The 85,151-nt window shown below is 62.0% G+C and carries 68 protein-coding genes, 2 pseudogenes and 1 CRISPR repeat array; of the genes and pseudogenes, 58 read left to right on the plus strand and 12 right to left on the minus strand.

Translation table 11 applies throughout. The annotated features are described in order from the left end of the window. Positions 1-345: 345 nt before the first annotated feature. A complete protein-coding gene (locus H7B90_RS17320) occupies positions 346-744 on the minus strand; it encodes a c-type cytochrome (protein WP_246578634.1) in 399 nt (132 codons plus the stop codon). Between the two features lie 91 nt (positions 745-835). On the opposite strand from H7B90_RS17320, the gene H7B90_RS17325 reads away from it, so the two are divergent. From H7B90_RS17325 to H7B90_RS17335, 3 genes are all read left to right on the plus strand, one after another. Beyond that, positions 836-1,795 (plus strand): AraC family transcriptional regulator, encoded by a 960-nt coding sequence (locus H7B90_RS17325; RefSeq protein WP_185137153.1) that lies wholly within the window; start codon positions 836-838, stop codon positions 1,793-1,795. A gap of 61 nt (positions 1,796-1,856) precedes the next feature. Continuing rightward, positions 1,857-3,062, plus strand: a complete 1,206-nt coding sequence (gene mutY / locus H7B90_RS17330; RefSeq protein ID WP_185137154.1) for an A/G-specific adenine glycosylase — start codon at positions 1,857-1,859, stop codon at positions 3,060-3,062. A gap of 76 nt (positions 3,063-3,138) precedes the next feature. After that, positions 3,139-3,399, plus strand: coding sequence for a DUF2164 domain-containing protein (locus H7B90_RS17335; protein WP_221482078.1), 261 nt, complete (start codon positions 3,139-3,141; stop codon positions 3,397-3,399). A 447-nt stretch (positions 3,400-3,846) separates the two neighbouring features. On the opposite strand, the gene H7B90_RS17340 is transcribed toward H7B90_RS17335, so the two are convergent. Next, on the minus strand, positions 3,847-4,458 hold the full coding sequence (locus H7B90_RS17340; RefSeq protein ID WP_212960633.1) for a superoxide dismutase: 612 nt from the start codon (positions 4,456-4,458) through the stop codon (positions 3,847-3,849). Positions 4,459-4,898: 440 nt separating this feature from the next. On the opposite strand from H7B90_RS17340, the gene H7B90_RS17345 reads away from it, so the two are divergent. From H7B90_RS17345 to H7B90_RS17410, 14 genes are all read left to right on the plus strand, one after another. Next, the gene (locus H7B90_RS17345) at positions 4,899-5,321 is read left to right on the plus strand and encodes a GNAT family N-acetyltransferase (protein ID WP_185137155.1); all 423 of its coding nucleotides are present in this window, start codon (positions 4,899-4,901) and stop codon (positions 5,319-5,321) included. A gap of 161 nt (positions 5,322-5,482) precedes the next feature. Next, positions 5,483-6,073, plus strand: a complete 591-nt coding sequence (locus H7B90_RS17350) for a DUF402 domain-containing protein (RefSeq protein WP_185137156.1) — start codon at positions 5,483-5,485, stop codon at positions 6,071-6,073. Next, on the plus strand, positions 6,070-6,663 hold the full coding sequence (lepB, locus tag H7B90_RS17355) for a signal peptidase I (protein ID WP_185137157.1): 594 nt from the start codon (positions 6,070-6,072) through the stop codon (positions 6,661-6,663). The genes H7B90_RS17350 and lepB overlap by 4 nt, the downstream gene beginning before the upstream one ends. A 51-nt stretch (positions 6,664-6,714) precedes the next feature. Next, positions 6,715-7,950 (plus strand): tRNA epoxyqueuosine(34) reductase QueG, encoded by a 1,236-nt coding sequence (queG, locus tag H7B90_RS17360; protein ID WP_185137158.1) that lies wholly within the window; start codon positions 6,715-6,717, stop codon positions 7,948-7,950. Next, positions 7,934-8,500: a methylated-DNA--[protein]-cysteine S-methyltransferase gene (locus H7B90_RS17365; protein ID WP_185137159.1), complete on the plus strand. Its 567-nt coding sequence runs from the start codon at positions 7,934-7,936 to the stop codon at positions 8,498-8,500. Before queG ends, H7B90_RS17365 begins: the two co-directional genes overlap by 17 nt. Before the next feature lie 135 nt (positions 8,501-8,635). Then, positions 8,636-9,667: an HD-GYP domain-containing protein gene (locus H7B90_RS17370; protein WP_185137160.1), complete on the plus strand. Its 1,032-nt coding sequence runs from the start codon at positions 8,636-8,638 to the stop codon at positions 9,665-9,667. A gap of 120 nt (positions 9,668-9,787) precedes the next feature. Continuing rightward, positions 9,788-10,012: a YneF family protein gene (locus H7B90_RS17375; RefSeq protein WP_185137161.1), complete on the plus strand. Its 225-nt coding sequence runs from the start codon at positions 9,788-9,790 to the stop codon at positions 10,010-10,012. Between the two features lie 79 nt (positions 10,013-10,091). Further along, a complete protein-coding gene (gene folE, locus H7B90_RS17380; protein ID WP_185137162.1) occupies positions 10,092-10,685 on the plus strand; it encodes a GTP cyclohydrolase I FolE in 594 nt (197 codons plus the stop codon). Between the two features lie 157 nt (positions 10,686-10,842). Continuing rightward, the gene (locus H7B90_RS17385; protein WP_185137163.1) at positions 10,843-11,322 is read left to right on the plus strand and encodes a hypothetical protein; all 480 of its coding nucleotides are present in this window, start codon (positions 10,843-10,845) and stop codon (positions 11,320-11,322) included. A gap of 3 nt (positions 11,323-11,325) precedes the next feature. Beyond that, positions 11,326-11,823 (plus strand): hypothetical protein, encoded by a 498-nt coding sequence (locus H7B90_RS17390; protein WP_311772747.1) that lies wholly within the window; start codon positions 11,326-11,328, stop codon positions 11,821-11,823. Positions 11,824-12,532: 709 nt separating this feature from the next. Further along, entirely contained in the window at positions 12,533-14,170 is a 1,638-nt protein-coding gene (locus H7B90_RS17395; RefSeq protein ID WP_185137164.1) for a response regulator, read from the plus strand. 3 nt (positions 14,171-14,173) lie between these two features. Continuing rightward, a complete protein-coding gene (locus tag H7B90_RS17400) occupies positions 14,174-16,009 on the plus strand; it encodes a cache domain-containing sensor histidine kinase (RefSeq protein WP_246578632.1) in 1,836 nt (611 codons plus the stop codon). Positions 16,010-16,016: 7 nt separating this feature from the next. Then, positions 16,017-16,988, plus strand: a complete 972-nt coding sequence (locus H7B90_RS17405; protein ID WP_185137165.1) for a substrate-binding domain-containing protein — start codon at positions 16,017-16,019, stop codon at positions 16,986-16,988. Between the two features lie 24 nt (positions 16,989-17,012). Further along, a complete protein-coding gene (locus tag H7B90_RS17410; protein ID WP_185137166.1) occupies positions 17,013-18,272 on the plus strand; it encodes an extracellular solute-binding protein in 1,260 nt (419 codons plus the stop codon). 15 nt (positions 18,273-18,287) lie between these two features. Here the strand turns inward: H7B90_RS17410 and H7B90_RS17415 are convergent, their stop codons facing one another. Then, complete coding sequence (locus H7B90_RS17415) at positions 18,288-19,037, minus strand: MerR family transcriptional regulator (RefSeq protein ID WP_260411089.1); 750 nt, start codon at positions 19,035-19,037, stop codon at positions 18,288-18,290. Positions 19,038-19,216: 179 nt separating this feature from the next. Here H7B90_RS17415 and H7B90_RS17420 point away from each other — a divergent pair, with 179 nt between their 5' ends. From H7B90_RS17420 to H7B90_RS17435, 4 genes and pseudogenes are all read left to right on the plus strand, one after another. Further along, positions 19,217-20,182, plus strand: a complete 966-nt coding sequence (locus tag H7B90_RS17420) for an ATP-binding cassette domain-containing protein (protein WP_185137168.1) — start codon at positions 19,217-19,219, stop codon at positions 20,180-20,182. A 2-nt stretch (positions 20,183-20,184) separates the two neighbouring features. Continuing rightward, the gene (locus tag H7B90_RS17425) at positions 20,185-21,027 is read left to right on the plus strand and encodes an ABC transporter permease (protein WP_221482079.1); all 843 of its coding nucleotides are present in this window, start codon (positions 20,185-20,187) and stop codon (positions 21,025-21,027) included. A gap of 85 nt (positions 21,028-21,112) precedes the next feature. Continuing rightward, positions 21,113-21,436: pseudogene (locus H7B90_RS17430) on the plus strand (ATP-binding cassette domain-containing protein); the annotation flags it as partial. Positions 21,437-21,459: 23 nt separating this feature from the next. Then, entirely contained in the window at positions 21,460-21,678 is a 219-nt protein-coding gene (locus H7B90_RS17435; RefSeq protein ID WP_185137170.1) for a hypothetical protein, read from the plus strand. Positions 21,679-21,727: 49 nt separating this feature from the next. Here H7B90_RS17435 and H7B90_RS17440 read toward each other — a convergent pair whose 3' ends face one another. Next, positions 21,728-22,300: a hypothetical protein gene (locus tag H7B90_RS17440; RefSeq protein ID WP_185137171.1), complete on the minus strand. Its 573-nt coding sequence runs from the start codon at positions 22,298-22,300 to the stop codon at positions 21,728-21,730. A gap of 258 nt (positions 22,301-22,558) precedes the next feature. On the opposite strand from H7B90_RS17440, the gene H7B90_RS17445 reads away from it, so the two are divergent. The 5 genes from H7B90_RS17445 (at position 22,559) to H7B90_RS17465 (ending at position 27,666) form a co-directional block, all read left to right on the plus strand. Next, the gene (locus H7B90_RS17445) at positions 22,559-23,962 is read left to right on the plus strand and encodes an ABC transporter substrate-binding protein (RefSeq protein WP_185137172.1); all 1,404 of its coding nucleotides are present in this window, start codon (positions 22,559-22,561) and stop codon (positions 23,960-23,962) included. A 72-nt stretch (positions 23,963-24,034) separates the two neighbouring features. Continuing rightward, on the plus strand, positions 24,035-24,937 hold the full coding sequence (locus H7B90_RS17450) for a carbohydrate ABC transporter permease (RefSeq protein ID WP_185137173.1): 903 nt from the start codon (positions 24,035-24,037) through the stop codon (positions 24,935-24,937). Positions 24,938-24,951: 14 nt separating this feature from the next. Then, positions 24,952-25,797, plus strand: coding sequence for a carbohydrate ABC transporter permease (locus H7B90_RS17455; RefSeq protein ID WP_185137174.1), 846 nt, complete (start codon positions 24,952-24,954; stop codon positions 25,795-25,797). Between the two features lie 18 nt (positions 25,798-25,815). Further along, positions 25,816-27,039, plus strand: a complete 1,224-nt coding sequence (locus H7B90_RS17460; protein WP_185137175.1) for an MFS transporter — start codon at positions 25,816-25,818, stop codon at positions 27,037-27,039. Between the two features lie 90 nt (positions 27,040-27,129). Beyond that, entirely contained in the window at positions 27,130-27,666 is a 537-nt protein-coding gene (locus H7B90_RS17465; RefSeq protein ID WP_185137176.1) for a hypothetical protein, read from the plus strand. A 2-nt stretch (positions 27,667-27,668) separates the two neighbouring features. Here H7B90_RS17465 and H7B90_RS17470 read toward each other — a convergent pair whose 3' ends face one another. Together H7B90_RS17470 and H7B90_RS17475 are read right to left on the minus strand one after the other, a co-directional pair. Beyond that, positions 27,669-28,457: a GNAT family N-acetyltransferase gene (locus H7B90_RS17470; protein ID WP_446483096.1), complete on the minus strand. Its 789-nt coding sequence runs from the start codon at positions 28,455-28,457 to the stop codon at positions 27,669-27,671. A gap of 288 nt (positions 28,458-28,745) precedes the next feature. Beyond that, positions 28,746-29,489, minus strand: coding sequence for a Crp/Fnr family transcriptional regulator (locus H7B90_RS17475; RefSeq protein ID WP_185137177.1), 744 nt, complete (start codon positions 29,487-29,489; stop codon positions 28,746-28,748). A 254-nt stretch (positions 29,490-29,743) separates the two neighbouring features. Between H7B90_RS17475 and mobA the strand changes: the two genes are divergently transcribed. The 9 genes from mobA (at position 29,744) to H7B90_RS17520 (ending at position 42,437) form a co-directional block, all read left to right on the plus strand. After that, on the plus strand, positions 29,744-30,406 hold the full coding sequence (gene mobA / locus H7B90_RS17480; protein ID WP_185137178.1) for a molybdenum cofactor guanylyltransferase: 663 nt from the start codon (positions 29,744-29,746) through the stop codon (positions 30,404-30,406). A gap of 169 nt (positions 30,407-30,575) precedes the next feature. Next, entirely contained in the window at positions 30,576-33,185 is a 2,610-nt protein-coding gene (adhE, locus tag H7B90_RS17485; protein WP_185137179.1) for a bifunctional acetaldehyde-CoA/alcohol dehydrogenase, read from the plus strand. 78 nt (positions 33,186-33,263) lie between these two features. After that, the gene (gene pflB / locus H7B90_RS17490) at positions 33,264-35,534 is read left to right on the plus strand and encodes a formate C-acetyltransferase (RefSeq protein WP_185137180.1); all 2,271 of its coding nucleotides are present in this window, start codon (positions 33,264-33,266) and stop codon (positions 35,532-35,534) included. A gap of 165 nt (positions 35,535-35,699) precedes the next feature. After that, the gene (pflA, locus tag H7B90_RS17495) at positions 35,700-36,464 is read left to right on the plus strand and encodes a pyruvate formate-lyase-activating protein (RefSeq protein ID WP_185137217.1); all 765 of its coding nucleotides are present in this window, start codon (positions 35,700-35,702) and stop codon (positions 36,462-36,464) included. Between the two features lie 78 nt (positions 36,465-36,542). Continuing rightward, the gene (locus H7B90_RS17500) at positions 36,543-37,619 is read left to right on the plus strand and encodes a Gfo/Idh/MocA family protein (RefSeq protein WP_185137181.1); all 1,077 of its coding nucleotides are present in this window, start codon (positions 36,543-36,545) and stop codon (positions 37,617-37,619) included. Between the two features lie 233 nt (positions 37,620-37,852). Then, positions 37,853-38,872 (plus strand): HoxN/HupN/NixA family nickel/cobalt transporter, encoded by a 1,020-nt coding sequence (locus tag H7B90_RS17505; protein WP_185137182.1) that lies wholly within the window; start codon positions 37,853-37,855, stop codon positions 38,870-38,872. A gap of 86 nt (positions 38,873-38,958) precedes the next feature. Continuing rightward, positions 38,959-39,795 (plus strand): MerR family transcriptional regulator, encoded by an 837-nt coding sequence (locus H7B90_RS17510; RefSeq protein ID WP_185137183.1) that lies wholly within the window; start codon positions 38,959-38,961, stop codon positions 39,793-39,795. 68 nt (positions 39,796-39,863) lie between these two features. Beyond that, entirely contained in the window at positions 39,864-40,628 is a 765-nt protein-coding gene (locus H7B90_RS17515) for an SDR family oxidoreductase (protein ID WP_185137184.1), read from the plus strand. 180 nt (positions 40,629-40,808) lie between these two features. Beyond that, on the plus strand, positions 40,809-42,437 hold the full coding sequence (locus H7B90_RS17520; protein WP_185137185.1) for a sensor domain-containing diguanylate cyclase: 1,629 nt from the start codon (positions 40,809-40,811) through the stop codon (positions 42,435-42,437). A gap of 113 nt (positions 42,438-42,550) precedes the next feature. On the opposite strand, the gene H7B90_RS17525 is transcribed toward H7B90_RS17520, so the two are convergent. Both H7B90_RS17525 and H7B90_RS17530 read right to left on the minus strand, forming a co-directional pair. Further along, on the minus strand, positions 42,551-43,735 hold the full coding sequence (locus H7B90_RS17525; RefSeq protein WP_311772749.1) for a Fe-Mn family superoxide dismutase: 1,185 nt from the start codon (positions 43,733-43,735) through the stop codon (positions 42,551-42,553). An 82-nt stretch (positions 43,736-43,817) separates the two neighbouring features. After that, complete coding sequence (locus H7B90_RS17530) at positions 43,818-45,041, minus strand: alpha/beta hydrolase (protein WP_260411090.1); 1,224 nt, start codon at positions 45,039-45,041, stop codon at positions 43,818-43,820. Positions 45,042-45,253: 212 nt separating this feature from the next. Between H7B90_RS17530 and H7B90_RS17535 the strand changes: the two genes are divergently transcribed. After that, complete coding sequence (locus H7B90_RS17535) at positions 45,254-45,994, plus strand: IclR family transcriptional regulator (RefSeq protein ID WP_185137187.1); 741 nt, start codon at positions 45,254-45,256, stop codon at positions 45,992-45,994. 473 nt (positions 45,995-46,467) lie between these two features. Here H7B90_RS17535 and H7B90_RS17540 read toward each other — a convergent pair whose 3' ends face one another. Further along, complete coding sequence (locus tag H7B90_RS17540) at positions 46,468-47,514, minus strand: YlbL family protein (protein ID WP_185137188.1); 1,047 nt, start codon at positions 47,512-47,514, stop codon at positions 46,468-46,470. Positions 47,515-47,743: 229 nt separating this feature from the next. Between H7B90_RS17540 and H7B90_RS17545 the strand changes: the two genes are divergently transcribed. Continuing rightward, positions 47,744-48,682: a metallophosphoesterase family protein gene (locus H7B90_RS17545; protein WP_185137189.1), complete on the plus strand. Its 939-nt coding sequence runs from the start codon at positions 47,744-47,746 to the stop codon at positions 48,680-48,682. A gap of 42 nt (positions 48,683-48,724) precedes the next feature. Here H7B90_RS17545 and H7B90_RS17550 read toward each other — a convergent pair whose 3' ends face one another. Both H7B90_RS17550 and acnA read right to left on the minus strand, forming a co-directional pair. Then, on the minus strand, positions 48,725-49,918 hold the full coding sequence (locus H7B90_RS17550; RefSeq protein WP_185137190.1) for an RCC1 domain-containing protein: 1,194 nt from the start codon (positions 49,916-49,918) through the stop codon (positions 48,725-48,727). A 168-nt stretch (positions 49,919-50,086) separates the two neighbouring features. After that, entirely contained in the window at positions 50,087-52,801 is a 2,715-nt protein-coding gene (gene acnA / locus H7B90_RS17555; RefSeq protein ID WP_185137219.1) for an aconitate hydratase AcnA, read from the minus strand. A gap of 339 nt (positions 52,802-53,140) precedes the next feature. Between acnA and H7B90_RS17560 the strand changes: the two genes are divergently transcribed. The 15 genes from H7B90_RS17560 (at position 53,141) to H7B90_RS17630 (ending at position 74,979) form a co-directional block, all read left to right on the plus strand. Further along, entirely contained in the window at positions 53,141-54,217 is a 1,077-nt protein-coding gene (locus tag H7B90_RS17560) for an amidase domain-containing protein (RefSeq protein ID WP_185137191.1), read from the plus strand. A gap of 45 nt (positions 54,218-54,262) precedes the next feature. Beyond that, a complete protein-coding gene (locus H7B90_RS17565) occupies positions 54,263-55,414 on the plus strand; it encodes a D-alanine--D-alanine ligase (RefSeq protein ID WP_185137192.1) in 1,152 nt (383 codons plus the stop codon). Positions 55,415-55,689: 275 nt separating this feature from the next. After that, positions 55,690-56,013, plus strand: a complete 324-nt coding sequence (locus H7B90_RS17570; protein ID WP_185137193.1) for a hypothetical protein — start codon at positions 55,690-55,692, stop codon at positions 56,011-56,013. A 58-nt stretch (positions 56,014-56,071) separates the two neighbouring features. Then, the gene (gene uvsE, locus H7B90_RS17575; protein WP_185137194.1) at positions 56,072-57,067 is read left to right on the plus strand and encodes a UV DNA damage repair endonuclease UvsE; all 996 of its coding nucleotides are present in this window, start codon (positions 56,072-56,074) and stop codon (positions 57,065-57,067) included. Positions 57,068-57,227: 160 nt separating this feature from the next. After that, on the plus strand, positions 57,228-58,052 hold the full coding sequence (locus H7B90_RS17580; RefSeq protein WP_185137195.1) for a sulfite exporter TauE/SafE family protein: 825 nt from the start codon (positions 57,228-57,230) through the stop codon (positions 58,050-58,052). Between the two features lie 169 nt (positions 58,053-58,221). Beyond that, positions 58,222-59,058 (plus strand): inositol monophosphatase family protein, encoded by an 837-nt coding sequence (locus tag H7B90_RS17585; RefSeq protein ID WP_185137196.1) that lies wholly within the window; start codon positions 58,222-58,224, stop codon positions 59,056-59,058. 61 nt (positions 59,059-59,119) lie between these two features. After that, positions 59,120-59,464, plus strand: a complete 345-nt coding sequence (locus tag H7B90_RS33450; RefSeq protein ID WP_306421773.1) for a hypothetical protein — start codon at positions 59,120-59,122, stop codon at positions 59,462-59,464. A gap of 299 nt (positions 59,465-59,763) precedes the next feature. Beyond that, positions 59,764-61,518, plus strand: a complete 1,755-nt coding sequence (locus H7B90_RS17595; protein WP_185137197.1) for a sensor histidine kinase — start codon at positions 59,764-59,766, stop codon at positions 61,516-61,518. Next, entirely contained in the window at positions 61,515-63,140 is a 1,626-nt protein-coding gene (locus tag H7B90_RS17600; protein ID WP_185137198.1) for a response regulator, read from the plus strand. The genes H7B90_RS17595 and H7B90_RS17600 overlap by 4 nt, the downstream gene beginning before the upstream one ends. Before the next feature lie 187 nt (positions 63,141-63,327). After that, positions 63,328-65,061, plus strand: a complete 1,734-nt coding sequence (locus H7B90_RS17605) for a type 2 periplasmic-binding domain-containing protein (RefSeq protein ID WP_185137199.1) — start codon at positions 63,328-63,330, stop codon at positions 65,059-65,061. Positions 65,062-65,574: 513 nt separating this feature from the next. Further along, positions 65,575-66,471: an ABC transporter permease gene (locus H7B90_RS17610; protein WP_185137200.1), complete on the plus strand. Its 897-nt coding sequence runs from the start codon at positions 65,575-65,577 to the stop codon at positions 66,469-66,471. Between the two features lie 12 nt (positions 66,472-66,483). Beyond that, entirely contained in the window at positions 66,484-67,362 is an 879-nt protein-coding gene (locus tag H7B90_RS17615; protein WP_185137201.1) for a carbohydrate ABC transporter permease, read from the plus strand. Between the two features lie 98 nt (positions 67,363-67,460). Then, positions 67,461-68,540, plus strand: a complete 1,080-nt coding sequence (locus H7B90_RS17620) for a glycoside hydrolase family 53 protein (RefSeq protein WP_185137202.1) — start codon at positions 67,461-67,463, stop codon at positions 68,538-68,540. Between the two features lie 193 nt (positions 68,541-68,733). Further along, positions 68,734-73,254, plus strand: coding sequence for a glycosyl hydrolase 53 family protein (locus H7B90_RS17625; RefSeq protein WP_185137203.1), 4,521 nt, complete (start codon positions 68,734-68,736; stop codon positions 73,252-73,254). A gap of 681 nt (positions 73,255-73,935) precedes the next feature. Continuing rightward, a complete protein-coding gene (locus H7B90_RS17630; RefSeq protein WP_185137204.1) occupies positions 73,936-74,979 on the plus strand; it encodes a glycoside hydrolase family 53 protein in 1,044 nt (347 codons plus the stop codon). Between the two features lie 143 nt (positions 74,980-75,122). On the opposite strand, the gene H7B90_RS17635 is transcribed toward H7B90_RS17630, so the two are convergent. Beyond that, positions 75,123-76,013 carry a LysR family transcriptional regulator gene (locus H7B90_RS17635; RefSeq protein ID WP_185137205.1) on the minus strand — a complete coding sequence of 297 codons (891 nt, stop codon included), beginning with the start codon at positions 76,011-76,013 and terminating at the stop codon, positions 75,123-75,125. A 170-nt stretch (positions 76,014-76,183) separates the two neighbouring features. Between H7B90_RS17635 and H7B90_RS17640 the strand changes: the two genes are divergently transcribed. The 6 genes and pseudogenes from H7B90_RS17640 to cas5c all read left to right on the plus strand — a co-directional run. Continuing rightward, on the plus strand, positions 76,184-77,353 hold the full coding sequence (locus tag H7B90_RS17640) for an ABC transporter substrate-binding protein (protein WP_185137206.1): 1,170 nt from the start codon (positions 76,184-76,186) through the stop codon (positions 77,351-77,353). Between the two features lie 2 nt (positions 77,354-77,355). Next, entirely contained in the window at positions 77,356-79,041 is a 1,686-nt protein-coding gene (locus H7B90_RS17645) for an ABC transporter permease (RefSeq protein WP_185137207.1), read from the plus strand. Beyond that, positions 79,038-80,126, plus strand: coding sequence for an ABC transporter ATP-binding protein (locus H7B90_RS17650; protein WP_185137208.1), 1,089 nt, complete (start codon positions 79,038-79,040; stop codon positions 80,124-80,126). Before H7B90_RS17645 ends, H7B90_RS17650 begins: the two co-directional genes overlap by 4 nt. Before the next feature lie 13 nt (positions 80,127-80,139). Then, on the plus strand, positions 80,140-80,769 hold the full coding sequence (locus H7B90_RS17655) for a metallophosphoesterase (RefSeq protein WP_185137209.1): 630 nt from the start codon (positions 80,140-80,142) through the stop codon (positions 80,767-80,769). 222 nt (positions 80,770-80,991) lie between these two features. Continuing rightward, a CRISPR array of direct repeats spans positions 80,992-81,844; the repeat unit is 33 nt; unit sequence GTCGCATCCCGCGAGGGATGCGTGGATTGAAAT. 214 nt (positions 81,845-82,058) lie between these two features. After that, positions 82,059-84,494: a CRISPR-associated helicase Cas3' gene (gene cas3, locus H7B90_RS17660; RefSeq protein ID WP_185137210.1), complete on the plus strand. Its 2,436-nt coding sequence runs from the start codon at positions 82,059-82,061 to the stop codon at positions 84,492-84,494. Positions 84,495-84,625: 131 nt separating this feature from the next. After that, positions 84,626-84,967 (plus strand): annotated as a pseudogene (gene cas5c / locus H7B90_RS17665) (type I-C CRISPR-associated protein Cas5c); the annotation flags it as partial. Between the last annotated feature and the right edge of the window lie 184 nt (positions 84,968-85,151).

Here is an 85,151-nt window from a genome sequence, read left to right on the forward strand (position 1 = left end):
GAAGAATCTTCGGTTAGAGTGCGGTAAGTGTTGGGATTGGGTGCTGTAACGGAAGAATCATCAGTTAGAGTGCGGCAAGTGCGGGAATTCGGTGCTGTAGCGGAAGAATCTTTGGTTAGAGTGCGGCAAGTGCGGGGAAATGCGACGGCGGCGAGAATTTTATGGGGGGGCCTTCGGACTAAGGGGAGCTTAGAAGCTGCGAAGAGACGGCCACATCTACGGATACCGGATCGCACGGGGCGGAGAGTTCTCTTGGGGGCCGGCAGCAGCCCTGGAGGAGAGAAGCCTCCCGCTCTATGGGCAGGCGGAGACGCTCCCGCCCATGTCGGTCGGCGGAGGGCGGAGCTACTTGAGGCCGGAGAGCCAATCGGCGAGCGCGTCGATCTGCTCGGGCTTGAGGCGGGTTTTGAAGGCGGGCATCAGCTCGCCGCCGTTCTCGATCTGAGCTCGAATCTGCTCCTTGCTCATCGTAGCGCCGATGGTTTGCAGGTTGCTCTGGTCTCCCATCTTCCCTTCCAGTTCGGCTCCGTGGCAGGAGATGCAGGTGTTGCGGTACAGCTCGACCGTCTCTTCGGGTCCTTCGAGAGGCTTCGGGGAAGCCGCGGGAGAGGCCTTCTCTTCGCCGCCGCCGCCGCCGCATGCGGATAGGAAGATCAGGAGCGCCGTCGCCGTGCAAGCGAACAGAAGCCGGCGAACGGGCCGGGAGGTCGGTCGAATAATGGCGTCCGATGGAAGCTTTTGCAATTTCTATCTTCTCCTTCGCTCGCTTATAATGGGATGGAACGTGAAGTTCATGAGCGCGGGCATCACTCGAAAGACACCATGAGGAGCGGACATGACTACCAGCTATTTTACCATAATGATGAATCATCTAGAACAAATGCAGGTCGAGCTGGCGGCGGCGGCCGAGTCGGCCTTGGACGACGCGGAGCCTGGGGGACGCGGCGTTCGGCCGGAAGTCTGCGACTGCACCCGTCTCCTTCTCGTGACGGAAGGGGAAGGAACGGTGAGGGTCGAGGACCGGGAGGAGCGGCTCGAGCCCGGCGTCTGCACGATCATCCTCGCGGGAGCTCCTCATACGATCGAACCGTCGCCAGGGCGGAAGCTGGCGTTCAAGTGGTGTCACTTCCGGGCGAAGTACGGAGATCGGGATCTCTATAAAATGCTGCGTCTGCCCTTGACGGTGCGTCTGTCCGGGGACGAGGCCGGCCGGCTTCTGGACAAGATCATCCGGCACTCGGCGATGGACGAGCTGACGTCTCGTCTTCGGATCAAGGCGTCCGTTCTCGAGCTGATCTGCCTTTACCTGGAGAGCATGCCGGACCCGAAGGAGACGGAGATCGCCGGCGAGCCGTCGCAGGAGATGGCGAAGATCCAGGCGGTGCTCCGCTACATCGACGAGCATTTGGCCGATAACATCACCGTAGAAGAGCTGGCGCGGCTCGTTTATCTTCATCCGAACTATTTTATCGTGTTTTTTAAAGGGATGATGGGGTGCTCGCCGATCCAATACGTCAACCAGCGGAGGATGGAGACGGCGAGGAACCTGCTGCTCCAGCCGGAGTGCAACGTCTCGGACGTGGCCAACCGGATCGGGATGAAAATCTACTATTTCTCGCGGATGTTCAAGACGCATACCGGGATGACGCCGAGCCGGTACCGCAAGCTGGCGGCATCTCTGCCGGCGAACGCGGGAGACGAGACGGCCGCGGCCCGGGACGGATCGGCTGCGCTAAGCCCGGATCCGGAAGCAAGCGGGGCTCCGGATGAATCGGGCCCGGAAGATCGGCTCTGAATAAGCCGGATTCGAGGGACCGGCTCTGGAAGGTTCGGCACGGGAGGAGAACGAGAGGCCAATGAACGAATTGGAAGCGAAGACGACATTCAGCCGGGAGCTGCTGGCGTGGTACCGCAGGGGCAACCGCGACCTGCCTTGGCGCCGCAGCCGGGACCCTTACTTCATCTGGGTGTCGGAGATCATGCTGCAGCAGACGCGCGTCGACACGGTCATTCCGTACTTCAACCGGTTCGTCGAGCGGTTCCCGACGGTCAAGGACTTGGCGGAGGCGCCGGAAGAGGACGTTCTGAAGCATTGGGAGGGGCTCGGCTATTACTCGCGGGCCCGCAATCTTCAGGCGGCGGCGAAGGAAGTGACGGAGCGGTACGGCGGGCGGATTCCCGACGACGTCGAAGCGGTCAGGGGGCTGAAGGGCGTCGGCCCGTACACGTCGGGGGCGATTCTGAGCATCGCCTTCAACCGGCCGGAGCCGGCGGTCGACGGCAACGTCATGCGGGTTCTGTCGCGATACTTCTGCATCGACGAAGACATCGCGAAGCCCGCGACCCGCGTCGGAATGGAGGGACTCGCGCGGGAGCTCATCCCCGAAGGCGCCGCGGGCGACTTCAACCAGGCGCTCATGGAGCTGGGAGCGCTCGTCTGCACGCCGCGGTCGCCGCACTGCCTGACCTGCCCGGTCATGGAGCATTGCGCGGGCAGGATCGCCGGACGGGAAGAGGAGCTTCCCGTCAAGAGCAAGGCGAAGCCGCCGAAGCCGCAGCACCGGCTGGCGGTGCTGGCGAAGCGCGCGGACGGCCGCGTGCTGGCGCGGCAGCGTCCGGCGCAAGGGCTGCTCGCGCGGCTGTGGGAGCTGCCGCACGTGGAGGCGCCGGGCGTCGACACGTGGGACTCGGCGGAGGCCGGGCCGCGCTGGCTGGCGGAGACGCTCGCGCTGGAAGGCGTGGGCGTGGCGCCGACCCGGCATCTCGGCGACGCCGAGCATGTTTTCTCGCACTTGCATTGGTACGTGCGGGTGTGGGGCGCCGAAGGCGCCTTGTTCGAGGCGGACGGGCCGGAGGCGTCCGCTCTGCCTATGGCGGCGTCGGCCGCGGGCGGCGACGCCGCAAGGGAGACGGCCGCGGGATATGACGCGGCCGGCGAGGGCCTCTCCGGCGGGAGCCTGCCGGAGGGCTACCGCTGGATCGACCGCGCCGACTTCGAGGCGCTGGCGTGGCCCAACGTGTTCCGCAAGATTCTGGCGGAACATTTCGGCGGCGCGGAATAGGAGGAGGGAAGGCGATGAGCGCATAGGCTTATCGCCTTCTCGCGCCGGCAACATTCGAGAGGAGGAGCCGCACTACATGGTGAACGCATTCAAGCTGCCGAAGGAGCACAAAGAGGATATCGTGAACTCGGTCCAGGAGTACGCCGAGCTGGAATGGTCGCAGGAGCTGGGCCGCCTGGGAGCGGAGCAGTTCGTCGACTTCATGCTGGCCAAGCTGGGGCCGGTCGTCTACAACCAAGCGATCGAGGACGCCCGCCGCGTGCTGACGGAGCGAACGGCCGCGTTGGAAGACGAGCTCTACGCGCTCGAGAAGCCGATCCGAACGGACCGCAGGTAAGGGGGGCACGCGCCGGACGCCGCAGAAAGTAACTCAGCAGCTGAGCCAAATTGACGAACATCCGAGGAAAAGCACAAAAGGAACTCAGCAGCTGAGTCAAATTGGCGAACACCCGGAAATATGCACAAAAATAACGCAGCAGTTGAGCCAAATTGGCGAACAACCGGGGAAATGTACAAAAGCACCTCAGCAGTTGAGCCAAATTGGCGAACAACCGGGGAAATGTACAAAGTAACTCAGCAGTTGAGCCAAATTGGCGAACAACCGGGGAAATGTACAAAGTAACTCAGCAGCTGAGCCAAATTGGCGATCATCCGGGAAAACGGCAAAAGCATTGCAACTATTGCAACGGCCGAGGCGCAGAGAGCGCGCACCTAACGCGCAAAAAAGCCGCCTTCCCCCGCGAGGAGGAAGGCGGCTCTCGGCGTTGCCGTTGAGGCGTCGCGATTACTTGGCGGCGTCGTACAGAGCGCCGACTTTATCCCAGTTGACGACGTTCCAGAACGCGTTGATGTAGTCCGGACGCTTGTTCTGGTACTTCAGGTAGTAAGCGTGCTCCCATACGTCCAGGCCGAGCAGCGGCGTGTCGCCTTCCATGATCGGGCTGTCTTGGTTCGGGAGGCTGTATACCTTCAGCTTGCCGTCCTTGCCCAGCGCGAGCCAAGCCCAGCCGGAGCCGAAGCGGGTCGTAGCTGCGGCCGCGAACGTCTCCTTGAACTTCTCGAAGCCGCCCAGCTCGCTGTCGATCGCGGCAGCGAGAGCGCCCTTCGGAGCGCCGCCGGCGTTCGGGCCGATGACTTCCCAGAACAGGGAGTGGTTCGCATGGCCGCCGCCGTTGTTGCGAACGGCCGTGCGGATGCTCTCCGGCACGGAGTTCAGGTCGGCGATCAGAGCTTCTACGCTCTTGTCGGCGAGTTCCGGAGCGGATTCCAGAGCTTTGTTCAGGTTCGTAACGTAGGTGTTGTGATGGCGATCGTGGTGGATCTCCATCGTCTGAGCGTCGATATGCGGTTCCAGAGCGTCGTTCGCGTACGGAAGTGCGGGCAATACGTGTGCCATAATTGAAGTCCTCCTTCGATATTTGAGAATATGTAACCTGCTTCTTATTATCCCTGATTTTCGATATTAAAGCAACGTGGATGTTTGTAAAGTCCGAAAAATAAAGTTCCAATCCCCGATCGGAATGACGGGTTCTCCGAATTCCTGGAAGCTCGGCCGACAAATAGCATCTCCAATTGCTCCCGGATCATGCAGACCCGGAATTGGGCGGATTCGGACGAATCTTGCGGAATTCGGGCGTTTTTTAATAGGAATCTACAGAAAGCGCTTTAAAAGAAGCGCTTTCACGAATATTCCCGTCCTTACGGCAAAAAAATTTTATGTTTTCTTAACAAAAGGGGAGAAATTTTCGAAAAGTTGTCGTAAAATTATCTTTGCGTCAAATCGATCTGCGAGAAATATCCTAGAGTCTTCTAATCTCTATCCGAGGAGAATGGGTCATGAACATTCGTGCTTTCCAACTTTCGGACTATAAGTCCGTTGCCGAGCTTTTGGAAGTATCGTTGTCCGAGGAGTGCTGCGAAGAGACGATGTCGGCGTTCGCCAGGCAGTTGTCTTGGGACAGCGAGTTGGTTCTCGTCGCGGAGTTGGAAGAACGAATCATAGGCGCCATGATCGGAACGATCGATCATAACAAGGGATACGTATATCGCATCGCGGTTCATCCGGATCACCGCCGCCAAGGCGTCGGACGGGCTCTCATGGCCGGGCTCAGCCATCGGTTCCGCCAGCGGAACGTGTTCAAGATCCTCATCGCGGGGGACAAGCACAACGAGCTTCTGCTGCCGTTCTACGAGGCGCTGGGAGATCAGCCGATCGACTTCGCCAAGCTGTCCAAGCCTCTGTCGATCATGGCGGTATAACGAGGATACGCGAAGACGGACATGCGAGGCGGGCCGCCCGGCGGCCGCAAGAAGGAAAGCATATCTTACGTGCCTGGAAGCGCCGGAATCCGGTTGCTTTTGGCCATAAGATATGCTTTTCTTATATTAACTTAGGCGGATTGACGGGCAGGGGGCGTACTATGGACAGCGAACCTCGTACTTCTACTTCTTATGAACGCTGTATCATCAAAAGTTTCAAAAATAACGGCTCGCTGCACCGCGTCTGGATGGAGAATTGGCAGGTGCCAGAGACCCTGCTGCACCCGCGTCATTCCGGAGAATCGATGCTTGTGTTCGTGAACGACCATACGACGATCCGCGAGGCGGACGGGAAGGAATGGGTCAGCCGCGTGCCCGCGGTGTCGTTCTTCATCCCGGGAGAATGGTTCAACGTCGTAGCCCTGCTGGAGGACAAGGGAATCCGGTATTACTGCAACGTCGCGTCGCCGCCTTACCGGTATCTGGACGTGCTCACCTATATCGATTACGACCTGGACGTCGTGCTTCTGCCGGACGGGGCTTCGTACGAGCTGGACCGCGACGAGTACGACCGGCACAAGGAAGAGTACCGCTACAATCCCTCGGTTCAGCGCCGGGCGGAAGAGGGACTGAAGCGTCTTCAGGACCGCATCGCCGCCATGGCTTCTCCGTTCGGCGACGAGGAAGTTCGCCGTTATTACGAGGAATGGAAGTCCCAGTCCAACGGTCAAGGAGGCGGCGAGCACAGATGAGGAGTTCATCCGCTGCCGGTACCGCGCCGTCCGGGCGATCGCGCCCGGTCAAGCCGGATCGGCCGGCCTGGCGCAAGGAGCTGTTCGACTGGCTTAAGGCCCTGTCGATAGCGGCCGTCATCGTCATTCTGCTGCAGGCGTTCGTGTTCCAGCTGTCGACGGTCAAGAGCATCTCGATGCAGCCGACGCTGTTCGAGCGGGAATGGCTGTTGGTCAATAAGATCGCGTACGATTTCGGGCATCCTAGGCGAGGCGACGTCATTATACTGAAGGATCCGAGCGAGGACGGGGACAAGAAGCGGCTGTTGGTCAAAAGGGTGATCGGGGTGCCTGGCGACTCGCTGGAAGTGCGGGACGGACAGCTGTACGTCAACGGGGAGCTGCAGGTGGAGCCCTATACGGACTCCGAGATCGAAGACGGCGACTTCAAGGCCGTAACGGTCACCGAAGGGCATTACTTCGTCATGGGCGACAATCGCCATCTCGGGGCGAGCAAGGACAGCCGCATCTTCGGCGAGGTCGACGAGAAGGCGATCAAGGGGAAGGCGGAGCTGATCCTGTGGCCGATCTCGCGTTGGGGCTCGCTGTAAATTGATGTGTAAATAATTGGAAATTGCCAAAAAAGAGCGGGGGTGAAGAGGATGGCCGGCGAACATAAGGAGGCGCGGCGGGATTCCGGGTTCTGGGCGAAGCTGAAGGAAGAGATGAAGGAAGCGGCGCCGAGCCTCGGCATCGACAAGATCGGGGTGGCGTCGGCCGATCCCTTCACGGAGCTGAAGGAACGCTTGATTAAACACCGCGAGCTCGGATACGAATCCGGGTTCGAGGAGCCGGATCTGGACCGACGGACGGATCCGGCTCTTCTGTTCGACGAGCCCCGCTCGATTATCGCGATCGCGGTGGCTTACCCGTCGAAGATGATCGATCCGCCGGTGTCGGAGCCTGGAGCGAGAAGGGGCATTCTGTCCCGTTCGGCGTGGGGCGAAGACTACCATCGCGTCCTGAACGACCGGCTGGAGCGGCTGGCCGCCTGGATCGCGGAGCGGGTGCCGGAAGCGCGCGGGCTGTCGATGGTCGATACCGGGGCGTTGTCCGACCGCGCTGTGGCGGAGCGGGCCGGCATCGGCTGGAGCGGGAAGAACAGCGCGATTCTGACGCCGGAATGGGGCTCCTGGGTCTTTCTCGGCGAGATGATCACGAACCTGCCGCTCCCCCCGGACACGCCGATCGAGGAAGGCTGCGGCGATTGCACGCGCTGCATCGACGCATGTCCGACCGGAGCGCTGGTCGGGCCGGGCCAGCTCAATGCGCAGATCTGCGTCTCCTACGTGACGCAGACGAAGGGGATCGTCTCCGACGAGATGATGGAGAAGATCGGCAACCGGCTCTACGGCTGCGACACGTGCCAGATCGTCTGCCCGGTGAACCGGGGCATCGACGCCCGGCAGCACGCGGAGCTTCTTCCGGATCCGGAGGTGGCGAAGCCGCTGCTCCGTCCTCTTCTCTCGATGGGCAATCGCGAGTTCAAAGAGAAGTTCGGCGCCAGCGCGGCCTCGTGGCGGGGGCGCAAGCCGATCCAGCGCAACGCTCTGATCGGACTCGGGAACTTCCGCGACGCGGAGTCCGTGCCCGACGTGGCGAAGGTGCTGCGCGAGGATCCGCGCTTCGAGCTGAGGGCGACGGCGGCATGGGCCCTCGGAAGAATCGGGGGCGCCGAAGCGGAAGCGGCTCTTAACGCTTCGCTGCAGACGGAGGAGAACGAAGAAGTGCGGCATGCGGCGGAGAAGGCGCTTGCGACGATCCGCGAAGGCGGCCCCAAGAGGCGCCGCCGCGCCGCGAAGAAGGGAGAGGATGCGCTGCATGGAGCCGAACGTTAAGCGGGGCCGCGAGGCGGAGCCCGATATGAGATGGACGGAGATCGATTCGCCGATCGGCCCGCTTACGCTGTGCGCGACGGACGAAGGGCTGTGCCGGATCGACTTCGGAGGCTGGGAGACGCGAGGAGAAGGGCTCTCCGATTGGGCGGCCAGACGCCGAGGCCATCGCCTTCGGCAATCCCCGGACGACAAAGATCCCGTTCTGCGGGAAGCGAAGCGGCAATTATCCGATTATTTCCTGGGCAATCTGACACGATTCCGGCTGCCTCTGGCCCTGGCGGGGACGCCGTTCCAGCTGCGGGTATGGGAAGCGCTGACGCAGGTTCCGTACGGAGCGACCGCCTCGTACAAGGACATCGCCGAAGCGATCGGCCAACCGAAGGCGGTCCGGGCCGTCGGCGGAGCGAACAACCGCAACGTGCTGCCGATTATCGTGCCTTGCCACCGGATCGTCGGCGCGGGCGGCGGTCTCGTCGGCTACGCCGGAGGACTGCCGGCCAAGGAGAAGCTGCTGGAGCTCGAACGCGCGGCCGACGCTTCGCGGCGTTAACGATTTATTTCGTCAAATATCATAATCTTCTTGAGAAAAGAACGAACTTCTCCGATACTTTATATAAGAGTCGGAGAAGTTCTTTTTTTATACGACAAATATCCCCACAACAGGTATAGGCAGGAGTGACGGTCATTGAAGCTGGTCGATCTCGAAAGCGTCGAACCGGGACAGAATTTGGGCAGGACGATCTTCTCCGCGAACGGAACGGTGCTACTCTCCGCGGGAGTGCAGCTTACCGTGTTCATGATCAGCACCCTGAAGAGGCTCGGCGTCACGATGGTCTATATAGACGATCCGCTCTACCGGGACGTCTCGGTGGAAGAAGTGCTGTCGGAGAGCACGAAGAGAGCGGTCATCCAGCAGATGTCGGAATCGTACGAAGCGCTGCGCTCGGGCAAGAGCTTCAACACGAAGGCGATCAGCATGACGGTCGACCAGCTGCTGGACGACGTGCTTCAGAACGAAGCCGTCCTCGTCCAGCTGACGGACATTCGCACCGCGGACAACGCGATGTACGTCCACGCGATGAATGTCTGCATGATGTCCACGCTCGTCGGCATGAACATGGGACTCAACATGATTCAATTGAAGGAGCTCGCGATCGGAGCGCTGCTGCACGACATCGGGAAGATCGACGCCCCCGATTCGCCGGACCGGCAGGAAGGGCGCTTCCATCATGCCTGGAGAGGCTTCGAGCTGCTGAAGATGAAGCGCGAATACAGCCTGCTGTCGGCTCACGTGGCGTTCCAGCATCACGAGAGAATCGACGGAACCGGCAAGCCGCGCGGAATCGCGGGAGACGAGATTCATCTGTACGCGAAGATCGCGGCCGTCGCGAATACGTACGACAACCTGCTGGCCGACCTGTCCGAAGGGCGCCGCATTCTTCCGCACGAAGCGCTCGAGCGCCTGAACGCGATGTCGGGCACGCAGCTGGACCGCGACGTGCTGGTCGAGTTCATGCGGATCGTGTCCGTGTATCCGAACGGCATCTCCGTGAAGCTGTCGAACCGGCAGACCGGGGTCGTCGTCGGCCAGCATCGGGGGCTTCCGGGCCGGCCGATCGTCCGGGTCATCGACAAGGACGGCGACGAGGCGGTCGGCGCGAAGGAGATCGATCTCGCGCAGCATACGACGGTTTTCATCGATTCCGTGCTCGTCTGATCGCCCCGGCCCTTCCCATTTGCTCTCGGTTCGGGGGCCATGCTATCATAGGATTCAGCCTTGCGCTCCGCCCGTCGGAGCCGGTTTTATTTATGAAGAAGGAAGGTCGGAGGAACCGTCATGGTATGGAATGTTCTCATCCCGGTGCTGACGCTGATCGTCGGCTTGATTCTTGGATTCATCGGAGGCGTCTTCTACTTGCGCAGCCAGCTGACCCGCATGCAGAGCGACCCGGAGATGCTTCAGAAGATGGCCAAGCAGATGGGCTACAATATGAACAAACAGCAGTTGAACAAGGCCCAGCAGATGCTGCAGCAGCAGAACTTCAAGAACCGCCGCAAGTAACCGCTTGGACGGAAGGAATAGGATAAGGCGGGCGCCCGGAAGGGGGAGGGACGCTTCGCCGCGAGAGGAGGTTGGACCGATGGCCGGATTGAAGGATTACGTCAATTCCCAAGTGTCCCGGAACCGCGAGAAGATCGAGCATCACGTGCGCGAGATTCTGAAGCTGATCGGGGAGGACGTGGAACGCGAAGGGCTGCAAGAGACGCCCGCCCGGGTGACGCGAATGTACGAGGAGATCTTCGGCGGCTACGAGGTCGATCCGCGCGACGTGCTCGGGGTGACCTTCGACGAGAAGCACGAGGAGCTCGTCATCGTGAAGGATATCGTGTACTACAGCCAGTGCGAGCACCATATGGCCCCGTTCTTCGGGAAGGCCCACATCGGCTATATTCCGAGCGGGAAGATCGCCGGCTTGAGCAAGCTGGCCCGTCTCGTCGAAGCGGTCACGCGCCGGCTTCAAGTACAGGAGCGGATCACTTCGCAGATCGCGGATATTATGGAAGAGGTGCTGGAGCCGAACGGCGTCATGGTCGTCGTCGAAGGCGAGCATCTGTGCATGTGCTCCCGCGGCGTCAAGAAGCCGGGCAGCAAGACCGTCACCTCCGCGGTGCGCGGACACTTCCGGAACAGCTCGGCGCTGCGATCGGAATTTTTGTCTCTTATCAAGGAATAATCGAGATCGATTCGACACCTTCGAAGCTTGGTTCTTCGCCGTAAGGCGGGGTGGCTTCGGAGGTGTTTTTTGCTTTTTGCTTCGCGAAGCCCTCAGAATATTTTGCCGGAATCCGACTCATACTGGATCAGACAACAGGGAAGGCGAGGGATAGCCGTTGCATGAATGGATCCTTAGTGCCTATAGCTTGATCGCGTGGGTCGTGATCGCTTGGTTCGCCATCCTTCCCAGGAAATTGCCCGTTACGGAGAACCTGTGCGTGTACTTCTGCATCGTGCTTCTGATGACTTCGGTCTTCACCACGCTCCACATTAACATGAGGCGGATCCTCTATAGCGAGAAGCTGACGTTATACTTCTGTATCGAATTCGCCAATTATATTATCTACCCGCTCTTGCTGCTCGCGTTCGTCAACGTGATCTTCACCGCCCGATCGACGGCGATTCGCATTGGGACGACTCTCCTGACGTATGCCGCGTTGTGCGCGGTTCATCTGACGTTAAAGCTTCTGCGAATCATCGCCTTCCATCATTGGACCTTCGTTATGAGCATGCTGATGTTCGCTTGCTTCATGGCCGCCGCTTGGGCGCTGGAGAAGGCGTTCGCTTATTTGATTCGCAAGGAGGAGGCCGCGTAAGCCGTGATCCCTTACGACAATCGTTGGAATGCGAACGAGTGGTTCGTAATCGGAATGCTGATCCTCGGTGCCGCCATGCTAACGCTGCTGCCTAAGCGCTTCCCTCCGCGATGGTCGGCCGTCTTCACCTTGTACGGGATCTTCGCCGGATTGTTCCTGGACCACTCGATCAGCGTCAAGCCGGTGGACTACTACGACGTGAACGAGACCTCCAACTACGAGCTTCTGGATTTTCTGACGTACCTTATGTACGGTCCGTTCTCCTACCTGTTCGCTTATTTGCACGATCGTTGGAACGTCAAGCTCTCGTACGCTCCCCTCTACGTGCTGGGGTGGGCGATCTTGTCGATTGGCGTGGAATGGGTGGCCGATCGGGCGGGGGTGTTCCATTACAAAAACGGCTACGGCCTGTATTACTCGTTCCCGATCTATCTCCTGATGAGCAGCCTGTATCTTGTCTTCCTGTACAAAGCGAAGGGCATGAGGAAGCGCGGGGTTTGAGGCGGCGCGGGACGACTGCCAGTTGAACGCGCCCACCGTTCCATGCCTGATAGCGGGGCATGACGACGACGACGACGACGTCACCTTCGTCCGACCGCTGACCGACCCGATCCTCAACGCTCATCTCCCCCGTCCCCATCGCCGCGCCCCATCACTTTGACGCTTATCCACTTCAACATCCTTCCGCCTCTATCAACCATCTATACGCCTTCATAGTTCATCAGAAGCAACCTGATCTCGCGGAGCATCTAAGCCCTTCGAGTCATTCGAAGGGGTCGGCCTGTCTTCGACGGGACCAAGGCGAGAGAGCGGCGGCTAACGGATCCAATTGACGCTAATTCGCCGAACATGCTCGATTCCCGATTCTAACGAATCCCAGAGACCTTATTTTGACTCGAAGGTCTTGTTCGCCCCCGAAATACGCTAAATAGCGTCGCTACGATTCGTTAGATTTAAAAAAGCGGCTTCTGAAGCCAAATAGCGTCTCCTGGATTCCTTAGAGCCTATCGGCAATCGAATCTCCGATTGCAGCTGACGGGTACGAACCGCGCGGATAGGCCCGGCAGCTTCCCCCCAAAGCGAATAATCCCCCTGCATAACGCGTTTTTATCCCCTAGAGTTCCCGCCGCTTCGATTATGATGAAATCATCCATCACATCGAGACCGGCCGCGGCGCAGCCCGTCGGCGGTCGGCTGGGGGCGCTTGCCGATGTACAAGGCTATCATCGTGGACGACGAGTCGATCGTCCGGGACGGTCTGCGGAACACGATCGCGTGGAACGATCACGGCTTCGAGCTGGCCGGCGATTACGAGAACGGGCGCGAGGCGTGGGAGGCGATCGAGCGGCTGAAGCCCGACTTTATCATCTCCGACATCAGCATGCCGTTCATGGACGGCCTCGAGCTGGCCCGGCTCGTGTCGACGAACTACCCGTACATGAAGGTCGTGATCCTGACCGGCTACGACCAATTCGAATACGCGCAGCAGGCGATCCGGCTGAAGGTGCGGGACTTCGTGCTGAAGCCGATCACTGCCCGCGAGATCCGGGAGCTGCTGGACAAGGCGAGGGCCGAGATGGACGAGGAGGCGAAGCGCCTCGAGGACCTGGGGCGCCTGCGCAGCCAGCTGCATCAGAGCTTGCCGCTCCTCAAGGAGCGGTTCCTCGAGAGGCTCGTCCTGCTCGGCCTCGGCAAGCCGGAGATCGAGGAGCGGTTCGCCTACTTCGGGCTGCCTCCGCTCGAGCCGCCTTGCCTCGTCATGGTCGCCGACATCGACGACTTCGGGGAGAAGGAGACGCTGATCGACGACGGCCACGACGCGGAATTTCTGCGGTTCGCCGTGTTTAATATTTTCGAAGAGACGGCTTCCCAGCGCCCGGGCACGCTGCTGTTCCGAACGCGAGAAGAGAAGCTGATGGCGATCGTCGGCGGGGCGGCGGACGAGAGCGAGCTGTACGATGCCGCCTTCGGCATGGCGGAGGAAGTCCGCCATCTCGTCGAGAAGTACCTCAGGTTCACGGTCACGATCGGCATCGGACATGCCGTCTCTTCCGCCGAGCAGCTGCCGGCGTCGGCGAGGAGCGCGTTGTCCGCCCTCGACTATCGCTTCCAGCAAGGGAAAAACAAGGTGCTCGGCATCACGGACATGGAAGGCTCCTCGGCGCCTGCCTCTCCCGTGCCGAACCGGGACTGGGACCGCCGGCTGGCCGCCGCCGTCCGGACCGGGGCCGCCGACGAAGCGCGGGAGCTGATCGGGCGCATCGCGGGCGAGCTTCGCTCCGCTCCGCTGCCGGTCTGCTTCCTCCACATCCAGCGGATTCTGCTCGCGCTCCTGGACGTCGCGCAGGAGCTGGGGCTGGGGCTGGAATCGCCGGCGGGCGAAGCCGCGCCGATCCAGCCTCTATGCCTCACGGAAGTCTACCGGTTCAAGACGCTCGGCGAGATCGAAGACTGGCTGAAGGACATCGTCGCTTCCCTCATGGCCGGCATCGCCGACAACCGCAGCCGCTTCACCCGGCTGCAGATCGCGCGGGCGACGGACTACATCGAGGAGCATTACGCCGACGAGAAGCTGTCGCTGAGGGATCTGTGCCGCCACGTCCTGATGAGCACGAGCTACTTCAGCCTCGCGTTCAAGCAGTGCACCGGGGAGACGTTCGTCGAATACTTGACCCGCGTCCGGATCGAGAAGGCGAAGGCGCTGCTTCTGGCTACCTCTCTCAAATTTTACGAGATCGCGTCCCGGGTCGGGTACGCCGATCCGAACTACTTCAGCATCCTGTTCAAGAAGCATACCGGCATGACGCCCCGGGACTTCCGGGAGCGGCAAGCCAAGGAGAGCGTGTAGCCCATGTTCATGGAGAGCAGACCGTTCCGCCCGCTGTTCCCGCTTAAGAGCATCCAATCCAGCATCGCGTTCGCCTTCTCCTGCCTCATCCTGATCGCGATCGCGGCCACGAGCCTCATCGGCTACCGCCTGTCGGTCGCGGCCGTCGAGAACAATTCGAAGGCCTATATCGCCGAAGTCATTAACCAGGTGAACACCAACATTCAATCCTACGTGGACAACATGGAGAACATCTCCCTGCTCGCGATGACGAATAAGGACGTTAAATATTACATCTCGAGCAACAGCTTCATCGGCTCCGGGGAGCGCCGGCCCTACGAGAAGAGGATCTCGGACCTGTTCCAGTCGATCCTGTACACGCGCAAGGACATCGCTTCGATTATGGTGTTCGGCTACAACGGCCGGTTCGTGTCGGACCGGCGCATCACGACGCTGAACCCGAACGCCCGGCTGGAGGATCAGGCCTGGTACAGGAACGCGAAGCGGGCGGGAGGCAAGTCCGTCATCTCCGCCCCCCACGTGCAGAACGTCATCCAGAACGAGTATCGCTGGGTGGTCTCCTTAAGCCGCGAGCTCAAGAACGTGGACGGGCTGACGGCGGACGGCATTTTCCTCGTGGACTTGAATTTAAACGTCATTAACGACCTGTGCAGCGGGATCGATCTCGGCCGGAAGGGCTACGTCTTCATCGTCGACGAGGACGGCAATCTCGTCTATCATCCGCAGCAGCAGCTTCTGTACAGCAACCTGAGGTCCGAGAAGATCGAAGAGGTGAAGCGGGCGGCGAGCGGGACTTCGTTCGCGGCGGACGACGCGGAGGGCAAGCGGTTCTATTCGGTGAAGGAGACGAGCTTCGGGTGGAAAATCGTCGGAGTCGCCTACGAGGACGATCTGATCGGCTACAAGAGCACGCTGGGCAACACGATTCTGATCACGGTCGGAGCCGTCGCGGTGTCGCTGCTCGTCTCCGTCGTTCTCTCGCATCGCCTGTCCCGTCCGATCCGCAATCTGCAGAAGAAGATGCGGATGGTCGAGAAGGGCAACTTCGACGTCCAGGCCGAGGTCATGCAGATGAACGAGATCGGCCAGCTCGCTCGAACGTTCAACATGATGGTCGGCCAGATCAAGAACCTGATGAGCGAGATCATCGATACGCAGGAGAACAAGCGCAAGAGCGAGCTGCAGGCGCTTCAGGCGCAGATCAACCCGCACTTCCTGTACAACACGCTCGACTCGATCGTCTGGATGGCGGAGCAGAAGCGGCACGAGGAGGTCGTGCGGATGACGTCCGCCTTGGCGAAGCTGTTCCGGGCCAGCATCACGAAGGACCAGGAGCTTATTCCCGTCCGGGTGGAGCTCGAGCACATCCGGAACTATCTGCTCATCCAGCAGATGAGATACCGCGACAAGCTCGACTACCGGCTCGAGTTCGAGGATTCCGTGCTGAACTACAAGACGCTCAAGATCCTGCTCCAGCCGTTCGTGGAGAACGCCATCTACCACGGGATCCGCAACAAGCCGGATATCGGCACGATCGCGATCCGCGGGATGGAGAAGGACGACCGGATCGTGTTCGAGATCGAGGACGACGGGCTCGGGATGACGGAGGAGCAGCTCGAGAGGATCGGGGAAGCCGGAGACGGCGAGTTCAGAAGCAAGGGAATCGGCATCGCCAACGTGGACGAGCGGATTCGGCTGTACTTCGGGCCTTCGTACGGCATCAAGATCCAGAGCGAGCTGGCGGTCGGCACTCTCGTGACGATCGCCATTCCGAAGCTGCCGCTCGAAGCCGAAGTATGCAAGACGACAACGGCTCCGATCGTGCCGATCGAGGGGTGAGACGGGTTTGCGCGTTCAGCGATTCACGATAGGATTGGCCCTCGCGCTGATCGCGGCGGCTATGTTCGCCGTCTTCTACTTCAACTTGTACCGCGTCGGCCAAGGGAGCGGGAGAACCGTCGTCGTCCTGCTGAAGACGACCAACGTCCGCTCCGACTTCTGGCAGGGGGTCAAGGGCGGCGCGGCGGCCGCGGCCAAGGAAGCGGGCGCGAAGCTGGAGGTGCTCGGTCCCTTGCAGGAGACCGATACGGAGGCGCAGCTCGCGCTGCTCGAGGAAGCGATGGCGAGCGGGCCCGACGCGATCGTCGTCGCGCCGATCAACGACGACCGCGTCGTCCGGCTGCTCGGCCGGATTCAGGCGGCGGGCATCGAGCTGGTCGTCATGGATACGCCGCTGCGGATGGCCCGGCAGCCGATCACGGTGTCGGGCAACCACCGGGAGGCCGGCCGCCAGGCGGGCGAGTTCGCCGAGACGCACGCCGCCGGGCCGTCGAAGGTGGCCGTTCTGAGCGATTACGAGGGCTCGGGCGTGTCGGCGGAGAGGGAGAAGGGAATCAAGGAGGCGCTCGCGCCGGACGGGTACGCCGGAACGACGTATATCGGGGATTCGGAGGAGCGGGCGTATGAGAAGGCGAAGGAGCTCCTCGCCCGGAAGCCGCCCGTCGGCGCGATCATGGCCTTGAACGAGCCGGCCGCCCTCGGCGCCGCCAAGGCGCTCAAGGAATCGAATCGGACGGGGGCGGTCCGTCTGATCGCTTTCGACAGCTCGATTTTCCTCATCAAGCTGCTGGAAGACGGAAGCCTCGACGCGATGATCGTTCAGAGGCCGTTCAATATGGGGTATCTCGGCGTGATCAACGCGCTCAGGCGGCTCGACCGGCGGGAGCTCGACCGCGAGACCTACATCGATACGATCGTGGTGACGAAGGACAGCATGTATTCTCCCGAGAATCAGAAGCTGCTGTTTCCGTTCAAGTAGAAGGAGAAGGGGAGGGCGACGGGCTTGAAGAAGGGGATCGCGATGCTGGCGGCGGGGGTTCTGCTGGCGGGGGCGGCGGCCGGCTGCTCGGGCAACGAGAAGGAGGTCGTCATCTCCCAGGAGGAGAAGCAGTCCGTCATCCGGTTCGTGGCCGCGGAATACAGCACCGAGACGAAGCCGTTCCTCGACAATCTCGTGCGGGAATTCGAGCTGAAGAACCCGGACATCATCGTCGAGCTTCAGGTCGCCAACTGGAACGTGCTCGACGGGATCTACACCTCGATGATCAGCAAAAACCAGCCGCCCGACCTGCTCATCACGAACGTGTACGCCCACTTCGCCAAGGCGGGCATTCTGAACGATTGGAACGAGATCGCTTCCCCGGAGCTGAAGGCGAAGTTCTACCCTCACTTCCTGGACATGGATCAGATCGGGGGCGTTCAGTACGCGCTGCCTTACGTGTCGACCATCCGCAACCTGTATTACAACAAGGACTTGTTCGAGAAAGCGGGAATCGCTTCCCCTCCCGCGACTTGGGATGCGCTCGAGAAGGACGCCCGCAAGATCAAGGAGACCGGCCGGGCGTTCGGCTTCGGGCTCGACCTGACGGACGACGAGATCCAGGCTTACCTGTCCTACTTCTTCTTCGGCGCGGGCGGGGGCTGGATCGAGAACGGCCGGTGGACGATCGACTCGCCGAGCAACGTGGAAGGGCTGACTTATCTGAAAAGGCTGTTCGACCAAGGGCTGACCGATCCGGAGCCGACCGTGACGACGCGCGACGAGAAGCAGAGAATCCTTGGCGACGGCAAGCTGGGCATGATGATCTCGGGCAACTACTTCTCGCAGGTGGTGCCGAGGGAGTTCCCGGGCGTGCGGTGGGGAGTCGGGCCGATCCCGGTGAAGGAAGGGATTCCGCCCATTACGTTCGGGGTCCAGGACGTGCTCGTCTCGTTCAAGACCGACCATACGGACAAGGCAGCTCTGTCGAAGTTCCTCGACTTCCTGTACGACGACCGGAACTACGAGGAGATGACGACCCGCGAAGGCTTCATCCCGGTCACCGCTTCGGTCGGCGACAAGCTGTCGCGGCAGGACGAGGGCATGCGAAGCAACATCGCGGCGCTCGGGCGCGCGAAGTTCTATCCGATCCAGGAGCCGGCCTGGCAAGCGATCATGGACACGAGCCGCAAGATGGGCGACGCCGTCCTGTACGACAACCTGTCCCCGCAGGCGGCGCTGGAGCAGCTGCAGCGGTTCGCGGTCGAACGGAGCGGGAATTAGGAGCGTGTTTAGCGCTCAGAATTGCGCCTTCCCATCGAAATAACGGCCATCGGTTCCGCTATGGCTCTTATCGTCGATCAGCTCGATCAGGCGGTCCAGATACCGGATGCCGCGCATGCGCAAGCGGTTGAGGTTGTGCAAGTATTGCAGCGAATCCCTGGCCACGCGGCGCGCCTGCTCGAGGTTGTTGTGATCGAGCTCGCGGATCACCTGCTTGATCGTATCCAGCGACCACACCGCCGTGCGCAGAGTGCCGATGATGAGAATCTGCCGGATCTGCGACGGACTGAACTTGCGGTAGCCGTTCTCCCCGTCGCGAACGACGGAGATCAGCCCTCTCTTCTCCCAATGGCGGATCGCGGAAGCGGGAATCGAAGTCTCCTTCGCGACTTCCCCGATCGTCATCCATCTCCGCCTGCCCCTCACGTCCAAGTTCTCGAGCTCCTTGGAGTCGAGCACCTCTATCGTTCTCTCGGCGAGTTCCTTCTCCTTCTGCAAGGCTGCCTGAGCCTCGTTCACGATCCATAACGCCTCGTCGACTTCCTTCCGGAGCAGCCTGCGCATCGTCTCGGCCGTCGTTCCCATGCCGAAGCCGGCGTTCATGGCGCGAATGCACTCGAAGTAGGCGACGTGCACCTCGGTGTACACCCGGTACCCGTTGGTTCCTCGCTCCACGGGCGGGACGATGCCCCAATCCTCGTAATGCCTCAAGGCGCTCGTGCTGATATTCAGCTTCCTGGCGATATCGATCGGCCTGACGGTCAACCGTCCACCCTCCTCTTCGCAACTCCAGATCGGCGGCAGCTTCATGCTAAAGATTAAACTCGACGTGGAAGCTTCGGCCCTGCCATATCCGGATTCTCCGGCATCCAGGATTCCAAACCTTATCACTTGCTTCAATATTATAAGATTAAGGTACCACAGAGCTGAAGGAGGGGCAACGAATGACCGGGTTGGCGATAGAAGTTCAAGGTTTGAGAAAATCGTTCGGCAGCGCGGAGGTGCTGAGAGGAATCGACTTGAAGGTGGAGCGGGGGAGGGTCTACGCGATTCTCGGCCCGAACGGAGCGGGCAAGACGACGCTCGTCAGCATCCTGTCCACGCTGCTTCGCCCGGACGCGGGCTCGGTTCGGATCTTCGGACTGGACGCGGTTCGCGACGCGGGGGCGGTCCGGAGCCGGATCGGTCTGACCGGGCAGTTCGCCGCGGTGGACGAGGGCATGAGCGGACGCGACAACCTTACGCTGTTCGGGCGGCTGACGGGCTATTCCGTTCGGGAGGCGCGGAAGAGGGCCGACGAGCTGCTCGAAGCGTTCGGCCTGACGGAGGCGGGGAAGCGGCCGGCCGGCAAGTATTCCGGAGGGATGCGAAGGAGGCTGGACATCGCGGCGGCCATGCTGGTCACTCCGGATCTGCTGTTCCTGGACGAGCCGACGACGGGGCTCGACCCGCGAAGCCGAAGCGAGGTGTGGGACATCGTTCGCGCCTTGGCGGCGCGGGGGACGACGGTGCTGCTGACGACGCAATATCTGGAGGAGGCGGACCAGCTGGCCGATCGCCTCGCTGTTATCGACGGGGGAACCGTCATCGCGGAAGGAACGTCCGGCGAATTGAAGGCGTCGGTCGGGTCGGGCACCGTCTCCATCCGGCTGGCGAGCCCGGAGCAGCGCGAGACGGCCGGGCGGGTGCTCCGCCAGGCGCTGAACGCCGAGGCGCGGCTGCATTCGGATCCGGCCGCCTTGTCGGTTCCGGCAGCGGATCCCCTGCTGGCGGCGAACGCCCTGACCGAGCTGGCCCGCGCGGGAATCGCGACGACGCAGTTCTCGCTGGGGCAGCCGAGCCTCGACGAGGTGTTCCTGGCCTTGACCGGCCATCATGCCGAAGAAGCGAAGGGGGCCGAGGGGATATGAGCATGAGCGCGAACCAAGCGAATCAAGCGAATCGGGCGAACCTGATGCGGGCGCTGTCCGCGAACGAACGTCCGCGGGGGCCGAACGCCCTGAGCGCCGTGGGGACGTTCACGTGGCGGGCGATGCGGGGCACGCTCTCCCAGCTGCCGTACATGGCGATCGACGTCGTGATTTTCCCGATCATCTTCTTGCTGATCTTCACGTTTATGTTCGGCGGAGCGATCTCCGGTTCGACCGGGAACTATCTGCAGTTCCTGCTTCCCGGAATGCTGGTCTACACGGTGACGACGATGACGGTCTACATCGGCATCGCGATCAAAACCGACATCGACCGGGGCGTGTTCAACCGATTCCGGACGCTTCCGTTCTGGCAGCCCGCGGCCATCATCGGCACGATGCTGATCAACCTGCTGTCCTACGCCGCCGCGCTGACGACGACGATCGCCTTCGGATTGGCGCTGGGCTTCCGGCCGGAGGGCGGGTTCGCCGGTGCCGTCTCGGCCATGCTGCTCGTCATTCTGTACGCGTTCAGCGTCAGCTGGATCTTCGCCTGCATCGGGGTCGTCGCCAAGAAAACCGAATCCATCACCACCCTCACCTACGTCGTGCTGTATCCTCTTATGTTTACGAGCAACGTATTCGCCGATACGTCCACGATGCCGGATTGGCTCGGCCGAATCGTCGCCTACAACCCGATCAGCCTCGTCTCCACCGCCGCCCGCGGGTTGATGCACGGAGACGCCGCCGCTGCGGATCTTCTGACCGCTCTGGCGGGAATGGCCGTCTTCTTCGCCGCGTTCGCTCCCCTGACTTTCTGGTTGTATCGGCGGAAGACCGCCCGGTGACCCTTCTCGCATCACTCGCCGCTTCAACATGCCGCTCAACAAACCATATCGCTCAACAAAACGCCTTATAAAACGGAGGTACTCCTTGAACGAGAGAATCGAGATCCGGGGCGCCCGGGAGAACAATCTGCGGAACGTGACGCTGAGCATTCCCAAGAACAAGCTGGTCGTGCTGACCGGGCCTTCCGGCTCCGGCAAGTCGACCCTGGCGATGGACACGCTGCAGCGGGAATGCCAGCGGCAGTACATGGAGTCGATGGGGATGACGTCGGAGGCGCTGCCCAAGCCGAAGGTCGACGCGATCTTCGGCCTCTCCCCGTCGATCAGCGTAGGGCAGCACGTGACGAACCGGAATCCGCGATCCACGGTCGGCACCGTGACGGATATCCACTCTTATTTGCGCGTCATCTAAGAGAAATTGGGCGAGCGGGATTGATCCAGGTACTGAAGCAGCTGCGAGACATGGGCAATACGGTGCTCGTCATCGAGCACGACGTGGAGATGATGCGGGCGGCCGATCATGTGATCGACATGGGGCCCGGCGCGGGCAGCTTCGGCGGCCGGGTCGTCGCCGAGGGAACCCCGGAGGCCGTCGCGGCCGTCGCCGCCTCGCACACGGGGCGGTTCCTGCGGGAAGCCCTGCATCGGTGAGCGGGCCCCCAATGCCCCTACTGTTAGCTCGATCCGGCTTGGAGCCGCCTCACCTTCTCGGAGCGAACGAATCGTCTTTAAATCGCTCTCTCAACGCTCGTTGCATCTCAATGGCCTGCTCCAAATCGTCCCCGGTCGCAATAAACATGGAATCGTAGATATCCCCGGCTTCATTTCCGTTTGCAGGGTTATCCGTCTTCATTTTCGTCGTGGACCATATGTTGATCTTCTCGAAATTCTCATCGAAATAGTTCCAACCAAAATGAGCCGTTTCAGCTTTCGGATTCATTCGGGAATAGAACATGGCCCCCATTCCGATCCCGTTGTTTATTTTGACGGTTTTCATATCGACCTGCGACCATTTCGTAACCTCGAGGGCATCAATGACGAAATCGCCTACGAACCTATGCTGCCGATACAAAGGTCTGTACAAGGTGCCGTCGATCCGGATCGTAGTCGGGGTGCCCGAAGCGGGAGAGTCTCCGATCATGATGACGGCTTTGCGAACGACGCTCACCTCTTTCGGGAACTTGTAGAAGTAAAGGAACAGGAACGCGCACACGCCAATAAAAATCAAAATGCCGATAGCGAGCTTCAGGATACTCGCAATGTTCGATCTCATAAGCCCTCCGGTTCGCGGGATGATTATTTCCGAATCTGGTTACGGATTACATTATGGGAGCAGCCGTCTGTTGTCAACAGCGTATGGCGCGCAGGCAGAGGAACAAGCGCGAGGACCCCCGCACCAAAAAGAAAATACTAAAGATTGTTTGGAAGATATTCGATAGAGACGCGGAGCCCTCCCTTCTATGATGGTTACAGGCGCAAGCAATCGAGCAAGCAGCGCGCGACCAACATACACGGGGAGGGTTTTGCAGTTATGGCAGTGAACAAGAAAGCGGCGGCTCTCGGCCTCGCCGCGGTGGTAGCCTTGACGTCCCTCGCGGCCTGCGGCAAGGGCGGCAACGACTCGAACGGCGCGGCGTCGCCGTCTGCGTCTCCGAGCGAGAGCGCGACTCCGAGCGATTCGGCGAGCCCGAGCGCAAGCCCCAGCGCGTCCGGGTCCGAATCCGACGGCGGCGGCACGAAGCTGACCGGCGACTTCGAGATCCAATACTTCGTCGGAGGCTACGGCGACAAGTGGTGGAAGAAGGTCATCGCGGACTTCAAAGCCGCGAACCCGGACCTGAACGTCATCGAAGCCGGCGGCCCGAAGATCAACGACCAGAACAAGCCGCGCTGGATCGGCGGCAATCCGCCCGACTTCGTCTACATCGACGGCCCCAACCTGAACGACCGCCAGATGGTCGAAGACGGCCAGCTCGAAGACCTGACCGACTGGCTGAAGGACGCGAAGAACGTCGACGGCGACAAGATTCTGGACATCCTGGCCCAAGCCCCGCAGCAATACGACGGCAAAATCTACAACATCCCGCTCGTCCTGAACTCATGGGGAATTTTCTGGAATAAGGCGCTGTTCAAGGACAAGGGCTGGACGGAACCGGCCAACTTCGACGAGTTCATGCAGGTGAGCGACAAGATCAAGGCGGACGGCATCACCCCGTTCATTCATACCGGCAAATACCCGTACTACATCAACGGCGCGTTCCTGTACCCGGCGATCGTATCGAACAACAACGACGACTACACGATCTTGCAGAAAATGGCCACAAACGACATCGAAGCTTATAAGAGCCCGGCCGTCCTCGCCGCCCTGAACCAGATCGTGGCGTTGCGCGACAAAGGCTTCATCGACAAGGCCTCCATCCAGATCAACCACACCGACTCGCAAATGCTGTTCCTGCAGAACAAGGACGCGTTCATTCCGAACGGCCTGTGGCTGCCGAACGAGATGGCGAAGGACGTGCCGCAAGGCTTCGACTTCGGCTTCATCCCTTCGATCACGCAGAAGGCCGGCGGCAAGGTCGTCGCCAACACGTCGACCGCCACGGTAGCGGTCGCGAAGAAGGCGAAGAACAAGGAAGCGGCCAAGGCGTTCCTGCAGTTCATCTTCTCCAAGGCTCAAGCATCGCAATGGGCCGAGCTGAGCGGCGCTCCTTCCAACATCAAGGGCGACATCAGCAGCTCCAACGCGCCGAACTTCGTCAAGGACGCAGCCAAGTACTTGACTGACCCGAACACGATCGTCATCCCGACGATCACGTTCAACGCCGACGTCGACAAGGCGATGCAGGACGCGACCGACGCCCTGACCATCAGCAAGATCACTCCGGAAGAGTGGGTCAAGCGCGTGACGGACGTCGTCGCCAAGGTGAAGCAGTAAGAGGACGGAAGACCGGGGGCGAGCGCTCTCGGTCTCCCTCCGCGAATGGACCAGACAGGAAGGAGGGGCCGAATGAAGCCGGTATCGGAAAAGCGGCAGCGCAACTTGTTCATCGGCACGTTCATTATCCCTACGTTCGTTTTTTTCTGTATCTTCACGATCTACCCGGTCGTCCAGGCCTTGTATTATTCGCTGTTCGACTGGTCCGGCATGTCCGAGCACAAGACGTTCATCGGGCTGGGCAACTTCAAGGACATGTTCAAGGACCCGATCGTCCTTCGCGCCATCGGCAACGACTACTTCCTCGTGGTCGGCAAGATCGTCGGCATCATGATCATCGCGACCTTCTTCGCCGTCGCGCTGACGCGCTTCAAATTCAAGCTGGCCGGCTTCTTCCGGTCGATCTTCTTCATCCCGAACGTCATCTCGGTCGTCGTCATCGGCGTGCTGTGGAACTTCATCTACAACCCGCAGATCGGCTTCCTTAACGCCTTCCTGTCGCTGTTCACCGAGGAGAAGGTGGACATCGCCTGGCTCGGCTTCACTTCGCATACGATCTGGATGCTGCTGCCTCCGGCCGTGTGGGCGGGCATCGGCTTCTATATGATTCTGATTATCGCGGCTATCCAGAATATCCCGGACTCCTTCTACGAGGCGGCCGAGCTGGAAGGCGCCGGGCAATGGCGTCAATTCCGGAGCATCACCGTTCCGCTCGTCTGGGAGCAGATGAAGGTCTCGATCATCAACATCATGATGACGACGCTGAACGGCTCGTTCGTCATCGTCTGGATCATGACGGAGGGCGGGCCCGACAATTCCACCCAGGTCATGGGCTCCTACTTGTACCAGATGGCGTTCCGGCAATACCACTTCGGCTTCGCGGCCGCGATCGGCGTGCTGATCCTGGGGCTCTCACTCATAACGACGGTCGTCATGCAGCGGCTGCTGCGCCACGAGACCGTCGAGCTTAGCTAAAGGAGGACAACGGGATGCATTCGGGCATCAAGAATCCGGTCGTCAAAATCATTTTCTACGCCATCCTCGTCATCTGGGGCTTCTCCGTCTTGTATCCGCTGCTGTGGACGCTGCTGGACGCGTTGAAGGACAACGAGCAGTTCTTCTTCAACGCGCCGTGGGCGCTGCCGGAGGTTCCGCTCATCTGGTCCAACTTCTCGTATGTCTGGAGCAAGTACAACTTCGACCGGTATTTTATCAACTCGATCGTCGTCACGGGCGGCTCCACGCTGCTCGGGCTGCTGCTGTCGGCGATGACGGCGTACGTGCTGGCCCGCTACAAATTCAGGGGAAGCGGAGCGCTCTACCTGCTCTACATCTCTTCCATGATGGTTCCGTTCATCTTGGCTTTGATCCCGCTTTTTTTCCTGATGAACTCGCTGGGCTTGATCAACACGACGATCGGCCTCGTCTTCGTCTACGCGTCGAGCGTTCTCGCCTTCGGCATCTTCGTGCTGGTCGGCTTCTTCAAGTCGCTGCCGAAGGAGCTCGAGGAGGCGTCGATCATCGACGGGGCGTCCCATTACGGAACGTTCTTCCGCGTCATGCTGCCGCTGTCGCAGCCGGGCCTCATCACCGTCGGCATCGTCAACGTGCTCAACATCTGGAACGAATATATCGTGGGCACCATTCTCATCAACGACCCGAAGCATTATACTCTTCCCGTGGAGATCGGCGTCATGCAGGCGGAGATGCAATACCGGACCGAGTGGGGACCGCTGTTCGCGGCTCTGCTCATGACCATCGTGCCGGTTCTCGTCATCTACATCGTGTTCCAGCGCAAGATCGCGAGCGGCATTACGGCGGGCGCGGTCAAATAAGAGGGTGAATCGGACGCCATGTCGGCGGAGATACGGAAGCTGCTCGTCATGAACGCGATCACGTCCGTCGTGACCGTGTACATCGGAATTTTCGTCAATCTGTATATTTGGCAGGAAAATCAACGCATCGCAGACGTATCGCTTTATAATATGGCGATGTTCGTCAGCTGGGGCGCTGCGTTCGCGGCGGCGGCCAAGCTGCTGACCCGGTTCTCGATCCGCCTGCCGCTGTGCTTGTCGGCTCTGTGCGGGGGAGCCGCTTTCTTCTACCTGATGACGTCGCACCTGGACAACCGAACGCTATGGATCGTTCTCCTCGGCCTTCCGGTCGGCGCCATGTTCGGGCTCGCCCAAGCCGCGCAGAACCTCGGAGTCGCGCTGCAGGGCAGGGGGAGCGAGTTCGCTCCGTACTTCGCCGCCGTCCATATCATCGTTCAAGTCGTCTCCATCGCCGTTCCCATCGCGTCCGCCAAGGTCATCGACGGATTCGGGTACGGCGGTTCGTTTGCTCTCATGCTTGCCTTCCTGGCGCTGATGCTCGTTGTCTCGGCGCGTATGCCGAGGATCCGGCTTCGGAAGCCGGAGGACCCGGCGGAGGCGAGGCGCTTCGGCCAGTTCGGCGCGAGGCTGGCGTTCGGGCGTCCCGGGGCGCGCTGGATCGTCCTGTCGTTGATGGCGGCCGGCGTGTTCATGCAGTTCCAGAACCTGTTCGCGCTGCTGTTCACGTTCTCGGTCACGCAGAACAAGCTGCTGATCGCTCTGCTGAACGTCGCGTACACGCTGAGCTCCCTGCTCGGCCTGTGGCTGTACCGCCGCTTCCGCTCGGGCGAGATGCGCTGGCTGTGGCTCGGCAACGGCCTGCTCGCCGCGGGCTTCCTGATCGCCTTGCTCCAGGAGCCGGCCGCGCTGATCGTCTCCAACGTCCTCACGACGATCGGCATGTTCTACTTCTCGACCGTCTGGAACGCGCAGCAGTTCCGCTATATCGAGTTTGCCGGCGCGGCTTCGCAGGCGTCGTTCCTCGTCTGGCGGGAGTGCATCCTCATCGCCACCCGGTGCGCGCTGCTGGCGATGACGATGTCGCTGACGCGGCTGCAGGGCGTAGGGTTCGTCACGATCGTGGGGATCACCATCGCCTGCATGCTCGTCATTCCGCTGGTCCAGAGCAAGGCCATGCGAGCGCTGCAAGGCTCCTATCCCGTTCAAGCGTCGCCAGAGGCTCCCTCCCCGGTCGGATCGTGAACCGGGAGAGGGAGTCTTCTTTGCGGAAGGGGATCATGCTGCAATCGGGTGGATGGAATTAATATCCTTAAAAAAGTCGAGGGTCGAATGATGAGCCGCTTGGTCCTGATACCGCTTTTCCTCTTCTTGTTCGTTAGTTGCTCGGCACCGCGGGATTCCGTCTTCGTACCTGGGGCGAATGACTTTGCGATACAGGCAGAGGATAAGAGTCTGACCCTAAGAGAATCGATTGGCGCGGCGGACCTGGCGGGGATTCTCGGCCAACCGATTACGGAAACCGTAGAGCACCTGAGAGGAGACGGGTTTACCGGCTCAAAGCTCAAAAAGGTAAGGTATGAGGGACTCGAGATGGAGCTGTTCTCGCCGGAGGACGATGGAGATACGTTCTGGATTATGACGATGGTCGTCTCGACGGCTAAATACCCGACTTCCCGAGGCGTGCGGATCGGCAGTTCCGTTAGACAAATGGACAAAGCTAATCCCGGCATCCGGCTCGCCAATGACGGCAGATCGCTTCCCATGAACGGGGCTTACGAAGCGGAGGATGGACGCGAGTCCAACCGCATCGTCTTCGAGGTAGAGAACGGGATCGTTACTCAAATCAGGATTTTCCATCTTATCCCTTAGGCTTAGGTTTGCACGCGATACCAGTACGAATAGAGAGGTTCGAAGCCGAGCTTCGCATAGAGCCGGTTGGCCGGAGCGTTCTTCCGCACGACCTGGAGATAGGCGGAATGGGCGCCTGACGTCCGGGCCCAATTCAGGATGTGAAGCAGGAGCTGCTCTCCGACTCCTTGGTTGCGGCAATCCGGGTTCGTGACGATATCATAGAGGCCGACGTACCCGCGTTCGACGGCGCCCATTCCGCAAGCGACCGCCTCCCCGCCCCGGTATAAGGCGAAGAATCGCTTCGAGGGATACGGTTCCGCCAGCAGCTTGCGCGCCGTCGCCAGGTTCTTGTCGGAGTAGCTGTTCCAGGCGGCTACATGCTCGAGCCACTCGTCCGTCGCCGCCGAGCGTCCGGTCGCTTCTCCAGGCCAGGAGGACGGCGGCAGTCTGGCGAGCGACCGCACGAGCACGTGCGAAGGCTCGACGACGGCGTACCCCAGCTGCTCCAGAACCGAATCCAGCGAGGCGGGGCGGGAGAACGGCGTTAGTTTGAAAATCGTCGGCAAACCGGCTTCGGCATAGACCCGTTCGCAGGCGGCGATCCGGTCTTGAATATCCGAGGGGTCGGGGATTTCCCTTAGGGCCTGCACGGAATTGGAGCGCTTCGTGTATCCTTCGGACAGCCTGACAAGCCAACCGTCCACGTGGACATGCCGAAGAGCGGGCCAAGCGTTCAGCGTCAGCTCCTCGATCCGTTCGGCAGCGCGGGAGTGTGTGGCAAGGGCTATCTCTCCTTTTCGCGATAGGATTAATAAACATACAATACGGCGAATAAAAAACTCCTTTCCAGCGGCGAGGGCGCCCATCCATCTAGCGCACAGCCTCATTTCTCGCAGATCCCCTGCGAGTACGGCTCGCAAGTCTCATCCATCTCCGCAACAAGCGGAAAAATCCGTCTTGTTGGGGCAGCCGACCGGCGAACCGACCGCAACAAGCGGAAAAAACCGTCTTGCCGAGCGCGCGCCTGCCCCGCAACGAAAAAAATCCCCGGCTCCAAATCGCGGAGCCGGGGATTCTCCTATTCTTTTCCCGCAACCTCACATCCGGCAAATCTCCTTCGGGCAATTCTCGCACCGGCACACCCCGCGCAAATAGTCGATGTCCTTCACGATAATGTGCCCGTCGCGGACCGCGACCACGTTCTCCTTGCGCATCTCGGACAGCATCCGGTTGACGCACTCCCGCGTCGCCCCGATCATGTCCGCCATCTCCGTATGGTTGATCTTGAGCGAGATCAGCGTGCCTTCCTTATCCGGCGTTCCGTTCGAATTGCACAGCCGGATCAGCAGCGAACAGAGCGCCCCGGACTTGCCGTACAGCATCAGGTCCCGGAACTTCGTCTGCGTCATCCGGTGCATAAGCCCCATCCACTTCATGAACTCGATCGCCAGGTCTCCATGCTGCCATAGCAGGACCTCGAGGTCGGCCATCTGCATGACGCCGATCTCCCCGTCCTCCAGCACTTCCGCGTTGAACGAGTGCTCCGCGTTCTCGAACGGGTCCGGCTGCCCGTACATATCGCCTCGCTGAAGCAGGTACAGCGTGATCGGCCTGCCGTTGTCGGAGGTCTTCGTGATGCGCACCCGTCCCCGGCGGACGAAGATAAGCTTGTCGGCGGGGTCCCCTTCCCAGAACAGCACGGAGCCCTTCTCGATCGTTCGGCGGTACATGATCCCTTGCAGCTTGGCGAAGCTGTCGGCGGAGAAGAACCGGGCGCTTCCTTCCAGGGCGTCGTTCGGGATCGGAAGTCTCGGCGCTTGAGTCGGGGAGGTCGTGTTCATTCGGGGCACGCTCCTTTGGCTTGATGCTTTTATTGTAGATCATCGGAACGCTCGGGGTTATGAGGGGATTAACTGAATCTGGCGGGGGGAATTCCCTGATTTTGCCCGGGGAACTCCCGATGATGATCTATATCACTGACCGGGAGCCTCCCGCGAGGTTAAATGGGAGTGGAAAGGCCGAAGGGCCAGCCTTGGAGAAGCCCGGTATCGGGAGATAAGGAGGCGATCGAGTTGAGCGGTAGCGGAAGGTTCGGATGGCGGAGGAGAGGGAGCGGGCGGAGATGCTGAGCGGGATCATTCTGGCCGGGGGCGCGAAGCGGTCCATCCTCGGCGACATGAAGTCGTTGGCGCCCATGAACGGGGAGACGCTGATCGAACGGCAGGTGCGCCTGCTCGGGCAGATCTGCGACGAGATCGTGATCGTCACGGATTCCCCGCGTTCCTACTTGCGATGCGTCAGCCCGCCGGTGCGGATCGTGTCGGACTACCGTCCCGGCGGAGGCCCGCTCGCCGGCATGGCGGCCGGCTTGTCCTTGGCCCAGCGGCCGTATGCCTGGATCGTCGGCTGCGACATGCCCGATCCGTCGCCCGCGGCCGCCAAGGCGATGCTGCGGAAGCTGGTCTCCGGGGTGGACGCCGTGTGGCCTTCCGACGGGAACGGCCCCCATCCGCTGCACGGGGTGTACGACTGCCGCTGCGCCCCCCGGATCGCCGCCCTGGCGGAATCCGGGGAGACTTCGCTCTCGACGCTGCCGGCCTGCCTGGCCTGGGAGGAACTGACCGAGGGAGAGTGCGCGCAGCTCGGCATCGGCTTCGGATTCATGTCGCGGATCGGAAGCGAAAGCGAAAGCGAAAGTGAAAGCGGAAGCGGAAGCGGGAGACGGCGGATGGCATTGACACAACATTCTCAAAGGTAAGCCGCGTCGCTTGTGACGGAGTTCATAGTTGGCCCGCCGCGGGAAGCGTACGCTTAAGGCAACGGTTCGGACGACGCCGTCGCGCTCGCTCCGCCGGGGATGCACGATTCGATTGGATTCGCAAAGCGGCTGCCGACCAAATCTAGAGAACTCGGAGGGAGAGAACCAGATGGCTGTCAAAGAAAGTCCGATCAAGCAGACGCCGCCGAACGCGGCGGAGGAAGTGGAGAAGCTCGTCGCCAGGGCGAAGAAGGCCCAGGAAGCGTACCTGAAGCTGAGCCAGGAGCAGGTGGACTCCATCGTGCAGGCGATGGCGCTCGCGGGGCTGGAGAGGCACATGGAGCTGGCCAAGCTGGCGGTCGAGGAGACGGGAAGAGGCGTGTACGAGGATAAAATCACGAAGAACCTGTTCGCCACGGAATACATCTACCACAGCATCAAATACGACAAGACGGTCGGCGTCATCGAGGACAATCCCTACGAGAGCTACCAGCAGGTGGCGGAGCCGGTCGGCGTCATCGCCGGCGTCACGCCCGTGACGAATCCGACGTCCACGACGATGTTCAAGTCGCTCATCGCCGCCAAGACGCGCAACCCGATCGTCTTCGCGTTCCATCCGTCGGCCCAGCGCTCCAGCTCGGAAGCCGCGAGGACGCTGCGGGAAGCGGCGGCGAAGGCCGGCGCTCCGGAGGACGCGATCCAGTGGATCGAGCATCCGTCCGTCGAAGCGACGCAGCTGCTCATGAACCATCCCGGCGTCGCGCTCGTGCTGGCGACCGGCGGGTCCGCGATGGTGAAGGCCGCCTACAGCACCGGGAAGCCGGCGCTCGGCGTCGGCCCCGGCAACGTGCCGTGCCTGATCGAGAAGACGGCCGACGTCCAGCAGGCGGTCACGGACCTGATCCTGTCCAAGACGTTCGACAACGGCATGATCTGCGCTTCCGAGCAGGCGGTCATCGTCGAGGAGCCCATCTACGAGCAAGTGAAGAAGCTGATGAAGGACAACGGCTGCTACTTCCTGAACAAGGAGGAGACCGAAGCCGTCTCCAAGCTCGTCATCAACCCCGAGAAGTGCGCCGTCAACGCGGTCATCGTCGGCCAGCCGGCCGTCAAGATCGCCGAGATGGCGGGACTCGCGGTGCCGGCGGATACGAAGATTCTCGTCGCCGAGCTCCAAGGGGTGGGCGACGCCTACCCGCTGTCCGCGGAGAAGCTGAGCCCGGTGCTCGCGTGCTACAAGGTCAAGACGGCCGCGCAAGGCATCGAGCGGGCCGCCGAAGTCGTCGCCTACGGCGGCATGGGCCACTCGTCGGTCATCCATTCGCGCGACGAAGCGGTCGTCTCGGCGTTCGCCGCCAAGCTGCAGACGGGCCGGGTCATCGTCAACGCCCCGTCGACGCACGGCGCCATCGGCGACATCTACAACACGAACCTGCCGTCGCTGACGCTCGGCTGCGGCTCCTACGGCCACAACTCGACGACGGCGAACGTAACCGCGGTCAACCTGATCAACGTCAAGCGGGTCGCCCGGCGGACGGTCAACATGCAGTGGTTCAAGGTGCCGCCGAAAGTGTACTTCGAGCGGGGCGCGACGCAGTATCTGGAGAAAATGCCGGATATCTCGCGCGTCATGATCGTCACCGACGCGACGATGGTCAAGCTCGGCTGCGTCGAGAAGCTTGAATACTACCTGCGCAAGCGGAAGACGCCGGTGTACCTCGAAGTGTTCTCCGACGTGGAGCCCGACCCGTCGACCGACACCGTCGAGAAGGGGCGCGCGCTCATGGCGGCATTTCAGCCGGACTGCATTATCGCTCTCGGCGGCGGATCGCCGATGGACGCGGCGAAGGCGATGTGGTTGTTCTACGAATACCCGGACACCAGCTTCGATTCGCTTAAGCAGAAGTTCCTGGACATCCGCAAGCGCGTCTACAAGTACCCGCGGCTCGGCCGCAAGGCGAAGTTCGTGGCCATCCCGACGACGTCGGGGACGGGCTCGGAGGTGACGTCGTTCGCGGTCATCACCGACAAGAACAAGGGCAACACCAAATACCCGCTCGCCGATTACGAGCTGACGCCGGACGTCGCCATCATCGACCCGGAATTCGTCTACAGCCTGCCGAAGACGGCGGTCGCGGACACCGGGATGGACGTGCTGACGCACGCCATCGAGGCTTACGTGTCGGTCATGGCGAACGACTACACGGACGGCTTGGCCTTGCAGGCGATCCGTCTCGTGTTCGACAACCTCGAGAAGTCGTTCCATACGGCCGATCCGCTCGCCCGGGAGAAGATGCACAACGCCTCGACGATCGCCGGCATGGCGTTCGCGAACGCTTTTCTCGGGATCAACCACAGCCTCGCGCACAAGTGGGGCGGCCAGTATCATACCGCGCACGGCCGGACGAACGCGATTCTGATGCCGCACGTCATCAAGTACAACGCGTTGAAGCCGACCAAGTTCGCTTCGTTCCCGAAGTACGGGCACTTCATCGCGGATCTGCGCTACGCCGAGATCGCCCGCATGCTGGGTCTGCCGGCGAAGACGACGGAGGAGGGCGTCGGCAGCCTGATCACCGCCATCCGGAAGCTGAACGCGTCGCTCGGCATCCCCGAGAAGTTCGCGGATCTCGGCTTCGATCCGGCCGACTTCGAGGCGCGCGTCGACGGGCTGGCCGACCGGGCGTTCGAGGACCAGTGCACGACCGCCAATCCGAAGATGCCGCTCGTGACGGAGCTCGCGGACGTGTATCGCAACGCTTTCTACGGCAGGTTCTGAGCAAGCGGCGGAAGACGAGGCCGGCCCGGCGGGCGGGAGGGCCTCCTTCGCCGATCCTATTCGGGAGGTGCTTCGATCATGGCGAAGCTGGAAGACGAAGTGCGGCGGCGGCTGTCCGAGGACAACCCCTGGCGGAAGTTCGCGGGAGGGCCTTGGCGGGACCGCGTGGACGTGGCGGGTTTTATCGCGTCGAACGTGACGCCTTACGAAGGGGACGAGAGGTTCCTGGCGCCGCCGACGGATAATACGCGGGAGCTGTGGGAGCGGGTGCTGGAGCTGATGCGGAAGGAGCGCGAGAACGGCGGCGTGCTCGACGTCGACGTGAACACGGTGTCCACGATCACGTCCCATGCGCCGGGGTACATCGACAAGGAGAAGGAGACCGTCGTCGGCCTGCAGACCGACGCTCCCCTGAAGCGCTCGGTGCAGCCGTTCGGAGGCATCCGGATGGTCGTCGACGCTTGCGAGGCGTACGGCTACAAGCTTCCCGCCGAGATCGAGCGGCTGTTCGCGGACATTCGCAAGACGCATAACCAAGGCGTGTTCGACGCTTATACGACGGAGATGAGAACGGCGCGGAAGGCCGGCATCATCACGGGGCTGCCGGACGCGTACGGAAGAGGGCGCATCATCGGCGACTACCGCCGGGTCGCCTTGTACGGGGTAGACCGGCTGGTCGCGGAGAAAAAGAAGGAGCTGCTCGAACTCGAAGCGGGAGCGATGACCGAGGACGTCATCCGGCTTCGGGAGGAGCTGTCCGAGCAGATCCGCAGCCTCGGGGAGCTGGCCGCGATGGCCGCTTCCTACGGCTTCGACGTCTCCCGTCCGGCCGCCGACGCGCGCGAGGCGTTCCAATGGCTGTACTTCGCCTACCTGGCGGCGATCAAGGAGCAGAACGGGGCGGCGATGAGCCTCGGCCGCGTCTCCAGCTTCCTCGATATTTATATCGAACGGGACATCGCGGAAGGGACGCTGACGGAGACCGAGGCGCAGGAGCTGGTCGATCACTTCGTCATGAAGCTTCGGCTCGTCAAGTTCCTCCGGACCCCGGACTACAACGAGCTGTTCAGCGGAGACCCGACCTGGGTCACCGAATCGATCGGAGGCATGGGCCTGGACGGTCGGACGCGCGTGACGCGCAACTCGTTCCGGTTCCTGCACACCCTCTACAACCTCGGCCCCGCGCCCGAGCCGAACCTCACGGTGCTCTGGTCCGAGCTGCTGCCGGAGCCGTTCAAGCGCTACTGCGCGCGGGTGTCGATCGAGACGAGCTCGATCCAGTACGAGAACGACGAGCTGATGCGGCCGCTGTTCGGGGACGACTACGGCATCGCCTGCTGCGTGTCCGCCATGCGGATCGGCAAGCAGATGCAGTTCTTCGGCGCCCGGGCCAACCTGGCGAAGGCGCTCTTGTACGCGATCAACGGCGGCGTCGACGAGAAGCTCGGCGTCCAGGTCGGCCCGAAGACGGCCCCGATCGCGGGCGGCGTTCTCGATTACGCCGAAGTGCGCGAGAAGTACGACGCGGTGCTCGAGTGGCTGGCGGAGCTGTATATCAACACGCTGAACGTCATCCATTACATGCATGACAAATACTGCTACGAGCGGATCGAGATGGCCTTGCACGACCGCGACATCGTCCGCACGATGGCGACCGGCATCGCCGGCTTGTCCGTCGTCGCCGACAGCCTGAGCGCGATCCGGTACGCGAAGGTGAAGCCGGTCCGCAACGAGAAGGGGATCGCCGTCGACTTCGAGATCGAGGGGGACTATCCCCAATACGGCAACAACGACGAGCGCGTCGACCGGATCGCGGTCGAGCTGGCCGAGGCATTCATGGCCAAGCTGCGCAAGCACAAGACGTACCGCGATTCGATCCCGACGCTGTCGGTGCTGACGATCACGTCGAACGTCGTGTACGGCAAGAAGACGGGCAGCACGCCGGACGGGCGCAAGGCGGGCGAGCCGTTCGCCCCGGGCGCGAACCCGATGCACGGACGCGACCGGAAGGGCGCGCTCGCGTCGCTCGGCTCGGTAGCGAAGATCCCGTACGCAAGCTGCCAGGACGGCATCTCGAACACGTTCTCGATCGTGCCGAAGGCGCTCGGACGGGAGGACGCCGCGAGAATCGACAACCTCGTCTCGATGCTGGACGGCTATTCGGTCAGCGGCGGGCACCATCTGAACGTCAACGTGTTCGACCGCGAGCGGCTGCTGGACGCGATGGAGCATCCGGAGCGGTACCCGCAGCTGACGATCCGCGTGTCGGGCTACGCGGTCAACTTCATCAAGCTGACGCGCGAGCAGCAGCTCGACGTCATTAACCGGACGTTCCACGGCAGCATCTGACCGCTGGGACGCCGCGCGGGAGGGGGGCGCGTCAGGCAAGGCCCGAGCCGGTCGCCCCCTTGCCCGGCATGCCTGCCGGGAAGAACCGGGAGTCCGGGAAGAGAATGATAGGAAGGATTCGGAAGGAGCGTGAAGGCCGTGCGAGCGTTAGGCCGCATTCACTCGATGGAGACGTTCGGCACCGTAGACGGCCCCGGCATCCGCTTCGTTCTGTTCCTGCAGGGCTGCGCCCTGCAATGCGGGTACTGCCATAACCCGGACACGTGGAGCCCGGACGGGGGCCGGGGAATGAGCGTAGACGAGGTGCTGGCGGAGATCGAGCCTTACGTTCCGTATTATTCGCGCTCGGGCGGCGGCATTACCGTGACGGGAGGAGAGCCGACGCTGCAGGCTCCCTTCGTCGCGAGGCTGTTCGCGGAATGCAAGCGGCGCTGGGGCCTGCACACCGCTCTCGATTCGTCGGGCTTCTGCGATCCGCGCCACGCGGAGGAGCTGATCGCCGTCACCGATCTCGTGCTGCTCGACTTGAAGCTGATGGACCGGGAGCGGCATATCGCGCTGACGAGCCAGCCCAACGACCGCATTCTCGCGTTCGCCCGCTGGCTGGCGGAGCGGGGGACGCCGGCCTGGATCCGCCGCGTCGTCGTCCCCGGCATCACCGACGACTGCGAGGATCTCTCGGCGCTCGGACGCTTCGTCGGCCGGCTCGGCAACGTCCGCAAGCTCGAGCTGCTGCCGTATCACCGGATGGGCGTGTACAAATGGATCGAGCTCGGCCGGGACTATCCTCTCGAAGGAATCGGAACGCCGGGAGAGAAGGAGATGAAGCGGGCGAGGGAGATCGTGGAAGCGGCGCGGGCCGCGGCCAAGGATGACCATGCGGGATATAAAAACAGCCAAATCGAACATCGTTTTGACGGGGATACTTGAAGTAAGATGAACAATACAGGGCCGCGCTGAAGGAAGGGCCGGCCTCTTCACTTCATCGTAACGGAGGGTTCCCATTACATGGCTGCATCTGACAAAATCCGCATCGGCCTGATCGGCGCGGGCAATATCGGCAACGTGCATCTGCAAGAATTCGGCAAGCTGGCCGGCGAGTGCGAGATCGTCGCCATTACGGACGTTTATCTGCCGCTGGCGGAACAGCGGGCGCAGCAATACGGCATCGCCAACGTCTCGCCGTCTCCGGAAGCGCTTATCGCGCGCGACGACATCGACGCGGTCATCGTCGCCGTCCCGAACAAAGCCCACGCCCCGCTGTCCATCCTGGCGCTGGAGAACGGCAAGCACGTGCTTCTGGAGAAGCCGATGGGCCTCGACGCCGCGGCGGCGAAGGACATCGTCCGCGCCCAGAAGCGCTACGGCAAGACGGTTATGGTCGCGCACCAGATGCGCTGGGATTGGCTGCCTCTGCAGGTCAAGGACCAGATCGACCGCGGCGAGCTCGGCCATATCTACACGGCCAAGACCGGCTGGTACCGCCGCAAGGGCATTCCCGGCTGGGGCACCTGGTTCACGCAGCACGCCGAATCCGGCGGCGGCCCGCTGATCGACATCGGCGTGCACATGCTCGACCTCGCCTTCCACCTGATGGGCGAGCCGAAGCCGGTATCCGTCTACGGTTCGACTTACGCCGAATTCGGTCCGCGCAAGAAGGGGATCGGCACTTGGGGCAAGCCGAACTGGAACGGCACGTACGACGTCGAGGACCTGGCCACGGCGATCATCAAGATGGAGAACGGCGCTTCGCTGACGCTGGAAGTGAGCTGGGCGGTCCATATGGACACGGACAGCGCTCCGTTCGTGCATCTGATGGGCTCCGAAGGCGGCGCCTTCCTGCGCGGCAACGAAGGCAAGTTCCTGACGGAGCGGTTCGACCGCACGGTCGACGTTCCGCTGATCGCGCCGGAGGACGACGAGGGCTCCCGCGTTCGCCTCAGCCGCCACTTCCTGGGATGCATCCGCGAAGGCAAGACCCCGTGGACGTCGGCGGAGACCGGGCTGCGCAGCAACCTGATCATCGACGCGATCTACGAATCCTCCCGTACCGGCGGCGAAGTGAAGCTGGACTGGAGTCTGTAAGACGAGCAGGCTAGACAACGAGAGCCGCTTCCTTCGGGAGGCGGCTTTTTCGTCCGCTCGTACGCGGTACGAAACGTCACATGAGCTGTGGAGCAAGCGACTGTTCCCCTATCCCGACATCCCTCTTCTACAAAAACACTCCCCATAACAGCCGATCCATGTTACGATTTATGACATAATCGTCGCGGCCGCCTGAACTCGGAGCGATATCCTGCTAACGGAGGAGAGATGTTATGTGGAATAAAGGGTGGGCCGTACGCCGCTCCTGGATGGGGTACTTCGGGTTCGTCGCGCTGCTGCACGCCGCCGGGTTCGCCGGCCTCTTCCTCGCCTGGAGAAGCGAGCCGGCCATGCTCAGCATGGGGCTGCTCGCGTACTCTCTCGGCCTGCGCCATGCCTTCGACGCCGATCATATCGCCGCGATCGACAACACGGTGCGCAAGCTGCTGGAGCAGAAGCGAAGCCCGATGGGCGTCGGCTTCTACTTCTCCCTCGGCCATTCGTCGGTCGTCTTCCTGCTCGTCGTCGCGATCGCGTTCTCGGTGCATGGAATCCAGTCCAACATGCCCCTGTTCGAGCGGGTCGGCGGGGTCGTGGGAGCGTCCGTGTCCGGCGTCTTCCTCGTCTTCATCGGCGCGATGAACCTGTTCGTCCTGATCGGCATGCTGCGAACGATGCGCAAGCTGAGAAGAGGGGACATCCGGGCGGAAGAGATAGGCGGGGAGCACGCTCACGGAGGGTGGCTGTCGAAGCTGACGAAGCCGCTGCTCCGCTTCGTCGGGCGAAGCTGGCACGTCTATCCGCTCGGCTTCCTGTTCGGCCTCGGCTTCGACACCGCGACGGAGATCGGCCTCCTGGCCATGTCCGCCGGAGCGGCCCAGCATTCGGTCTCCGTCCTCGGCATCCTGTCCTTGCCGATCCTGTTCGCCGCGGGCATGAGCCTCATGGATACGGCGGACGGCATGTTCATGACGAACGCGTACCGATGGGCGTTCTCCGATCCGATCCGCAAGCTGCGGTACAACGCGGCGGTAACGGCCGTCTCGGTCGCCGCGGCGCTGCTGATCGGAACGGTCGAATTGATCCAGGTGCTCGCGGAGCAATTCCGGCTTCGGGCCGCCTTCTTCCGCTGGATCGAAGGGCTCGGCTTCGGAGCTCTCGGGTACGGGCTCGTGCTGCTGTTCCTGCTCGCGTGGGTCGTCTCGATGCTGGTCTGGAAGGGCCTGAAGCCTCAGAAGCGGTTTACCGCCTAGTCGCCGCGCGCGCTTGACTCTTCCCTTTTCTCGAACGATTGTTCATGATAGAGGGAAGAACGCGACGAAGGGGATGTGTGCAGGACATGCTTCGAATCGGCGAATTCTCCCGGCTGAGCCGGGTGACCGTCAAGACGCTGAGGTTCTACGACGAGCTTGGGCTGCTCAGACCGGCGAAGGTCGACGAGGAGAGCGGGTACCGCTATTATTCGCCCGAGCAGCTGTTGACCGTCAAACGGATTGCGGCTCTGAAGGAGCAGGGGTTCACGCTGGAGCAGATCGCCCCGTTCCTGCGCGAGGAGGCCGCGGCGGAGGACGTGAAGGCCGCGCTGCTGGCCAAGCGGGCCGAGATGGAGCGGCAAATTCGCGAGGCGGAGCGGCAGCTGCAGGGAATCGAGGGCCGGCTCCGTTATCTCGACCGGCAGGGCGAGGTCTCGGGGGAATACGAGTTCCGCATCCGGGAAGTGCCTCCCGAGCGGGTCGCCTCCGTCCGGGACGTCGTCCCCCGTTCGCGCCTCTGCCTGCTCCTCGACGAAGTGTCCCGGTACGCGGAGTCGAGCGGGGAGGGGCCTCATGGGGCGATGATTATCGTCCAGCATGCCGTTCATGGAACGACGGAGGAAGAAGGCGAAGAACTCGTCGACATCGAGGTCGCCGTGCCTATAGCGGCGGAGCCGCAGGGAGACGGCCGGGTGAAGGTCGGCCTGCTGCCGGGAATTCCGCGCGCCGCCTCCTGCGTCCATCGCTGCGACCCGTATGCCTCCTCCTGCTCCGCTCTCTCGGAGCTGATCTCCTGGATCGCGGATCGGGGAGAGAGAGTCGCCGGATCGGAGCCGATCCGGGAACTCTATCTCACCCCCGACCGGCAGATGTACGGCAATCGGCGGACGGCCGAGCTGCTCATTCCTCTTCTGCCGCTGTAACCCTCTTGACTCTCCCCTCAAGGGGAGGGTGTAAGGTGGGGATACATCGGACAGAGGAGTGAAGGAATATGGCAAGATTGGAAGGCAAGACGGCGTTGGTGACGGGCGGGAGCCGGGGGATCGGCCGGGGAATCGCGATCCGGCTGGCGGAGGAAGGAGCTCTCGTCTTCGTTCATTACGGCAGCCGCAGGGACGCGGCGGAGGAGACGGTCCGCGAGATCGAGGAGCGCGGAGGGAAGGCGGTCGCGATCGAAGCCCCGCTCGGCACGCTGGACGGCGTGAACCTCCTGGCGGATTCGTTCCGGGAACGTCTCATCCGGGAGACGGGGGACGAGCGGTTCGACATTCTGGTGAACAACGCCGGAATCGGGACCTCGCACTCGTTCGAGGAGACGACCGAGAAGGATTTCGACGAGCTGATGGCCGTGAACGTCAAGGCCCCGTTTTTCCTCGTGCAGAGGCTGCTGCCGTTCCTTCGGGACGGAGGGCGGATCGTCAACGTCTCGTCCGGGGTTACCCGGATCGCCTATCCGCACATCATGGCCTATAACTTGACCAAAGGCGCTCTCAACACGTTCACGCTTCACCTGGCGCAGCTGCTGGGACCGAGGGGCATCACCGTCAACGCCGTGCTGCCGGGGATCGTCGATACCGACGTGAACGCCTCCTGGCTTCACACCGACGAGGGCCGCAGGCACGCCGAAGAGATGTCCGCGCTCGGCCGGGTCGGCCAGCCGGAGGATATCGCGGACGTCGCGGCGTTCCTCGCCTCCGGGGACGGCCGGTGGGTGACGGGGCAGATGGTGGACGCGACGGGCGGCTCGCACTTGTAAGGGAACGATCGAAGGGGCTCTTCTCCGGTTGAACGGGGGAGAGCCTTTTCGGCATGGGGAGGGAACCTTTCGCGAAGGCGAATTCGTCTATGGCGCGGCTTCATCCTGTGGTAGAATACGTGGAAGATACCAATTATTTTGTCTAACCATGGCAGCTAGAGAGGCAGGAGCGCATTTCCCATGTTTGCCGCAAGTTTCGCGGGAAGGCGGAAGGGGTACAAGCTTTCCCTTATTATATTCGTCGTCGTTTTTTTCTCGGTGGCCGCGACGTTCGCGCTGAATACGATCGTCGGTTACGAGACCCAGAAGAAGTCTCTCACGAACAACACGCTGGAATTGAACCGGATTACCGCGAACGAATTGAGCCGGACGACCCAGACGATCATTCTGAACATGCAGGACACGCTCAAGGCCGCGTCGGAGCATCTGGCCGAGGGATCGTGGGATTCCCGGACGATCCAGGAACATATCGATTTTCTGAGAAAATCGGTTCCGTACTTTAACTCCGTCGTGCTGGTGGACAAGTCGGGGGTCGTGATGTCCACCTCTCCCGAAGCGCTCAACGTCAAAGGGAAGAAGCTCACCTCGGCGCAGACCAGGCAGGCTCTGGAGCTGAAGAAGCCGCTCATCTCCGCCCCGTATAGGGCCGTAACCGGAAGAATGATCGTGATGGCGAGCTACCCGGTCTATCGTTCGGGAGAATACGCGGGGTTCCTCGCGGGCTCGATCTATCTGCAGGAGCAGAACGTGTTCCAGAGGGTGCTCGGCCAACAGGGGGTCAACGAGAACGGCTCCTTTTATTACGTCGTCGACGCTGCGGGCAACTTGATCTTCCACCCGGACAAGAACCGGATCGGGGAGAACGTCTCCTCCAACCCGGCCGTCGCGTCCATCATGAAGGGCCAAGGCGGCGAGATGCCGATCCGCAACACCTTGGGAATGCGCTTCCTCGCGGGCTTCTCGGTCGTTCCGGCCGTCGGATGGGGGATTATCTCCCAGACGCCGGCCGCGAACGTGGAGTCGAGCGTGGGCGAGGTCGTCTGGCGAATGGCCCTGATCTCGGCGCCGTTGATGATCCTGCTCCTGCTGCTCGTCGTCCTGATCGCGAACCGGCTGGCCGCTCCCTTGAACCGGCTCGCCATGATCGCGGCGAAGCTGAATCGGGGCGAGGCTTCCGCCGAAGCGATTCCGGAGGTCAAGCATTGGAACTACGAAGCCAACGAATTGTACAGAGCCGTGTCCGGAGCGTTCCGGATGCTGAACAAGCGGGCGGAGGATTTCTCGAACCAGGCGCATACCGACACGCTGACGGGGCTTACGAACCGGAGGCTCATGGATGCGATCGTGGAGCAGTGGGTCGGCCAAGGCGTTCCGTTCTCCGTCATCATGCTCGATCTGGACCGGTTCAAGAGCGTCAACGACACGTACGGCCATCAGAAGGGCGACGAGGTGCTGAGGTTCCTGGCCGATCTCATGCGGGCGGAGAAGCGCGATTCCGATTATTGCTGCCGGTACGGCGGAGAGGAATTCGCGATTCTGATGCCTTACGCGTCGGAACAGCAGGCTTATGAACTGGCGGAGAGAATCCGGATGCGCACGGAGAGCGCGATCAGTCCGACCGGGAAGGCGATGACGCTGTCGCTCGGCATCTCGACGTTCCCGCTCCGGGCGGGAGACGCGGAATCGTTGTTCAAGCAAGCGGACGACGCGCTGTACCAGGCGAAGGAGAGCGGCCGCAACCGGACCGTCGTCTATCGTCCCCGGGCGGTCGCTCTGAAGGCCGAGGGCGGCGGAAGCTACTCGATCTGACCCAAAAAAGGAAGCCCTGCCGCGAGCTCAAGCTCGCGCAGGGCTTCTTGGCGCTCTCGGCGGAAGCGGAGAGCGCGCGAGGGACGCCGAGGCCGCCGGCGTCAGCGTCTGCTTCATCCGTACGCCGGCCATCGCAGCGACTGCGCCCGGGCGAAGCGCTCCGCCGCGCGCGGCCAATGGACGACATTCCACCAGTCCCGCACGTAGTCCGCCCGCCGGTTGCGGTGCTTCAAATAGTACGCGTGCTCCCACACGTCGAGCGGCAGCAGGGGGACGACATCCCACTGCGACAGGTTCTGATGCTTCTCGGCGGTCAGAATCTCGAGCCGGCGGCCGCGCGGGCTCCAGACGAGGATGGCCCAGCCGCTTCCTTCGACCTTCCCCGCCGCTTCGGAGAATTGCTTCCGGAACGCGTCGAAGCTTCCGAAGTCCCGGTCGATCCGCCGGGCCAGCGCGCCGCTTGGCCGTCCCCCGCCCTCCGGATGCATCGATTCCCAGAACAGCGAATGCAGATAGTGGCCGGCGCCGTGGAAGGCAAGCTCTCGCTCCCAATGCTTCGCCAGTCCGAAATCCCCGGTCCGGCGGGCTTCCTCCAGCTTGAGCTCGGCCTGGTTCAAGCCGTCGACGTAGCTCTTGTGATGCTCGTCGTGATGGAGCCGCATCGTCGTCTCGTCGATATGAGGCTCGAGCGCATCGCAGGCATACGGAAGCGGCGGGAGCCGGTGGCCTCCGATCGGGACGGAAGCCGCTTCGGCGCCCGCCGCCAAGGGCTCCGACCAGGTTCCCTCGGGAGAGAGCGGGGAGAGGCCGGCGCCATCCGCCGGGGAAGGGCCCGCGCTCCCGGAGTCCGCGCCCGATTCGGCCGCCATGCGGGCGCCGGCGCGCCGAAGATCGTCCGCGACTCCCAGGAAGTAGGCGGACTCCCGGCATGCCTGCTCCAGCAGGCCGGCCGCGCCCGGCCTTCTCCGGACCGCCGCGCTGTGTTCCTTCAACGCCTGAAGATGGTGGATGAACTCCCTGGATTGGAGCGATGCTTCGGCCGCCAGCTCCGGTACGCGAGCCTCGCGGCCCGGTTCCGAAGGCGTATCGGAGATCGCCTCGCGAAGAGCCGTCCGGGCTTGCTCCAGCGTCCGGGCGAACGCCCGGCTCCATTCCTCGAGCAGAGCCGCGAACGGCTCTTCCAGGTCGGGAATCCGCTCGCGGATCGCGGCGGTTTTCTCTTTTTCGCACATTTTCCAGAAGACAAGCTCCTCCGGCCATCCTAGCGATGCCCGGGTCGATTCATAGGTCCATCCGATTCGGCATCCTCCTTCCTGCGGTTCCATGGAGCAGCGACCGTATCCCACGTTTATGCCGGGAGGAAGTTGGCCTATTCGACGGTTAGGCGGTTATCGTCGAAGACGCGTCCTGCCGGGCCTCGACGTTCTCGCTGATCGCCTGCAGGAAGCCGGTGGTGCGCCGCACGTACTCTTCGGGATGCGTCCGGAAGATCATCTCGTGCATGGCGTCCGGTACGGACCAGAGCTCCGACAGCGGGTTCGTCTGGGCGGCCGCCACGTTCTCGGAGATGCTCGCGGGAGCCTTGTCGTCCGCCGAACCGTGGATGACGAGCACCGGGAACGCGAACGCCGTCGATTGGGCTTCCGCCGACGGGATCTGCTCCAGCCGGGTGCCGGCGAACATCGGGACGATCGCGCGGATCAGTTCGAGCGAGAGCCGCTTCGGCAAGGAAGCGTAGCGGCGGATGTTGGAATAGATCGAATCGGCGTCGGGAATAAAGGCGCTGTCGAGAATCATGCCGTCGATCAGGTCGGTTCTCAGGGCCGCCTGGAGAGCCGTGCCGGCTCCCATCGAGAAGCCCCAGACGACGACCTCCCGGCTGCCTTGCTCGCGGGCGAACTTCAGCGCTCCGAGAAGCTGCCCGGATTCGTACACGCCGCCGGTGGCGGGGGCGCGGTTGCGGGAATCGGCATAGCCGTAATCGAACATGAGGACGTTGTAGTCGAGGCCGTGCAGCAGGGCGGCGATGTCGTACATCGGGACCCAGCTCTCCTCCCGATTCGTTCCGTAGCCGTGGCTGAGAATGACGGTTCTCCCGCTGAAGAGGTTCGAGGCTGCGGCGGCGGAATCGTCAGAAGCAGGCTGGGATGCCATAGCGGCGGTTGATGCGGCTGCAACGTTATCGGATACGGGCACTGTCGCGGAAGCGGCCGCGGGATCGGAGGCGGTCTTCGGCAGGGCGGCGGCCAACGTCGCGGTTCCTTCGGGCGCGGGGCCGTCAGGCGCCGGCGCGGGGATCCACCAGCCGTTCACCTCGGAGCGGCCGTCCGCGCTGAGGAAGGTTACGTCCTTATAAGCCAACCCCCGCGCCTCCATCGGATTGGATTGCAGCTTCCCGACGGGGGGATGGACCAGCGCCCAGCAGACGAGGGCGTAGAAGGCGATCACGACGAACACGGCCAGGCAGACGACGGACGTCAACGCGAGGACAATCCAGCGTCCTCTGCGTCTCGCTTCCTCGATCGGAAGCCCCAGCGCCCCTCCCGGCAGGGCGGGCACGGGCATGGAATCCAAGGGATAGGGGGATAAGGTCGTCGCGCTCATGGGGTCCGCCTCCGATTCCGTCTCTCATTATTCTAATGATCTGATAATTTCATGGTAGAATCGGATTTTGGAAGCGTCAACATGCCTTGTCGAATTGTAAAGGCGCCGTAATCGAACTGTAATAAGGGCCTTCCAGCATTTACTCGGATTCCCCGTTGAGTTATACTGAGTGTACCGATGTTTCACAGAGTGAAACGAATGGAGGGCGGAAAATGGAAGACGAGAAGCGAACGATTCGGGCGGTCGAGAGAGCGTTGGACGTGCTGCTCTGCTTCACGACGGGGAGCGACTGGGGGCTGACGGAGATCTCCCAGCGGGTGGGGCTGCACAAGAGCACGGTGCACCGTCTCTTGGCGACGCTCGAGCAGCGGGGCTTCGTCGTTCGCGACGAAGCGACGGAGAAGTACAGGCTCGGCCTGCGTATTCTGGAGCTGTCCGCCTATGCGCGGGCCGACGACCCGGCCGTCGTGCTGCTCGGGGAGATGGAGCGGCTGCGGGATCAGCTGGGCGAGACGATCAGCCTGTACGTGCGCGACCGGAAGGACCGGGTGCGCATCCAGGCGGTGCAGAGCGAGCAGGCGATTCGCCGCGTCGCCCCCGTCGGGGCGAGGCTTCCGCTGACGGTGGGAGCGTCGAGCAAGGTTCTGCTCGCGTTCGAGGAGCCAAGCGTGCGGGACGCGCTGCTGTCCGACCCTTCCTGGCCGGCCTTCCTGGACAAGGAGGCGTACGAGGAGCAGCTGCGGGAGATCGTGGCCGCGGGCTACGCCACCAGCTACGAGGAGCGCGAGCCGGGAGCCGCGGCCATCTCCGCCCCGATCTTCGACCGGTCGGGCAAGCTGTACGCGGCGCTGTCGGTGTCCGGGCCGTCGAACCGGCTGACGCCGGACGTCATGCAGGAGCGCGCTCCCGCGATCATCGGCGCCGCGAAGCGAATGGGCACGCTGCTCGGCTGAGCGGGCGGATGCCCCCGGCCTTGGCGCAGATTAGCCTGCATCCGGCGGATCGCTCGCTCCTGCCGCGTAACGTGGCCGCTTGGCTGCCGGATAATGCGTCTGTGCGGGCGGAAGAGAGTAACCAGATTACTCACATCGGCGGAGATCCGGCGTCGGGCGCGAAAGAGAGGAACGTGGTTACTCACATGGGCGGGAATGCGTCTCTGCGTGCGGAAGAGAGTAACCAGATTACTCACATCGGCGGAGATCCGGCGTCGGGCGCGAAAGAGAGGAACGTGGTTACTCACATGTGGCGGGAATGCGTCTCTGCGTGCGGAAGAGAGTAACCAAGTTACGCACTTTGGCGGAAAAGCGGCAAAACGAGCGAATTTGACTCCGCGGCTGAGGTACATAGGACGGGAAGCGATGCAGCAGCCGGAAAGAAGCCCGCGTACGAGAGGGAATCCCCCTCTCGGTACGCGGGCTTCTTATCGTTACTTCTTCGGCTCCAGCTCCCGAAGGAAATCCAGCGCGTCCTGCAGCGACGAGACCTTCACGAGCTTCGGCTTCAGCTTCAGCCGGTTGACCGTCGCCTGGGCGTCGTTCCAGTTGCTGTAGTTGCCGGACTTGACGTACGGCACGAGGAAGTAGTCCGCCTTCTCCCGGTCGGCCGCCATCAGCTTGTACTGGATGCCGCCGATCTGGCCGACCGAGCCGTCGGCGGCGATCGTGCCGGTGCCCGCGATACGGTAGCCGCGGGTCAGATCCTCGCCGGTCAGCTGCGCCACGATCTCCAGCGTCATCATCAGCCCCGCCGACGGGCCGCCCGTGTCGTTGAAGTCGAACTTGACCGGATCCGGCGCCGTCACCTTCAGCACGGCGTCCCGGTAAAAGCCGACGCCGGCCTTGCCGGTCGATTCCATCTTGATCAGCGGCACGGATACCTCGAACGGCTTGCCGCCGCGCGTCCCGCCCAGCTTCACGACGTCTCCCGGCTTCTTCTCCGCCAGGATGGCGGCGAATTCCTCCGCCTTCAAGGCGGATTTGCCGTCTATGGATGTAATGATGTCCCCTTCTTGCAAGCCGTGCTCGCGCGCCTTCGTGCCTTCCGAGAAGGCGCGGACGATAACTCCCTGCTCCTCGACTTTGATCTCGCGCTTCAAAGCCCCGTAGGCCGCCATAAGCGCGCCGGCCTCCGAGCTGTCCCGCATCCAAGAGAGCAGGTTCCGATAAGCGCCGAGATTGACCGTTCCTCCGGTCGCCTTCTCCTGCGTGCTGATATCCATTCGCGGGTTCAGCCGAGCGTACAGCAGATCGAATACGTTCGGCCTCGACCGGGTCGATACGGTCGTAAATAAAAAAGCGCCCTTCTCCTCCAGCTTGTGGCCGGTCTCCACGCGAGGGTGGACGGGCTCCGCCGATCCCGGCCCCGAGATGACGTAAGGCCAGCTCCAGTAATAGGCGACGACGATCAGGACGGCGACGACGGCCCCTACAATGGCTGTCCAGTTGCGTCTTAACCAATGTCTTCTTGCAGCCATTCGGGCTTCACCTCCGTCCCCCATTATAGCGCATCCGCGCCCGGATAAACAAAATGTTCCATCCCGTGGCGCCCGATCCGCGCGATCCGTTACAATGGACGTATTCCATCGGGCGAACTCATCGACTTGACGTATTCAAATGACCGCCGCAAAGGATCCATTCTCGCAAAGGATCCATTCTCGTAAAGGGTCCAATCTACGGAAGCTGCATGGGGAAGGGGGAACGGGGATGGCCGAAGATTTGAAGCTTCGCGAGGACGGAACGTTCAAGATCGTCCAGTTCACCGACCTGCACTGGCAGAACGGCGAGAAGGCCGACCAATCCACCCGGGAGTGCATGGAGCGGGTCCTGCAAGCCGAGAAGCCCGATCTCGTCGCGCTGACCGGAGACTTGATCTTCGGAGCCAAGTGCAAGGACCCGAGGCAATCGCTGCGCGAGGCGGTGCGGCCGCTGGAAGAGGCGGGCATCCCTTGGGCGGCGGTGTTCGGCAATCACGACGACGAAGGGAGCCTGAAGCGTCGCGAGCTTATGGACGCGCTGAGAGGCGGCCACCCGCATTGCCTGTCCGAGCCGGGCCCGGCCGACGTCGACGGCGTCGGCAACTTCGTCCGCGCCGTCGCGGATTCCGAAGGACGGGCGGCGTTCGCGCTCTTCTTCCTGGACAGCGGCGGCTATTCGCCGATTCCGTCCATCCCGGGCTACGACTGGATTCGCCGCAGCCAGATCGGTTGGTACCGGAGCGAAGCCCGCCGGCTGGAATTGGCCAACGGAGGGGCGCCGGTGCCGTCGCTGCTTTTTTTCCACATTCCGATTCCCGAGTACGAACAAGCTTGGAGAACCGTCACCTGCTACGGGCACCGGCACGAGCGCGTGTCCAGTCCGAACCTGAATTCCGGCTTGTTCGCGGAGCTGCTGGAAGCCGGCGGCGTCCTCGGGACGTTCTGCGGGCACGACCACGTGAACGATTATTGGGGCGAGTTGGCCGGGATACGGCTCTGCTACGGGAGGGCGACGGGCTATCAGACCTACGGGAGGAAGAGCTATCCGAAAGGAGCCCGCGTCATCGAGCTGAAGCGGGGAGAGCGAGGGTTCGCGACGTGGATCCGGCTGGCGAACGGCGTCGTCCTCGATCGGCCCCGGGCGCACCGGCCGTCCCGGTGGTTCTAAACGAAGAGGGCTCGGCATGGCGCCGGGCCCTCTTCCTGATGGTCAAGCCGTCCAGCGGATCGGAGTCGGCTTGCCTATATATTCGTTGCCGAGCAGGCCGAGCCCGAGCTCGCCGTTGCCGACGCCGTAGGCGTAATCGTTGTCCCCCCACGTCCAGACGGTCCCGTCGGAGGTAAGGACGAGGCAGTGGGAGCGGAAGCTGTCGCGGGACGCTTCGATGTGAACGATCGTCCCCTTGATGCCCCGGATCTGAATCGGCTCGGGCGCCACGTTCCCGGTATCCCTGTTCAGGTAGCTGTCGGGCGAGAGCCGCCCGTCGTCGTAATAGCCCCACGTCCACAGCGTGCCGTCGCTGCGCAGGGCGAGCGCGTGCGTCACTCCCGCGGAGAGCTGCTTGACGTCCCCGATGGCGAGCGTCTTCGGGTAGTTCTGGACCGGTTGCGCGCCGGGGCCGCTGTCGGTCATCATGAGCCCGAATTCGTTGCTGCCGCAGCCGAGCACCTCGCCGCTTCTCAGCACGAACAGCGCGTAGCGGTCGCCGGCGGATACGGCCTTCACGCCGGTCAGAGGCTTGCCGTTCTGCAGCGCGATCCGGCGCGGCGTCTCGATGACGGCCGGTCCCGGCTGCAGAGGCGTTCCCGCGTTCGAGCCCCAGCCCCACGGCGTCCCCGTCTTGTCCAGGGCGATCGTGAACCTGCCGCCGACCGAGATGGAGGCGATGGGCGGAAGTCCCTTGATCTTGCTCAGCCCCGCGCCGGGCTCGCTGCCGAGATGGCCGCCGGTCGGATCCCCGAATCCCCATACCGATCCGTCCTTCATGAGCACGATGCCGAAGCTCTTATGCCCGACGCCGATCTGGACGGCTCCCTTCGCGATCTGGAACGGTTCGGCCGGTCCGGCCAGAGCCTTCCCGCCCCGCGCGATCCGAGGCTCCCCCCAGACCCAGACGGTCCCGTCCTTCTTCAGCGCCATGGAGAAGCCGGAGCCGGCTTCGACATTCTTGACGTCCTTGATGCCGGGCACCCGATAGGGCGATGCGTGGACCTTGAGCGTAAGGTCGCCTAGCTCTCCGGAATCGTTCCTCCCCCATCCCCAGACGGTCCCGTCGGTCGCGACGGCGAGGCTGTGGTCCGGCCCCGAGGAGATGGACGCGATCTTGACCGTCTTGGCCGCCGAGGCGGCATAACCCGGTCCGATCAACAACAGAACGACAACGAGGCACAACGCCTTCTTCATCGAGCGATCCTCCTGATGCATAACCAATATTGGAACGTTATTCCTATTAAAAAGGTTTTCGAGCCGTTTGTCCATCGACCTGACGTCCCAAGAGGGCGCGCCGGAAGACCGACGGCAAAAGGCCCGAAGGAGAAGTCTCCTTCGGGCCCGTTGACTCGGGTGCCGGACTTATTGCTGGGCGAGCATCTGACGGAGAACCGTCTGCAGGATGCCGCTGTTGCGGTAGTAGTCGACGTCGACCATCGAATCGAGGCGGACGATGACCGGGAATTCGAAGGTCGTGCCGTCTTCGCGCTTGGCGGTGACGTTAACCGTCTGACCCGGCTGCACGTCGTTGCTCAGGCCGGTGATCTCGAACGTCTCGCGTCCGGTGATGCCGAGCGTCTTCCAGCTCTGGCCCGGTTGGAATTGCAGCGGCAGAACGCCCATGCCGACCAGGTTGGAGCGGTGGATCCGCTCGAAGCTCTCGGCGATGACCGCCTTGACGCCGAGCAGGTACGTGCCCTTGGCCGCCCAGTCGCGGGAGGAGCCGGTGCCGTATTCCTTGCCGGCGATGACGACGAGGTTCGTCTTGCTCTTCTGATACTTCATCGAAGCGTCGTAGATGGACATCACTTCGTCGGTCGGCAGGTACGTCGTGACGCCGCCTTCCGTGCCCGGAGCCACTTGGTTGCGGATGCGGATGTTGGCGAACGTGCCGCGCATCATGACCTCGTGGTGTCCGCGGCGGGAACCGTACGAGTTGAAGTCCTTCTTGTCGACGCCGTGCTCAAGCAGGTATTTGCCCGCAGGGCTGTCGACCTTGATGTTGCCGGCCGGCGAGATGTGGTCCGTCGTGACGGAATCGCCCATCAGAGCGAGAACGCGCGCGCTCTTGATGTCGGAGATGTCGCCCGGCTCGGAGCCCAGGTCGGTGAAGAACGGCGGGTTCGCGATGTACGTGGACTTCGGATCCCACTCGTACAGCTCGCCCTTCGGCACCGGAATCTGGTTCCACTGCTCGTTCTGCGTAAAGACGTTCTCGTACTTGGCGCGGAACATCTCGGGGTTCAGGGAGTGGCGAACCGCTTCCTGAATCTCCTCGTTGGTCGGCCAAATATCCTTCAGGTAGACCGGCTCGTTCTTGCTGTCGTAGCCGATCGGCTCGTTCGCCAGGTCGATGTTGACCGTGCCGGCGAGCGCGTAAGCGACGACGAGCGGCGGCGAAGCCAGGTAGTTCGCCTTCACTTGCGCGTGAACGCGGCCTTCGAAGTTCCGGTTGCCGGAGAGAACCGCGGCGACCGTCAGGTCGTTCTCGGCGATCGCTTCGCTCACTTCGTCCGGCAGCGGGCCGGAGTTGCCGATACAGGTCGCGCAGCCGTAGCCGGCGACGTAGAAGCCGAGCTTCTCGAGGTAAGGCAGAAGTCCCGCCTTCGTCAAGTAATCGGTGACGACGAGCGAACCCGGAGTCAGCGAGCTCTTGACGTAAGCCGGCTTCGTCAGGCCGCGCTCGACCGCCTTCTTCGCGACGAGGCCCGCGCCCAGCATAACGCTCGGGTTGGACGTGTTCGTACAGCTCGTGATCGCGGCGATGACGACGGCGCCGGTCGTCAGCTTGCTGACTTGGCCGTTCTTGTGCTTCACTTCGGCCGTCGCGGCGATCTTCTCGTCGGACAGGCCGTAGCCGCCCTTGTCGATCGGCGTGCGGATGATGTCGTTGAACTCTTGCTTCATCGAAGTGAGCTCGACGCGGTCTTGCGGACGCTTCGGACCGGCCAGGCTCGGCACGATCGTGGACAGGTCAAGCTCCAGGATGTCGGAGAACACCGGATCCGGGGTGTCGTCCGTGCGGAACATGCCTTGCGCCTTGTAATAAGCTTCGACGAGCTCGATCTGCTTCTCGTCGCGGCCGGTCAGGCGCATGTAGTTCAGCGTCTCGGAGTCGACCGGGAAGAAGCCGATCGTCGCGCCGTATTCCGGAGCCATGTTGGCGACGGTCGCGCGGTCCGCGAGGCTGATGTTGGACAAGCCGGAGCCGAAGAACTCGACGAACTTGCCGACGACGCCCTTCTTCCGGAGAATCTGCGTAACGGTCAGCGCGAGGTCGGTCGCCGTCGCGCCTTCGGCCAGGCGGCCGGTCAGGCGGAAGCCGATGACTTCCGGCATGACGAAGTACAGCGGCTGGCCGAGCATGCCGGCTTCGGCTTCGATGCCGCCGACGCCCCAGCCTACGACGCCCAGGCCGTTGATCATCGTCGTATGGGAGTCCGTGCCGACGAGGGAGTCCGGGTACACTTCGGTGACGCCGTCCTTCGTCTTCTTCGCGGCGACGGAGGCCAGATATTCCAGGTTGACCTGGTGAACGATACCGGTCGCCGGCGGAACGGCGCGGAAGTTATCGAACGCCGTCTGCGCCCAGCGCAGGAAGCGGTAGCGTTCTTCGTTGCGCTCGAATTCGACGTCCATGTTGTACTTCAGGGCGTCGGCGGTGCCGAACGCGTCGACCATGACGGAGTGGTCGATGACGAGATCGACCGGCACGAGCGGATTGATGCGCTTCGGATCGCCGCCGGCCTTCTTCACGGTCTCGCGCATGGCGGCCAGGTCGACGACGACCGGAACGCCGGTGAAGTCCTGCAGCACGATGCGCGCCGGAATGAACGGAATCTCCTTGTCTTCGCGGCCGTTCGCCCAGTTGGCGAGCTGCTTCACGTGCTCCAGGGTGATGGCGCGTCCGTCGAATTGGCGGATGGCGGCTTCAAGCAGAACCTTGATCGAGAACGGCAGCTTGGATACGGGACCCAAGCCTTGCTCTTCCAGCCCTTGCAGATTGTAGATCCGGTACGATTGGCCGGACACCTGCAGGTCGGACTGAACCTGATAAGGCAGGTTGGACAAAACAATCAGCCTCCCGGTGGAGTTTCATACAGTGAAACTCGATTTCAAAAATAACCTTCAAATTAAGTATACCGTTTGACGCCTCCCCCGTAAAGACGAATTTCGCCTTCCCGGCGCGGAAATAGAAGGCATTCACCGAATCGACATGCCTTCCGTAGGATGCCACTTCCCGCCCGGCCTTCATCCGCGCGCGAGAGGGAAATCGGCGATTCCGTCCCTTCCGGTCCGGAACGCCATAAGCGCGTCGTTCCTGGAGCGGATCGCGCAGAAGCGCGTTCTTCCGGACGCGAATCGCGCATAGGATGGTAGCGACGCTATCTGCGCCATGCGGAAGGGGGAAGTCCGGTGCCGGATCGGGAGAGCGGTTGGCAACAAGCGCTGGTGGATTACGTGAACGCGGTGAACGAGGACGGGCTCGGCGGCCGGGACGGTTCGTTCCGGAGAGTGCCCGACGCCGAGCACCGGGCCCGTCTCGTCCGCAGGTTCTTTACGGCCCGGGGCGACGGCACCGCCCGGCGGAAGCCCGTGCGCAGCGAGATCCGCGCGAGGCTGCTCAGCCAGGCGGAGCGGGCATCCGAGGCGCTCTGCGACGTGCAGATTCACCTGCTGCGCTCCTTCGAGCAGGGGAACCTTCCCTGGGTCGAGGAGAGATTGGACCGGGAGCGCATCCGGTTCATTCAGGCGGGCGGCCGCTGGCGCATCGACCGGATCGAGCCGCTTCAGTCGGAGCATCGCGCAGACGCCTGGCTCGGCGAAGGAAGCCCGGACGGGGGCGCCTGGCACGAACGGACGGTCGTTCCGTCCGTCCCCTACTTGAATCCGGCCGCGACGACGGCCTTCAAGTCGAGGGTGCTGGCCGGACAAGGGACGGCCGGCGGCTGGTGGGGAGACGCGCACGATCCGTCGCGCCGGGGCAGCCGCTACCGGCGGGAGGACGCCGTCGCCTATGCCGAAGCGTGGTGGGACCGCTACAATCCCGAATACGAGGGATTCGAAGTGAACTGCACGAACTACGTCTCCCAGTGCATCTTTGCAGGGGGAGCGCCGATGAACTATACTGGGAGAAGAGAATCGGGCTGGTGGTACAAGGGGCGGGCGAACGGCCAGGAGCTGTGGAGCTACAGCTGGGCCGTGGCGCACAGCCTGCAGCAGTACCTGTCGCAGCCGCGTTCGTATGGCTTGCGGGCGGAGGAGGTCGAATCCCCGAAGCAGCTCATGCCGGGGGACGTCATCTGCTACGACTGGGACGGCAACGGCCGGTTCCAGCACAATACGATCGTGACCGCGTTCACGCCCGACGGCATGCCGCTCGTGAACGCCAATACGGTCAGCAGCCGCCGCCGCTACTGGGATTACCGCGATTCGTACGCCTGGACCGAACAGACCCGATACCGCTTTTTCCATATCGTCGACGAATTCTAGGCAAGGACTCATCCAAGACTTATTCAGCCGGACCGGAGGATACCCATGGGACATAAGGTGCGCGTCGGCCTCGTCTACGGCGGACGCTCGGGAGAGCACGAAGTATCGCTGCAGACGGCTCTAGCCGTGCTTAAGGCATTCGATTACGACAAATACGAACTGATTCCGTTCTATATAACGAAGACCGGCCAATGGCGCTCGGGCCCGCTGCTTCAGGCGCCTCCGGCGGCCGTCGCGGAGCTTCAATTCGAAGGCCGGCCGGAACCTTCCGACTCCGATGGCGTGCAGCTTCAAGCCCAGGCGCTTCTGCCGGTCATCCAGGGGATGTCGGAGAGCGTGCTGGCCGCGAAGGGAGCGCCGGCGGACGACAGACCGATCGACGTCATGTTCCCGCTGCTGCACGGCACCTTCGGCGAAGACGGCACGATTCAAGGATTGTTCGAGATGGCGGGCCTTCCGTACGTCGGAGCGGGCGTTCTCGCTTCCGCGGTCGGCATGGACAAAGCCGCCATGAAGACGATGTTCGCCCAGGCCGGCCTGCCGCAGGTCGGCTATCGTTACTTCACGCGGTTCCAATGGAATCGCGGACGGGAATTCGAGCTGGCGGGCATCGAGGAGTCGCTCGGCTACCCGTGCTTCGTCAAGCCGGCCAACCTCGGCTCGAGCGTCGGGGTGTCCAAGGCGCGCAACCGGGAGGAGCTGGTCGCCGCCATCGAGGAAGCGCTGCGTTACGACCGGAAGGTGATCGTCGAGGAGTTCGTCGACGCGCGCGAGATCGAAGTGAGCGTGCTCGGCAACGACGAGCCCCGCGCTTCCGTTCCCGGCGAGATCGTCAGCTCGAACGAATTCTACGACTACAAGGCCAAGTATATCGACGGCAAGTCGGTCATGGTCATCCCGGCGGAGATTCCGCCGGAGACGGCGCAGGCGATCCGCGAGATGGCCGTCCGCGCCTTCCTCGCGATCGACGGCTCCGGCTTGTGCCGGGCGGACTTCTTCCTGCGGCGCAGCGACGGGGCGGTGTTCATCAACGAAGTGAACACGATGCCGGGCTTCACCCCGTTCAGCATGTATCCGCTCATGTGGAAGGAGACGGGAGTCTCTTACCGCGAGCTGCTCGATACGCTGATCCGGCTGGGGATCGAACGCTACGAGGAGAAGCAGGCGATCGATTACGGCGGCGGAGCGGCGGAATAAGGCGCAGGCCGCAGCGGTACGCCGTGAGCCGATAGGCTCCATGCAAGTCGACTTTACGCATCGCGCCAAGCGCTGACGCCTTCGCCTTGCGCACTAAGAATAACCGCCCTGGCGGGCGCCGCGGATCGGCGCCTCCCGTACCGGCCCGGCCGGCGCGGGAGGCCCGATCTCTTTTATGGCCGCGGACGGATAACGGGCCGCTCGCTCTCCGCTGCCTTTCCATCGCCCGCCGGCTCGGTTTATAATAATCGCAAAACGCGATCGGAGGAATGTCCATGGGGTTCCAGACCGAATTCAATTCCGTATGCAAGTTCAAGTCGGAGCAAGAGCTGTACGAGCTGCTTGAATACGGGCGGGGCAAGATGGTCAAGAAGCAATTCCGCGTCTTCCCGACCGGACAGAAGGTCATCGCCTACTCTCCCGACAACCAGGCCGTGGCGATCGTCCGCATTCTGGCTTCCATCGCGGAGATCAACTTCCAGGGCGAAGAAGTGACGGAAGTGGAGATGGAGCTGGTGCGGCGCCTGACCGAAGAAGAATCGCGGGTGCAGACGGCTCTCGCGCACGAGATGTTCTTCGGCGAGCATTCCGGCGGCTGATCGGGCCGGGAATGGGCACACTCTTGGTAACGCGAGAAGCGACGGGAGCGTGCCTGCCTTGATCGTAAGATTCGGATTTGTCGCGATGTCGGTTCAGCTCGAGAACGCATCCCCGTCCCGGACGATGACGATGGCGAACTTCGCCAAGCTCGCCGACCGCGAGGCGGGGTTGCGCCGTTTGGAGCGGCTGGCGGAGGAGAATCTCCGCAATACGCTTCGCCTGCTCAAGCATTGCAAATATATGGACGTGAAGGTGTACCGCCTGACGTCCAAGCTCATTCCCCTCGCCACGCACGAGGACTTGGCGGATTGGGACCCGTACGCGGCTCTGGCCCCGGCGTTCGCCGAGACGGGAGCCTTCGCGCGGGAGGCCGGCATTCGCCTCTCGTTCCATCCCGACCACTTCACCGTGCTGAGCACGCCCCGAGAGGACGTGCGGGCCAAGTCGGTCAAGGATCTTCGGCACCACGTCCGCATGCTGGAGCTGATGGGGCTCGACGAACGCGCCATGTGCAACATCCACGTCGGGGGCAGCTACGGGGACAAGAAGGCGGCGGCCGGGCGCTTCCTGCGCAACTTCGCGGCTCTGGACGAGGCGATCCGGCGAAGGCTGACGTTGGAGAACGACGACAAGACGTTCACCGCCTCCGAGACGCTGGCCGTCTGCGAGGAGGCCGGGGCGCCGATGGTGCTGGACATCCATCATCATGCGGTCAATAACGAGGGGGACAAGGCGGAAGAGCTGTGGCCGCGCATCCGCGCGACCTGGGAGAGGCGGGAGCGGTCCGGCTTGCCTCCGCTGCCGCCGAAGATACACGCCTCCAGCCCCAAGAGCGCGAGCGACCCGAGAGGGCACGCCGATTACGTCGAGCCCGGGCCGCTGCTCGCCTTCCTGAAGAGCGTCGCGGGCGAGACGCCGGCGCTCGACGTCATGATCGAAGCGAAGCGGAAGGACGAATCGCTGCTCCGCTTGATGGACGACCTGCGGGCGGCGCAGGCGGCCGGCGAGCCGGTGCGGGTTCTGGACGGGGCGAGCGCCGAGGTGCTGGCATGAACGGGGGCGGCGCGCGTCCGGCGAAGCGAATGGCTGGTCGGGCGCGCGGCTTTTTTCGTTTTTCCGAAGAAAAGTTTGCGGATGGATCGGGCGCGCCGCCCGGCCGTCTGGTACAATAACGGTATACTCGCATATCGGTTCATAAAGGGATGATGGAGGCATGTGGCTGGCTTGGGCTTCGATGGTATTGATCGGCGTCGTATCGGCTATTTTCGGAAGCATCGTCGGTCTGGGCGGGGGAATCATTATCGTTCCGTCGCTCGTTCTGCTCGGTCCTTCCCTGTTCGGGGAGACGATCTCCTCGCAGCACGCGGTCGGGACGTCGCTGGCGGTTCTGATCTTCACGGCCCTGTCGGCGACATGGACGTACAAGAAGCAAGGCAAGGTCGATTGGCGAACCGGCTGGCTGTTCTTCGCGACGAGCGGACCGGCGGCGATGGGGGGAGCCGCGATCACGAATCTGATTCCGCAGGGACCGTTCCAACTCGCGTTCGGCGTATTCATGCTGATTATGTTCGGTCTGATGATCGCCCGGGAGAGAATGAAGCCGCTGCAGATCGACTGGAGCATCAAGCGCACGTTCACGGACGGCTCGGGTCAGACGTATACATACGGCTACAACGTGACGCTCGCCTTGATCATCGGCGCGGGAGTCGGCATCTCGTCGGGACTGTTCGGCATCGGCGGAGGCTCTCTGTTCGTCCCCCTCATGGTCTTGCTGTTCCGCTTCCCGCCGCACGTCGCGACCGCGACCTCGATGTTCGTCATTCTGCTGTCGTCGGTGCTCGGAAGCGGCGTGCATCTGTGGCACGGCAACATCGATTGGTATTTGTTCCTCGCGCTGGCGCCGGGCGCGATCGTCGGGGGACGGGTCGGAGCGGTCATCGCCTCGAAGCTGACCGGCAAGCAGCTCATGTGGCTGCTTCGGGTAACCCTGCTGCTGGTGGCGATTTACCTCATCGTTAAAGGCCTGCAGGAGATGTAAAAGGCGAATCGACGAGGGGATTGGCCGGAACCGTCGAAGCGCTTGCAACGTATGTAATGTAGAGTATGAACGCGATGGCCAAGCCCGAATCCGAGAATCGCACGAAGCGACAAGAGAACGAAGAGGCAAGCCTAGCGCCCTATTATATAGAAGATTTGAGGGATGATTCATGGAAGAGAACGAGCAGATTATCGGCAGCAAGAGCTTCACCGCCGTTGCCGTCAACTGCGCGTCCAAGGCGGGGGAATGGATCAAGAGCCGGATCGGACAGTTCGCGGAGCCGGATCTGAAGCATTCGATGCACGACCTGGTGACCGAAGTGGACAAAGGCTCCGAGAGGCTCATCCGCAATCTGATCGGCACTCATTTTCCGCATCATTCGTTCCTGGGAGAAGAAGGCGTCGAGCCCGGACCGGAAGCTTCCGCGAGGGCGCTCGAGAAGGTGAGCGACGCCGAATATTTGTGGATCGTCGACCCGATCGACGGCACGACGAACTATGTGCACGACTTCCCGTTCTATTCGGTGTCGATCGCGCTCGCCCGCAAGGGCCAGGTGATCGTCGGCGTCGTCTACGACCCGTCGCGCGACGAATTGTTCGTCGCCGAGCGGGGCAAGGGAGCGTACGTGCACGGCAAGCGAATGAGCATCTCCGGCGAGAAGGCGCTCCGGCAGAGCCTGGTCGCGACGGGCTTCCCGGCCGACCACACGGCGGCGCTGCCGGCGAACCTGAAGCAGATCCAGGCTGTCGCCCCGCAAGTCCGCAACGTGCGGGTCGCGGGCTCCGCCGCGCTGCATATGGCTTATGTGGCGGCGGGACGGTTAAGCGGATTCTGGGAGATCGGGCTTAACGCCTGGGACCTCGCGGCGGGATCGCTGCTCGTGGAGGAAGCGGGCGGCCGGGTGACCGATCAATCCGGGGAACCGTACCATCTGGGCGTCCGCAACGTGGCGGCGAGCAACGGCTGGATCCACGGCGAGCTGCTGGAGGCTCTGAAGAAGGCGTAACGCTTCTTCGCATGCTCGGCCGGACGGCAGGCCATCCTATGAAGAATAAGGGAGGCGGCAGATGATGATGGCAGACGAGCGGAAGAAGAACGAAGCGCTCGAGCTCGAGACGGAAGAAGGCGCCGCGGCGCCGGGGGGCCGCGGGGCGGCTGAGACTTCGGCCGACGAAGGGCCCTTCGCCCACTCGTCGGCGGCGGAAGCCGAGCTGGCCCGGCATCTGGAAGGGCCGATCGAGACGGGCGATCCGCGGGAGGAAGCGGTCGCGCGCTTGTCGCCCCGCTGGGAGATCCGCGTGCAGGCGGAGTTCGACCCGGTCGCGGAGGAGACGGCCTTGTACCGGAAGATGGCCAAGGAAGCGGACGGCCGTTATGACGGCGACGCTAGAGAATCGAGAAGAAGATCGTGATGAGGGCGGAATTCCCCGCGGAGCGGGGGATTCCGCTTTTTTGCATGCGCGTTAATCCGCCGCGGCTGCTCGCGAGCGGCTAACGGAACCGGCTGCCCTTATTTCGCTCCGTATGCCCCTTCTTCCGGCGACCCGATTGCAAAAACTGCCGAAATGTTAACATTTTGCCGCTGACGCCTTCCCGGGCTTGCCTTACAATGTAGCTTGCGGACGTACGAGGCTCGAGGTTGTTCTCCTCCGGAGGACGGCCTGTTCCCGCGTTCCCGCGCCATCGGACAGACGTTAAAGGGGATACGCGCATGCCCAGAATCAACTTGTTCCGCAAAATCGTCCTCGTCCTGGCCGCCATGCTCGTGCTGATCGCCGGCCTCTACTCCTATTCCAACCGGACGAGTACGGACGTTCTTCGCGAAGAGCTGAACCGTTCGAACACGAGCAAGCTCGACTTTTTCCAATCCCAACTGAACGCCAACATCGATTCGATCTCGCTGTGGCCCAACCTTCTTATTCACGATCCCGACATCTCCGAGCTGAAGGACGCCGAGCCGATCGCCGGTCCCTATCTGGACCTGGAGCAGATCGAGCTCGTGAAGCGCATCCAGCAGAAGCTCAGCACCCAGGAGAGTTCGATCAATTGGAAAAGCTCCCTCTACATCTATTCCCCGAAGCTGAACCGGATGATAAGCGATACCGACGCCGTCACGTACGACGACGGGGAGCTGAAGAGCCGCATGAAGCAGGGCTGGCAGGTGATGCCGATTCCTTCCGAGGGGGAAGGCTCGTTCCAGTTCTCGCTGCTCACGGTCGCCCCCTTCAAGTCGTTCCATAACCCCGCCGACGCCAGCCTCATCATCGAGGTTCGCTTCCGCAGCCAGAATCTCGTGTCGATGCTCGACGACTTCAAGAGCGACAGCCGGCGCGACCCGTTCCTGTACAAGCAAGGGGTCGGCATGATCTTCAACAGCTCGGCCGACCGCAGCGTGGCCAAGGAGCTGGCCGACAAGCTGGAGCGGCAGAAGCTGATGGACGCCAGCAACCAGACGATCTCTCTTCACGGGGAGAAGTATCTGGTCAACACGAAGTGGTCGCCGACGACCGAGTGGTACCTGATCGACTACATCCCGTATTCCGACGTCGTCGGGCCGATCGAGAAGTCCAACAAGCTTTTCTACCTGTCGATCGGTTCTCTGCTCATCATGGGCTGCGTCCTCGCCTATCTGCTGTACGCCCAGGTTCAGGTGCCGATGAAGCGGCTCGTTCACAGCTTCCAGCGGCTCAAGCAGGAGGATTATTCGGTTAGGCTCGTGCCCAAGGGGCGCGACGAGTTCAGCTTCGTCTTCATGCGCTTCAATTCGATGGTGGAGCAGATTCAGGAGCTGTTCGACAAGGTGTATCTGGAGAAAATCCACGTGCGCGAAGCCCGGCTGAAGCAGCTTCAGTCGCAGATCAACCCGCACTTCTTCTACAACTGCTTCTCCTTCATCTCCAGCATGGCGAAGCTGGGCAATAACCGGGCCATCGTCGACATGAGCCAGAACCTGTCCAGCTATTACCGCTACACGACCCGGCAGGAGCGCGACTTCGTGAAGCTGTCGGAGGAGCTCGACTTCGTCACGAGCTACCTGGAGATTCAGCGCCTGCGCATGAACCGGCTGAACTTCGAGGTCGAGCTGCCTTCGTGGCTGCGCCACCTGGAGATTCCGCCGCTGCTCATCCAGCCGCTCGTCGAGAACGCCGTGCAGCACGGCATCGAGGAGAAAGCCGGCGAAGCGAGGATCCGTCTCGCCGTGTCCGGAGAAGGCGGGCGGGTGCGCATCGTCGTGGAGGACAACGGCAAGGGAATGGAGGAGACGGAGCTGCGGAAGCTGGAGAGGAAGCTGGCCGGCCCGATGGACGAAGAGATGGGCTGCGGCCTGTGGAACGTCCATCAGCGGTTGCTGCTGAGGTACGGAGAAGATTCGAGGCTGTCGATCGCGCGCTCCGAACAAGGAGGGCTGCGGGTCGAGCTGGAATGGCGGATGAGCCCGGCGGGCGGTAAGGAGGTCGGAGCATGATCGAGATATTGCTCGTGGACGACGAGTCGTACGTGACGGAGAGCTTGAAAATCACGATTCCGTGGGACAGCCTGGGCGTCCGGTCCGTCTATACCGCTTCGTCGGCCGCCGAGGCGCTGACGATCCTGGAGGCGCAGCCGATCGACATCCTCGTTACGGATATCCGGATGCCGGAGATGGACGGGCTGGAGCTCGTCCGCCTGGTCGCCGAGCGCTGGCCGAACGTGCGCAGGCTGCTGCTGACGGGGCACTCGGACTTCGAGTACGCCAAGAAGGCGATCCAGCTTCAAGTGGCCGGCTATATTCTGAAGCCCGTGGACGACGACGAATTCATGAGATGCGTCCTGGGCGAGATCGAGTCGCTGAAGGACGAATGGGAAGAGACGGAGAGGTACCATAAGCTTCTGTACGACATGAAGTCGGACCGGAGGCGTCTCGCCGAGGATGTGATGAGCGATCTGCTGCTCGGAAGGCAGCTGTCCGAGAGAGCCGTGGCCGACAAGCTGCGGAAGTACGAGATTCCGCTGCGGCCGCAGGCCCCCTCGTTCCTCATGCTCGTTCAGCTCGGCAGCCATTTCGCCGATTACGATCCGGAGTCGCTCTCCCTCATGGAATACGCCGTCGGCAATATCGCCGAGGAGGTGCTCGGCCCGGCTTACCTCGTCTGGCACGGCAAGGCTCCGCACGATTGCCTCGCTCTCGTGGCGACGACGAATCCGGAAGGCCCGGGCGGCGGCGCCGTGCGTCCGCTTCGGGAAGAGACCGGGCGGCTCGCCCGGGAGGTGGGGAAGCAGGTCCGTTCCTATCTGAAAGGCGATATCTCGATCGTCATCAGTCCTTGGTTCGTGTTCCCGGAGGGGATGTCCGAGGCTTACCGCAACGCGCTCGGGACGCTGTTCCGGCATGGCGGAGCGAGCGATTCCGTCATTCTGTTCCAGGAGGACTACCCGGACGCGCCGGGTTCCGTCCGCTCGCTGGAGACTCTGTACAAGCCGCCGACCCTCATCCATCTGCTGGAATCGAAGCAGTGGACGGCGGCCGAGGCGAAGATCGCGGAGGTGTTCGGGTATTTGGAGACGGAGAAGGCGGCCGTCACGCGGGAGCATCTTTTCGAAGTGTATCTGTGGATCGCGAACGCCTGCCTGTACGCCGCTCACCGGCACGGAGTGCTCGTTCACCAGATCGACGCGGCGGGAGCCGACCTGTTCATCGACCGGAGCATGGTTCAATCGCCGGAGAGGCTGCGCCGCTGGGCGTCGGAGCTGTTCGGGAAGCTGAAGGAGGAGCTGTCCGACACCGACGTGTACGCGAGGGGCCATCTCATCAAGCAGGTGCAGGAGCTGGTCACGCGGGACATCGGGCTCGACATCTCGGTGAAGACGATCGCGGAGAAGGTCTACCTGCACCCCGTCTACCTGTCGAAGATCTACAAGAGCGAGACGGGCGAGAGCCTCGGCGATTATATGATCCGCATCCGCATGGAGAGGGCGCTCTACCTGCTCAAGCATACGAACAAGAAGATTTACGAGATTACGGCCGAGCTCGGCTACCAGAATCCGCAATATTTCAGCAAGATGTTCAAAAAGCATTACGGCATGACGCCGCACGAGTACCGCGACTGAGGGGGCGCGCGGTCGCGTTCGGGCCGCTCCGGCCTGTCGCTTCCGAGACGAGGAGCCCGAATGCCGCGTCGCTCCCCGCGACAATGGTTGGCAAAGGTGCAGAAATCTTCGATTAATGACATAGGTCGGCGCGCGGGTCTTCCCTATAATTAGCCTTAGCAAGCATCCAAGCCATAGGGGGAACAGTATGAAAGCGATGACCAGAAAAAGCGCGCTCGCAGCCGCCGCCTTGATGTTGGCCGCGACCGGCCTCTCGGCGTGTTCCGGCTCGAACGGCAATAACGACGGGAACGGGAACGCCGCCAGCCCCTCCGCCGGGACGAGTCCGTCGGCTTCGGCGTCCGCGTCGTCTTCGCCGGCCAGCGCCTACAAGGACAAATACGATCCGCCCGTCACCATCTCGACCGTCTGGGGCGTCGACCCGGCGCTGAAGTTCAAGAACGGCGAGTCGATCGAGAACAACGTCGCGACGAAGTGGGCGCTCGACACGCTCGGCATCAAGATCGAGTCGCTCTGGTCGGTCACGGACTCGAACAACGCCTTCGTCACGAAGATGCGGCTGGCGATGTCGTCGAGCCAGAAGCTTCCCGACGTCGTCACGATCGGAACCGGCGGCGATTACGACCAGCTCGCGCAGGATCTGATCGACACCGGCAAGTTCCGCGAGGTCGGCACGCTGTTCGACCAATACGCGAACGACAAGTGGAAGGCGGCCATGGAACTCGACCCGAACGTCTGGAACCCGTACATCCGCGACGGGAAGAAGATGGGCATCCCGGTTCTCGATTACGCTTACAATCACGACTACCTGCTCTGGATCCGCCAGGACTGGCTGGATAAGCTGGGACTGCAAGCGCCCAAGACGCTGGACGACCTCGAGAAGGTCATGGACGCGTTCAAGAACAAGAACCCGGACGGCCTGAAGCCGGACAAAGTCATTCCTCTGTCCATCGGCTTCAAGACGACGATGAACACGTGGATGGGCGATCCGTCCTGGGTGTTCGGGGCGTACGGCACGATCCCGGACCAATGGAACGTGGCAGCGGACGGAAGCCTCGAATGGGGCTCGATCAACCCGGCTTCGAAGCAGGCTCTGCAGAAGCTGAAGGAATGGCGCGACAAGGGCTACATTCCGACCGAAGCGGCGCTGTGGGACGAGAACAAGACGTCCGAGCCCGCGATCGCCGGCACGGCGGGCATCATCCCCGGCCCTTACTGGATGAGCGGCTGGCCGCTCCAGGATACCGCCAAGAACGTTCCGGGCGCGGTATGGAAGCCGTACGCGATCCCGACCGGACCGGACGGCAAGGCCGGACGCCACGGCACGAACTTCACGAGCGGCGTCACGCTGATCAACAAGGACATGGAGCATCCGGAAGCGCTGTTCACGTACCAGAACTACCTGTTCGACAACCTGGCCGACCCGCAGCCGGGCAGCCAATGGGACATCGGCGTGTTCAAGGGCTACGACTACGACCTCGACGCCAGCGGCAACCCGCTGTACCTGGATAAGATTCCGGGCGGCGAAGTCAACATCAACCGCTACTGGCTCGTCAAGGACGGCGCGCGCATTCCGGACGCCCAGATGAAGGCTCTCCAGAAGCTGGCGAGCGGCGCCGAGCCGACGACCCGTCTGGAGAAGGAAGTCAAGAACAACTACGGGGCGGAGACCCCGGCGGCGGCCCAGGTGCTGCTGTCCCAGCCGGACATCTCCTTCAAGGACATGTACACCGGACCGGCGACGCCGACGATGACGTCCAAGCAGGACTACCTGCGGAAGATCGAGCTGCAGACGTTCAACGAGATCATCTACGGCAAGAAGGACATCTCGGCGTTCGACAAGTTCGTCTCCGACTGGAAGTCCGCGGGCGGAGACAAGATGACGCAAGAAGTGAACGAATGGTACAAAAGCATGAAGTAACCGCGAGCGGTTACTTCAGGAGGGGCAGCCAGAAATAGCGGCTGCCCTTTTTCTCGCATGTCCGCATCTACACTCCGTCCCGACCCATCCCACCCCATCCAAGCCCCACGGTTACGCCCCCGCCGACAGTTATCGGAAGAACGATGAAGAGAGTAACTAGGCTACGCACATTCCCGGCAATGGATGAATGAACGACCAAGAGAGTAACCGGATGACTCACATTCCCGAGAATCACCGGAAAAATGGAAAAGAGAGTAACTGGATGACTCACATTTTCGGGAATCACCGGAAGAATGGCAAAGAGAGTAACTGGATTACCTACATTCCCGGGACTGGGGCGGAGTTGTTGACTGAAAGGCAGCAACGAGAGGCGAGCAGGCGAGGCTACGGGGACGCACCGTTCGCCCGCCCGGCAAAGTAGTTGCGATAATGCCATCAATGTTGCTTTAGCTCGCTACTTCGCCGCGGAGAGCGTTGCTATAATCTCCCTATATCGAACAAGGAGGCTGCAAGATGCGCTATCTCAGACGAACCTGGCCTTTCCACCTGATGCTTCTTCCGGCGCTCGCGCTGCTGATCGTCTTCAACTACGTCCCGATGGGCGGCATCGTCATGGCTTTCCAGGACTACAAGCCGTGGCTGCATATAAGCGGCTCCGAATGGATCGGCCTCGACAACTTCCGCGCGCTGTTCGAGCGGGAGGACAGCCTGCAGGTGATCTGGAACACGCTCGTCATCTCGGTGTTCAAAATCGTGTTCAACCTGCTGACGCCCTTCGTCTTCGCGATTCTGCTGAACGAGGTGCGCGTGCGGTTCCTCGGGCGGACGATCCAGACGCTCGTCTACTTGCCCCACTTCCTGTCGTGGGTCATCCTCGGCGGCATTCTCGTCGAATTCCTCTCCTCGGACGGAGGCTTCGTCAACCGGGTGCTGCACGAACTGTTCGGCATCCCGCCGATCTTCTTCCTCGGCGAAGGCGACTGGTTCCGGTTCACGGTCATCGTCTCCGAGGTATGGAAAGAGTTCGGCTACGGGACGATCGTGTTCCTGGCCGCTCTCGCGAACATTAACCCGTCGCTCTACGAAGCCGCGGAGATGGACGGGGCGAGCCGCTGGAAGCAGACGCTGCACATCACGGTTCCTTCCCTCATCCCGATGGCTATCGTCGTCGGCACGCTGTCGCTCGGCAACATTCTGAACGCCGGCTTCGACCAGATTTTCAACCTGTACAATTCGCTGGTCATGGACAAGGGCGACATCATCGACACGTTCGTCTACCGCACCGCGATCAACGACGGGCAATTCGGCTTCGCCACGGCCGTCGGGCTGTTCAAGTCGGTCATCAGCATGATTCTGATCGTCATCTCTTACCGGCTGGCTTACAAGCTGGCGAATTACCGGGTGTTCTAAGGAGGGACCGCGATGTATCACAAAACGCTTCCATACCGCATCTTCAACGTCATCAACACGTGCTTCCTCGTCGCCGTCGCCCTCATGTGCATCATTCCGCTTATTCACGTGTTCGCCGTCTCCTTCAGCGCGAAGTCGGCGGCGGACGGCAACCTCGTCGGGCTGTGGCCGGTCCGCTTCTCGACGGTAGCCTACGAGAAAACGATCGACAACCCGGTGTTCCTCCATTCCCTGTGGGTGTCGGTCAAGCGGACGGTCATCGGCACGGTCGGCATCCTTCTGGTGGCGTGCCTCGCGGCGTACCCGCTGTCGAAGGAGAACGCGCAGTTCCGCGGCCGCTCCGTCTACGCGTGGGCGTTTGTTTTTACGATGATTTTCAACGGGGGGCTCGTGCCCTTCTACATCGTCATCCAGCGGCTGCATCTGATGGACTCGTTCTGGGTGCTCGTCATCCCCGGGCTGGTCAACGTCTGGCTGATCGTCCTGCTGATGAACTTCTTCCGCGGGATTCCGAAGGAGCTGGAGGAAGCGGCGCTGATCGACGGAGCGGGCCACCTCGGCATCCTGATGCGCGTCTACCTGCCCGTGTCGCTGCCGGCGCTTGCCACCTTGGGGCTGTTCGCGATGGTGTGGCACTGGAACTCCTGGTTCGACGGCCTGCTGTACATCAGCAGCAAGGAGGATTACCCGCTCGCGTCCTTCCTGCAGACGGTCATCGTCTCCCGCGACATGAGCTCGATGAACTTCTCCAAGCAAGAGTTCGATCTGCTCTCCCAGAAGACGATCAACGCGGCCCAGATCTTCATCGGCGCTCTTCCGGTGCTTGTCGTGTATCCTTTTTTGCAGAAGTTTTTCGTCAAGGGGCTCGTGATGGGGTCCGTGAAGGAGTAACGAGGAATTCGGGTTAAGCGAGGGATTGGGGTATGGCTCAGGTAGGAAAAGAAGCGAAAAGCCTAAAGAACGCCGAACGGGAGGAGGCGGGACGCGGGATGGTGCCGGATTCGTTCGACATCGGCATGGACGTCTCGTTCCTCGACGAAATCGAGAGCGAGGGCGGCCGGTTTTACGGAGAGGACGGGGCGGAAGCCGACGCCCTCGAGCTGCTCCGGCGCGGCGGCACGAACGCCATCCGCCTGCGCATCTGGAACGATCCGCCCGGGGGCTACTGCAACCTGGAACGGACACTGGAGATGGCGAAGCGAATCAAGGCGCACGGCTTCCGGTTCCTGCTCGACTTCCACTACTCGGACCGCTGGGCCGACCCGGCCCACCAGCATAAGCCGAAGGCGTGGGAGAAGCTGGATTACGAGGAGCTCAAGGAAGCCGTCCGGGAGTATACGTACCGCGTGCTGGTCATGCTGGCCGCGCAGGGCACTCCGCCGGACGCCGTGCAGATCGGCAACGAGATTACGCCGGGCATGCTGTGGGACGACGGCAAAGTCGACGGCGAGTTCGATACGGACGAGCAGTGGGCCAAGCTGGCCGGGCTCGCATCCGCGGGCGTCGCGGCGGCGCGCGAAGCGATTCCGGAGGCGGAGGTCATGATCCATATCGACCGGGGAGGAGACTGGGCTTCCAGCGAACGGTTTTTCACCCGGTTCGAGCGGCTCGGCGTCGACTATGACGGCATCGGACTCTCTTATTACCCGTGGTGGCACGGCACGCTGGCCGATCTGCGCGAGACGTTGCACGGGCTGGCCGCGCGGTTCGGGAAGCCGATCTACGTCGTGGAGACGGCGTACCCGTGGACGCTCGCGAAGCGGGACGGCCATGCGTTCATCGTGACCGGCGAAGAGCAGCTGCACGAGGGCTACGAAGCGACGCTGGCCGGGCAAGCCCGGTATTGGCGGGACGTCGCCGAGATCGTCCGGCGGATGCCGGGCGGCTTGGGCGCCGGGATCTATTGGTGGGAGCCGGCGTGGATTCCGTCGAAGCCGGACTGGTCGGTCGGTCATCCGAACAATTGGTCGAACCTGACGCTGTTCGATTGGGACGGCAAGGAGCTGCCGGCGCTGAAGGCGATTCGCCCTGTCGCGGCGGCGCCAGAGGCAGCGTCGGAGTCGCTGTAAGCGGCATGGAGACGGCTAGAGGCATTGGGTACGGGTGAGGCAGGGCACAGGAAGGGCAAAGGAAGGGCACAGGAAGGGCACAGGAAGGGCACAGGAAGGGCATAGGGCCCGGTGAAGAGGCATGAGAGCAAGAAGAGACATGAGGCTGGTACGAGGCACAGGGCAGGTTAATTCGCAGAGGAGGTTGGCGGAAGTGAGGCTGATAGCTAGGTTGGAAGAGAGAGCGAAAGAGAGAGCGAAAGGGCGGACGGGTTCGGTTCGGGCGTCCATCGCGAAGAAAATTGCAAGCGCTGTCATCGCGGCGACGTTGGCGTTCGGCGGAGTGCTCCCGTCGTTGCCGGGCGCGGGGGCGGCGGCGGGACGAGCCGAGGCGGCGGATGCGGGTACGGGTACAGAGGCGGCACGGACGGATATTGACGCGGCTGCAACTGCCGTTAATGCGAACCTGGCGGTCAATCCCGGCTTCGAAGACAGCGCGGGCGACTGGTCGGGCTGGACCTACGAGGGGACGGCGGGCGCCTTGACGATCAAGACGGACACGCCGTCCAGCAACAACGTCCGCTCCGGGGAACGCTCGGCCAGCTACTGGAGCGCGGGCGACTACCAGTTCAAGCTCTATCAGACGATCACCGGGCTGGAGAACGGCGAATACGCGCTGAAGGCGTGGTCGTCGGGCGATCCCGGCAACCGTTCGCTCCGCCTGTTCGCCGACGGCTTCGGCGGCGAGAAACGGTCGACGCCCATCGACAATTCCGGATGGGGGACGATCTCTTCCTATACGGTCGACCATATCCAGGTGACGAACGGGCAGGCGACGATCGGCTTCGAGGTCGATTCGGTCGGGGGCAAATGGGGATTTTTCGACGACGTGGAGTTCTACCGAATGGCCGATCCGGGAGCCGCGCCGACGTGGGCGGCCGACAAGTCGCTGACGGTCGAGTCGGTCGCCTCGCGCGGGGCGGCGCTGAAGTGGTCGGGCGCGACGGACGGGACGGGCGTGACGCAGTACCGGGTCTACCTGAACGGCCAGCTCAAGGCGACGACGTCCTCGGCGTCTTCCCGGCTGACGGGCCTCGCGCCGGGAACCGCCTATACGGTCAAGGTGGAAGCCGGCGATGCCGCCGGGCTGTGGAGCGAGGACGGACCCGAGGCGGCATTCGAGACGCCGGAGGCCGGGGGCAGTGAGGAGTTCATCAAGGGAGCCGACATCTCGACCTTGCAGGCGATCGAAGACGCGGGCGGCAAGTATTACGAGAACGGACAGGAGAAGGACCTGCTGGCGATTCTGAAGGACCGCGGCGTCAACTACATCCGGCTGCGCCTCTGGAACGATCCGGTCGAAGCCGACGGCTACAACGACAAGGCGCACGTGATCGAGATGGCGAAGCGGGTGAAGGAAGCGGGCCTCAAGCTGCTGCTCGACTTCCACTATTCGGACTTCTGGGCCGACCCGGGCAAGCAGGTCAAACCCGCCGCCTGGAGCAGCCTGGGCTACGACGAGCTGAAGAAGGCGGTGTACGACTACACGACGGAGGTGCTCGGCGAGCTGGAGGCGGAGGGCGCTTACCCGGACATGGTGCAGGTCGGCAACGAGATCAACTCGGGGATGCTGCTGCCGGACGGCTCCGTAAGCGACTACGATAAGCTGGCCGGGCTGCTCGCCGAAGGCATTCGCGGCGTCCGCGACACGACGCCTCCCGGGCAGGAGACGAAGGTTATGCTTCATCTGGCGGAAGGGGGCAATAACGGGGTTTTCCGCGGCTTCTTCGACGCGATGACGCAGAGGAACGTCGATTTCGACGTGATCGGTTTTTCCTATTATCCGTTCTGGCACGGCACCCTCGGACAGCTCAAAAACAACCTGAACGACATCGCGGCCCGCTACGGCAAGGAGGTCGTCGTCGCGGAGACGTCGTACGGCTACACGCTTGCGGACGGGGACGGCTGGGCGAACTCGTTCGGGCAGGCGGAGGCGGACGAGGCGGGCTTCCCGGCGACGGTCGAAGGCCAGAAGCGGCTGGTGACGACGGTGATGAACACGGTGGCGCACGTGCCGGACGGCTTGGGCCTCGGCGTGTTCTACTGGGAGCCGGCGTGGATTCCCGTTCCGAAGAACGCGAAGGGCGAATACCAGGCAGGGTGGAAAAGCAAGGAAGGCAACGCTTGGGACAATCAAGCGATGTTCGACTTCAAGGGCAATGCGCTCGATTCGCTGGACGCCTTCGCCTTCGAGCCGGGCGACCTGCCGGACGTCCTGCCGGTGTCCGTCAAGGCTCCGGAGGGCGTGACGGTTCCCGCGAACGCGTCCGTCGAGGAAGCCTCCGCGCGGCTGCCGGAGAGCGTGGACGTGCTTTTCAACGAGGGAAGCTTCCGGGCCGTGCCCGTCGCCTGGTCCGCGATCGACCCGGAGGCTCTGACGCGGATCGGGACGTTCGAGCTGACCGGCACGGTGCAGGATATCGGCGAGACGGTGCGGATCGCCGTTACGGTCAGCGCGTACAAGAACGTGCTGGGCAACCCGGGCTTCGAGGAGGACTACGACTTCGGCGGATGGACGCTGACGGGAACGCCCGGCGCGGCGAAGGTGAAGGAGGACTCGGGGAACGCGTACTCGGGCACCCATGCGGTCAATTATTACGCGGCTTCGGACTTTGCGTTCGAGCTGGCGCAGAAGGCAACCGGGCTTGTCAACGGCCGTTACGTGCTCAAGGCACGGGTGTCGGGCGGAGGCGGGGAGCGGTCACTGCGCCTGTTCGCTTCGGGCTTAGGCGGGGAGCCGGCGACCGGGGACAACGTTGCGAATACCGGCTGGAAAAACTGGAACGAACCGGCGCTGGCCTTCGACGTGACGAACGGGGAGGCGACGGTTGGCCTCGCGGCGGACGCTCCGGGCGGGACGTGGGGCTGGATCGACGATTTCGAGCTGTATCGGGAAGTCGCGGTGCCCGAGTGGCGGACGGACAAGAAGCTGGCCGCTTCGTCGGTGGGCGCGAGGAAGCTGAAGCTCGAGTGGAGCGGCGTGGCGAATCCCGAAGGGCTGGCGGGATACAAGATTTACGCGGACGGCCGGAAAATCGCGACGGTAGGCGGAGCGGCGACCTCCTATGAGGTGACGGGGCTCGCGCCGAAGACGTCCTATGCGTTCAAGGTGGAAGCGAGCTACGACGGAGCGGTCTGGACTTCGACCGGACCGGAGGTCACGGTCAAGACGGCGTCCTCGTCCGGAGGCGGCGGATCGGGTCCGACGACGGAGGAGCCTGCCGGCGGGAAGGGCGAGGGCGCCGGTGTTGGCGGAGGCGTGTTCGAGGTCGCGGAGTCCGATCTTCTGGCTGGCGAAGGGGATGCGGCCATCGTTCGCGTGCCGGCTGGAGCGGGAACGGTTCGACTGCCCGCGCAGGCGTCCGCGCTGCTGAACGGCCGGGCGCTGGATCTGCGGGCGGACGGGATAGAGGTGCGAATCCCCGCCGCTCTCCTGAAGCGGCTCGGGGAGAAGCTAGGCGCGAATGCGAGCGAAGGCGCGAACGGGGACAAAGCGGCTGCCGGCGCGATCTCGTGGAGGATGGAGCCGCTCGGGAAAACGGGCGCGGAGAGCTTGCGGGCGTCGCTGGCGGCCGGAATGGGGGCGTCCGTGCGGACCGTCGGGGGCGCGTACGAATTCGCGCTGTCCATCGCGTCGGCGGACGGGAAGAAGTCGGAGGCGCTAACGGAGTTCGCCGAGCCGGTCGTCATCCGGCTGGCGGCCGATCCGACCGCGGATGCCGTCGCGACGGGAATCTATACTGCGCCGGCCGACGCGGCAGGCGGGACGCCCCTGTACGTCGGCGGGAAACTGCGCGACGGGATGTACGAGACGGCGGTCGTCCGTCCGGGCCGTTATGTTCTGGCGGAGGCGAACAAGACGTTCGCCGACGTGGGCGCCGGTCACTGGGCGTCCGAAGCCATTCGCCTGCTGGCGGCTCGGCAAGCGGCGAAGGGCGTCGGGATCGCCGGCGGCGTGGGCGGCGTTAGCGGCGCTGGGGGCGTTGACGGCGACAAGTTCGAGCCGTCCCGCGCGGTCACCCGCGCCGAATTCGCGGCGCTGCTCGTGAGGATTTTGGGCTCGCAGGCGGGGGCGGATTCGGGCGCCAGCGCGGGCACGGGCGAGTCGGCTGCTGCGGCGGCGCCGGGCGAGAGCGGCGCGAGTGCGGATGAAGCGGCGCCGGGTGAGAGCGGCGCGAATGCGGGTGAAGCCGCGCCGGGCGAGAGCGGCGCGGGTGCGGATGAAACGACGCCGGGAATGAGCGGCACGAGTGCGGGTGAAGCAGTGCCAGGGGCGGGCGGCGCGAATGCAAGCGCGCAGGCGTTCGCGGACGTGCCCGCGGACGCCTGGTACGCGGCGGAAGTCGCCGCCGCCGCGAAGATGGGGCTCGCGAACGGGCGGGATGGCCGCACGTTCGACCCGAACGGCGCCATCACCCGCGAGGAGATGGCGGCGATGGCCGTGAAGGCCGCCGCGCTGCTCGGCGGGCGCGAGCTTCCGGCCGCGGGGGCGGCCGGCTTCGCCGACGCGGCCGCGATCTCGCCGTGGGCCGAGCGCTACGTGGCCGCCGCGGCGGAGTGGAAGCTGGCGCAAGGGCGAGGCCAAGGCCTCTTCGCGCCGCAAGGCACGGTCACGCGCGCCGAGGCCGCGCAGATCGCGGCTAACCTGCTGCGCTTGGCCGATTCGGGCCAATAGAAGACGCGAAGCCTCGCGAGCGTCCCAATGCCGAATTTTTCGGCATTGGAAGCCGCCGCGGGGCCTCACTTGCTCGTGAATGCCGAATTTTTCGGCATTGGAAGCCGCCGCGGGGCCTCGCTTGCGCATGAATGCCGAATTATTCGGCATTGGAAGCCGCCGCGGGTCCTCGCTTGCGCATGAATGCCGAATTTTTCGGCATTGGAAGCCGCCGCGGGTCCTCGCTTGCTCGTGAATGCCGAACTTCTCGGCATTGGGACGCCGCCGCGGGGCCTCGCTTGCGCATGAATGCCGAATTTTTCGGCATTGGAAGCCGCCGCGGGGCCCCACTTGCGCGTGAATGCCGAATTATTCGGCATTGGAAGCCGCCGCGGGGCCCCACTTGCGCGTGAATGCCGAATTATTCGGCATTGAAAGCCGCCGCGGAGCTTCACTTGCACGTGAATGCCGAATTTTTCGGCATTGGAAGCCGCCGCGGGGCCCCACTTGCGCGTGAATGCCGAATTATTCGGCATTGGAAGCCGCCGCCGCGGGTCTCGCGAGGCGAGCGCACGAGAAGTGATTGCCAAAACATCACAATCGTTCGAATCGCGCCATGTCGCCCCGGCATGGACGCTTCTTACAATCGGTGGTGGAGGCGAAGCGCGCCTTCCAACCAAACCTAAGGAGGCTCGATCCACAATGTTGCGCAAAGCGGTTGCGGTGTTCATCACCTTGGTGTTGGGACTGACTCTACTATCGGCGCAGGGAGGACGACCGCAGGAAGCGGCGGCGGCTCCGTCGTTCGCTAAGGGAGCGGACATCAGCTGGGTGCCGGGAATGGAAGCGCAAGGGTACAGGTGGAAGGACAAGAACGGCGTGCAGCGGGACATCCTGGACATTCTCAAGAACGATTACCAGATCAACTCCGTCCGCATTCGGGTATGGGTCAATCCTTCGAGCAGCTATACGAACGGCTACCTGAACAAGGACCGGGCGGCCGCGCTCGCGAAGCGGGCGAAGGCGGCGGGGCTCAGCGTCATGCTGACGCTGCATTACAGCGACAGCTGGGCCGACCCCGGGAAGCAGACGAAGCCGGCGGCGTGGGCCGGGTACAACTTCCAGCAGCTGATGGACGCGGTGTGGAACTGGACGCGCGAGGTCATGACGACGATGCAGGCCAGCGGGGTGACGCCGGACTGGGTGCAGATCGGCAACGAGACGAACAACGGCATGCTGTGGGACGACGGGAAGGCCTCGCTGAGCATGAAGAATTACGCCTGGCTCGTCAACACGGGCAACAACGCGGTCAAGTCGATCAGCAGCGGGACGAAAACGATCGTGCATCTCGCCAACGGGTACGACAATTCGTTGTTCGTCTGGAACATCGGCGGCCTGATCGCGAACGGCGCCACGTTCGACATTATCGGCATGTCGCTGTATCCGAGCGCGTCCGACTGGTCCTCGAAGGTGACGCAGACGATCTCCAACGCGAACGATATGATCTCCCGGTACGGCAAGCCGATCATGATCACGGAGATCGGCATGGACTACAACCAGCCGTCGGCGGCCAAGAGCTTCGTCGCGGATATCAAGACGAAGATCCGCAGCCTGTCCGGCGGCCGAGGGCTCGGCGTCTTCTACTGGGAGCCGGAGGCGACCCCGGGTTATAACGGAGGCTATAACAAGGGAGCCTGGCAGGCAGACATGAAGCCGACGATCGCTCTCGAAGGTTTTCTGAACTAATCGCCATCTCGATTCCACTTGCCCAAGCCCCTGACAGCGGTCGTCGCGCAGACCTCCGCCGGAAGGGGCTTTGCCGCTCATCCAGGGAGGCGACGCAACGCTGAGACGCGGGCGCATACCGGCGCGGACGGCGGTTCCTCCTCTCATACCTCCAGCTTGGAGCGCATGAACGAGATAAACTGGGAGGCCTGGGGGACGAGCGCTTCTTCTTTGCGAAAAGCCAGACTGATCGTCCGCCGCCGCACGTGCCCCGGCAGGTCCCGCATGACGAGCTCGCCCGCCCCGGCTTCCTTCAAGAAGCTGCGCCATGGCAGGATGCCGATGCCGATCCCGTGCTTGACCGACTCCTTGATCGTCTCGATCGCGCCCAGTTCCATGCGGATGTGCCACTGCAGGCCGTTCTCCTTCGCCCAGCTCTCCGACAGCTCGCGCGAGGTCGAGCCGGTCTCGTGCACGAGGAACGGCTCCCGGCGCAGATCCTCGATCGAGATCTTCTTGCGCGAAGCGAGCGGATGGCGGGGAGACAGCGCCAGCTTCAGCTCGTCGTCGGTCAGCTTGACGACGTTCAAGTCCGGGTACGGCTCGTCCGGCAGCGACACGATGGCGACGTCGACCTCGTAGCCGTGCAGCATCGCCAACGCTCCGCCCGCCTGCTTGACGGTCAGCAGCGGCAGCGCGTTCGGGAACCGCTGCTGGAATTCGGCCAGGTACGCGGGCAGGAAGTAGGTGGCGGGCGTATAGCTTGCCCCGATCCGCAGCTTGCCCCGGCCCTCCTCGCGGTACTCCTTCATGAGCTGCTCGGCCTCCTCCACGAGCGCCGTAATTTTGCGGGCGTAGGGCAGGAGGCCTTCCCCCGCGTCCGTCAGCGCCAATCTCCCCGCTTGCTTGCGGAACAGCTCCACGCCGAACGCTTCCTCCAGCTTGCGAAGATGGAAGCTCACCGTCGGCTGCTTCAGCCCGAGCTCCGCCGCGGCTTCGGTCACCGTGCGGCATGAAGCCGCCTTCTGCAGAACTCTTAATTGCTGCACGTTCATGCGCGGGTCCCCTTTTTTTTCGAGATACCTCCAATATAGATAACGTCTATGAAATCATCAATAATCATCGAAACTATTTAATGGAAAGTTATCTCCGGGATTACCTCGCGGTTACATTCCCTCGATAAAGTGGAGTTAACCAAGTTCACTCAAGGGGGATCACCGTAACCATGGTCAACGTCCGCAACAACCGCACGCTCGCCGCGATCTCGCTCCTCAGCCTGTCGCTCGCTCTCGCCGCCTGCGGCAACACTAGCAACTCCAGCAACGACGCTTCGAACGCGTCGGCTTCTCCTTCCGGGTCCGCCTCCTCCGCCGCTCCTTCGTCCGAAGCGCCGTCCGCTTCTCCGTCCGCCAGCGCCTCCGAGTCTCCGTCCGAATCCGCCTCCGCTTCGCCCGCCCAAGGCAATGGCGAGACGCTGACGGTATACCTGAACGACTTCGACGATATCGTCAAGCCGATGTTCGAAGAGCAAACCGGCTACAAGCTGGAGATCGTGTCCGGCAACGGCGCGGAGATCATGTCCCGCATTGAGGCCGAGAAGGGCAACCCGCACTGGGACGTCGTCTGGATGGACTCGATGCCGTCGATCGAAGGCCTCGGTCAGAAGGGCGAGCTGCTCGAAGGCTGGACGCCCGCCAACGTCGACAACCTGACGGACTTCGCCAAGACGTTCGTTCCCGCGAGCAAGGCCTACTACCCGACCGGCGCTCACGCCGCTTCGGTCATCGTCTACAACACAAAGGCGTTCGACGCCGCCAGCGCGCCGAAGACGTGGGCCGATCTCGCCGACAAGAAGTTCAAGGGAGTCGTCGGCATGGCCGATCCGGCCGTCGCGGCGCCGGCTTACCCGTTTGTCGCCTGGTTCTTCAAGGACAAGGGCATGGACGGCGGCAAAGCGTACTTCGACAGCGTGCTGAAAAACGGCGCGCACGTCTATCCGAAAAACCCGAACGTCGCCAAAGCGCTGACGGGTGGCGAGATCAAGGCGGCGGCTCTCCAGGAGAGCAACGCTTACACGCTGAAGAACAGCGGCGAACCGGTCGAGATCGTCTGGCCGGCGGAAGGCGCTCCCGCCTCCGTGCGCGTCGCCGCCATCCAGAAGGACACGAAGCATGCCGACGCGGCGAAGGCGTTCGTCGAGTTCCTGCTCGATCCGAAGACGCAGCAGGCTTTGATCGACAAGGGCGACGAGAGCTATTTCGAGCCGAGCGCGAAGGGCGCAACGCCGAAGGCGGACCGCGCGAAGGACGCCAAGCTCGTCGTGGCGGACGCTCCCTGGGCGGCGGAGCACGAAGCCGAGATCAAGCAATGGTTCGCGGACAACGCGGTTAAATAAGCATGTTCGCCCGAATATTCGGATACGGGAACAGGACGGGCTGGCTGGTGCTGGCCGTCCTTGTTCTTCTTATTTTGCTTCCGCTCGCCGCCGTCGTGATCCAGGTGCTGCTTCCGGGCGTGTTCTTCGGAACGTGGGAGCTGGGCGACCTGTCTCTGCTGCTCGACGTATTCAAGAGGCCGCTCTGGTACCAGTCGCTCAAAAACACGCTCACCCTCGGCATCGGCACGACCGTCCTCGGCACGATTCTCGGCGCGGCGCTGGCGACCGTCCGCTCGAACTGGTCGTTCCCCGGCTCGAAGCTGCTGGACGGAACGGTGTGGCTGCTCCTCATCACGCCATCGTTCATTATCGCCCAGGGCTGGGTCCTGTTCGCCGCCGCCGACGGCCTGGCGAGCCGCTGGCTCGGCTGGGATTGGGTGCACAGCGCCGTCTTCACGCCGGCCGGCCTGGTCTTCGTCATGTCGTTCAGCAAGTTCCCGTTCGCCTATCTCGCCGTCCGGAGCGCATTGGAATGGAAGGTGGATCGGCTAAGCGAGGCGGGACGGCTGAACGGGGGAAGCGCATGGACCGTCTGGCGCACCGTGCAAGCGCCGCTGCTGCTGCCGGCGTACTTCTCGGGCGCGATGCTCGTGTTCATGGACGCGGTCGGCGACTTCGGCCTGCCGGCTTCCATCGCGGCCGTGTTCCGTTTTCCGACGCTGCCTTATTCGATCTACTCCGCGCTGTACACGTCGCCGATCCGGTTCGATATGGCCGGCGTGCTGTCGTTCTATCTCGTGCTGCTGATCGCGCTCGCGATGAGCGTTCAGTTCTACGCGCTGCGCAAGTCGCGCTTCGACTTCCTCAACTCGCGGGCGACCCGGAGCGAGCCCCGGAAGCCTTCCCGCGGCGGAGCCTGGCTCGCCGCCGTCAACCTGCTGATCGTCGCGATCGCGGCCGGCGTTCCGTTCGGCTCCAATCTCGTCTCCTCCGTCACCCGCGCGAACGGGGAGCGGGGAGTATCGTTTACTTTTGAACATTACGGGGAGCTGTTCCGCAATGGCGGGGTGCTGAGCGAAGGGCTGCTGCACTCGCTCGAGATCGCGGCCGGAGCCGCGCTCATCGGCGCGCTCGTCGGCTTCCTCGTCTCGTACGTGCTGACCTATTCGACCTTCTCGCTGCGGCAGGCGGTGGACGTGATCTCGCTTATCTCGCTGGCCGTCCCCGGGGTCGTGCTCGGCATCGGGTATATTTTCATATGGAATCAGGCTTGGCTGGAGCGAATCGGGCTGCTGCTCTACGGCAAACCGGCCATCCTCGTGCTCGCCAGCGTCGCGGGCGCCATTCCGGTCATCACCCGCATCCTGACCGGCGCGATGGCGAAGGTGCCGCGTTCGCTCCTGTCGGCGGCGCAGATGCAGGGAGCCCCGTTCGGACGCCGCCTGCGCACGATTCTGCTGCCGCTGCTGCGCGGCGCGCTCGTATCCGCCGCCCTGGCGGCGTTCGGGGCGAGCGTCTTCGATCTGGCGACGACATCGATCCTGTTCCCGCCCAATTTCATGACGCTGCCCGTCGTGATCAACAAGGCGTTCGAGGATTTGCGGTTCGGCTACGCGGCGGCGGCCACCTTGACGGGGGGCGGCGTCGTGATCGCCATTATTTTCGCGGCCGAATGGCTGTTTAAACCGAGGAGAGGGCCGAAATGATACCTATACTGGAAGCAAACGGGCTGCGCAAGTCATTCGGCGGCCACCCGGCTCTTCGCGGCATCAACTTCTCCGTGGCGGGAGGGGAGATCATCAGCGTGCTGGGCCCTTCCGGCTGCGGCAAGTCGACGCTCCTCCAGCTCATCGCGGGCCTCCAGCAGCCGGACGAAGGGGAGATCAAGCTCCGGGGAGAGACGGTATCGTCCGCCTCGCGCCTCATCCCGCCGGAGAAGCGCCGGATCAACATGGTGTTCCAGGATTACGCGCTATGGCCGCATATGACGGTCTATGACAATATCGCATACGGGTTGAAAAGGAAAAAAGCGTCGTCGGCGGATATCCGCGCCAAGATCGAGAGCCTCCTCGGCCTGCTGCATCTGGGAGGCCTTGAGGATCGGCTGCCCGCGCAGCTGTCGGGCGGCCAGCAGCAGCGCGTCGCGATTGCCCGCGCCTTGGCGACGGAGCCGGATCTGCTGCTGCTCGACGAACCGTTGTCGAATCTCGATATGAAGCTGCGGATCGAGATGCGCACGGAGATGGCCTACCTGTTCCGCAAGCTGGGCACGACCGTCTTCCACGTGACGCACGATCCGGAAGAAGCGTTCGCCATGGCGGACCGTCTGATCATTATGCGGAACGGCGCGAGCGACCAGATCGACGAGCCGCAGAGCTGCTATCGGCTGCCCGCCACCCGTTCGGCCGCCGCGCTGCTCGGAGCGGGGAACCGGCTCGCGGGCAAGGCGGTCGCGGGGGACACTCCCGCGATCCGTATCGGCGAAGGAGACGCCGCGTCTCTACTGCGCGGAACGGCTCCCGGCGACTGGAGCGGCGATGCCGCAGCCGAAGCGCTGTTCCGCCCTGACGCGGCCGTCTGGGAAGAAGACGCATCCGGGAGCCCGAGGGACAGCAACCGCCTCGCCGTCCGCGTCGTGCACAGCTCGTATGAAGGCAATCGCTGGCGCGTGCTGGCTGAGACGGAGAGCGGAGGCCGAGTGGCGTTTTTCCGGACGGAACCTCTCGCCTCCGGGACGTCGGGCGCGCTGACCGTATCCGTCTCCGATCTTTATCTCTATCCGCACTCTTGAAAGGAGACTTTTCATGTCCCGCATCTTGGCGATCTCGGACATCCACGGCCATGCGGACGGAGCCCGTCTGCTGCTGCGCAAGGCCGGCTACGTTCCGGGGCAGGACGAGCTCGTCCTGCTCGGCGACTTCATCGATTGGGATCGGGGGACGTGGCCGGCGCTGCGTTACGTCGGCGAGCTGGTAAGGGGAGGCGCCCGCGCGACATTGGGCAATATGGAGAGATGGCTGCTGTCCGCGGCCGACACCGATGAAGGGCTTCCGCTGGAATCGCGGGAGCTCGCCCTCCTTCGGGATACGCCCCTCTACGTTCGGCTCGGTTCCTTCCTGTTCGTTCACGCCGGCATCCGTCCTGGCATTCCGCTCGAGAGGCAGACGGCGGCCGACCTAACGGGCATTCGCCGGGAGTTCTGGGGCGATGAGGCCCCGTTGCCGTACACGGTCGTCTTTGGCCATACGCCGACGTTCAAGATGGGCGCCGAGCCCGGCGAGCTCTGGTTCGGCCGCGACCGGATCGGCATCGACACCGGCGCCAAGCATGGTTGCCGGCTGACGCTCGTCGACCTGACCAACCGGCTCAGCTATTCGTGCTCGACAGGGGCCGCCGAACGGTACTCCGACTTTCGGCAAAGTTCTTGGGGGTAGAATCAGGCGTTTAAAGGTGCATTTACAAGAAGAAGGGGTCATTCGAAAAAAGGTGCGAATGTGAAGCTCACATGATTTTCCGGGGACATTCGCACCGAAATAAAAGAGGTCTTTACCTATCACGCCTTCGTTTTGTATGATTTTGGTAGAGGTTCTTGAAGCTTTAGCTAGTTTTTAGGCTATAAAAAGGCATATTTGGGCCTGTAGTAGCTAAAAAACGCTGTCGCATCCCGCGAGGGATGCGTGGATTGAAATTTGTTGTATAATCGTTGAAACCCTCGAAAGATAGTCGCATCCCGCGAGGGATGCGTGGATTGAAATGCGAATGGGGCATAGCAAGCACGATGGATGAGGAAGCGTCGCATCCCGCGAGGGATGCGTGGATTGAAATATACTCACCAAAGCTATGACAGGACAGCAAGCGAAGTCGCATCCCGCGAGGGATGCGTGGATTGAAATTATCCCGTTACAAAGAGAAAGGAGATAGAACCGGTCGCATCCCGCGAGGGATGCGTGGATTGAAATACTGGAATGAGAAAGGGAGGATAACGATGCCAATCGTCGCATCCCGCGAGGGATGCGTGGATTGAAATTGCGTATAAAATCGGTCCATCAAAGTCCGAAATAGTCGCATCCCGCGAGGGATGCGTGGATTGAAATCGTCCAGATCTGGGCGGCGCAAACGCGTTGACGAAGCGTCGCATCCCGCGAGGGATGCGTGGATTGAAATACCACAGGGAATTTATTCCGTCAACATATTTTGTGGTCGCATCCCGCGAGGGATGCGTGGATTGAAATAAACAGTGGGGCGAATGGCGGCAGACGCACGACCTGAGAGTCGCATCCCGCGAGGGATGCGTGGATTGAAATCGCATCGGTGAAACGAAACGAATCTACGCTTTGCGTCGCATCCCGCGAGGGATGCGTGGATTGAAATCTGGCGGGCTTTTATATTGGCGACGAGAGCCTCCTGTCGCATCCCGCGAGGGATGCGTGGATTGAAATTGAGCCTCAAAGACCAAGCAGAAGCACCGGGAGTTACGTCGCATCCCGCGAGGGATGCGTGGATTGAAATGCCAAGCGGCAAACATGAACGGCTGCAAAGTATTGACGATCCCGCCGGGATGCGAGGATTGAGAGTTTTTTCTTTCCCAGAATAGGATCGTAAAGAATGGACACTTCACTAAGTGCCTCTCTTATGAGCCCTCTTTTTTGATTATCATAAAAGCCACTCTTTTTAGTATATTTACCTCAGATTATCCAACCGTTTGCGAAAATGGAGGACTAATATGGAATACGTTGCGCACGTTCGCGAAAGCGATAGAAAGGTGCAAAGCGTCAAAACTCATTTGCTGGAAGTTCGGGAGCTGGCGGAAATTTACGGTGCCAAAATCGGAGTAAAACATATCGCAGGGCTTGCGGGTGTGCTACACGATCTTGGCAAGTACACGACAACCTTTCAAGACTACATTTGGGAAGCCGTAAACAATCCTGATTCTCCTCCGAAAAGAGGAAGCGTGGATCATTCCACTGCCGGGGGAAAGCTGCTGTATGAACGATATCATCAGGGCCGCCCTTCCGCACACCCTTGGATATTGGCAGAAGTCGTAGGCAATGCCATCCTCTCGCACCATTCTTACCTGCAAGACTTCATTGGTCCGGAACTGGAGTCGGCCTATTTGACCCGCGTCCGCGATAAAAAGTCAGAAGAGTTAAAAGAATTCAAACGAACTGTGGACCTCTTTTTTGCCAACGTAATGAATGAGTCCGAATTTCAAATCTACGTTGACCAAGCCATCGAGGAATTGAAATCCTACTTGCTAAAGCCATCCCCGATGAGCGATGAAGGCAAGCTGTTGTTCCTGACCAAGTTTGTATTCAGCGCCTTAATTGACGCCGACCGGACGAACACCCGTCTGTTTGAGGAGAACAAACCCAGCGAACCGGAGCCGGATCGTAGCAGCGAGTTGTTCGCAACTTATTATCGAAAAATGATGGACAAGATCGACTCCTTCCAGGCAGAGGAAGATGCGCAATCTCCGATCAATCGGCTGAGAAGAGAAATGTCTGACAGATGCGATGAGTATGCGAAGAATCCGTCAGGCATCTATTCGCTCTCGATACCGACGGGCGGGGGCAAAACGTTGGCAAGCTTGCGGTACGCACTCCAGCATTCCCAAGCGCACGGTAAAAAGCGAATCATCTATGTCGTCCCCTACACGACGATTATTGAGCAGAACGCGGCAGAGATTCGCAAGATATTGGCGGATGAGGAGAATGTTTTGGAGCATCATTCGAATGTAATCGAAGACGCGAACGATGATGACGAGAATCAGGACGGCGCCATGAGTCTCCAACAGAAGTGGAAGCTGGCTAGGGACAACTGGGATGCGCCGATTATTTTCACGACGATGGTGCAGTTCTTGAATGTTTTTTACGCCAAAGGCGGTCGAAATATCCGAAGACTTCATAACCTGACCGAATCGGTCGTCATCTTCGACGAAGTGCAGAAGGTTCCCGTTCCTTGTGTATCGCTGTTCAATCATGCGCTAAATTTCCTTAGCACCTACGGACAGTCGAGTCTGATTTTGTGCACGGCGACTCAGCCTGCATTGAATTTTGTTGAGCATAAGCTGGAGATTGCATCGGATGCTGAAATAGTGGAACATCTGGACGATGTGATCGAAGCGTTTAAACGGGTGGAAATCATAGACAGAGCTACACAGGAAGCATTCGATACCGAGAAACTGACCGAGTTTGTCATGGCTAAGCTTGGCGAAGTTCAGAGCGTGCTTGTCGTGCTTAACACCAGGACAGTGGTCAAGAAATTATATCGTCAATTGGAGCCATACGGAGTTCAGCTTTATCATTTAAGCACTTCGATGTGCGCGGCGCATCGGAAGCATATTCTGGACCTAGTTAAAGAACTTCTTGATAGAAAAGAGAAAGTCGTCTGCGTCAGTACACAGCTAATTGAAGCAGGGGTGGATATAAGCTTCGACTGTGTCGTCCGTTCTCTTGCCGGCCTCGATTCCATTGCTCAGGCTGCGGGCAGATGCAATCGCCATGGGAAGTCGGGAATTCGCGAGGTCTATGTGGTCAACCATGAGCAGGAGAATTTAGGACATTTGCCTGAGATCAAGAAGGGGAAAGAGATTTCCAGAAAGATTCTCATCGATCTTCAGAAAAATCCTAGCAGTCATGGGGGACATCTTTTGTCTCGGCAAGCTATGGAATGGTACTTCCAGGAATTGTACGACAAATTCGATACGAACCTGAATTATTGGATTCCAAAGCTACGGAAGAATATGCTCGATCTGATCATGATGCCGAGAAGAAGTCACCCTTACTTCAAGGAGTACATGAGCAGGGAGCAGGAAGAAATCCCGCTGTTCTTGATGGACAGCCATCGAACGGCTGCGGAATATTTTCAAGTAATAGAAGATCAGACAACCCAGGTCATTGTCCCTTACGGTGAAGAAGGCAGAGAGATCATTGCGGATCTGGGGGGAGACGAGTCGATTGAGCAACTGTCCCTTTTGTTGCGGAAGGCCCAGCAGTATACGGTGAATATGTTCCGTCACGAACGGGATCAATTGGCGAGGAACGGTGGGTTGGTCAGTCTGCTTGACGGTAAAATAATGGCGATAACTGAGAGCGCGTATACCGTGGAGTATGGTTTGGATCTAGAGAACGAGAGTCCTTTTGAGCTCGGAATTTATTGAATAGCCAGTTAGGTCTATCTTCTTATGGGGATAGACCTTTTTCTATAAATCTGGAATTTTGACTGGGTAATTGGTAATAGGATAAAATTGGAGTATGATGTCGAATCAGGAAAGGGGGGATTGTCGATTCCATGCGCAATAGCATAGAGTTTGTTGTTTATGGGAATTACGCTCTATTCACCGATCCTCTGACTAAGCTCGGCGGGGAGAAGCTGTCCTACCAAGTTCCAACCTACCAAGCGCTAAAAGGGGTCGTCGAAAGCATCTACTGGAAGCCGACGTTGCTTATTTACGTAGACGAGGTTCGTATCATGAAGCCGATCCGAATGGAGTCCAAAGGAGTTCGGCCGATCGAGTACGGCGGAGGCAACACGCTGGCCAATTATACGTACTTGAAGGACGTGAGCTATCAAGTAAGAGCCCATTTCGAGTTCAACCTGAATCGTCCTGATTTGGAGTATGACCGCAACGAATTTAACCTGAATTACGAAAGTACCACCTCATAAAAATATAAAAAAGTGCCCAGATCTTTGGTAGAATGGTGTTTGTCAAGAACAACATCACCCAAAGAGAGGAGCACCTTTAAGGTGAAGTCTACCACAAAAATCGCATCATTGAAAACGGAATTTTCTATGAGAAATGCTACAAATTTTGCAG

It is taken from the genome of Cohnella xylanilytica (assembly GCF_014212175.1).
In the GTDB taxonomy this organism is placed as follows: Bacteria; Bacillota; Bacilli; order Paenibacillales; family Paenibacillaceae; genus Cohnella; species Cohnella xylanilytica.

Coding starts and splice junctions, on each gene's coding strand:
- H7B90_RS17365 (WP_185137159.1), top strand. CDS start 7,934: ATGGAGCCGAACGTTAAGCGGGGCCGCGAGGCGGAGCCCGATATGAGA.
- H7B90_RS17605 (WP_185137199.1), top strand. CDS start 63,328: ATGAAAGCGATGACCAGAAAAAGCGCGCTCGCAGCCGCCGCCTTGATG.
- H7B90_RS17505 (WP_185137182.1), top strand. CDS start 37,853: ATGTGGAATAAAGGGTGGGCCGTACGCCGCTCCTGGATGGGGTACTTC.
- H7B90_RS17440 (WP_185137171.1), bottom strand. CDS start 22,300: ATGAGATCGAACATTGCGAGTATCCTGAAGCTCGCTATCGGCATTTTG.
- H7B90_RS17340 (WP_212960633.1), bottom strand. CDS start 4,458: ATGGCACACGTATTGCCCGCACTTCCGTACGCGAACGACGCTCTGGAA.
- H7B90_RS17520 (WP_185137185.1), top strand. CDS start 40,809: ATGTTTGCCGCAAGTTTCGCGGGAAGGCGGAAGGGGTACAAGCTTTCC.
- H7B90_RS17475 (WP_185137177.1), bottom strand. CDS start 29,489: ATGAACACGACCTCCCCGACTCAAGCGCCGAGACTTCCGATCCCGAAC.
- folE (WP_185137162.1), top strand. CDS start 10,092: ATGGCCGGATTGAAGGATTACGTCAATTCCCAAGTGTCCCGGAACCGC.
- H7B90_RS17350 (WP_185137156.1), top strand. CDS start 5,483: ATGGACAGCGAACCTCGTACTTCTACTTCTTATGAACGCTGTATCATC.
- H7B90_RS17345 (WP_185137155.1), top strand. CDS start 4,899: ATGAACATTCGTGCTTTCCAACTTTCGGACTATAAGTCCGTTGCCGAG.
- pflA (WP_185137217.1), top strand. CDS start 35,700: ATGGAGACGTTCGGCACCGTAGACGGCCCCGGCATCCGCTTCGTTCTG.
- H7B90_RS17515 (WP_185137184.1), top strand. CDS start 39,864: ATGGCAAGATTGGAAGGCAAGACGGCGTTGGTGACGGGCGGGAGCCGG.
- H7B90_RS17540 (WP_185137188.1), bottom strand. CDS start 47,514: ATGGCTGCAAGAAGACATTGGTTAAGACGCAACTGGACAGCCATTGTA.
- H7B90_RS17460 (WP_185137175.1), top strand. CDS start 25,816: ATGTCGGCGGAGATACGGAAGCTGCTCGTCATGAACGCGATCACGTCC.
- H7B90_RS17465 (WP_185137176.1), top strand. CDS start 27,130: ATGAGCCGCTTGGTCCTGATACCGCTTTTCCTCTTCTTGTTCGTTAGT.
- mutY (WP_185137154.1), top strand. CDS start 1,857: ATGAACGAATTGGAAGCGAAGACGACATTCAGCCGGGAGCTGCTGGCG.
- H7B90_RS17425 (WP_221482079.1), top strand. CDS start 20,185: ATGAGCGCGAACCAAGCGAATCAAGCGAATCGGGCGAACCTGATGCGG.
- H7B90_RS17640 (WP_185137206.1), top strand. CDS start 76,184: ATGGTCAACGTCCGCAACAACCGCACGCTCGCCGCGATCTCGCTCCTC.
- H7B90_RS17445 (WP_185137172.1), top strand. CDS start 22,559: ATGGCAGTGAACAAGAAAGCGGCGGCTCTCGGCCTCGCCGCGGTGGTA.
- H7B90_RS17420 (WP_185137168.1), top strand. CDS start 19,217: ATGACCGGGTTGGCGATAGAAGTTCAAGGTTTGAGAAAATCGTTCGGC.
- H7B90_RS17585 (WP_185137196.1), top strand. CDS start 58,222: ATGGAAGAGAACGAGCAGATTATCGGCAGCAAGAGCTTCACCGCCGTT.
- H7B90_RS17375 (WP_185137161.1), top strand. CDS start 9,788: ATGGTATGGAATGTTCTCATCCCGGTGCTGACGCTGATCGTCGGCTTG.
- H7B90_RS17595 (WP_185137197.1), top strand. CDS start 59,764: ATGCCCAGAATCAACTTGTTCCGCAAAATCGTCCTCGTCCTGGCCGCC.
- H7B90_RS17535 (WP_185137187.1), top strand. CDS start 45,254: ATGGAAGACGAGAAGCGAACGATTCGGGCGGTCGAGAGAGCGTTGGAC.
- queG (WP_185137158.1), top strand. CDS start 6,715: ATGGCCGGCGAACATAAGGAGGCGCGGCGGGATTCCGGGTTCTGGGCG.
- H7B90_RS17455 (WP_185137174.1), top strand. CDS start 24,952: ATGCATTCGGGCATCAAGAATCCGGTCGTCAAAATCATTTTCTACGCC.
- H7B90_RS17500 (WP_185137181.1), top strand. CDS start 36,543: ATGGCTGCATCTGACAAAATCCGCATCGGCCTGATCGGCGCGGGCAAT.
- H7B90_RS17325 (WP_185137153.1), top strand. CDS start 836: ATGACTACCAGCTATTTTACCATAATGATGAATCATCTAGAACAAATG.
- H7B90_RS17620 (WP_185137202.1), top strand. CDS start 67,461: ATGGTGCCGGATTCGTTCGACATCGGCATGGACGTCTCGTTCCTCGAC.
- H7B90_RS17645 (WP_185137207.1), top strand. CDS start 77,356: ATGTTCGCCCGAATATTCGGATACGGGAACAGGACGGGCTGGCTGGTG.
- H7B90_RS17580 (WP_185137195.1), top strand. CDS start 57,228: ATGTGGCTGGCTTGGGCTTCGATGGTATTGATCGGCGTCGTATCGGCT.
- H7B90_RS17550 (WP_185137190.1), bottom strand. CDS start 49,918: ATGAAGAAGGCGTTGTGCCTCGTTGTCGTTCTGTTGTTGATCGGACCG.
- H7B90_RS33450 (WP_306421773.1), top strand. CDS start 59,120: ATGATGATGGCAGACGAGCGGAAGAAGAACGAAGCGCTCGAGCTCGAG.
- pflB (WP_185137180.1), top strand. CDS start 33,264: ATGGCGAAGCTGGAAGACGAAGTGCGGCGGCGGCTGTCCGAGGACAAC.
- H7B90_RS17650 (WP_185137208.1), top strand. CDS start 79,038: ATGATACCTATACTGGAAGCAAACGGGCTGCGCAAGTCATTCGGCGGC.
- H7B90_RS17545 (WP_185137189.1), top strand. CDS start 47,744: ATGGCCGAAGATTTGAAGCTTCGCGAGGACGGAACGTTCAAGATCGTC.
- H7B90_RS17565 (WP_185137192.1), top strand. CDS start 54,263: ATGGGACATAAGGTGCGCGTCGGCCTCGTCTACGGCGGACGCTCGGGA.
- H7B90_RS17570 (WP_185137193.1), top strand. CDS start 55,690: ATGGGGTTCCAGACCGAATTCAATTCCGTATGCAAGTTCAAGTCGGAG.
- H7B90_RS17395 (WP_185137164.1), top strand. CDS start 12,533: ATGTACAAGGCTATCATCGTGGACGACGAGTCGATCGTCCGGGACGGT.
- lepB (WP_185137157.1), top strand. CDS start 6,070: ATGAGGAGTTCATCCGCTGCCGGTACCGCGCCGTCCGGGCGATCGCGC.
- H7B90_RS17510 (WP_185137183.1), top strand. CDS start 38,959: ATGCTTCGAATCGGCGAATTCTCCCGGCTGAGCCGGGTGACCGTCAAG.
- H7B90_RS17630 (WP_185137204.1), top strand. CDS start 73,936: ATGTTGCGCAAAGCGGTTGCGGTGTTCATCACCTTGGTGTTGGGACTG.
- H7B90_RS17615 (WP_185137201.1), top strand. CDS start 66,484: ATGTATCACAAAACGCTTCCATACCGCATCTTCAACGTCATCAACACG.
- H7B90_RS17600 (WP_185137198.1), top strand. CDS start 61,515: ATGATCGAGATATTGCTCGTGGACGACGAGTCGTACGTGACGGAGAGC.
- H7B90_RS17400 (WP_246578632.1), top strand. CDS start 14,174: ATGTTCATGGAGAGCAGACCGTTCCGCCCGCTGTTCCCGCTTAAGAGC.
- H7B90_RS17530 (WP_260411090.1), bottom strand. CDS start 45,041: ATGAGCGCGACGACCTTATCCCCCTATCCCTTGGATTCCATGCCCGTG.
- mobA (WP_185137178.1), top strand. CDS start 29,744: ATGGCGGAGGAGAGGGAGCGGGCGGAGATGCTGAGCGGGATCATTCTG.
- H7B90_RS17635 (WP_185137205.1), bottom strand. CDS start 76,013: ATGAACGTGCAGCAATTAAGAGTTCTGCAGAAGGCGGCTTCATGCCGC.
- adhE (WP_185137179.1), top strand. CDS start 30,576: ATGGCTGTCAAAGAAAGTCCGATCAAGCAGACGCCGCCGAACGCGGCG.
- cas3 (WP_185137210.1), top strand. CDS start 82,059: ATGGAATACGTTGCGCACGTTCGCGAAAGCGATAGAAAGGTGCAAAGC.
- H7B90_RS17335 (WP_221482078.1), top strand. CDS start 3,139: ATGGTGAACGCATTCAAGCTGCCGAAGGAGCACAAAGAGGATATCGTG.
- H7B90_RS17655 (WP_185137209.1), top strand. CDS start 80,140: ATGTCCCGCATCTTGGCGATCTCGGACATCCACGGCCATGCGGACGGA.
- H7B90_RS17610 (WP_185137200.1), top strand. CDS start 65,575: ATGCGCTATCTCAGACGAACCTGGCCTTTCCACCTGATGCTTCTTCCG.
- H7B90_RS17450 (WP_185137173.1), top strand. CDS start 24,035: ATGAAGCCGGTATCGGAAAAGCGGCAGCGCAACTTGTTCATCGGCACG.